This is a genomic window from Paenibacillus sp. NPDC058174 (genome assembly GCF_042883865.1).
GTDB lineage: Bacteria > Bacillota > Bacilli > Paenibacillales > Paenibacillaceae > Pristimantibacillus.
Genome location: NZ_JBHVUY010000008.1, coordinates 1 through 115,092 on the forward strand (window position 1 = coordinate 1; position 115,092 = coordinate 115,092).

Below are 115,092 nucleotides of genomic sequence, written 5' to 3' on the forward strand. Positions count from 1 at the left end.
ACCACGCGTTCCCATACCGAACACGACCGTTAAGCCCTCCAGCGCCGATGGTACTTGGACCGCAGGGTCCTGGGAGAGTAGGACGTCGCCAAGCACGAGAGGCCTGCCGCATAATTGCGGCAGGTTTTTTTGTTTATTATAGTTATAACATTCGCAAATTAACTTTGCGCGTGCAAGTTGTCTTTGGTTTTTTATAGTTTAAGATCTTTATCCAAATCCCACTCAATGAATGAAAGTACCTCAAAACCTCCTTGTAACTCGTGTTTCCCAGTAAATCTGATGTTCGGCTTTAGCATTCGCTAAAAGTCAGTCCAAATCCGCCCAACTAATTAATATGACAGGCCGAATAAACTGACCTTGCCTTTCAAAATGTAAAAGTACATTTTGATTTAGTCAAAAAGGCTGCAAACAGCCTTCAAAATGTAAAAATACATTTGAAATTAACCAATTTAATCAAAATGACCTCAAAACGGGCGATCAACCTGCACATTTACATTTTGATGCCCACATTGGCTATGAAATGGCTAAACAACCTGCATTTTTGCATTTTGTTTTGAATAGTTCGTAGAGTCAGAGTTACGGATGGTGAGGATGGATATAGAAGGGCAGTATACGTTAGAACGAGCAACGTGTATCAAATTAGTGGACTTTACCGCGGAAAACGCATGCTTGCAAGAGGACAAGTAGGCGTGAGCGATAATTATTGCATGCAAAGGCTAAACAGATTATAATCCCAGTATTGCTTTTATGCCCCATAAAGAGCAGATGAGAGGATCTTTTGCTTAAATGGGTATTCGGATCTAATATACCTAGCAATCTATTAATCTATTAGCACTATTATTACTAAAACAAATTGGCTGCCTAAAAAGAGAAAGCAGGGGAGATATTGAATCCGCAAACGAATACGAGAATGGGAAGACAGAAGATTAATTCAGGTAAAATTGATCTATTGGCGGGGTGGAGGCACGCAGTCACATGGCTGAAGAGTAACCCGCTGCTTGCTGTTTTATTCGGCATTGGAATTGTCATTCGACTGGCAGCGATCTCGTCGCTACCAGCTGGTCTAAATCAGGATGAAGCCTCAATTGGCTATGATGCTTACGCCATTTTGCATTATGGAGTAGACCGGAACGGCAGTTTTCTGCCGATTCATCTTATTGCTTGGGGCAGCGGGCAAAATGCTTTGTACGCCTATCTGTCGATGCCGTTCATTTATCTGTTCGGCTTAAACACGTTCTCAATACGAATCGTGAGTGCGATCGCTGGTGTCATTACTTTGTTCCTGTTTTACACGATTGCCAAACGATTTATCCCGGACAATCGCCGCGTTATGCTTATTGCAGCCTTCCTTATCGTCATCTGCCCATGGCATATTATGATGTCGCGCTGGGCGCTGGAATCGAACCTAATGCCTGCTTTAGTGCTGCTAGCTGTCTATTTTGCCAGCAAGGCAATAGAGCGGCCACGCTGGCTGCTGGCGTTCTCGATCACGATGGCGCTGTCCTTATACGCGTATGGAACCGCCTATTTTTTCGCACCGCTATTCGTCCTTTCGACCTATATTGTGTTCTACGTCAAGCGTTTGGTATCCTTGCGCCGTATTCTCGTGAATGGAGCATCGTTTACCGTGCTGGCGCTTCCCATTCTGCTGTTTGTCGTTATTAATCGGTATTCGATGAACGCCATTACGGCTCTCGTGACGATACCGAAGCTGACAGTTCCGAGAGTGGAGCAGCAGTCCAGCATTTTCGGATCAGATATGATGTCGACTGGCCTTAGCCATATGAAGCGGTTTTTCGAGATCATAATTAGCCAGAACGATGGCCTGATTTGGAATGCGCTGCCGAAATACGGGTATATGTATCCGATCGCTTTGCCGCTCATTATACTAGGGCTTGCAACGACAATCAGCGCACTGCAGCGCAAAGCCGATCCTATCAAGCTTATCATTTTGCTATGGCTGGCGATTGCCGTATTGATGGCTTTCATTATTAGCGATGCAAACATTAATCGTATTAACGTTGTCTTTTATCCTCTGATTCTGCTGGCAGTTGCAGGGGTGACCTGGCTGTCCGAAAAAGAGAAGTGGGCGACTCGCTTTGCTGTTGCTTTGTTTGCCGCATATTTCATTCTGTTTGCGAATCAATATGTCCGAAAGTTTCCGGAGCAGATCAGTCCGATTTTTTTCGAATCCTTTGGTGAGGCGATACGGTACGCATCGGATGTAACGGATGGAACGATCTATATTACGAATAGGGTTAATATGCCTTATATTTACGTACTGTTGAATGAGCGGATCGATCCGCGAGAATTTAACGAGAGTGTCGTTTATGCGAATCCTGGGGGAGCGTTTCAGCAGGTTCAGTCTTTCGGACGTTACCGGTTTGAGCAGCCGGTCATTCATGATGGGGAGAAGGCGGCTTATCTTTTCGCGAACGGAGATCCTCTTCCTGAGGATGAATCCCGCTATGAAATTAAGCGCTTTAAGCATTATTCAGTCGTGACGGAGAAATAAGCTGAAAATAGCAGAATGACGTTGATATATAGCATTGCCGCATAGCAGATGGCCCCTCAGCGGGCCATTTGCTCGTTTTTAGGACTGGGAGCCTATACGGTTTCCATATGCCTAAATATGCTGCTGTGTTAAAATGAACGCAACAGTCTTGGACCGTGCAGGCTAGGACTACAATAGCAGGAGGCGGACGCATCAGATGTTGGGCGGCTTAGGATCAAAATTTCAATTGAGCAAGGGCAGGACGCTGCTGCCACCTGAAAGAAGATTGAGCAGAAACGCAGTGATCTCAATCATTATTCACGGTTTTTTCCAGTTTGGCGCCTCGATGTCGGGGCTGTTTCTCAATCTTTACTTATGGCGATTGACGCAAGACTTGGCGATTAACGGCCTCTATAACATTCTTTTGTTCGCGACTACCCCGTTTGTATTTGCTTTTGGCGGCTGGATTGCGAAGCGGCGGGACAAAATGCTGACGTACCGGATTGGCATCGCGCTGAATGCGATGTTTTATTTGCTTGTCGTCATTGCTCAGGAACAGGTTGCGCACTATTATATTGCTTTCGCGCTGCTCAATGGCATAGCGTCCGGTTTCTATTGGACCGGCTATCTTGTCATGCAGTACGATGTATCGACCGAGGCGAACCGGCTTCGATATCTAGGTGTCAATATGATTGTGTTCAATACCGCGGGTCTGGCCGGTCCGGCGCTTGCGGGCTTTATTATTCAGCGAAGCCAAGGACTGCAGGGCTATATGTTTATTTTTATGCTGGCCTTTGTCATGTTTCTGGTAGCGGCGCTTATCAGTTTCCGCATTCCGATCATGAAATCGCATCACAAAGCGTATTACTTGAAATTTGCTTTATTAATTATGCGGAAGCATCCGCGCTGGCTGAAAGCACTGATTAGCTTTTTCCTAATGGGGCTATTCCAAGGCGTTATGCTGTTTCTCCCGAACATTCTTCTTTTCCAGACTGTAGGGCGTGAAGATTGGGTCGGTTATTTGGGCGTCTTTTTCTCAGCGTTGACAGTAGCGACCGGCTATGCCATTACGAAAAGAAGCAAAGAGAATGTGAGCAAGTACTTGCTCTATTCCGTTACGGGTGTTCTGCTGGGTGCAGCCATGCTGCTCATTGATATGAAGCTGTGGTCGGTTGTCATCTTTATGATCTTATTCTCGATCTGCAATCCGCTTACGGTTAATACGCTCAATTCATTTTATTTCCGCATGATGAGCTTGCTGCCGCTAAAAGGACAGCTTCGTGTTGAATCGGTCGTCATACGGGAGCTGTTCCTTAATACGGGCAGAATCATATCGATCGCAGCAATGATTATCATGGCAAAGGATACCGAGTCGGCCTGGCTGGCGATCGTCCTGTTCGGCGCTGCACTGCTGCAATATCTGCTTCTTCCCTTCGTTAGGGAGAAACAAGTCTAGTAGTTAGGGTGAGATACATCGGGCAATATTAGAAATCAATTAGAAAAATCTTTGAATCCCCAAAACGGAAGTTAAGTTATGGTAAAATCATTTTCGCGGCGGATCCCTGCAATACAGCGAGATTCCATAACACAACCAGTTGGAGGGATTGACGAAAGTGATGAAACGAACAGCAAGTGCAGTTCTGCTTGCCATCCTTGTATTGATGCTCAGTGTGAACGGTACGGCAAGTGCAGCCTCAATGAAGATGGGAAGCAGCGGAGAGAGCGTCAAGGATTTGCAGGAGCGGCTCTATATGCTCAATTATTACAAGGGCAGCATCAACGGAAAATTCAATGCATCCACGAAAAATGCAGTAGCTGCCTTTCAAGGCGGCGCAGGACTTCCTAAGGATGGCGTTGCAGGGTCGTTGACGATGCATGCGTTGAAGAAAGTGACGGTCAGCCGCCCGGATCTATCGCGGCTTGCAAGAGTGGTTTACTCGGAGTCGCGGGGCGAGAGCTACAAAGGACAGGTGGCGGTAGCTTCAGTCGTCCTTAACCGGGCGAAGTCGCCGATGTTCCCGAACAGCATTCACGACGTTATTTTTGCCGCCAATGCATTTAGTTCCGTCAGCAATGGCCAGTTTTGGCTCATTCCGAACGATACGGCATTCAAGGCGGCGAAGGAAGCGGCAAGGCGGATCGATCCTTCTAAAGGAGCTTACTACTTCTATAATCCGAAGGCGACGGAGTCGAAATGGTTCCAATCCCGCAAGGTAACGGCCAAAATCGGCAACCATGTATTTACCAAATAAATAGAATGCCAAAGTTTGAGAAGAGATGCAGCTGCCGCCCTCCCGGCGCAGGGCATCTCTTTCTTTTATACGGAGCAGCTAATAGACGATAATGGAAGGAACTAACGTGGAAACAGTGTACAGAATGGCGTATGATACGAGAAGTATGCATTCGCAAGGAAAGACAGGTTTCTTTTCAGACAAGGTGGTATTGGGCAAGTGAAGCAGTGGATTGAATCTATATTAGTTCGATTGGAAAAAAATTACCCGAGGGACGCGTTGTCCTTTATAGCAGCAAGCTTAATCAATGCTACCGGCAATTCGATATTGTGGCCGCTTACAACGCTATACGTGCATCAGGTGCTTGGACGGAGCTATGCGGAGGCAGGCATGGTGCTGCTGTTTCAGGCATTGGCTGGCTTAATCGGTCAATTTGCCGGAGGTGCGCTCTATAACCGGCTTGGCCCCAAACGGCTTATCATCGGCTCGATGATGCTGTCGGCAACGCTTATCGCATCTGTTGTGCTTACGCGGGAATATGCCGTCTACGTCGTGCTCACTAGCTTGTACGGTCTCGTGAACAATCTGGCAGTACCTTCGATCAACGCCTATATCGGTTTCCGGTGGAAGGCGCATCGCCGCAAGCTGTACAATGCAATATATGTCGGCAACAACGCAGGTCTGGCTATCGGAGCGTCTGTGGGCGGACTGATCGCTGCTTTTTCGTTTACATTGACGTATGCCGTTACCGCCATATCAACACTTGTATTCGGTCTCTACTTAATGCTCATTATGCGTACAGGCAGCAGTGAGGAAGAAGAGGCGGTGCCGGAGACAAGCAATGGGTCTGCGCTAGGAGCGGACGGCCTCACGGGAAGATCGCAGCTGGAACAAGAAGCGACGTTAGGGCAAAAACTGAGGAATACGGGCATGTATTTATACCTCGGCATCGGTTCGCTGCTGTTCTTCTTTGCGCTTATGATCTGGAACAACGGCGTTGCACCATTTTTGACAGATAGCGGCCATTCGCTCACCATGTACAGCCTGCTTTGGAGCATCAACGGCATTGTCATCTTTGTCGGCCAGCCAGTGACGAATGCGATTAAGAAGATGCTAGCCGGCTCCGTGAGCCGTGAAATTGTAGCAAGCTCAATCTGTTATTCGATTGGGTTTACCTTTATTGCTTTTCTGCATGATTCCTATTGGTATCTCGTCTTAGGTATGATTGTATGTACGATTGGGGAAATGCTGCTGCTGCCTGTCATACCGGCTTTCTTATCCGAAAATGCGGGGAAATCCGCTCCCTTCTATATGGGTGTTGTCGGCGGTTTCGGCAGTGCGGGCCGGATGATTGCGCCGACGCTGTTTGGCTATGTGTATGATCATACGGGTGTCACGCCTGTATTATGGATTGGAGCAGGAGCATCGCTGCTTTCCGTCGCGGTCTTTGTCGTACATGCGTATTTGCACCGGACGGTACCGAAGCGGGCAGCTGTGGCTCCAGATTGTTAAAAAAGACAAAGGTGCGTTTAGAAAAGTGGAAATGAAATGCTCAAACTGATGATTGCAATGGGAGGTCATGCAGGACTATGAGCCAATTATTGAAGTATAAGGACTATATATTGTCGATGCCATCCGGAGCACTGACGAAAGAACAGCTGCTTGTACCGGAGCTGCTGCTTGATTCGCATCAGAATATGTCGCTATACTATATTCCCTTCGAATATGTAAATGAGCAAGCAAAAATTATGATAATCGGCATTACGCCTGGTTTTACACAAATGGCGATTGCTTATGAACAAGCCAGACTGGGACTGCTGGAGAATATGCCCCATCCGGAGATTGATCGAAGAGCTAAAGCTGTTGCCAGCTTTGCGGGTACGATGCGCCAAAATCTGTACGAGATGCTGGATGCAATTCGGCTCCCGGAGGCGCTTAGCATAGAAAGCAGCCGGTCGCTGTTCGAGCAGGAGCGTCATTTGCTGCATACGACGTCAGCAGTTCGGTACCCGGTATTCCAGTCCGGTGAGAACTATACCGGTCATCAGCCGGAGCTGGCGAAATCGGTATTTCTAATGCGTTATGCTCGTGAGATTTTGTTAACTGAGCTGCAGGCTGCACGGGATGCACTCGTTGTGCCGCTAGGCAAATCGGTAGCCGATGTGCTGCAGCAGTTTACGCGTGAGGGGCTGCTCGACGGGGAGCGATGCTTGTTCCATATGCCGCATCCTTCAGGAGCGAATGGACATCGCCGAAGGCAGTTCGCGGAGCGGAAGGCGGAGCTGGAGCGGACGGTTCATAGCTGGTTTGGGCGGGAATGAGAGTAAGCAAGCTTTTGTGGCGTAGAATGAGGTCGAGTTGGTTGACCGACGTGCGCGGAGAGGAGCGACGCGGGTGGCATCAGCGTAGCCGGTACGCATACGTGCTCGAAGTGAGCGACGCTAGTGATATCAGCGAAGCAGATTCGCGTAATGTGCTCGAAGTGAGCGACGCTAGTGATATCAGCGAAGCAGATTCGCAAAATGTGCTCAAAGTGAGCGGCGCGGGTGGCATTAACGAAGCTGGTTCGCAAAAGAGCGAAGCTAATTTCGCTAATGTGCGAGTGAGCGGGGGCAAATTCGGCTGCAGCGAAGAGATGTTCGCTATTCGTGAACCTTGGTTCTCGAAAAGCGAACGTAAGTTCGTTATGGGGGATTTTGCCCACTTCACTGTTATTGTAGAACGAAATTAGGTTCGCAAAATAGCGAACCTGCTTCGCAAATTTCACTCATACTAATAAAACTGGTATCCCAGCCGAATAATTTACTGTACAAGAAAGCTCTTATTGGTGATGAGAGTTTTTTTGTGATTCTTCCTGCTGAAATGAACTTCATCCTATTACTGCTACCGTGAAAGCAGGACTCCATAAGCAAGCAGCGATACCTTAAGCAGAGTTGCCATTATAGATCTTACACGCTATGATAAGGGAAAATTAAAAAGGGAAATAATAAATATAAAACGCAAGTAGTGTGGAAGGAGTTTATGGTTATGGAAATTTTGCGGTTCGATCATCTGGTATTGACGGTGAAAGATGTGGAAGCGTCATGCCGTTTCTATGGCGATGTACTTGGCATGAAAATCATCACTTTTGGTCAAGGGAGAAAAGCGGCTAAATTTGGCCAGCAGAAAATCAACTTCCAGCAGCTGGGCGAGGAAATCGATCCAAAAGCAAAAACGCCGACACCAGGATCGGGTGATTTTTGCATCATTACAAGCGATTCTATTCGTTCTATTCTGGACCAATTGAATACACATGGAGCCAAAGTTGAATTAGGACCGGTAGAACGTTCTGGCGCGCTTGGACCGATTCAATCTATTTATGTTCGCGACCCAGATGAGAATCTTGTGGAAATATCCAGCTACGGGCCATCGGTCACTATACATGGAAGATAGCAGGTGGACGATTTTGCTTCAGATAGAAATGACCATTCTACTATCTAAATTATAAGGGGTGAGTTTCTCTGAAGCTGTTGAGATGGATGCCACTCTTGTTTTTACTTATTGTGACGATTATTAGCAGTAATTCATTGGTTAATTATTTTGTCGGTGAGGGGTTGTCTATAAAAGCATCGAAGTTAATTCCGATTATTACTGTTACCAGTTACTTAATCGGTTATTTTTCCTTCTGGCTACAGAAAAAGGATAAGGAAATAAATGCGAAACAATAGGCAGTAGTAACAAACTCTCGGCAATCAATAAAATGATATTAAAAAATGACCCCTCAGGAGGGTCATTTTTTAATAAGTATGAATTTGGCAGAGTACAGTTCTGCTACTTCAAGATCTCCTCAATCCGCGCAAGCACGTCTTGGCTTAACTCGACACCGGAAGCCTTGGCGTTCTCGGTTACTTGCTCAGGGCGGCTTGCGCCGACCAGTGCACTCGCCACATTGGCATTGCGCAAAATCCAGGCAAGCGCAAGATTGCCGACGGAGAGATCCAGTTCAGCGGCGACTTTTTCGAGCTGCTGAACTTTCGCTATTTTTTCCTCAGTGATGCCTTTGCGCATCCACTCCAGCTTAGCAGCCCGGCTGTCTTGCGGAATGTCGGAGACGGAGGTGTATTTGCCTGTCAGCAAGCCTTGAGCCAGCGGCGAAAATACAACTTGTCCGATACCGGAACGTTCGCTCAGCGGCATCACTTCTTTTTCAATATAGCGGTCGAACATATTGTAGACGGGTTGATTGACGACGATGCGGTCCAGCAGATAGCGATCGGCAACACCGAGTCCCTCAGCAATTTGCGAAGCCTGCCATTCACTCACGCCGACATACAGCACTTTGCCTTGACGGACGAGGTCGTCAATTGCGCGGAGCGTTTCTTCCAGTCTAGTCTCCGGATCATAACGGTGGCAGTAAAAAATATCGATATAATCGTGATCGAGACGCTTCAAGCTTGCATTGGCTTGCTCGATGACATGCTTGCGGGATAAGCCGCGGTCGTTAGGACCGTCGCCCATCGGCCAGAAAGCTTTTGTAGCTAGCACATAGGATTCGCGCGGATAAGCTTTCAACGCTTTGCCCACCAGTTCTTCTGCTGCGCCTCTTTCATAGACATTGGCTGTATCGAAGAAATTGATTCCCAGATCGTAAGCTGTTTTGATTGCATTCACCGCATTTTCACGTTCAACGTAACCGCCATATGTAAGCCAGCTTCCCAAGCTGATCTCGCTAACCTTTAGCCCACTCGCACCTAATCTCCGATATTTCATGTTCCATTCCTCCTCGAAAAAGTTGTGGTTCCCTTTCCATACTATATAAATTCCTATATGATTGAAAGAAGTGAAATGTTTTTCACTTAATTATAAAAACGGTAGATAGTAACCTTCAGTATAGTAATGTGCAATGAGGAGGAACCCTAGTGAAAACCACCGATAAAGCGAGCAATTACGTCCCCAAAACACCTGTACATATTGAATGCAATATTGAAAAAACGCTAGACGTACTAGGAGGAAAATGGGCGTTTCTCGTTATTCGCGAATTGTTTGGCGGCACGCTCCGTTTTGGTGAATTGCAGCGCCGCATACCAAACGTAAGTCCGCGGGCTTTGACCAGTACACTTCGCCATTTGGAGGAGCAGGGCGTGCTGGAGCGCAAAGTTTTCCCGACTGTTCCGGTAACTGTAGAATATACACTGACGCCCAAAGGCCATGATCTGCATGTCATTTGCCATGAGATGAAGCTGTGGGCAGCACGTTGGACATAGCTGTTTTTTAACGATTAGGACATGGCTGGCTGACATTCTCGCCCGGGTACATGCACTTCTAGGCACTCGCCCTCATACAATGTAGAACCGACTTCATTGTGCGCTGGGGGGGAGTGCTGCCCCTCGGTAATCCGACTTGGGGGTGTAAGGGTACATGGGACTGTTTGCGACAATCGCGCTGTTCATCAAACAGCTGTCAATGCTCGTATCGTACGTCAAAAATAACGCTTTCCCGCAACCGCTTCATGAGGATGACGAAATGAAGCATTTGCAGCTTATGGCGGAAGGCAATGCGCATTCCCGCAATTTGCTGATCGAGCACAACCTGCGTCTTGTTGCGCATATTGTCAAAAAATTCGACAACACTGGAGAAGACCTCGAGGATTTGATCTCGATCGGCACGATTGGATTGATTAAAGCCATCGAGAGCTTTCAGACCGGAAAAGGCACTAAGCTTGCGACGTTCGCGGCTCGTTGTATCGAGAACGAAATACTTATGCATTTGAGATCGCTTAAAAAGACGCGCAAGGATGTTTCCTTGCATGATCCCATTGGCACGGATAAAGAGGGGAACGAAATCACGCTGATCGATATCCTTGGCACGGAAGCCGATGATGTCGTGGACCGGGTGCAGCTGAAGATTGAGAAAAGTAAAATCTACCGCAATCTCGACATACTCGATGAGCGGGAGCAGGAAGTAATCCGCGGCCGGTTCGGCCTGGATCATGGCGGGGATGAACGGACACAGCGGGAAATCGCGAAAGAACTGGGGATTAGCCGGAGTTATGTGTCGCGGATTGAGAAGAGAGCGCTCATGAAGCTGTATCATGAGTTTTATAAGGCGAAGAAGTGACCTTATAATATGGAAGAAACAGGACGCCTTCGAGATGATTACTCGATCCGTCCTTTTTTTTGCCTGTACAATCTTATATGTATACGGTTTCGTTCTCCTTTTCATGAAAACCAAAACCTCAAAAAATAAAAAGAAAATACTTTATTTCACTTTGCATAAAAGTGAAAATCTGATACGATATACGAAGTAGAATATAGTCTATAGATTTAGTAAGGATTAAAGGGAGGCACTTTTTCATGGACAAATTGATGCTTGATTCCATAGATGCAGCAACACATCTGGATCAACTCGAGGCTGAAGCGATTTATATTATTCGAGAAGTAGCGGCGGAATGTGAAAATCCCGTGATGTTGTACTCGATCGGTAAGGATAGCTCCGTGATGCTGCATTTGGCGCTGAAAGCATTTTATCCGGAGAAGCCGCCGTTTCCTTTCCTGCATATTGATACGACGTGGAAGTTCAAAGAGATGATTGAATTCCGCGACCGCAAGGCGAAAGAATTCGGAATCAACATGCTCGTTCACTCCAATCAGGAAGGGATTGAGCAAGGGATCAACCCATTCGATCATGGTTCCGCCTATACCGATATTATGAAAACCCAAGCATTGAAGCAAGGCTTGGACCAATACGGATTTACAGCTGCTTTTGGCGGTGGAAGACGTGATGAGGAAAAGTCACGTGCGAAGGAGCGGATTTTCTCATTCCGTAATAAGAATCATGCCTGGGATCCGAAAAATCAGCGGCCGGAAATGTGGAAGCTTTTCAACACCAGAATTAATAAGGGTGAAAGCATCCGCGTATTCCCGATTTCCAACTGGACGGAAAAAGATATCTGGCAATACATTCGCAGAGAGAACATTGATATTGTACCCCTCTACTTTGCGAAAGAAAGACCAGTCGTCAATCGCGATGGACAGATCATCATGGCGGATGATGAGCGTATGAGACTCGAGCCAGGCGAGAAGATTGAAATGATGAAGATGCGGTTTCGCACATTAGGCTGCTATCCTCTGACTGGCGGCGCCCTATCGGAGGCGGACACGCTGGATGCTATCATCGAAGAAACACTTGGTGCGGTATCATCCGAACGGACAACCAGGGTTATCGACCAGGAAGAAGCGGGAAGCATGGAAAGACGTAAACGGGAGGGCTATTTCTAAGATGAAGAGTCTGCTTAAATTTATAACTTGTGGAAGTGTAGATGACGGCAAATCCACCTTGATTGGACATATGCTTTATGAGGCTAAGCTTCTGTTCGCCGATCAGGAGAGAGCGCTCGAGCTAGACAGCAGGTTGGGCAGCCGTGGCGGCAAAATTGACTACTCCTTGCTTCTTGACGGGCTGATTGCGGAACGTGAGCAGGGGATTACGATTGATGTGGCTTATCGGTATTTTACGACGGATCACCGTTCGTTCATTGTTGCGGACACCCCGGGGCACGAAGAATATACACGTAACATGGCCGTAGGCGCATCTTTTGCTGATCTTGCCGTTATTCTTGTGGACGCAACTAAAGGGATTATTACTCAAACGAAGCGCCATACCCGGATTTGCGCCCTCATGGGGATTAAGCATCTGGTTTTGGCGGTAAACAAAATGGATTTGGTGGATTTTGATACGGAAAAATTTGCTGAAATCAAAGAAGAATTCTCTCGCATCACCACTGAATTCCGGTTTGAGAGCATTCAGGTGATCCCTGTTTCTGCAACAGAGGGGGATAACATTACGGCGAAATCGCCCAATACGCCTTGGTACAAGGGTCTTCCTTTGCTGCCGTATTTGGAGAGTGTTGATGTTCATACAAGCGACGACGTGAAGCCATTCATGATGCCTATTCAGCGGGTATGCCGGCCGGATCACACATTCCGCGGATTCCAAGGCCAGATTGAAGCCGGCAGAATCGCAGTTGGCGATGAACTGATAACTCTGCCTAGCCGTGAGAAGGCGAAGGTTAAAAGAATCTTAGTAACAGACCAAGATAGGAATTCCGCTCATGCCGGACAACCTGTGACTATTCAATTGGATCGGGAAGTCGACGTTTCACGAGGTTGTGTGTTTACGAAGGACAATCAGCTCAAAGAGGCTGACAGCTTTAGCGCTACGATTCTTTGGATGGATGATTCTGTCCTGACACCGGGCAAAGATGTTTTGGTGAAGGTAGGTACGAAGGTTCTTCCAGGTACTGTGACAGCCATTAATAACAAAATCGATATTAATACAGGCAATACGGTTACTGCTGATCATGTAGTTAAGAATGAATTGGCTAAATGTGAATTTTCATTATCGGATGGTATTGTTTTTGACTCGTTCGAAAAAAATAAAAGCATCGGCGGATTTATTCTCATCGATCGCGTAACGAATATGACATCCGCTTGCGGCGTCATTGACGAAGCTCTTCAAAGCTCTGAGAATGTCGTCCGGATCGATACGGAAGTGACCAGAGATGTTCGTGCCCAGCAAAAAGGACAGCAGCCATTAACGCTATGGCTTACTGGTTCCGTTCTGGACAATTTGGCTCTTGCGAAGGAAATCGAGAAACGGTTGGTAGCGAGAGGCTTCCACACGATGTTGATCGATAATCGATCAGGAGAATCTGTGCAGCAAATCGCGGCTTATGCCACCTTGCTAAACGATGCAGGACTTATTGCATTGGTACCTGCCGGTTCTGCGAACGACAATGACCAAGCCATTGCGCATGACATCATTGGTCAAGCCTTTTTGCCAATCGAAGCTGCTGCTTCGATCGAGGAAGCAGCAACAGATGTCGTGAAGCGTGTCGTGAAGGCTCTCATTCAAGATAGTTATTCCATATAAAAATATAGAAGTCCTAAGGACTTCATAGACACTCTGAGAGCACTGTGTTAACGCAGTGCTCTTCTTTTTGCGGGGATGAGCGGAAGCAGCGGAAGATTGCGAAGAAGCTCGGGATCAGCCGCTGCTTTGTAGAAGACACTTTTGGAGTTAACATTCAAAGTCAAAGGAGAATCGTATAAAATGTCGAATTGTAAATATCTGAGAGTACTAGTGCTTTAAAAATGGAGAGGTGATGTGTTTGGCATTTAGTAAAAAACTTGTCTTATTGTTGCTAGCACATATGATAATAAGCGTTTTTTTAGTAATAATACTAATCTTATATGGTTTTGAAGCAATTCTATTTAAAAATTCTTTTTCTTTTATAGTTGTCGTATTACCAATCGTTTATATGATTACTGGATACAATATTGTTAAAAATATTTACGAGAAAAAATATAAGTTTCTCATCCTGTTAAGTGTGAGTATTCTAGGCTTTCTATTTTGGTGCTGGTCTGCTTTCAATTATTTAACAGACGATCTTGATGCAAGAATGGATCGCGCAGTTGCGCCGATTGTAGTTCCTTCTGAGGTTGTGTGGCTTCTTTATGGCCTCTATAATAATTTTGTGTATGCGATTTTTACAATTCTCGAACAAATGAAGTCGTTCACATATAATAAATACATCATTTCGATCATTTTTTTAATGGTCAATTTTTTACCTTTCATTTTTATGTATATAGGTTCATTACTGAGAGATTGGAAAGTAAAAAGGGATTTATTAAAAACATGGCGGGGGTGAGCCGACACAGCGGGAGATAGCGAAGGAACTGAGGATCGGCCGCAGCTATGTCTCGTGGATTGAGAAGCGGGTGCTGATGAAGCTGTATCACACTCTAATTCATTACTTTCCTTTCATTTATACTTGAAGATGTTACGGACGGGGGCTGTCTTAGATTTGTTGAATAAATTGGGTTACATTTCCTAAACAACAAGACCCCTGCGGGTTGTTTACTTCGCAACCGCAACGACCTGCCTTAACGTGTGATGAAATGTTTGCAATAGCCGCTTTTCCGCTTTCCGAAAGTCTCTGACGTGTCCAACTGAAGCAATAACAAACAGGGGTATTTTCGCTGTTATCTTTCTGATATACCGGAATCTTAATTTGTTCTTTAACGTATAGGCGTCTGTTTTGAGTGAAATAAACAACATCACAATTTGACGACTGACAAAACCGATATTCGTTTTTAGCTTCTAATTGTTCAAGTGCGGAAGGGTTCAACAAGCTTTTTAGTGTTATAATATCAATCGGCTTTCCTGCATCGCCACATGATGGACATTTAAATTCTTCTGATTTCATGCTCTGATTTGATACGCAGCAATTTTCCATTTTCATCTTCCTTCAGCTTAATAATTATTATATGACTATATCAAAAGAAAAATTTCTAGATAAAAATATCATGTATAAGCGAATTGTTATAATGAATCCAAATGCAATCGATTAGCTTCTTTCATTCATTACTTTTCAAATAGTGTTTCAAGAATTGGACATTCGTAAATATCTTTTTCATCAGGGCAACGGTTTTTTAAGTCCTTTAACATAATTTCTATTCTAAGAAGGTCTTGAATTTTTTTCTGAACGTCACCTAGCTTTTGAACAACAAAATCATACATACCCGTGCACCTTATGTCATCTTTATCAACAATACCAAGTAATTTATCAATTTCAGATAACGTGAAGCCAAGTTCTTGCATTCGTTTTATAAACATAAGTCTCTTTAGTATTTCTTCCGAATAAACTCTATAGCCTGCTTCAGTTCTTGCAGGTTCAGAAATCAAACCTTTTCGTTCATAATATCTTAGTGTTTCTTTATTCAGATTGCATAATTTAGCAATATCCCCTGATTTGTATTTCATTTTTTCACCCCTAATATAAGGATAAACCATGTACTTAGGTACATGGTCAAGGATAGTTTACTTATTTTCATTATTGCACCGATAAAGAGAACGCACGGCGAGAATGTACGGAATAACAACGTTTAACTTGTCTTTGACTTTGCGCACTAGAGTAATTAGAATCGAATTACTTACGCATTTGCGACAGACCGCTTCTTTTTTATTATGGTGCAAAAGCAAACCGCCTACTTGAAAAGGCGGAAAATGCCCTTAGTCTACTTAAAGTCATACACTTTATACTGCCCATTGTCAGATGAGAACCTTAGTAAATTCCCATCCTTCGGAATGCCTTCGAAATAGGCACCCATACAGCCGGTTGTACATCTATGACCAGACAACAGAATATTTACATCGGTTCCGCGATGTTGCTCGTGGATTTCATTCATGAAATCAAATACTCTCTTTATGAAGCTTTGAATGTCTTCAACGCGCTTATACACGTTAGAATCAGGAACTGCTCCAACCATCTTAACTTCACTCTTTTTCAATGTATCGGCTTCACCTAAATCAAAAACATCTATTCTCGTGTCAATTGTTGCTTTTGCATTCGTAATGATCTCGGCTGTTTGAATCGCTCTTTCTTGTGGTGACGAATATATATGATCAAAATGAATGCCTCGAAGGCTTTCATGCAATGATTTAGCTTGTTCAATCCCGTTCTTATTTAATGGAAGCCCTTGTCTTCCTTGCAGTCTTCCTTCTTTGTTGAAGTCCGTTTCTCCATGCCTCACTACGTATATCATCTAAAAACCTCCTGTCATCTGATCTAATGATAAAAAGCTTCAAACCGTATTATATCAAAAATTTGAATTATTTTCCTGATAGATCATTATTCAAAGCACTTTGGCGTTTAGCTTTCTCGGTGTAACTAGCAATAATATACTATATGGCACTCCCAATAAGATGTAGGATATGAGAACAGCTTGAAGGGAGCGTTCTCATGTATACTGCATCTTTTTTTATTTACTGTGTCATCGCAACTTTTACACCGGGACCAACGAATATCGTCATATTGTCTACCGTAAAGCAATCCGGGCCAAAAACAGCAATGAAATATACATATGGTGCAACGCTTGCATTTGGCTTGCTGCTTGTTCTTTCCGCTGTTTTGAATAATGTGCTAGTCATGATCTTGCCGAAAATATTAATAGCCATGCAGATAGCCGGGAGTATGTATATGCTTTATTTAGCCTATTTGATTTTTAAAACGAATTCGTCAAACTCAACTACGACTCAAAAGGCAACTTTTTTATCTGGATTCATGATGCAGTTTCTAAATCCCAAAGTCATACTGTTCGCATTGACTGTCATTCCTGCCTTTATTATGCCCTATAAGAGCGGGAGCGCTGCGATAACGCTAGGTATCATTATAATAACAGGGATTGGCTTTCTAGCTTTTACAACGTGGGTTCTGTTCGGTACGATCTTCAAAGCATTTTTACAGAAGCATAATAAAATTGTTAATGTTATGATGGCTTTACTATTAGTTTACGCTGCTGTTATGATTTGGACTTAGATAAGCTTAATGCAGAGGTGCTGTGATGGAAAAATTTCTTTATAAAAAATCGGCAGGTATTACTGCCTTATCGGCAAGTATGACTGAATTTAAATATAAAAAGCACGCCCACAAGGAGTATGCGATAGGTGTAACCTTGCGCGGTATTCAACGTTATCATGTAGATGGCAGCTTGCAATTATCTTATCAGAATGGTGTGATGTTCTTTAATCCCGAGCAGGTGCATGACGGTATGGCAAATGATCAATCTGGCCTTGACTATATCATGCTGTATATCGATCCGCAGCTGCTATTAGAGGCTATGGGCAAGAAGGATATTGTACGATTTACAGCTCCTATCGTGTACGATCACGGGCTTAAATCACGAATTGTAAGTCTTTCTGAAGCCATATTAAGCGAAAAAGATGAGGCATTATGCAATGAGTTGTTCTTATCTCTGACGGACAGCTTTGTTCAAACTAATCTTTCTTCCGACTGTAAGAAGGACAGTGTCATCATAAGAAAAGCAAAAGATATGATATTCGCGAACCTGGAGCATGTTCTCAAACTTGAGGAGATCTGCGCAGAGCTTGGTTTATCTAAATTTCAATTTATCCGAGTGTTCAAGGCTCATACCGGTATTTCTCCGTATCAATACTTCCTTAATTGCAAAGTAGAACGGGCAAAGCAGTTAATTGAAAAAAACAGAGATATCTATTTTGCAGTAGCTGCATGCGGTTTTTTTGATTTAACTCACTTAAATAAACACTTTAAAAGTGTATATGGAACAACAGCCCATGAATATATTTCACATCTAAATTGAAGCAGCTTTCCCTTTTAAAGCAATATCCTTCTACATCCATGACCATATGAATATATTTCGTAATAAGAAATCGGATGAAGATGGATGAAGGAGTTGGGGAAGTGGAGGCTTATTCGACGGGTTCTGTTCTACACAAAGGCAACGCGCTGAGCACGCAACGGGTTGATGATTTTATCTCTTTTATCAGGAAAGCTAATGAGCTTCTTCAGACGGAATCGGATCTATCTCCTGATAATTCATTAGTTAAAAGTATGATTAGCCTTCTTGCCCTTCAGCTGCGATCAAACTATTTGCCTGAAGAGGTACAAGCTGTTCTAAGCAATGAGTATATTCGTTTGCACCAACGAAAATTGCAAGATAAGTTGTCAGAAGCTGAATTTCTAACGGAGATAAGCGATTGCCGTCATTTTTGCAAGTCCGAAGCTCCCGGCTTGGATAGTGTGACAAGGCTGCCGAACTGGAACATTTACATGGCTCTGGTCAGCCAGGAATTGTCCATACTGCGTCAGATCCTTCAACAGGATCGCCATATAGAGAAGACGCCCGTTATTTTCGTAGGCAGCGGGCCAATGCCGTTAAGTGCTATTATTCTGCACCTGCTCGGCAATATGGAGGTTACTTGCCTGGAATTAGATGCTGTGGCTTATGAGGCATCCTGTACATTACTTGAGCATTTAGGCTTATCGAGTAAAGTTACTGTAATAAAAGGAAACGGATCGGAGTTCGATTACAGCTCTTATAACCGTATATTTGTTGCGAGTCTCGTTCGAAATAAGCTGGAGGTGCTTGAGCAAATAAGGCGTACTTCAACAAATCCGTTAGTAGCCGTTCGCACAGCGGAGGGGATGAGGCAGATCATGTATGAAGCGGTTGATGAATCACAGCTGAATGAAATGGGCTGGCAGCTTGCGGGACGAACGTATCCTGTAGAAAATCTGGTCATCAATTCAACTTTGTTTCTTGAACGCGTGACCAGTATGAATTGATATGACGACCACATGAGAGTGTATACTCCGTGTGGTTGTTTTTTTGCCTAATGTGTACATTTTGGGAATTATTATCATTTTCTATTTACGATTCCAATATTTTGTAATATTCTTTTTTTGTAAAATCCTTTTTTGAAGAGAGTAGGAGATTGAATATGGCGGATCTATTTAATGTTACATCTCTAGTGCTTTCCATTATTGTGTTCGGAATTCTTTATTGGTCGCTCAATAAATATTGTTTTAAACCCTTGTTTTCAATCATGGAGCAGAGAAAATTGTATATCCAAAACATGCAGCAACAAGCAGAATCGAATCGTGCTGAGTTAATTGCATTTCAAAAGGAACAACAACAGATTTTAATAAACGCCAGAAATGAAGCGAAAAAGATGCTTGAAGAAACGATACAGGCAAGTAATAGTCATGCCGAAAAAATCATTCAGATCGCCAAAAATGAAACGTCGCTGTTAAAGGACGAAGCTTTGCGTCAAATTCAGAAGGAAAAAGCACAAGCCATGGAACAATTAACGGAACAGGTTGACGGAATATCTGAAATGATCGTAGTTAAAATAACGGGAAACGGCACTGATCCAAGCCAAGGAACTAACCACGTACATTGATTTCAAATTAATAAAGAATGAGGTGCAGCAGCATGGACAAGGACCGATATTTTCTTGAGATGGCATTGGATGAGGCCGAAATAGCTTTTAAGGAAGGCTCTGTTCCAATTGGTGCTGTTCTAGTAGACCCCGAAGGGAATGTGCTTTGCAAAGGCAGAAATCGCATTTTTACTGATCTTGATCCGACATGTCATGCTGAAGTTGATGTAATTCGACGAGCGGGCAAAATGCTGCTGGACTCAGCGTACAAAAATAAATGCACGCTATATTCGACGGTCGAGCCTTGTCCTATGTGTTCTGGGGCAATCATTTTAGCTGATATTGGCAGGGTAGTATGGGCACTGAGTGATGACTATTTAGGTGCGATGAGAATTATGAAGGAAGGTAATCATTTCAGACATAAATTCGATAAAGTTTCAGTAACCGCTATGCCATTTAGGGACTTAGCTATACGTTCCCAAGAGCTTCATCGGAAATGGGACGAGCGACGCGGACTAGAATATAGAGTCAGTGATATCATATGATTGATACTCAAACAAGCTGCTAAGATTCGTAATAGAATTTTTCACCGTATAGCTCAGCTTGCTTTTATCATGGAATTGGCTATAATATGTTTATGTGATTAAACGAATGAACGAGAGGGGGCGGAATATGAGCCAGAGTACTGAACATATTGTGCAACAATTTAAGGAAAGTATTCCGCTGCTGGAAGTGCTGACTGATGAGAAACGTCAAGCGATCATTTTATTGCTCGCACAACATAAAGTGGGTCTTAACGTTAATGCTATAGCGGAGCAAATAAACTTGTCCAGACCAGCGATCTCTCATCATTTGAAGGTTTTGAAGCAAGCAGGTTATGTGAGTTATGAGAAAAAGAGTGTAGAAAATTACTACAAATTAACGTTGCGCGAACCACTTGAGCAGCTCAAATTATTAATTGCAGCCATTGAAGCCGAGTGCAGCAGTTCTTCTTAACCAGCAAGGATTAAGAAGAATATTTTTTCTCCCTATTGGTTTATATGTTTAAACGAATAATCATAAATTGGAGTGATTGTAATGAAGGCTATGATCATTGAGAAATACGGAAAAAATGTACCTTTAATAATGTCTGAAAAGCCAATGCCCACTATTGGAGAACATGATGTGCTGGTCGAAATTTATGCCGCAAGCTTAAATCCTATCGATTTTAAAATCAAAGAAGGCAAAGCGAAATTTTTGCTAAATTACGAGCTGCCATTAATTTTAGGAAATGATTTTTCCGGAGTTGTTATCAAGGTTGGCAAGAGGGTCGTAGCTTTCAAACCCGGAGATGAGGTTTATGGCAGACCCCGCAAAGGCAGAATCGGGACCTTAGCCGAATACATTGCCATTCATGAAGAGGATATTGCGCTGAAGCCCTGGAATCTAAGCTTTGAAGAAGCAGCATCGATACCGCTGGTTGGACTCACGACTTACCAAGCCTTTCACGATATTATGAAGCTGCAAAAAGGCCAGAAAATTTTAATTCACGCCGGATCAGGCGGTGTGGGTACTTTTGCGATCCAACTAGCTAAAGTGATGGGAGCATACGTTGCCACGACTGCCAGCGATAAAGGCTATGAATTAGTCCAATCACTTGGTGCCGATCGAATCGTCAATTATCGGAAAGAAAATTTCGAGGAACTGCTGTCTGGATACGATGCCGTGTATGATACGTTAGGCGGTGCCGTTCTGGAGAAATCTTTTCAAGTATTGAAACCAAACGGGAAAATCGTATCGGTGTCCGGCTGGCCGAACGCAAGATTCGGAAAAGAAGCAAAGCTAGGATGGCTGAAGACATTCCTTTTATCCATTGTTAGCCGTAAAATTACAGCCCTCGAGAAGAAAAGCGGAACGACCTATCATTTCCTCTTTATGAAACCAAGTGGTGCACAATTAAAGATAATCGGCGAATTTATTGAAAAGGGTCAAATTAAGCCTGTTATTGATAAGGTGTTTGCCTTCAAAGATGCCGCGCTGGCGCTTCATTATCTGGAGGGCGGCGGTGCGAAAGGGAAGGTGGTTGTTAGAATTAAGGAGATGCAGGATGTCGATAAAGGGTGAACACTTTAATAAGTTGGTGTATTAATTTCTAAATCAACCTATTTAGAATCTTAGCAACACGCCGTAAAGTCTTATAAGGCACGGGCTGTATCGCTTTTTATGCCGTTATATGGTATTTTCCAAATGCGATATATAACGCATGTTTCCCGTGCATTTCTCGGCGTGTTTTGCTTTTGTTTGCTTATGTTAATCAAGACCTTTTAAAAGACAATAAATCTGTTGTACTAATATGTTTAATATCGGAAATTTGCCCGCCTGTTAGCATCTCATAGAGACCATCAGGAACAAGTTTATACTTAAGGTTATCTTCGAAATCATTTAAGTTCTTCCAGACAGCTATATAATTTTTGTCGCCTTCAATTCCTTCAAATTCATTCTTGTCATAGTCATCCATTCGACTAAAGCTCGCTTCATAAATAAAATCATATTCATGCCCAATTTCTCCGTACCAAGGAAAGATGTGCTCGATAATCCCTATCAATTTTGGTTCAATAATATCAATATTAATTTCCTCTTTTACTTCTCGTATTACAGCTGATTTGCTATCTTCTCCGTACTCAATCGTGCCGCCAACGGGGCGAAATGTAATGATACCATCTTCTTCAGGGAATTGTTCAAGTAATATTGATTCTCTTCTTTTAATAATGCAAAGAGAACAAGCTCTATACTGCAAGTTTTTCACTCCTCATCGAATTTTATTTATTTCATATATTCCATTTAAATATTGCGTTATCCTGCACATGCCGTACTTAACTGAGAATCACGGCTCGCGGTTCGCTATTACGCGAATTGCGGACTCTTTTATTCCCAACCAGATAACAATTCACTACTAAGTTTACAATTGTACAATGGTCAGATCAGGTACGTCTATACTACTATGATATTAAAGGAAATTAATTACATTTGATGGAAAATTCATAACGATAACCAAATCACATCAATAAAGAAAGGAAGCCTATATGTCCAACGAAAATGTAGTTCATTCAGTATCGCGGAGGCTTACTACGGCAGAAGAAATTTTTCTATCACAGCTAGACCCTAGCGAGTATTACCTTAATATTGCGATTAGCAGTGACCGCGTGGCTGCAGCTTTGCTGGAGCGAGGGTATCGTGTTCAAAATCTGCAGTTGTCCACGAACAGCATCGGGGAAATAGATTCACTTAACGAGGTATCATTATTAGAGGGATTTTCCGATGAACAATTTGATTCCATTCTTTTCATGGGCGGGCTATCTAACGTTCGGCAGCCGAAGCTATTGTTAGATGAATTACACCGTTTGCTTAAACCCGGCGGTTTCCTTGCAATAAGTGAGCAAATGGGTTCAGAAGCAGGTTCATTGAACGGTGCTGCTAAATATACGGAAGAAACATTCCTGCTTGAGGTTGGCGAGAGCCAATTTACGCTATATAACTTTATCAATGATAAGCAATACGGCGGTGAAGGGCAAATTGGCTTATCGCTTTGGAAAAAATCCATTATTCAATAATTGTATCTTAACCTATCCATACCCAGAGAAAGAGCACTTGAAATAAGTGTTCTTTCTCTGGGTATTTTTTATGGTCACTCCCCTTATAATCTCATTCCACTCTGGTAAATTAACACATTATTCATACATTATTAACAGCAAATTGACACGATGCGTATACAACATTGATATATTGGGGCTATTAAGGGGTGATAACTATGAATGATTTGGAACAAATGTCCTCCGCAACTTCCCAGCCTGTTCTAGATAGCGATAGATTTGGCTGGGACAAGCTTCAGGTCTCGCAATGGTACAGCCCCGAGCAAGCCTTCAGCCCTTCGACAGAGGCTAAGTATCTCATTGGGATACATTGTACAGCCTACTACGAGAATTATTATACGATTCATATGATCCCATGTAATGAAAGTATTCTTTGCCCTTGGGGGCGAACGTCGCTCTATTTCTTGAAAATTGAAATTACGCCTTCGATGCTCGAAGAAATCGCTCGTGAATCCGGATTTCTGACGGAAGGCTATATGATCCAATTGGACCGTAAATTTCATGTTAAGGATTCCAGGCTTCTGCAGCTAGGATTGTGGATGCTCGAAGAATTGCAGAACGGCGGAGCTAAAGGAAAAATATACAGTGATTCTTTGTCGAACATGCTGATTATCCATCTGCTGCAGCATCACTCTTCCATGGTCCCCCGGCCCTCGAATAGCAAAACGCCAGCCCATCAGCAAATTTCTCAAGTGATCCAATATATGCGCGAAAGCTTAGCAGAGGACATTCAGCTGTCCGATTTAGCCCCGATGGCCCATATGAGCCAGTCTCATTTTATTCGTATTTTCAAACAGCAGACCGGTTATACGCCGCATCATTATTTAATCCGCCTCAGGGTCGAACGATCCAAAGCTCTTATTCGTTCCGGAAAAGTGGGATTAAAGGAAATTGCCACTCAGGTTGGTTTTGCCGATCAAGGGCATTTCACCCGATTGTTTAGACGTGAAACAGGTCTTACTCCGAAGCTGTATGCGAACCAAATCTCCTCGAAACCAAACCATTCGTTCTATTGATTGATTTTGCAGCGGGGAATGAGAGTTTTGTTCAAGGAAAGAAGTGTTTTGTTCAATAGGAGGCATTGCGGTTAGCTCTAGAATAAGGTTGAAGCAAGGCATACAGATGCCCGGCTACATCCCTATTTAGGAGGAGAGACGCTTGAAATTACAGAGAGTACTCAGTGTGATTGGTGAGGGAGATCTTGCGGTCCGTAAGAGGTTGAAGAAGGAGCGATCAGCGATGCTCAAGCCATCAAGTTTGGTTATACTGCTTCTGGTTTGTATGTTGACGATTGTCGGATGCGGTCAATCGAATAATGCTGCCGGAGGTGAGGCCACACAAGCGCCATCAAGCCCGCCTGCCTCCGAATCATCGGAGAAGCCGGAAGCTAAGCCGGTGGAGATCACCTTTTACTACCCAGTCAATGTTGGTGGTCCTCTGACCAAAGTGATCGACGGGATGGCTAAATCTTTTATGGATCAAAATCCTGGCATTAAGGTCAACCCGGTGTACACAGGCAACTATGGCGATAATACGGTGAAAATCCAAGCAGGTGTTCAAGCTAAGCAGCCGCCAGACGTAGCTGTCATGATGTCAACGGAATTGTTCAGTATGCTGGATATGAACGCGATCATTCCGCTAGATGATTTTATTGCAAAAGATACAGATATCGATATGGCGGATTTCTATCCTGCTTTTATGGAAGATACACAAACAGAAGGAAAGACCTACAGCATTCCGTTCCAACGGAGCACAATTGTGATGTACTACAACAAGGAGATGTTCAAAGCGGCAGGTCTTGACCCGGAGAAACCGCCAGCGACATGGGATGAGCTAGTATCCTATGCCAAGCAGCTGAACACAGATGGACATGCAGGTCTGGAAATTCCGGGCAACGACGATTCCTATTGGATGTTCCAGATGCTTGCACGTCAAAATGCAGCTGATCCTAAGCAAAATATAATGTCCTCTGACGGCAAAAAAGCGATCTTCAATACGCCTGAGAACGTTGAGGCTTTGCAATTCTGGCTGGACTTGTCGCATAAGCACAAAGCGATGCCGGAAGGTGTCATCGACTGGGCAACGGTGCCGACCGACTTTATCGAAGGCAAAACAGCGATGATGATGCATACGAGCGGAAACTTGACGAATGTGAAGAACAATGCGAAGTTCGAGTTCGGCGTGGCTTTCCCTTCAGGTCAAAAGCAGTACGGGTCGCCTACAGGCGGTGGCAACCTCTATATTTTCAAAGATACTGCTCCTGAAAAACAAGCTGCCGCTTGGGAATTCGCCAAGTACATGACAGCTCCTGAGCAGGCTGCATTGTTCAGCAGTTCATCCGGTTATGTTGGTGTACGCAAATCTGCGTATGAGACGGAGACGATGAAGCAATATACGGCAGATTTCCCGCAAGCTCTGGTCGCTCGTGATCAGCTGCAATATGCATTCAAAGAGTTGTCGACACATAATCACGGGAAAGTATCAACGGCCATTACCAACCAGATCCAAGCTGCTTTAGCTGGACAAATTGATGCAGCTGGCGCACTTAAGAAAGCGCAAGAAGAAGCGGATCAGGCACTAGCCCCATTCAATAAGTAAATGAAATCTAAATGCAGGTAACTGCTCCACTTACAGGTTGCGTCAGGACGGCCGGCATTGCTCGTCCTGACGCTGTTCTTTACATGAATAGTTTATGTGATTGTCTTGAGCGAGCCTCGAACAAGGAAGGATGGAAGATATGGTCACCGGATGGAGTGAGAAGCTCAGACGCAACGGGTTTGGCTGGGGACTGGTTTTACCGGCTCTAGTGTTTTTATGTCTATTTACCTATTACCCGATGTTGAAATCAGCTTTGCTCAGTCTATATGAGAAAAATCTAGCAACCTCTGAACCCGTGTTCGTCGGATTAGGCAATTATGCGAATTTATTAAAAGACTCGGTTTTTATAAAAGTGTTCAGCAACAACATTTGGTTTGCTGCAGGAACGGTGCCGACCTCATTGCTGCTTGCTTTCGCAATGGCTTTATTTGCGGACAAGGCGATAAAGGGCCGGGGGCTGGCACGTCTGGCATTTTTCTATCCGAATATGATACCAATGATCGCGGTTGCGAACATTTGGTTGTTTCTGTATACGCCGCATTTTGGCCTCTTTGCCCGTCTGACTGCTTGGATCTCGCAGCAGCCGGTTAATCTGCTCGGTTCGCCGGATACAGTTATGGGCGCATTAATAGTCATGATGATATGGAAGGAAGCCGGATACTTCATGATTTTCTATTTAGCGGGGATGCAGCAGATTCCGAAGGATTTATATGAAGCAGCTGCTGTGAATGGAATCGGTGCGCTAACCGTCATCAGGAGAATAACGATCCCGCTCACGATGCCGACTACGCTGTTCGTAGCCGTTGTCGCCATAACGAATGCGTTCAAATTAGTCGATCATCTGTGGATTATGACGAAAGGCGGGCCAAACAATGCGAGTAACCTGCTGCTTTATTACATTTACGACACGACCTTTAATTTCTATGATCAAGGAATGGCCGCTGCAATGACCGTGGTGATGATTGCGCTGCTGCTTATCATTTCTTCCATACAGTTCTTCGGCTGGGATCGTAAAATCCACTATGAATAGGTAGGAGTTCATGGACAACAATCCGTTAAATATGCCTCTGCGCTTCAAACAGAGCGAGCATAGAGCTGCTGAAGAAGGGCAGGCTCTACGCTCAGTGAACATGCAGCGCACAATCCGCCAGTTATTGTGGCATGCAGCCGGCTTCGGCTTTGCCGCGTTATGGATCATTCCTTTCGTTTGGGTAATCAGAATGGCCTTTCTTCCCAAACAATCTGCCATCGGATCCGGATGGTCATGGAGCTTTACGCTGGATAATCTCATTCACGTCTGGCATGCAGCGCCATTCGTTACATTTTTCTTGAATACTTTGCTAGTTTGCGGCGGCGTTCTTGCCATCCAGCTTGTCACGCTGACGATGGCGGCCTATGCTTTTGCCCGGGTTCGTTTTGCAGGGAGAGAGCTGTTATTCATGCTGTTCCTGGTTCAGATCATGGTACCGCCGGATGTTTTGATTTTCTCCAATTATCAAGTGTTGAACGAATTGGGATTGCTGGATACCAAGGTTGGAATTATGCTGCCTTACTTCGCTTCTTCTTTCGGAGTGTTCCTGCTTCGGCAATCGTTCAAGCAGCTGCCTAATGAATTGGAAGAGGCGGCCCGGGTAGAGGGCGCATCGCGCTGGCGTACGTTGTGGCAAATTTTTGTGCCGCTGTCTCGACCGATCTACGTGTCCTTTGCGATCGTGTCCGTCAGCTTTCATTGGAATGATTTTTTATGGCCGCTTATTGTGACCAATTCCGTAGATAATCGCTTATTAACGGTAGGCTTGGCCATGTTCGCCAAATCTACCGAGTCGGGTGCGCAGTGGTCTGATGTAAGCGCAGCGACGCTGATTGTTGCCGCGCCTCTTATGATCGCTTTTCTAGCGTTCCAGAAGCAGGTTATCGGCAGTTTTATGAGTTCCGGAATTAAAGGATAGGAGGAAGATAGGGATGAGAATCGCGATTATCGGAGATTTGCACTACCCGGCCGAACTGATTAACCACACTAAGATCAATGAAGTAGCTCGCGATGCCTTCTATAAACATTTTATGGCCAGCTTCTTATCGATCAACGCTGATTATCATATTTCAGTGGGCGATCTGGTTCATGATGGACAGCCTGCTGAATTCAATCAAGTGCTGAGCCATGTTGACAGCTTTAACGTTCGTTTTCTTCATGTTCTAGGCAATCACGATACCTACACCCATTCGAAGGAAACGGTTCTTTCCCTTACACAGCAGCAGCGATACAGCGTTATTGAGACTTCCGATGCGCTCATCTTGCTGCTGGATACGGCACGGGAATGCCGTGACAACTGGGGCGGAACGATTGACGAGGAACAGTTGGGCTGGCTTGCAATGCAAATGAACCGGGAGGCGGACAAGCCGCTGTTCGTATTCGGGCATCACCCTCTATACAATACGACGGCAAGATCAACAGAACCAATGATGTCACTAGACCCGGATGTAGAGATTTGGCCGATACTTGAACGGTGGCCGGGAGTTGGCTTTTATTTCAACGGCCATAATCATATTCATTCTATCGTCCGAAAAGGACAGTGGCATTTTATCCAAACGGCTGCCGTTCCGGATGTTCCTGCTGTCAGAGTCGTCACCGTTAATGCTAATGAAATCAGGCTCGAGATGACTAGCTTAGCGGACGAGGCTTGGAGCGAATGGACTTCTGCTTTTACCGGCAACATGTTTGATTATGAGATGTATCCGAATGCAGAGGGAGACTCATCAGCAGAACGGCTAATTGTAAGCCTTCATTCCGAAAAAAGGCAGGTGGAGCGCAAGTGACACGTCAGCCTGTTCGTTTAGCTATCGTTGGCGGGAACCGGGGAGCAAGCTTCATGAATGCTCTTACCTCTCTAGCCGATCGAATTGAACTAACCGCGACTTGTGATTTGAACGAGTGGGTGCTCAATCAATGGAAAGAGAAATTTCCTAAAATCCGAACGTACCAGGATTATCATGAAATGCTGAAGGACTCGTCCATCGATGCGGTATTTATATTAAGTCCAATGCATCTGCATGCAAGACAGTCGATCGATGCGTTAAAAGCGGGAAAGCATGTCTTAAGCGAAGTTATTGCCATTCAATCGCTAGAAGAAGCCTGGGAGCTTATCGAGACGGTTGAACAAACCGGATTGAAATATATGATGTCTGAAAATTACTGCTTCTCGCGTTCGAATCTGACAATTAAACATATGGCGGATCAAGGGATGTTCGGCGAAATTACTTATCTGGAAGGCGGCTATATTCATGATCTGCGCCATCTGATTCATCATCCTGACGGTTCCCTTACTTGGCGGGGGCAGCTGCATCAGCAATTAAACGGAATCAATTACCCTACTCATTCAATAGGTCCGGTAGCGCAATGGATCAATCTAAACAAGCCTAATGGAGACCGGCTGAAAAACATGTCCACCTTTGTGTCCAAATCCAGAGCGCTGCAGCATTACTTTGGCCATAATTATGGCAAAGATCATCCGGCCGCACGAAACGGTTTTTGGCGGCAAGGGGATAGCGCAGTGGCCGTTATCCAAACGGAGAATGGCGTGCTTATTGAACTGCGTGTCGATTGGACGTCCGTAAGACCTCATAACAAAACGCACTACCTGCTTCAGGGAACGGAAGGGGCTTTTATTTCAGGGCGCCATGAGCAGGAGGATGATCTGATATGGTTCAGCAACCGTTCACCGAAAAATCTGGAAAACGGATCGGATACCTGGGAGCCTTTGCGCAGCTATCAGCCGCAGTATGATCATCCGATATGGAAGAAGTGGGGGCAGTTCGCGGCTGGAACGAAGCATGGCGGGGGTGATTTTCTCGTGTTGGAGGAATTCATTTCAGCCATTCAGGAGGATCGGACTCCCTCTGTTGACGTCTATGACGCAGTGACTTGGAGCTCCGTTTTTTACTTGTCGATGGAATCCGTTGAAGCGGGCGGTAAGGTAATTGCATTCCCTGACTTTAAAGTGAAAGAGAGGAAATGAAGGTGAGTCTGAGTATGTCCAAGCTTATTATGAAGAAAGAAGGGCTGTCGGACTTGCCTGGTTTCCATTGTCCTACAGGGTATCGATTGCGCCCTTTCCAACCGGATGACGAACGAAATTGGGAGGATCTTATCCGTTATTCTTTTACAAGAGAGGTGAAATTTGCGGAAAAGATCGGAGATCATGTTCCCTTTTATACAGATCGCTTATTGTTCATCTGCCGAGGGGATCAGCCTGTCGCGACAGCTGCGGCTTGGGAAAGGGCAGACGGGGAAGATCACAGCTGGTATTTGCACATGGTAGGCGTGCTGCCCGAGTATTCGGGTAAAGGTCTCGGCTATGCAGTTAGTTTAGCGGCTTTGCACAAAGTAAGAGAAGCGGGCGGGGAATCTGTGCTGTTGGAAACCGACGATTTCAGACTGCCGGCAATTCGAATCTATATGAAATTAGGATTTCAGCCCCTGCATACAGACGAGAGCCATCCTGAACGATGGGAACGGATATTGCGGGAGGTATGATATAGCAGAAATTGTGGTAGTGGAAAAGCTAAAGCCCAAGCGTATATTGCGTTTGGGCTTTTAGCTGTGAAAAAGGCTGAGTCATCGTGGGGGTTTGCTAGAAACTAATAAATTGGCACCCGGTATCGGGAAGATTTCAAATAAAAGTAAAAACTGTACGAATATACGTTTATAATGAAGTCATGTGGTAGGTGTATTCGTATCATTTACTTGCAGATTCAAATTAAAAGGAGATTTATATATGAAAGTGATTGGGATTGTTTTACTCATCGTATTGCTTTCTGCTTGCGGGAGCAATAAGCAGGATTTGTCCGCAGCAGCTCCTATTATTAATAAAATGAGTTTTTCGAACCAACAGGTTGCCATTCAATATCCTGAAATCACGAATCTGGATAGCCCGGAGCAGGCAAGAAAGTTGAATGAGGTATTGAAGAGCGATGCCATGCAAATAATAGATTATTTTGGCGGGAATGAGCAATCGAACGAGGTGAATGCTGATTATGTTTCTAAGCTAACAGGAGATAATTTAATCAGTGTTGCTTATTCGGGATCAAGCTATGTAAAGGGCGGAGCATATCCTAGAAGTTTTTTTGTCACAACGAATTTAGATTTAACGAAAGAGAAGAAGATCGTTTTGAAGGATATCGTGAGAATAGATGATGAGTTTATTTCGGCGCTGCGAGGAGCGAAGTATGTTCCGTATGATTCTGAGCTGATTGTTGAGGCAGAAGCAAGGGAGGAATTAAGCAGCTATTCTAATGAGCAATTGATTGCACTGTTAAATCAGTCAGATGTAATAAGCGATACGAATGAATTAGGCGTATCCACTTATTTTACGAAGGATTCGCTTGGCATAAGCTTTAATGTACCACACGCACTTGGAGACCATGTGGAGTTTGAAATTGCTTATAGTGAGCTTAAAGAGCATTTTTTAATTGAGAACAAATTATGGAGTAAGGGATTAAAGCGAGAAAAATGACAGATTAGAAATAGGCTGAAGAAGGAACAAGAGTAAGGAACAGGGGGGCTTGTTATTAGAAAAGTTAAAATGACTTTATTGGCTCTTTGTCTATTAGTGGTTTCTATTTTTTATTTCTATGTTAAAAATAGTAGTTTAATAGCATTAGAAGAGCCAGTGAGCTTAGATTCTAATATTGATTTAACTGGCAACTGGTGGTTTATGGCTGCAAATTCAGCTGATGAAAAATTAATGAATTATGGAATTTCAACAGAAGGTATCGATTTTGAAAAATATAATGTAGTTGTATCAAACGGAAGAGAGATTCAGAAGATGAGCTTTGTTCGTTCAGGTCAATTTCCTTTTGGACGTACGCATTTTGCTAAAGTCATTTTGAAGAAGGAAATTCATAAACGCACATGGTTTGTATATAAAATGAAGAAGATGGAGGTTTATATGGATGAAAGGTATCCTCATGGAAACATTCACATAAGTAAATAAGTTTGCACTAAATGCAATGTTTCTAAGAGCACAATTAGGGATTCAAAATAGGAGAAAGGAAGTTCTTATGCTTGTAATTTCTGTTGTTCTAATAATAATTGGAATACTATATTTTGTTTTTCCAAACGTAGCCTGGAAGTGGGGAGCTTACAATATCATTAGCCTCAGTAATAGTGTAGATAATGAAGAGAGTGAAAGTATTAGGGCATTGTCGGAGAGAAGGAATGTACGATACATTCGATTTTTTGGAATATTACTATTGTTATTAGGGTTATTGTTATATTTGTTGGTGTAATAGCTGTTTCTTAACTCTCTTAGCTTATAAAATGAAGCATGAAGATAATGAAACTTGTTAGGGAGAAGACCCGAATGAACTCTTACAGAAACAAAGTAATTCTAATTGGTGTTTTCATTTTACTGTTGTCAGCTATGACTGTCATCATAAATTTCAGTTTTAAGGGTACACCTTGGGGGAAAGCGAATTTTACAATGAGGACAGAGCAGTACCTTTCTTTAGCTAAGTATGATCTTCCCAATGAATATGAGTTATCGACTGTTCACAGTTTTAAATCAGGTGAATATAAATCGGTTATCACACTCCCTAATGGTATACAATTTCAAGTTTTAGAAGACTATAGTGATCAATTATTCGACAACTACTATACTGCAAAAGTTGAATCCACTGTATCTAATGAAGCTTCGATAGTTATTAAGAGCATTTTTGAAGGTGATTCTCGGGTTAATTTGTATATGGGAGGCGGGAAGGGTATTAATGAAAAACTCACAGAGACTAGTTCTTATACTAATTTAAGTGGGGATATAAAAAATCATGTTTTCCTTTATGTTCATTTAACAAATAATTACACTTTAATGGATGAAGATATTTTTAATGAGAAATGTTCTAAATTACTCAAATGGATAACTACAAATAATTATGATTCAAATGTATTTATCTCTTTCAATGATGGATATGTGATAGACATTAAATACAATGAACTTCGAGTGCTAAAAGATGGAGATGTGTGGAAGAAAGCTGTGAAAATAAATGTGAGACAGGAATGAAAGCTACAAAGGGCTGTTGAGTTATATTTGCTGGCGTATTACAGAAGGAGAAATGTCAGGACATAAAAGGGAAAGTATTTGTGAAAGGGGAATTCTAACTTGGCTGGTATGAAATACGGAGATGCCAAGTTTGCAGCAGACTTTACTTCTTTGATGACAACAGAGTGGTATTGCGTTATGTAATAGAGCAATAAGATGGAAGCGGGATTCAGCCCATGAATTATTTTATAGGAGTATCAATAGTATCTGTTATTATTGGCGTTATATATGCCATCACTAAATATTATCTTCCTATTCAGACTTACCACGGTTTTATAATTGACAAACAATCAGAAACATGGGAGGCTATGTCGATATCTAATAAAGTAACATCTTACACACTGGTTGTACAAAAAAACACATTCGATACTGTAAAATTAACGGTTTTAAATTCTAAAAAGTTTGAAGACTTATTCGTTGGCGATCAAGGGGAATTTAAAGCCAGAGGAAATTTTTTAATAGATTTCAACAAAGGTATTACTTCAAATCAAATGCATTAATTCTTTTAGAAAAGAAGCATAAGAATGAGATTACTAGAGTGATTGAAAGTAAGGGGGCAATTGTTGTCCATATAGCCAAAATAAACGCAGAAGATAGTCCATTTTCTAATCAAAGCGGCACAGATAACATTATTTATAAAGTAACGTATACTATTGACGATCGGACTCATACTGCATGGTATAGAGGAGTCAAAACTATTAATAATATACATAATCAGACCCCAAGAGGACAAGGCGGATATGGTGAATCTTGGATTTTTGAATAAATGATTCGCTGCTAACATTTCTCCATCCTAATCCCGCACAACCCGGCAGTACCAGACAGAGTTGGTACTATTCGCGGACGAGCGTCGCTGGTATATTCATCTCAAGAACTTCCATTGAGGTGAGTGGCATGAACGGGAAAATGAAGAAGACTTCCCAGCGCAGCATCTATGTACTGCTGACCGATACCGGCACGGCATTTACGAGATTGATTAAAGGTTTTACAAAAGCACCTTACAACCATGCATCCCTTGCATTTGACGACGAACTGAACGAGGTTTTCAGTTTTGGACGCAAAGAGGCCCATAACCCGTTTGTAGGCGGCTTTGTTCGCGAAGATATATATAGAGGTACTTTCCGCCATTTTCCCAACACTCGCTGCTTGCTGCTTCGGCTCCCGGTTACAGAGCAACAGCATGCTAATTCGGTAGCCTGTATCCGCCATTTCCAGCGCAATCAGGATGCTTACCGTTATCATTTGATTGGTTTGCTAGGTGTGTTGCTGCAGCGGGAAATTAAATCGGACAGCGCTTATTTCTGCTCTCAATTTGTTGCGGAGGCTTTAAAGCGCAGCGGCGTCGAGCTTTGGGACCGTCCATCAGGACTGGTTACACCAAATGATTTCAAAGAGCATGACCAGTTCGAGGTTGTATACGAAGGTATGTTATACGATTATCATCTCGTAGACAAAGAGAAGCTTGGTCCGGTTCCGCCGCATCCGTTGTATATGGCATTGCGTACGAGCTTGAGTAAATTAACAGTATAAACGAAAAAAAGCCGAATCACGGACAACCGTGATTCGGCTTTCTCATTACACAATCTATTCCACAAACAGCGATACCCGCTCAAAGCCGGACTCCGACACCCGGATCAATCCGGTATCCGAAATATGCAAGGTCGGAATGACGACTAGAGCAAGGAGGGACAGCGTCATGAACGCGTAATTCATCGTGCAGCCTGCTTGGACAAGCGCGTCGCTGATGTCTTTCATTTGCTGTACGACTGTTTCGTAAGGCTCTGTAGACATAAGACCTGCTAAGCGAAGCGGCAGCTCGACGATGCCGTCTTCTGTTGCAACAGCAATCCCGCCTTGCATACCGATCACGGCATTTGCGGCCTTGGACATAAGCTCGTCATCATTGCCGATGACAAGCACGTTATGGCTGTCATGCGCGACGGTCATAGAAATAGCGGCAGGGCGGTTGAAGCCGACACCTCCGACAACACCGAAGGCGGAGCCTCCAGTTTTGCCATGGCGTTCGAACAGTGCCATCTTGGACAAGCCGCTTTCCGGCGTAATGTCCAGCTCGCCGTCCTTCACTTGAACGTCGACGACAATCTCTTTCGTCTCCACATTGTTCTCGATCACTTCGGCAACGCGAACTTTGGCAGTACCGGCTGCAACCGGAGCTTTAATAACAAAGTCAGCTGCGCTCAGCTTTTTCTCAAGCTTCACTGAATTGACGGCATAGGCCGGATATTCGAACGGAGCAAGCTCGATCGTCATTTGACCATTCTCGGCAACAACTTGTCCGCGCGCAATCGTCATCACGACATTCACTTCTGCAAGATTTCCGTCCAGCAAAATAATGTCCGCAATCGAGCCCGGTGTGACCGACCCGACATCGCGGGCTACGCCAAATCGTTCCGCCGTATTCAATGTCGCCATCTGGAAGGCCGTTACCGGCTTGACGCCTTGTTGAATAGCATGACGGACGATAAAGTTCATATGGCCTTCTTCTTTTAAAGAATCGCAAATGCGGTCATCCGATACGAGCACCATCCGGCGGGAATCCAGTCCCATCTCGGTATGCGCTTTAATGGTCGCCTCTACGTCATGCCAGGCCGATCCGCGGCGCAGCTTAGCATAGATACCGAGTCTGACCCTAGCGGCAGCATCCTCTTTCGTAATGCTTTCGTGACAGCCCGTTACCCCGGCAGCAGCATAAGCGGATAACCGCGGATCTTGGGATGGCCAAGTGTAGTGGCCGTCGACCAGCTTGCCTGCGCGCAGCGCCGCTTGAATTTCACCGATCATCTTCGGATCGCCGAATACGACGCCAGGGAAATTCATCACTTCACCGAGGGCGATCATATCGGGTCCCCAGCTTAATGCTTCGGCAACTTCCTCTGGGCCGAATTCAGCTCCCGAGGTTTCGAATTCCGAAGTGGTGGCAGGTACGCAGGAAGCGACTTGCATGTAGGCAGCCATTGGTGTTTGCCGCGCTTCATCCAGCATAATCCGCAAGCCAGGCAGGCCGAGTACGTTAGAAATTTCATGCGGGTCGAAGAATCCGCCTGTCGTTCCTAGCGGCAGCACCGCATTGGCGAATTGGGTAACGGACAGCAAACTGCTCTCAATATGGCAATGGCCGTCCAGCAAGCCCGGCGCTATGTATCTGCCGTTCGCTTCGATCACTTGCGTCTCCTCGCCGATCATTCCATCGACATAAGGACCAACATATGCAATGCGTGTACCAACGACGGCGACGGACGTGTCAGCCAAAATCTCGCCGGAAACGACGTTGACGAGCGTGCCGCCTTTAATGAACAGCGTAGCTTTCCTTTCCCCTCGGGCAAAGGCTACGAGATCAGGTATGCAATCGGCCAGATGCGGCCTGGAGAATGTGTTAGAAGTCAAATCTGATTCCGCCTTTCAACTTGAAATGTAAGTTTATCATATACCTTATGGTTGAAATAAACCAGTTTCCCGGTTCCATAATGGCCTGTAATTGGAATCAGGTTTCCGATATTGAAACAGGTTCGTGAAGAAAAGATGGACATTATGAGACAATTGCCCGCTTTCATACGTATACAAGTTGACACCGGGCATGCTGCCTCGCAAAATGAAAAGAGAGCGCTCAAGAAGGAGGCGGTTGACAGCAAATGGGATCGAATACATGGGATGAGGCAGCTAAGAGCATGGAAGGGGCAGACGTTACGGCCTTTAGCACAGGACCGGTTGTGCTGGAGCATGGAGCTATTGAACAAATCATTCCTTATTTGAAATCGTCACGCTATGAAAGCGTAGTCATCGCGGCTGATTCAATAACCTGGGAGGCAGGCTTTGGATCTAAGATCCAGCAATGGATCACAGCTGCAGGCATAAAGGTCGGACATGTATGGATCAGGCCGAATGATCAAGGCGATGTGATTGCAGATGAAGCTTCGGTAGTTCAATTAACGATTGAGCTGAAAATAAAATCCGCAGAAGCGGTAATTGCCCTTGGTTCGGGTACACTGCATGACATTGCCCGATTCGCGGCTTTTACAACCGGCATTCCTTTTATATCCGTGCCTACCGCGCCGTCTGTGGACGGCTTTAACTCCAAGGGAGCACCCCTTATTTTACGAGGGGAGAAAAAGACGATTGCCGCAATTGGACCGGATGCGATTTTTGCGGATTTGGACATTTTGACGAAGGCTCCTGCTGCGATGGTTGCGGCTGGATTCGGCGATATGCTGGGGAAATACACCTCTCTTTTTGACTGGAAATTCGGTAGTATTTACGCTAATGAGCCTTATTCGGAGCGAATTGCTGAGATGACGAGAGCCGCTCTGCAGCAATGTGTGGAGCAGGTGGATCAGATTGCCGCCCGAACGCCAGAGGGCATCAGACTGCTGATGGGAGCGCTTCTGGAATCGGGATTTGCGATGCTGCTCTTTGGTCAGTCGCACCCGGCATCAGGCGCAGAGCATCATCTGTCGCATCATTGGGAGATGGAGTTTTTGCGGACCGGCAAAAGGCAGCTGCTGCACGGTGCCAAGGTAGGCGTCGCATGTGCGGAAATAGCGAAGCTGTACCGCCAACTGGCCAATGAAGGCAAGCTGAAGTCGATAACACCGATGCATAGCGAGATATTGACCGAAATAGATCGAATCCCGGACGAGAAGGAAATTCGGCGGCTGCTGACTATCGTGGGCGGACCGGCCGCAATCGGGGAGCTGGGCGTGGAGGACGAACTATTCCGACGGAGCTTGCTGGAAGCGCATCTCATTCGCCCGAACCGGAATACTTTGCTTAAAGCATGGAATGAAAGCGACAAGGGGGAGCTTAAATAGATGTGGAAATCAACGGTTGGCTGGTTTAGAGGTATTGCTTTGCTGGAAGGGATATCCTATCTAGTGCTGCTGCTCATTGCGATGCCGCTCAAATATTGGGCGGACGAGCCCGCTTATGTGACGATTGTGGGCATGGCGCACGGCGTATTATTTACGTTGTATCTATTGTTCTTGCTCTTGTCATGGATCAAAAAACGCTGGTCGTTTTTATGGGTTCTGTTATGCTTTATTATTGCATTCATTCCCTTCGCGACGTTCTGGCTGGAAGCAAAGCTTCGCAAGGAGCAATAATTCTAACGATAAGGAAAGAGGCTTCTTAGCTCCGGAATGGATTGCCGGTAAGAGAAGCCTCTTTTTTGCGCGGATTACTATATAGAAATCGGACTCGTTCCAATAAAGCAAAGAGAGGGCTCTGCACGCGGCATAGCCCTCTCTTTGCTTTATTTCAATGATGAATGATAGCTAGTTCGTTTGCAGAGTCTGGCCGTAATCAAGCTCGGAGCGGCTCCTGGCCGGGCCGGTTGAACCTCTTGGAATGAGCGTTGCCGGCAGCTTGATCCGGCGCCAGATATGCTGGCCTTGCTCGATCTGCTCAATAATATGGCGTGCCGCCTCACGTCCGATTTCCCGTTCCTGCTGCGCGACTACCGTAGGCGGAACAAGCGAGAAGTCCGCATAAGGAATATCATCGAACAGGATGACGGACAGATCCTCCGGTACACGTCTGCCGGCTTCAATCGCCGCACGGATCACGTGAGGGCCGAAGTAGGAGACGATGATGGCTGACAGCTGCGGATGATCGTTCAGAAACTTATGAACCTGTGAGCTAATTTCCTCTTCAGTCATGTCAAAGGTCAGATTGGACAGCTGCAGGCTTCTGTCAATTAGGATGCCATGGTTTTCAAGCCCTTGCTCATAGCCGGCGATCCGGTCCTCGATACTTGACGTTCCGTCGGCACGGGATGAGATGATGCCGATGGAAGTATGGCCATGCTCATGCAGATGGTTGACGGCCATGATCGAGGCTTCGAAGTTATCGGAGCTGACCGAGGATGTGTCGAGTCCCTTTAAGGTGCGGTCGACAAGCACGAGCGGGAACTTAGACAGGGTAAGCGACAAAATCTCGCTGTTGTAGTTTTCACCCTCTACTGGGTAAATAATGAGTCCGTCCACTTGTGCTTCCATCATGTCCTTGATTTTGACGATTTCATCCTGCTGCGAATCATTCGTTTTGGAAAAGAGCATTCTATAATCAGCTTTGGATAATTCATCCTCAATGCCGCTTAGTACATTTGCGGTGAAATGGTTATCCAGTCTCGGCATGAGAAAGCCGATTGTCCGCTTCCGGCTTTCGCCGCCCATTTTGCTATAGAGATTGTCTAGCGCCATATGATGGTCGGCAGACACGAACGTACCCTTGCCTTGCTGTCGAAAGACGATGCCGTTGTCGACAAGATTGGACAATGCGTTCTTCACCGTAATCCGGCTGACCTGGAATTGCTCGGATAGCTCGTTCTCGGAAGGAATGCGGCTGAGCGGCGGCCATTTGTTGCATCTGATCTGCGTCATAATGTATTGCTCGATTTCCCGGTACATCGGAACTTGTTTGTTGGCCATCCTGATTTCCCTCATTCCTATTAGTTGTTTTAATCATATAACAACAATACAAGTATGACAAGTTGTATTTGCTGTCGAATAAAGCGAAAGGGAGTCACTATACTTATAGGAAACGTTAAAATGCTTATGTAGAGCCAATGGCAGCGATTACAAAGTTTTTTAGGTTGTATATAAAAAAGACATTTACATGAATATGTATGTTGTTTATATTGTATATACAACCTAGATGAAGCTGCTGGTTGTTAACGCTTCACTCAATTTGAAAGGGGAGAATTTTGAGATGAAAAAAAGAATGTATGCGATGGGTATTATGCTAGTAGTTGCGGCCCTGGTTGTAAGCGCTTGCTCATCCGGTTCAGGTAACGGAGGCAGTGAAGGCGGTTCTAAGAAGACGCTGAAAATGTGGACTTGGAAAGTAGCTTACGGTCCTGGATTTGAAGCCGCTGCGAAGTTGTATGAAGAAAAGACAGGCACCAAAGTTGAAATCGAAACTTTTACTCCTGATGATACTTATAGACAAAAGGTTCAAGCAGCAGCCAACTCCAAAAACCTGCCTGACGTTATCCACTACTGGGCAACGAACGGTGACTCCCTGGAAACCTCGCTTCTCGAACTGACGCCTAGTGTAGGCGACGATGTATTGAACAGCTATTTCGGACCAGCAATGGACCCGATCCGCGTGACTCAGAAGCAAGTAGACAACTGGGCAACGAACAAAGATGCAACAAACGTACAAAAAGGCTTGAAAGTTGGCGAGTTCTACGGCCTTCCGCTTGATATCGGCGGCTTCTTCACTTTCTACGGCAACAAAAAGCTCATCGAGCAAGCGGGCTTGAAAGCTGAAGCTCCTAAAACTTTTGAAGAGTTCATTACGATGATGGAAACGGTTCAGAAAGAAACGAAAGTGCCAGCCCTTGTATTTGGCGCGAAACTGCCTGACCTGTGGGAAAACTGGGCTGGATCCGCTCTTCAAATTATGTTGAATGGACCAGAAGGCTACATTAACCTGCTGGAGCGTAAAGCGCAAATGAGCGATCCTAGCAACATTAAAGTCGCTCAAGCTCTTGGTACGATTGCAGAAAAAGGCTTGATGATGCCAGGTATTTTGTCCACGGACATCGACGGTGCGGACCAGGCTTTCGCTTCCGGTAAAGCAGCGTTTGACCTTGGCGGTACGTTCACAATGTCGACATTGCTGGCAATGGGCATGAATGCAGACGACATCGTTACGTTCTCTGTTCCTGCACTTGCAGGCTCCAAACTTGACAAATGGTCGACAGATCCATTCACGCTGACGATGATGTCGGTAAGCAAAGATTCGAAGAACAAAGACGAAGCTTTGGATTTCATTAAATTCATTACTTCCGACCCTGACGCAGCAATCGCATTCTCCAACGGTGCATTTACGGTATCCGCTCTGAAAATCGGCGACCGTTCCAAGGATCTGTCCCCGGCGCTTAAAGCGATGCAAGAATCGTTCGCAACTGAGCCAGGACCTTACAGCAAAGTTCAGCCTTACATCGACAACAGAGGCAATCACAAGGAATGGGAAGAGTACTTCCAATCGATGCAATCTGTAATCGAGAAGAAAATGACGGTAGAGCAGGCAACGAAGAAATTCGACGAGCGCATGAAGTCTCTAGCAGCAAGCGGCAACTAATTAAGGTTCATTCTGTGCCAGCCCTCGTGCCTTTACAACAGGTGCTTGGGCTGGCGCACCCCTTTACTTCACTGTCAGGCAATAAAAACGGACAAAGGATGATCGCTTATGGTAACAGCAAAGAAAAAATGGGTGCCGTATCTGTTTCTGCTTCCCGGCATTTTGCTATTTTTGGCGATAGGCGTTTATTCGGTAGGCTTCTCCGTCATACTTAGTTTTTACAACTGGTCGGGGATTGACTTCTCGAACGCAAGATTCGAAGGCTTGTCTAATTTCAAGGATTTTCTGCTGGGTGACAGCCCGGTCGTATCACGCAACTTTTATTACGCGTTACTGCACAATTTCGAGCTGGCCTTCTTTCAAGTCATCATTGTTATTCCGGTAGCGCTCGTGCTTGCATTTGTTTTGCAAAACACGAAGATGGCTGGTTTTTACCGCACGTTATATTTCCTGCCGATGATCGCTTCCGGCATCGCGGTTTTCTATGTATGGAAGGGCTTATTCGAGCCTACAGGCGTACTCAACTCCTTATTCGCTACATTGGGCCTTGATTTTCTAGTCGTACCTGAAGGGATGCTGGGCAGCTCGTCCACATCATTGATTGGGATCATAATTACTTCCATCTGGGGAGGACTTCCCGGCACGCTCCTGCTCTATTATGCAGGCCTAACCGCCGTGGACCCGACACTTTACGAAGCAGCAAACGTCGACGGCGCAAGCAAGGCGACGATGATACGGAAAATTACATGGCCGCTGCTCAAGCCGATGACGCTCATCGCGGTCATTCAAATGGTGAATGGTGCATTTCAGACGTTCGAGAATGTATTTATTATGACCGGCGGCGGTCCGGCAGGCAGCACCGAGGTTATTGGTACACTCGTTTACCGGACGGCATTTATCGATAACGATTACGGTCTTGCCAGCGCAATCGGCTGGACGTCGTTTCTCGTAACGGGACTCATTGCTATTTTCAGTATTCGCGGCTTTAAGGCTGACATATAGGAGGATAAGAGGATGATTAAATCAATCAAGCACGTTCTGCTCATCATATACGGCTTCGCTTGCCTCTATCCATTCTTGTGGATGTTCGGAACGTCGCTCAAAACGTCGCAGGATGCTTTGGCCAACCCGCAATCGCCGTTTCCTTCGGGAGCATTTCAATGGGGCACGTTCGCCGAAGTATGGAACAAACTGAATTTCGGCCGGTTCTTTATGAATAGCGGCATTGTCAGTATCGTGGTCATTGTTGGTGTTATCTTCATTTACAGCATGATGGGCTACGCCTTCGCGAAGTACAGATTCAGAGGGAAAAAGTTTATCTATTATATGTTTATTGCGCTGCTGCTTGTGCCGGGCGTTACGATTCTAATTCCTCTCTATATCAATATGACGAATCTGGGTCTAGCCAATAGTTATATCGGCATGATCCTGCCAATGATCAATGGCGCGGCACCTTTCGCCATCTTCCTGTTCACCAGCTACTTCCGTACGATCTCACATGAGCTGTACGAGAGTGCGGTGCTGGACGGCTGCAACAGCTTCCGTATTTACTTCAGCATTTATTTGCCGCTGGCGATTCCGGCAATCGGTACGATTGCGATTATGAATTTTATCGGCAGCTGGAACAACATCCTGTGGCCGATGATCATCATTGACAGCAAAGATTTGTTCACACTCCCTATGGGGCTGATGTATCTGGATTCCTCTTCTTTCAAGAAGTGGAACGAGCTGATGGCTGGCGCTATCATTACAATTCTTCCAATACTCGTAGCTTTCCCTTTCCTGCAAAAAATGTACGTACAAGGCATGACGGCAGGATCGGTGAAAATGTAGCTTTATCCAAAATCTATTATAAACAGGACGGTACATGATATGAAAAAGACAGCGCACGTTATCGCGCACTCACATTGGGATAGAGAGTGGTATTTGCCTTTTGAAAAACACCGGATCAAGCTTGTAGAGCTTATGGAGCTTCTGATCGAGACGATTGATAAAGATCCGAATTACGGCAGCTTTCATCTAGACGGACAGACGGTACCGCTGGAAGATTATTTGGAAATTATGCCGCATCGTGCGGAAAAAGTACGTGAGTTGATTGAGAAAGGCAAGCTCGTGATCGGACCTTGGTATATTTTGCAGGATGAGTTCCTGATCAGCAGCGAGGCGAACGTGCGCAATTTGCAGATCGGCATTATCGATTCTGAAAAGCTTGGCCCATACGCTGAAATCGGCTACTTCCCGGACTCGTTCGGCAATATCGGGCAAGCGCCGCAAATATTGCGCCAAGCGGGTATGGATACGGCGGTATACGGACGCGGTGTGAAAGCAGTCGGTTTCAATAATGAGATCGGTGAAGACAACCAATATCTTTCCAAATATTCCGAGATGTACTGGGAATCGCCGGACGGCAGCAAAGTGCTCGCTATCTTGTTTGCGAACTGGTATCACAACGGCATGGAGATTCCGGCTGATCCGGAAGCTGCGCTTGCTTACTGGAACGAACGTCTTCCGAGAGTAGAGGCTTATGCTTCCACACCGGAGCTGCTGTTCATGAATGGTTGTGACCATCAGCCGCTGCAAGCCGATTTGAGCGAAGCGCTTGCGGTTTCGGGCGAAGTTCGTCCGGACATCGAGTTCAAGCACTCCAGCTTCCCGGAATACATCGAAGCGGTGAAAGCGAAGCTGCCTGAAGATCTTGCCGTCATCCGCGGCGAGCTGAGAAGCCAATTTACTGACGGCTGGAATACGCTGGTCAATACGGCGTCGGCTAGGGTCTATATCAAACAAGCGAACAATAAAACGCAGACACAGCTGGAGAAAGTGACGGAGCCTTTGGCAGTTATGGCTTATGCCGCAGGCATGGAATATCCGAAGCATGAATTGACTTACGCTTGGAAAACATTGCTGCGCAACCATCCGCATGACAGCATTTGCGGCTGCAGCGTGGACGAGGTTCACCGTGAGATGATGACCCGCTTTGAGAAGTCGGTGACGATGGCAGAAGCGGTTGCAGACCGCAGCGCAGAGTGGCTGTCCGGCCAGATTGATACTTCGAGCTTCAGCAAGCTTCAAGGCGCTCCGCGTTTTGACGGAACTGCCGGCCCAAGTGTGCCGTTTGTCCTCTTCAATACGACGGGACACCGCAGAAGCGGCGTTGTGACGCTCGTTCTGGATGTATGCCGCCATTATTTCGACGGCAAAAGAGCGCCGCATGATCAGTATGCGGGGCTGACAGGATACAACCCAGGGAAGCTTGCGGTTGTTGACGCAAAAGGCAATGCAGTAGAAGCCGTAGTAGTGAATAAAGGTCTTGCATTCGGCTATGATCTGCCGGATGACCGTTTCCGCCAGCCATACTGGGCTTACCAAGTTGAAGTGACGATTGAAGCGAGCGACCTGCCGCCGGTAGGCTATGAGACTTATGCGCTTGCAGCTGGTGATGCGGTTCAATCGAAAGCAGCTTCCGGCGAAATCGTAACAGACAACGGCCGCGTTTTGGAGAACGACATCCTGAAAGTCGTTATCGCAGCGGACGGCAGCTTTACTGCAACCGACAAGCAATCCGGCCAAAGCTACAGCAAGCTGGGCTTGTACGAAAATACAGGCGATATCGGCAATGAATATATGTACATGCAGCCTGTTGGTGAAACAGCTCTTACGACAGAAGGACTCCAGGCTGATCTGGAAATCGTGGAAAACAACAGCCTGCGCGGCAGCGTGAAGCTGACGCATCGCTGGCAGCTGCCGGTGTCGGCTGATGAGAAGCTCGATTTGGAGATCAATTCGATGACACCGTTCCGTGAGCGTAAATCGCAGCGCGTTCAAGAAACGCGAGAGGTTACGATTCATACGGTATTGACGCTTGAAAAAGGCGACCGAAGCGTTCGCATCGCCAGCGAGATTGACAATACGGTATTGGATCACCGGATTCGGATGCTTTTCCCGACAGGACTGAAAGCTTCCGGCGTAACTGTCGATTCTATCTATGAGCTGGCGGAACGTCCATTGAAGCCTGAAGCAGAATGGATCAATCCGAGCAATGCGCAGCATCAGCAAGCTTTTGTCAGCATGAGTGATGGCCGTTATGGCGTAACAGTTGCTAACAAAGGGCTGCATGAATATGAAGCGCTGGAGGCCGGCGACGGAACACTGGCGGTTACGCTGCTGAGAAGCGTGCGCGAGCTTGGGGATTGGGGCGTATTCGCAACTCCGGAAGCGCAATGCCAAGGCAAGCAGACAGCCGAGCTGAAGCTGATCCTTCATGAAGGAACTGCTATTGCTGGAGAGGCTTATGTGGACGCTTATCAATTCCAGGTGCCTTGGACAGCGCGTCAAACGGATGTGCATGAAGGCAAGCTGTCGGCAAGCGGCAAGCTGATCGATTGGAATGGCGAGCGCATGGCGGTTACTGCTCTTAAAGTCAGCGAGTACTCCGGTGATATTATGCTGCGGATGTTCAATGTGTCCGCTGAGCCGACATCGGTATCGGTGGAATCGTCAGCGGGGCTGAACGGCATCTATAAGAGTGATATTCTGGAGCGTCCATCGGATTTGCAGGCTGAAGGCAGCCTGGCAGTTGGACCTGCAGAGATCGTTACAATCGGATTGAAACGCGTATAAAAGGCGAGCAGCCGTTGCTGCGATAGCTGATCCATCATGCGAGGGGGATATAGGATCAAATGGCAAAGATAGCAGGCATTAAGTGCATTCGTACGAGGCATGACCGAACTTGGACTATTGTAAAAGTAGAGACGGATCAACCGGGCTTGTACGGGATCGGATCCGCCAGCGATATGTATCACCCTACCGCAGTGGAGCAAGTGATCGAGGAGCTGCTGGCTCCTCTGCTCATTGGCAGGGAAGCGGGACAAATCGAGGATATTTGGCAGACGATGTATACGAGCGGCTATTGGCGCAATGGCGCAACGCTGCATACGGCGATGAGCGGCATCGATATGGCACTGTGGGACATTAAGGGCAAGCAGGCCGGAATGCCGGTCTATGAGCTGCTTGGCGGTCCCGCACGCTCGGAGATCCGGGCATACGGACATGCCAACGGCAATACGTACGAGCAACTGGAGGAAGAGGTTGAGCGCTACCGGGAGCAGGGTTACTCCCATATTCGCGTCCAGCTCGGCGGTTACGGCGGCGGCGGATTCGTCGCGGGTGGCTCTTCGCTCTTCCCTCCGGCGAACCGTTTTGATGAGGATTTGTACGTGAAGGCGATTCCCGAAATGTTCGAGAAGCTTCGCGTACGTTATGGGATGGAATTGAAATTCACTCATGACGTGCATGAGCATTTGAATCCGGCGGCTGCGGTTGCACTCGCCAAACGGCTTGACCCTTACCATCTGTTCTTTCTGGAGGATCTGCTGCAGGTTGAGCATACAGAATGGTACAGGCAAGTTCGCAATGTAAGCACGACGCCGCAGGCTGTCGGCGAGCTGTTCGTGCATCCGCAGGAATGGCTGCCGCTTGTGAAGGAGCGTTTGATCGATTTTGTACGGATGCGTGTATCCAAAGCGGGTGGCATTACCCCTTGCCGCAAAATCGCTGCCGTATGCGAAGCGTTTGGCGTACGGACGGCTTGGCAGGAGGGCGGGGAAAATGATCCCGTCAACCAAGTGGCTGCCGCACATTTGGATATGGCGATCTGGAACTTCGGCGTTCAGGAAAGCAATCATTTTAACGAACGGGAGCGGGAGGTTTTTCCTGGCATGGCTGTCTTTGAAGGCGGCTGCCTGAAGCTTTCCGGCAAGCCTGGGCTTGGCATCGATATCGATGAGGAGAAGGCATTATTACTGGCAGAGCCTGCTTTGGGCAAAACCTACCACAGACCGTATAAATTAGACCGCAGACCGGATGGTACACTCGTTCGGCCTTAGAAGGGTGGAGCGCAAATGAAGACGGTAGTCATAACAGGCGCGGAAGGCAAGCTGGGACGTTATGTCGTGAAGGAGTTTGCCGAGCACGGCTATCGCGTATTCGGCACCGACATGCGTCCGCCATCGGGAGGAAGGGGATACAGCCGCTATATGCAGGCTGATCTCGGGTCGTTGGGCGAGGTGTATGGCTTGCTGGCGGACGCGGATAGCGTCGTTCATCTGGCTGCTGTGCCCAATCCGATCAACTTCTCGCCGGAGCGCATTTTCAGCAACAATGTCATGTCGACATACAATGTGCTCGAAGCGGCTTCCAAGCTGGGCATTAATAAAGCTGTTATTGGTTCAAGCGAATCGGCTTACGGCTTTTGCTGGGCAAAGACACCGTTTGCGCCTGATTTTTTCCCGGTGGATGAGACTCATCCGCTGCTCGCCCAAGAAAGCTACGGGTTGTCCAAGGGAGTAAATGAGCAGATTGGCGATATGTTCTACCGCAGGGTAGGGATGTCCGTCTATGCGCTGCGGTTTTCGCATGTGCTGGAGCCGGATGAATATGAACATGTCATCGCTGGCTTCGAGCATACGGGAAGGCATCACCGCATTCTGTGGAGTTACATTGATGCACGTGATGCCGCAGAAGCTTGCCGTTTGGCAGTAGAGAGCGAGAAGCCGGCAGAGTCTGTCGCTCTGAACATCACGGCGAGCGACATGATGTCCGATGCATCGCCGGAGCTGCTGTTGAACCGGCACTATGCTCAGGTGAAGGATATCCGCAAGCCGGTATCCGAGCTGACCGCATTAGTCAGCAACAAGCTCGCTGAGGATAAGATCGGCTGGAAGCCGCGTCATTCCTGGCGCGAGGCGCTGAAATAACTTCGTAATAACGGCCCGTTCGGAGATAATCCCGAGCGGGCCGTTTTATTTGTTCGTTGTGCTGTTGCGTTTACTCCGGCGTTTATGGTTTGCGACGTCCATCTGTTGCTCATTGGCGGTTAGCGAACCAGCTTCGCTCTACAGCGAAGAAAGGTTCGCTAACCGCCGCAGTCGAGATTAACAATGAAGCAGCTTCGCAAAATAGCGAAGCTAAGTTCGCAGTAGAAGGCAGCCGGGAGAGCACACAAGCGTGCAGCGAATCAAACTTCGCTATTCGAGAACCTAGGTTCATGGAAAGCGAAGTTTGATTCGCTCCGTCAGGGAATGCACGGGGAAAGAGGCGCTATAGCGAAATTACCTTCGTAAAATAGCGAAGCCGCTTCGCTCGCAGCGATCGGTGCGAGTGCTGCGAGCGGTGTCCCAGATTCCGCATTGTGAAATTGATATTACGATAACAGCGGACAATCTCCGCAATTGTCTCCCCGCGCATAAGCTAATGGCAGAAGGCTGTTTCTTTGGGGGGATTGCTCGTGGGATACAACAGAAGCCGGCGGCGGACTTCCGCGCTGCTGCCGCTTGTATTGTTCGTGCTTCTTGTTATTTTACTGTTATACGGCTTGTGAATAAGGTTACGTCCAAAGCTCGAGAGACGGTGTTTGCCGAACTCTTGAGCTTTTTTCTTTTTGCAGCACCTGCCTTGCACCCCGCCCGCATACGCATAACTGGAACTGTTCTTACAAATAATGAGGGAGAAATCGTGCGAGCCTTATCGAAATAATGGCTTTGTTGCGCGATCACTACAGCCTCAGGAGGGGAACTCATTGTCATCGAACAGCAGCGCAGAGAACGGCAAATACCCGAAAATGTCGATGTCTCCCAAGGAATATCAGGCGTTCGCCAAGACGCGAGAGCCTTCGCGTTCGATTTTTACCAACTGCTTGAAGGCCTTCTTGTTCGGAGGGATCATTTGCTTTATCGGACAAGGCATCCAGGAAATGTTCATTCATCTTATGGGCATGAGCAAAGAGGATGCCAGCAATCCGACCGTAGCGGTGCTTATTCTAATATCCGTTATTCTAACCAGTCTCGGCGTTTACGATAAAATTGCACAATGGGCCGGAGCCGGAACTGCGGTTCCCGTTACCGGCTTTGCCAACTCCATGTGCTCGGCCGCGCTCGAGCATCGCAGCGAAGGATTAGTGCTCGGCGTTGGCGCGAATATGTTCAAGCTAGCCGGTTCCGTAATTGTCTTCGGTACGGTTGCCGCCTTTTTTGTCGGGATTGCGCATTTGCTGCTCGGCACTAACGGGGGGCACTGATCATGCTGCGGGGCAATCAGACATGGTGGTTTGAGAACCGGCCCGTTATTATCGGGGCAGCAACTGTAGTCGGGCCTGACGAGGGTGACGGCCCGCTGGCGGCGGACTTTGATCTGGTTCATCCTGAGCTTGATATGCAGCAGAAAAGCTGGGAAAAGGCGGAGCGGCTGCTCTTGGAGCAGGCGACTGATTTTGCGATTCAAAATGCGCGTATCGACAAGGATCAGCTGCAATTTTATGTTGGCGGCGATCTGATGAATCAGATCATTAGCAACACGTTTGCGGCCAGGGCACTAGGCGTCCCTTATATCGGTGTGTTTGGCGCATGCTCAACCTCGATGGAGACGCTGGCCATCGCTTCGATGATGGTCAATTCCAATTCAGCGGATTATGCGCTTGCCGGCACTTGCAGCCATAACTGCACGGCTGAGAAGCAATTTCGCTATCCGACCGAATATGGCTCGCAGAAGCCGCCTACTGCGCAATATACGGTGACAGGGGCCGGGGCGGCTGTTATTGCGGCCTCCGGCGACGGTCCGGTCGTCGAATGCGCAACAATTGGCAAAATCGTCGATCTTGGCATTAAAGATCCTTTCAATATGGGAGCTGCCATGGCGCCGGCTGCGGTCGATACGATTCAGTCGCATTTCAACGATACCGGACGGACACCCAAAGATTATGATCTGATCGTAACCGGCGACCTTGCGAGTGTAGGACATCCTATCGCAACCGAGCTGCTCATGAGGGACGGGGTGCCAATGGATCAAACGGTATTTAATGATTGCGGATTAATGGTGTATGACGTATCGCGCCAGAAGGTGCAGGCGGGAGGGAGCGGCTGCGGCTGTTCTGCGGTCGTGACCTATGGACATTTGCTTAAGCGCATTGCAAAAGGCGAGCTGAAGCGGGTACTGGTTGTAGCGACAGGAGCGCTGCTGTCGCCGTTGTCTTTTCAACAGGGTGAAAGCATTCCCTGTATCGCCCATGCAGTAGCCATCAGCGGAAAGGAATGAGGACAGCATGCAGTTTCTATGGGCTTTCGTAATCGGCGGAGCGATTTGTGTAATCGGCCAGCTGATGTTTGATTTGTTTAAGCTGACACCTGCGCATACGATGGCGACGCTTGTCGTCATCGGGGCAATCATTGACGGGATCGGCTGGTATGAGCCTCTGGTTGCATTCGCCGGAGCAGGCGCTACAGTACCAATTACAAGCTTCGGCAACGCGCTCGTACACGGTGCATTGACGGAGCTGGAGAAATCGGGCTGGATCGGCGTCATATCCGGCATATTCAAAGTGACGAGCGCCGGCGTATCGGCGGCGATTATTTTCTCCTTTCTGGCGGCGCTTGTCGTCAGGCCGAAGGGCTGAACGACCGATTGTTAATGAAATTGGAGAATCCCGACTGTGGGATTCTCCAATTTTTTTTGGCATTACAAGCATTTGTGCAACCTCAAGGAAGTGCTGTAAAATAGTACTAAATAACCTAAACAATATACTACTATGATCTGCAGATTTCACAATTTTCGGGAGGTCGTTGCTAAATGGAAACTCGTCTTGCTGATATGCAGTTATGTTCGTCGATTGTTAGCAGCCTTAATCGTTGTATTCTAGGAAAGCAAGAGGAAATCGAACGACTGATGACCGCTGTAATCAGCGGCGGACATGTGCTGCTGGAGGATGTGCCCGGCACTGGAAAAACCCAGCTCGTGAAAGCATTGGCAAAATCGATTGGCGGACAGTTCCGGCGCATACAGTGCAACCCGGACTTGCTGCCAACTGATATAACAGGTGTATCGATCTACCATCCGAAGCAGGAGCAGTTTATTTTCCGCCCGGGTCCGGTGATGACCAATATATTGCTGGCGGACGAAATCAACCGGGCAACGACCAAGACGCAATCCGCGTTGCTTGAGGCCATGGAGGAGGGACGGGTAACGGTAGACGGTGATACGTATGTGCTGCCGGAGCCGTTCATATTGCTTGCCACGCAAAACCCGATTGAATTCGAGGGCACCTACACGCTCCCTGAAGCGCAGCTCGACCGTTTCATGATGAAGCTGTCGCTCGGCTATCCAAGCGAAGAGGATGAGCAGGCGATGATCATGTCGAATAAAGGAGGCCACCCCTCGGACAACAGCAGCCAGCTCTGTGAAATTGAAGATATTATCCGGATCCAGGAGCAAGTGCAGCATGTTCATATGGATGACGCGGTAGGCAATTATTTAATCCGGATTATCCGCTCGACCCGCGAGCATTCAAGCGTACAGCTCGGTGCCAGTCCGCGTGCGGCGATAGCGCTGGCGAGAGCGGCGAAGGCAAGCGCTTATTTGCAGCAGCGAAGCTTCGTTACGCCTGACGATATTAAGCAGCTTGCTCCTTATGTGCTTTCCCACCGGCTGCTGCTCCATATGGAAGCAAGAATGAACGGTTTGCGGGCGGAGGATGTTGTCGCAGTCGTGCTGGATCAGACGAAAGTGCCGGTAAGGCTGGAGCGCTAATGCGATGGCCAAGGAAATAACGGACAAAAGACGCTGGGTCGTTATTGGGCTTATTTATTCCACAGCATTATTTTATTTCTTATTTCAAGGCGGCAAGACGGCCTTTATGCTGTTTATGATTTTGAACTTATTGCTTATATATTTATTGCTTGGAAGATGGAGCGGGATTAGCAAAGTATACGGCAGCCGCAGCTACAAACAGCAGGGAGCTCCGGCTCATGCCGAGCAGTCTTTGACGGCGGGCAGCTCGCTTGAAGTGCAGCTATCGGTACGTGTTCCGGGTGTTTATCCGATTCCCTATGTCCTCGTTCGTGACCGGTTGTACCGGCATAACGGACAACGGCTGGACTTCGAGTCCTCGTTCGTCCCGAACTGGAAGCGGAGCGGCGAGGTTGTCTATTTGACTCCGCCGCTGCAGCGCGGCGAGTACCGCTTCCACTCCACGCAATGTCTATCGCATGACGTGTTCGGCCTCTTCGAGCACTCCGGCCGTTTCGGCTCCGAGGCGGTTTTCAACGTCATGCCGCAGACGGTTCCGCTGCGGCAGTGGCATGGTATCCAGAGAGGTATTCGCGGACCTTACTCGCATGCAATTGCTTCCCGTTCATCGAAGGAGACGACGCAAATTAACGGGGTGAGGGAATATTTGTATGGCGACCGGTTGTCGCGTGTTCATTGGAATGCGACGGCAAAGACGGGGGATTGGAAGTCAAAGGCGTTTGAACGGGAATCGCTGCCCCGTACGATCATCATTCTCGACCGGTATGCTGGCGATTATCCGGCTCCATCCGCAGACCGTTTCGAGCTGGCAGTATCTGCAGCCGCTTCATTGCTCGAGAACGGCTTGAAGGGGGATACGGCGATGGGCTTGCTGTCGGTTGGCACGCAATTGACCATGCTGCAGCCTAAGTCGGGACTGGAGCAGCGGAGCGCGGTAATCAAGCATCTGACTTTTGTTGAAGCCGACGCCCCGCATACCGTGTACAAGTCTCTTTTGAAAGCAGACTCTATGCTGGAGCCGGGATCGTTTGCGGTGCTGATTTCCGGAGTCACTGGCAAGGAAGCGATCCGTTCCATGGAATGGCTGTTCCGCAAAGGGCTGACGCCATGCCTTCTCCAAATCGGTAAGCCTGCCGGACAGGTGCGACAAGACGAGAGCTGGAGGCAGCTGCTGCGAAGCCGCGGCTGGCCCGTATTCTCGCTGCAGCAGCTGCAGGAGCTGCCGGCTGTACTGGAAGGGGGCGGTGGCTCATGATACTGTTATTTCGGCTCATCAAGCGGATTTTCCGCTACTTAGCGCCTGACTGGTATGTGAAGCTGTCCAGTTTGTTCGTAGCGCTGATGATAATGAATACGATTGCTGTCTTTGAGGGGTACTGGTGGGAAGAGACGTTTCAGATTGTGAACGCAGCGCTTCTGCTCGCAGTGGCGGTCGATATTATAATGCCGCTTCGATTGCGAGTAACGAAAGTGATAGCCCAAGCAGTACTGCTGCTAATATCTACGATCACATATATTCAATTTGACACCGTGTATGGCAAGCCTGAGACTTGGAATGAAAGACTTGACCTGCTATGGTTCTATGCAAAGCAGCTCGACCCGTTTATTTGGTTCGTTTGCGTCCTGTTCTTCATGTATTTACTGTTCAGCAAATGGGTGACGACGCGAGCTAGAATGATTGGCTTCGTAAGCGTCAATCTGCTGTCGCTGACGATTGCGGACTCGTTTACGCCCATCTGGTTGTGGGATAAAGTCGCCTGGATCGTATTTCTTGGATTAATCTGGCTCGTTGCCGCCCACTTAAGGCGGCTGGAGCGCAGTCATCCGCGCAGCTGGCAGGAGTTGCTTGAATATCCGCTGCAGCTTCTGCTGCCGGTTGCAATTGTACTTTCGCTGCTAATGGGAATAGGCGTGTTAATGCCGACGGTTTCGCCTATTTTGCAGGATCCGTATACGATATGGAAGGAATCGAAGGGGGAGCGCGTCAACGTCTTCCTTGGCGACAAGGGACTGAACTCACCAACCCAGATCAGCACCGGCGATACAAGCTCGGGCTATGGGCGAGATGATACGAAGCTCGGCGGCGGGTTTAATTACGACTATTCACCTGTTATGACAGTTACGACGAGCCATCGTGCTTATTGGCGCGGCGAGACCAAAAGCTTTTATTCCGGCGACGGCTGGAAGAGTGATAACAATGAAGATGAGCCTTTGTTTAGCGGAATCGTCAAAGATGGTGTGCTACCGTTGCAAGATGATCGAAGCTTAGCGGAAACTCTGTCTGTCGAACAGACGGTTTCTATGATTCGGAAGGATAACTATCCCGTCCTGTTTGCCGCGTCCCCGATTTCATCTGTTCATTGGGTCGGCAAGTCGGAATCGCCAATTCCGAATGGGCTCGCCTGGGCACCTAATGCCCATGAGCTAAGATGGTCGAATTGGACGATGAGAGATTTTCCCGCAGCTTATTCTGTCAGATCGGATATAACGGTTCTTGATGCAGAAGGTCTTAGCAAGACGAAGGCTGAGCGGTCTTTTCAAACAGAGCGTTACTTGCAGCTGCCTAGCGAGCTTCCGCAGCGTGTGAAGCAGCTCGCACTCGATATTACCGAAGGCGCATCTAATGATTACGACCGCGCCAAGCTGCTGGAAACGTACCTGCGTGAGAATTACGTATATACAAATAAGCCTGATCTATCTAAGCTTAGCGGCTCCAGCAAAGACTTTGTTGATCAGTTCTTGTTCGAATTGAAGGAAGGCTATTGCGATTATTTCTCGACGGCGATGGCTGTCATGTCCCGTTCGCTGGGGCTGCCTGCGCGCTGGGTGAAGGGCTTTGCTCCCGGGGCGCTCCCGGTATCGGAGTACGGCCCGCCGGGCATGTCAGGAGGAATTCCTGATGAGGGTGAACGAAATCCGAATGGTGAGGGCACCTATACGGTGCGCAACTCCGATGCTCATTCCTGGGTCGAAATTTATTTCGACGGGTATGGCTGGATTCCGTTTGAAGCAACGGCGGGGTTTTCATTCCCTTACACGCTGCCTGCGGAAGCTGCTCCTGTGATGCCGGATTTGACTGATATCGGCGACAGTCCGGAACCAGTCACAGCAGCTCAGGCCAACGGCTCACTGTTGAAAACTGGTTTGTGGATTTCGGTATCTTTGCTTGCCGTTCTGATTGCGGTCTGGGCTGTGCTCAGAAGGAAACAGTTCGTGCAAGTATGGCGGAGCTTCCGTTTCCGTTCGTTCACTTCGGATGAACGGATCGTATGGGAGACGGAGAGGCTGCTGCGCAAATGCAGAAGAAAAGGGCTGGAGCGCGGGGAGCATGAGACGCTCCGTGAAGCGCTGCTCCGGTGGTCCAGTGACGGCAAGCCGCTGCAAAGCGACTGGCGCGAGGTGTTGGACGGATTCGAGCGGGCGAAGTATAGTTCCGTCAAATCTTCGAATGAGGAAGCCGACCGGTTCGTCGGCAAAGTGAAGTCGATCATGCAGCAATTATAAATGAAGCAACAGGTATAGATCGTCATGAAAAAGAAGCCTAATTGCAGGCGGAAGCCTATAATCGACTATTAATGGAAAGAAGCCGTCCGCCGTCGTTTGACGGCGGCGGTATTTTTTTGCAACAAATTCGTGTTCTATGGTATAGTTTCGTAAGATAGCAGGAGAATGCAAAGGGGTCAAGCGCTTATGTTCGAGAGGCTGTTGCCGCACATGCGTGTGAATACGGTTTATGATATTCAATTAGATGAGTTGTACGCGAAAGGCGTGCGCGGCATTATTACCGATCTGGACAACACACTGGTCGGTGCCCGTGAAGCGCTCGCTACGCCTGAACTGGTCAAATGGCTGGACCGCGTTCGCGATCGGGGCTTTAAAGTGGTTATCGTATCGAATAATAATGAGACGAGAGTGTCGAAGTTCGCCAAACCGCTCGACATTCCGTATATTCATGCCGCCCGCAAGCCGGCGAATAAATCTTTCCGCAAAGCGCTCGCTGTACTGGGGCTGCCCGCGGAGAAGACGGTTGTGCTGGGCGACCAGATGCTGACAGACGTGCTCGGCGGCAACCGGATGGGATTGTATACGATTCTTGTAACGCCAATTGCTCCTGCTGATGAAGGAATCATGACCCGGGTCAACCGCCGGATCGAACGCATCGCGTTGTCGAGATTGCGGAAGAAAGGGTTATGGTATGAGGGGGAGACGAAGTAATGAAGGAATTGGATAGCGGAATTGCGCTGTCATGCGCTGGCTGCGGCGTGAACTTGCAGTCGGAGAATCAGGAAGAGGCAGGATATTTGCCGGAGTCTGCATTGAAGCGGGAGCCGGTCATTTGCCAGCGCTGTTTCCGTATACGCAATTATAATGAAGCATCTTCTATAGCAGTGGATCAGGATGATTTCCTGCGCTTGCTTGGAAGCATCGGCTCAACGGACAGCTTGGTCGTCCATATCGTCGATTTGTATGACTTCGAAGGCAGCTTGATTTCAGGCTTGCAGCGTTTTGTCGGCAATAATCCGGTGCTGCTCGTCGTGAATAAGGTTGATTTGCTGCCGAAGTCGATGAATTTGAACCGGATTCGCAACTGGGTGCAGCAGCAGGCTAAAGCCGAGGGCTTGCGTACGGTCGATATCGTGCTTTGCAGCGCGAAGCGCAACATCGGCTTTGATCATGTCATCGAAGCGCTGGAGCGTCACCGCAAAGGGCGCGATGTGTATGTTGTAGGCGCGACTAATGTAGGCAAATCGACATTGATCAACAGGCTGATTCGTGATTATAGCGATTTGGATCGCGAGCTGACGACGTCCCGTTATCCGGGAACGACGCTCGACGCGGTTCATATTCCTCTGGACGATGACAAGGATATTATCGATACGCCGGGAATCGTCTATGCCTCCCGGATGACGGAAATTGTTCCGCGCAGCTTCTTGCAGTCGCTGCTGCCCGACAAGCCGATCAAGCCGCTCGTGTATCAATTGAACGATAAGCAGACGCTGTTCATCAGCAGCCTCGTTCGCTTCGACTTCGTCGAAGGAGACCGCCAGTCGTTTACGCTTTATATCTCGAACTCGTTGAATGTCCACCGGACGAAGCTCGAACGGGCGGACGAGCTGTACAAGGAGCACCGCGGAGAACTGCTGGGAGCGCCTTCCCGCGAGGAGCTTGATGAAATGCCGACCTGGACCCGTCATTCATTGCGTATTCCGCGTGGCGCGAAGAAGGATATTTTCATCGCCGGCCTTGGCTGGATTCAAGCAAACGGAACGACGGGTGCAATCGTTGATTTGTATGCGCCTAAGGGCATTAAAGTGATGTTGAGAGATTCGCTTATCTAATAGAAGAGGGGGAGCGGACATGAGTCTAACGGCGCTTAGCAAGGAGACGGCAGGCCATGTAATTGACAGCCATACCGTGCTTTACGGCGTTATCGGCGATCCGATCCGCCATTCCAAATCACCGATTATGATGAATCGGGCGTTCCGGGAAACAGGCGTTAACGGCGTGTATGCCGCCTATCATATTACGTCTGACAAGCTTGCTGATTTTATCGCAGGTGTACGGGCTATGGGCATTAGGGGAGTCAATGTGACGATTCCCCACAAGCTGGATATTATGAAGCATATGGATGCGATCGACCCTGGCGCGGAAGCGATCGGAGCGGTTAATACGATTGTGAACGACAACGGCAGACTGACGGGCTATAACACCGATGGCATCGGCTATGTCCGGTCGCTGAAGGAAGAAGCGGAGCCCGCAATTGCCGGAAAGCGGATCGTCGTTATCGGAGCAGGCGGAGCATCGCGCGGAATCGTCTATGCTCTGGCAGGCGAGAAGCCTGCAAGCATAACGATTGCCAATCGTACGGAGGACCGTGCCCGTGAGCTGGCGCACAGCTTCGGCAGCTTGGCAGAGCTTCGGGCCGTAACATATGACGGGTTGCAAGAAGCTTGCCGCGATGCGGATATCGTTATCAATACGACTTCCGTCGGCATGCATCCCCATACGGACGCAAGCCCGGTAGAAGCTGGCTGGCTGAAGCAAGGCGCGGTTGCAAGCGACTTGATCTACAATCCGCTGAAGACGAAATTTCTTCGGGAAGCGGAGCAAGCAGGCTGCCGCATTCACGGCGGGCTGGGCATGTTTATTTATCAGGGCGCTTACGCCTTTGAATATTGGACGGGACAGACTGCGCCGGTTGCCGCAATGCGGGAAACGGTGCTGGCCTCGCTAATTTAATTTGTTAGTAGCAGAAAGTGCGAAAAAAGAAGGAGCATAACGATCATGTTGACAGGCAAACAAAAACGTCATTTGCGCGCATTGGCGCATCATTTGCAGCCGATTTTTCAGGTGGGCAAAGGCGGTACGAACGAGCAGCTCGTTCGTCATATTGAAGAAGCGATTGAAGTTCGCGAGCTGATTAAATTGTCCGTATTGAACAACTGCATGGACGATCCGCGGGAGATCGGCGCAGAGGTTGCGGATGCATCTGGCGCAGAGCTTGTACAGGTTATCGGCAAAACGATCGTACTGTATAAGAAGTCAAGCGACGAGAAGTACCGCAAAATCGAGCTGCCATCGCCGAAGCGCTAGCAGGAGCAGGAATTGATTGTGGGCAATTGGCATGTACGGAGAGGAGGGGACAGATCAGCATGGGCAATATCGGCATCATGGGCGGCACCTTCGACCCTATTCATATCGGTCATCTGATAGCGGCGGAAACGGCGCTTGACCGGTGCGGTTTGGACGAGATCTGGTTTATTCCGTCCTTTAAGCCTCCGCTTAAGGACCGGCAGCCGGGTGTTGACAGCGATATCCGCTATCAGATGGTGGAGGATGCAATACAGGATCATGCAGCATTCCGTGTTGTTGACCTGGAGCTTCGCAGAGGCGGAATGAGCTATTCTGTCGATACGGCGCTTGAGCTGTCCCGTCTGTATCCAGAGCATGCCTTCTCGTATATTATCGGGTCCGACCGGATCAACGATTTGCCGCAATGGCATCGGGTGGAGGAGCTGGTCTCGCTGGTGTCCTTCATTGGCCTCGAGCGGGAGGGGACGCCGGCAGAGCCGGACAGCTTGCCCGCTTATATCCGAAGCAAGCTAAGCATCATTGCTATGCCGGCAATCGGCATCTCCTCAACCGATATCCGCAACCGGGTACGGCTCGGCCAGTCGATCCGTTACAGGGTTCCCGAGTCTGTCCGGCAGTGCATCGAGGGGAGAGCTTTATATGAATCGTGAGCAGATGATCGCATCTGTCAAAGCGCAAATGCCTGAACGACGCTGGCTTCATACCGAAGGGGTAATGAAGACGGCCGTTCTGCTGGCTGAGCGGTACGGAGAAGATCCGGTGAAAGCAGAGCTTGCCGCTATTTTGCATGATGTGGCGAAATATTGGCAAACTGCAAAAATGGAACAAATCATTCGCGAGCAGAAGCTCAATGGGATGCTGCTCCTCTATGATAAGGAGCTGTGGCATGCCGAGGTTGGCGCTTGGGTCGCGGAGCAGGAATACGGCGTTGCTGATATCCAGGTGCTGGACGCCATCCGCTACCATACGTCGGGCCGCATCGGCATGACGAAGCTGGACAAGATCGTCTGCCTTGCCGATTATATGGAGCCGGGCCGTGATTTTCCGGGCGTGGAGTCTATTCGCGAGTTAAGCGGGCAAAGCTTGGAGCAGGCGTTAATTGTGGGATTCGACAGTACGATTTCGTTTCTGGTTGCCAAGGGCAAGCGGATATTTCCGCTAACGGTAGATGCCCGCAATGATTTAATTGAACAGCAAAAAACAGGAGGTTGAGCAATGACGGTACATTCAGACGAATTGCTGCAGGTGACGGTTGCTGCCGCAGAAGATAAGAAAGCGATGCGCATCGTTGCATTGAATTTGAAAGAAATTTCGCTAGTGGCTGATTATTTTGTCATTTGCCACGGCAATTCAGATACGCAGGTACAAGCGATTGCAACAGAAATTAAAAAACAAGCGGATATGCGCGGCGTTAAAGTGCGCGGCATGGAAGGGATGGACTCGGCAAGATGGGTGCTGATCGACCTTGGCGATGTCATCGTCCATGTGTTCCACCGCGACGAGCGCGAATACTATAACATCGAGCGTCTGTGGTCAGATGCGAAGGTAGTGGAGTTCGCATGAGCTGGATTGCCGGTACGTATCAAACATTAAGGGTGGCGCGTGAAGTGTCGCCCTATGGTTATTTTTTGACCGATGGCGAGAACGAGGTGCTGATGCACTACACGGAGCTCGTCGGCAAAAAGCCGAAGCTGGGCAATGAAGTGGAAGTATTCCTGTTCTTTGATACCGAGGACCGGATTTCTGCGACGATGAAGCGTCCATTGCTTGCGCTGGGAGAAATGGCACGCCTTAAGGTAGCGGATGTGCATCCGCGGCTGGGCTGCTTTCTGGAAATTGGACTTGGCCGCCAATTGCTGCTTCCGCTCTCGGAGCTGCCGGAAAAAGTCGAATACCGTCCGCTTCCAGGCGACGAGGTGCATGTCATTCTCGGCCACGATAAGGCAGGCCGGCTGCTGGCTACGCTGGCAGGAGAGGATGAGCTTGGGCCGCTCGTATTCGATGCGCCGCAAGCCTGGCGCAACCAGTGGGTTGAAGGCTGGGTAACGAAATCGCTGCAGATGGGCTCCTTCGTGCTCATTGACGGGGGCGTTGTCGGCTTTGGCGTATTCGGGATGATACCGGGCGCGGAGCGGACAAGACCTCTGAGGCTCGGCGAACGGGTATCGGCCCGGGTTACGTTCATTCGCGAGGATGGCCGCGTCAACCTGTCGATGGCCAAGCTCAAGCAGGAAGGCCGGCTGGAGGATGCCGACCGGATTCTTGCCTACTTGAAGGAACGCCCGGGCGGCGGCATGCCTTATTCGGATGAATCGCCGGCTGATGCGATTAAGCAAAAGTTCCAAATTAGCAAATCGGCGTTCAAACGGGCGCTTGGCAAGCTGATGCGGGAGGGAGCGGTTACGCAAAAGGGCAGCTGGACGTATTTGGCGGAAGCTGCTCCGGAAGCCGGGGGCGCGAGTGAGACTGCGGAGCAGTCTACTGACAGCATCGGCTCAGGCGCGGAGCATTCGGAGGAATAGAGCTATGGATTCGTATGGACAATTTGCTTCGGTCTATGATCGGCTGATGGAGGATATGCCTTACGAGCAGTGGCTGCAATTTGCCGAAAGCTGCTGGCAGCGCTACGGTGTGCCGGAAACGGTCGTTGATCTCGGCTGCGGAACAGGCAGCATTGCGGTGCCGCTCGCGCTGTCAGGCAAGCAGGTGTACGGCATTGATCTATCGGCTGATATGCTGGCTGTTGCCCGCAGCAAATGGGATGAGCATCCCGCGCGCAGCGGGACCGTCGTATGGCTGCAGCAGGACATGCGCGACTGGCAGCTTCTGGAGCCGGCAGATTGCGTGTTGTCCTTCTGCGACTGTATCAATTACTTAACCGAGGAAGCTGACGTTGAAGCGGCCTTCCGGGCCGCGTACGACGGATTGAAGAGCGGCGGCTTGTTCCTGTTCGATGTGCATGCGCCGTCGCTCCTCCGCCGTTATGCGGATGAGCAGCCTTTCATTCTGGACGAGGAGGATGTCGCCTACATTTGGACCTCCGAGCTGGATGAGGAGCGCTGCGAAATCGAGCATCATTTGACGATCTTTGCGCAAGAGCGCGGAGAGCGGTTCCGCCGGTTTGAGGAGCTGCACAGGCAGCGCGCCTATGATCCCGATTGGATCGAGTCCGCCTTGCGGCGGGCCGGCTTCGAGGCTGTGGACCGTTACGCCGATTTCAAGCTGGAGCCGGCTGGCGAGAGCTCTGAACGGCTTTTCTTCGCAGCGGTGAAGCGCTAGTATAAAGTGAAAAAGGTGTCGCACATGCGTTTGCTTGTGCGACACCTTTTTTGGGTTTCATCAAAATTTTTCCTGATGTCCGGAAGGAATTTGACGTCCGTCTTCTGAGCGCTTGGAAGCCTCTTCTGAGGGTGCGGCTCCGCTCGTCGAAGCTTTGTGCGGCGGAACGAAGCAACGCCTGCAGCGGGGCTCGTAGCTCTCTTTATCGCCGATTAGAAAGACAGGTCCAAGAGTCGCCGGCCTGCCGTTTACGACACGCTGGGTAAAGGCGGCATCGCCGCTGCCGCATACCGCGCAATAAGCATGCAGCTTGACGATCTCGTCGGCGACTGCGAGCAGCTCTCCGATCGCTCCAAACGCTTTACCCCTGTAATCCATGTTCAGTCCGGCCGCAATAACATGCTTGCCTTCGCTTGCGAGCGTGCCGATCAAATCGGCGATCGCCCTGTCGAAAAACTGCACCTCGTCAAAGGCGACGACATTTACCGCCTTCGTGTCTTCTATAACTTTGGCAGCCGCATCCGGTGTAAGCTGGCGCGGCAGGCTGGCTGACGGCAGCCGGTAACCCATCCGGCTCACGATTTCCGTTTCGCTGAAGCGAGTGTCCTCCGCAGGCTTATAGACCGCGACGCTCATCCGCCCGAATTGCTGAAGCTTCTGGCAGCGGCGGATCAATTCACCTGTTTTCTCGGAAAACATCGGGCCGGTAATAACGGTGATGAGGCCTCGTTCCATAATTGGGCTATAGCTCCTCTTTGTATCATTCATGATGCCTTCTGTCATACTATGCTGCAGGATGTATTATTTTAGCAAAAGTTTGCAAAAGAGGCGAATGCCGTCATCCAGCGCCGAAAGGCAGCTCATTTTGTTGAGGATCAGCCTTTACGCTTTTCCAGCATCACGCAAGAGCTCCTCGTTTTATTCCCTGAGAGCATCCTTCAAGCGGCTGTTCATCCCGTCGCCGAGTGAAGATCCGCGGGCGGCTGCAAGCCGCAATTTTTTCAATTCCTGCTTCAGCCGGTCATTATCTTTCACCAATGCATCGATGGCCGGAAGCATTCCGGGAACCGTATATCCTGCATCCGAAAACAGCTTTTCAATCGCCTCGCGCAGCTGTTCGGCCGATAGATTCTCACTCATTTTAACCCTCCAAAATAGCAATAAACTGTCACTATCACATCATATCCTCATCTGGTAAAATAGTCGAGTGCCCGAAATAGAGTCCGATAAATTTTCTCCATAAATTTCATTGACTAGACCTATATATTGATGTAGAATCAAAAACATCGACTAGATATTGAGTATATGAGTCGATACTACACCAAGACGTCTACTAGCGCATTTGACGGTTGTTGCAGTCAGAAGCGCTTTTCTATTGCTATAATTCAGCGAAGGAGAGAGAGAAAAACATGCTGGTTGTCTATGATTCCCGTACAGGCAATGTCAAGCGTTTTATCAACAAGCTGAATATGCGGGCTGTGCCGATTCAGGAGCAAAGCGAAGTGGATGAGCCATTCGTTTTGATCACTTACACAACGGGGTTCGGACAAGTGCCGGAGCGGGTTATGTCGTTCCTTGAGAAAAATTCCGACCACCTGTGCGGCGTGTCTGCCAGCGGTAACCGGAATTGGGGAGACGGATTTGCGAAGAGCGCGGATACGATCTCGGAAATGTTCGGTGTGCCTGTTTTATCGAAATTTGAATTATCCGGAACAAATCAAGATATGGAATATTTTGTTGAAAGGGTGCGGACCATTGAAACATATCGAACTGAACAACGAGCTCATGCAACGCGGGGCGGACGGCTTCTATCAATTGGATAAAGACAAGGAAGCGGTAGCCGCTTTTATGGAGGAAGTCGACAGCAAAAGCATGAAGTTTGGCTCGCTGCGCGAAAAGCTTGACTATCTAATAGAGAATGACTACTACGAGAATGTATTCGAGGATTATACATATGAGCAAGTGGAGGCCGTATTTACACTAGCGGAAAACAACGGCTTTCAGTTTGAATCCTATATGGCGATCTCGAAGTTCTATAAAGACTACGCGATGAAGTCCAACAACAAATCGCAATATTTGGAGAAATACTCCGACCGCGTTGCAATCGTTGCGCTTCACCTCGGTGAAGGCGATGCAGCCAGAGCGCTTCGCATTGCGGAAGCGATGATCGAGCAGCGGCTGCAGCCGGCGACGCCAACGTTCCTGAACGCAGGCAAAAGCCGCCGCGGTGAAATGGTGTCCTGTTTCCTGCTGGAGATGGACGACTCCCTGAACTCGATCAACTACGTGCTCGGCACTTGCATGCAGTTGTCCAAAATCGGCGGCGGCGTTGCCGTCAACCTGTCGAAGCTGCGCGGCCGCGGCGAATCGATCAAAGGCGTTGAAGGTGCAGCGAAAGGCGTTATGCCGGTACTGAAACTGATGGAGGACGCGTTCTCCTACGCCGACCAAATGGGTCAGCGCAAAGGCTCCGGCGCCGGTTACTACAACATTTTCGGCTGGGATATCATTGAGTTCCTGGATTGTAAAAAAATTAATGCCGACGAGAAATCGCGTATTAAAACGCTGTCCATCGGCCTGATTATTCCGAACAAATTCTATGAGCTGGCTGCACAGAACAAGCCGCTGAATGTATTTGGACCACATTCCGTTCACATGGCCTACGGCAAGCATCTGGACGATATGGATATGGATGAAATGTACGAAGAATTGCTCGCGAACGACCGCGTTGTGAAAAAAGTGGTTATGAACGCGCGCGACATGATGACGAAGATTGCTTCGATTCAATTGGAATCGGGTTACCCATACATTATGAACAAATCGAACGCGAACCGCGTTCATGCGCTGAAGGATATCGGCGGAATCAAAATGTCGAACCTGTGTACGGAAATTTTCCAAGTGCAAGAAACTTCGACGATTAACGATTACGGCATCGACGATGTCATTAAGCGCGACATCAGCTGCAACCTGGCTTCCCTTAACATCGTGAACGTGATGGAGCACAAAAAGATTAAAGAATCGGTTCATGTCGGCATCGAAGCATTGACGACGGTAAGCGACCTGTCGGCGATCGACAACGCACCGGGCGTCCGCAAAGCCAATGAAGAGCTTCATTCCGTTGGACTTGGCGCGATGAACCTGAACGGCTACCTCGCGAAGAACAAAATCGCTTATGAAAGTGAAGAAGCGAAAGATTTCGCAAGCACGTTCTTCATGATGATGAACTACTACTCCATCGAGCAAAGCATGGAAATCGCGAAGGAACGCGGCGAGACATTCAAAGATTTCGACCGTTCCGAATATGCGAAGGGCACATACTTTGACCGTTATGTAGAGACCGATTTCCGTCCGAAGCTGGACCGTGTGAAAGAGCTGTTCCAAGGTATGGAAATTCCTTCGCCGGAAGACTGGGCAGCGCTGAAAGAGAAAGTGCAAAAGCACGGCCTGTACCATGCTTACCGTCTGGCGATCGCGCCAACACAAAGCATTTCGTACATCCAGAACGCAACGTCGAGCGTTATGCCAATCGTTGAGCATATCGAGACGCGTACATATGCGAACTCGACAACTTACTACCCAATGCCGTTCCTGTCGCAGGAGAACTACTTCTACTACAAATCGGCATACAACATCGATCAATTCAAGCTGATTGACCTGATCTGGGAAATTCAGCAGCACGTCGACCAAGGCATTTCGACAGTTCTGCATGTGAACAGCAACGTAACGACTCGTGAACTGGCGCGGTTCTATATTTATGCTGCGCAAAAAGGTCTCAAATCGCTCTATTATACGAGAACGAAGCGTCTTTCCGTTGAGGAATGCACAAGCTGCGCCGTATAATTTAACAGCACTTATTACGATTATCGTTTATATATTCAATGCAAAACGGGCTGCGCCGCCGTCTTGGCCGCGCAGGCCGTTTATGCTTGCAAAGGAGCAATTTTGACGATGAAAGCAGTAAACTGGAACCGTCCGGATGACGATTTTACACTAACCTTCTGGCAGCAGAACGTTATGCAGTTCTGGACGGATGATGAAATTCCATTGTCCGATGACAAAATGGACTGGATGGAAATGAGCGAAATCGAGCGTACCGTCTACAAAAACGTGCTGGGCGGACTGACGCTTCTCGATACCATTCAAGGCGGCATCGGCATGCCGAAAATTTTGGAGCATGTTGAAGGCCTGCAGCGCAAAGCGGTATTGGCTTTCATGTCCATGATGGAGCAAATTCATGCGAAATCGTACAGCAGTATCTTCACGACGCTGGCGTCTGCTGAAGAGATTGACGCGATTTTCAACTGGGTAGAAACGAATGAGCAGCTGCAGAAAAAAGCGAACCTCATCTCCTCGTGGTACCACGGCATCGAGACGAAGCAGCAGCTTTACAAAGCGATGGCGGCTTCCGTATTCCTGGAAAGCTACTTGTTCTACAGCGGTTTCTTCTATCCGCTCTATTTGGCTGGTCAAGGCAAGATGACGAGCAGCGGCGAGATCATCGACTTGATCCTTCGCGACGAAAGCATCCACGGCTTGTACGTAGGCACGCTTGCGCAAGAGCTGTACCAAGAGTTCAGCGCAGAAGAGCAAGCGCAGCTGAAGGAAGAGCTTTATGAGCTGCTGCAGACGCTGTATGAGAATGAAGCTGTATACACGGACGACCTGTACAGCCCGATCGGCCTGCAGGACGAAGTGAAGGCTTATGTCCGCTACAATGCGAACAAAGCGCTGATGAATCTGGGCTTCGATCCTCATTTCCCAGAGGAGCCGGTCAACCCGATCGTCTTCAACGGCATCAGCACGCATACGAAGCAGCATGACTTCTTCTCGAAAAAAGGCAACGGCTACGTTCGTACCGTTCACGTTGAGCAGTTGAAGGATGACGACTTCGTATTCAACTTCTAAATCTGTTGAAATAATAGCAATCGGCGCGCGTAAGCGGCCGGTTGCTTTTTTTGTCGCTGTTGGGAGGGAGTGAACGCGAACTTGAGGGAGGGATGAGCATCCTGACTCATCATTAGCGAAGCAGACTCGCTATATAACGAAGCTAGATTCGCTGTAGAGCGGGATTTGGAGCGGTTGTCCAGCATTACGAAGCTAATTTCGCTGTTCGTGAAGCTAGGTTCATGAGAAGCGAAGCTAGGTTCGCTAACGGCTTTGTTTATTGAAGAGAATGCTGAATTAGCGCAAGTGGTTTCGCTAAATTGCGAAGCAACTTCGCTGGCGGCCGCCACCCATTTTACGAGAAAAAGACTATGCCAACGTATAGAACGCGTGATAAACTAGGTAGGATATGTAGTGTCAGTTGGAAGAAAAGTGGAGATTCTCATTCCATTGCAGGATAGCTGGAAAGAATAACAATATACAAGCATGGCCAGTGAGGATCCGTTCCATGGGCATCCTCTTTTTTTATGTACAGAGGAGATGAATTTAACGATGATTCCAATCTATATTGTAGATGCCTTTGCTGATACGGCGTTTAGCGGCAATCCGGCAGCGGTTTGCTTGCTGGAAAAGCCGGCAGAAGAGCAGTGGATGCAGCAGGTCGCGGCGGAAATGAATTTATCGGAGACAGCGTTTGTTGCGCAAAAGGCTGACGGATATGAGCTGCGCTGGTTTACGCCGGCTGCGGAGGTTGCGTTATGCGGTCATGCGACCCTTGCCGCCGCTTTTGCATTATGGGAGACGGGAAGGCTGCAGCCTTCTGAAAAAGCGGCTTTTGCGACAAAAAGCGGTTTGCTGACTGTCGTCAAGGAGACGGAGGGCAGCGGGGGATGGATGAAGATGGATTTCCCTGCTGAACCGCCTTCGCCGGTGCAAGCGCCGGAGACGCTCATACAAGGTCTAGGCCTTATCCCGCGTTATACCGGGAAAAACCGCTTCGACTACGTTGTAGAAGTCGACAGCGAGCGTACCGTTCGCGAGTTGAAGCCGGATTGGCAGCTGCTGGGCAGCCTGGATGGAAGAGGAGTCATTATTACGGCAAAAGCGGATAGCGGAAGCCATTGCGATTTTGTGTCCCGGGCCTTTTTCCCGAAGCTTGGCGTAAATGAAGATCCGGTGACGGGATCGGCGCATTGCGCACTTGCCCCTTATTGGAGCAAACGGCTGCGTAAGGAGCAATTGACCGGCTATCAAGCATCAGCTAGAGGCGGCTATGTAGGGACAGAATTAAGCGGGGACAGGGTGCTGCTCTCCGGACGAGCTGTTATGGTACTCCAAGGACAATTGGCGGAAGGGGCTGGGCAATAATGATGAAGCTAAAGCTGGAAAGAGAACAGAAGGAAGCGCTTGTTGAGCGTGTGCAAAGCTTTTTCGAGCTGGAGCGTGACGAGTCAATCGGCTCGATCGCCGCGGAGCAGCTGCTTGACTATATGCTGGCTGAGCTTGGACCCTATGTCTACAATCAGGCGATTGCCGATGCACGCAAATCCGTAATGGAACGCTTGCAAAGCGTGGAAGACGAGCTTTATGCACTGGAGCAGAGCGTCGCTGCCAAGCGCACTCGAGGAAGATAGCAGAAGGAGGCAGCATAACTTGGCATATGAAATTATTTTATTCGATGCAGACGATACGTTATTCGATTATCCGCGGGCTGAGGAGCATGCGCTTTCCAGCGTTTTTCGGCATATTGGCATTGAAGAGTCGCTGGCTCGCGCCGAGGAGGCGGATAGCTACACCTTCAGGTATAAGCAGATAAACAGCGGCCTGTGGAGGGAATTGGAGCAGGGGCACGTAACGACAAGCGAGCTGAAGGTTGAACGGTTTAGACGGTTGTTTGAGGGCGATGCCGCCTTTACGATTGATGCCGACGAAATTAGTGATCGTTATCTGGGCTTTTTGGGAGAGGGGCATTTTCTGTTCGACGGTGCAGAGGCGGTCATTCGCAATTTGGCGAAGCGCTATCGTCTAGCGATCATTACGAACGGATACAAGGATGTTCAGTTGTCGCGGATTGCCCGTTCCGGGCTGGCGGATTGCTTTGAGCAAGTCATCATTTCCGAGGAAGCCGGCTATCAGAAGCCGCATACCGGTATTTTCGGCTATGCCTTTGAGAAGCTGGGGTATCATGATCGCAGTAAAATGCTTATCGTAGGCGATTCATTAACCTCCGATATGCAAGGCGGCCTTAATATCGGCATTGATACTTGCTGGTACAACCCGGCAGGCAAAGCCAACACTACTTCTGTTCAGCCGAAGTACGAGATTAGATCGCTCGATGAGCTGTATGGAATTGTTGATTGTTAAGCTGCACACCGAAGTTTGAATGATGAAGGAGAGCTGCGAAAATGGGGAAAAAAACGACAGTATTATTCGATCTGGACGGAACTTTGACTGATCCGAAGCTGGGCATTACGAGCGGAGTTCAGTATGCTTTATCGAAATTTGATATCCATGTAGACAATCTCGATACGCTGGAGCCGTTTATCGGTCCGCCGCTGACGGAGACCTTTCAAGAACTGTATGGACTATCGGAGGAACAATCGCAGCAGGGGATCGCGTACTACCGGGAATATTTCGCTGACCGGGGCATGTATGAGAATGAATTGTATCCCGGCATGCATGAGCTGCTGGGCGGGCTGAAGGAGAGAGGCGTCCGTGTATGCATGGCTACATCCAAACCGACCTTTTTTGCGGAAAAAATCGCTGATTATTTCGAGATCAGCCGTTATTTTGATTTTGTCGGCGGCAGCAACCTGGACAATACGCGGACCGATAAAGGGGAAGTGATTCAGCATGTGCTGGAGACGCAAGGCATTGATCCTTCTGAAACGATTATGATCGGCGACCGGAAGCATGATGTAATCGGTGCGCGCAAAAACGGCATTCCTGCGATTGCGGTAGGCTACGGATACGGCCGCGATGAGGAGCTGCGGCTTGCAGAGCCGGCCTACAGAGCGGCGACGGTCGATGAGCTGGCTGCCCTTTTGCGGGAATTGACGGAGTAATACGCAATTCAAGCAGTGAATACAAATATGCAACGGCCAAAACGGCCGTTGCAACACAATGAGGGTAGCGGTTGCGTTTAAAAGTCATTCAACCGAGCATTTTTCATGAGCGATTCCGCGAATTCTTTCTTCACTGAGATTGAACATTAGAGCCAATTGTTTTATAGGAATGCCGCTATTATACTTTCTCCGAATTTCAGTGTTGCGGATGAGGAACTCGTCTTGGATTCCAGTAGAAGTGCCCCACGATTGGCGGTCGGTTTGCGGAATATACAGATGCTGCCCCTTTACATACTTTTGGATTTCTTCAATTAACTCTTTCGGCAACACATCTCGAGCGTTAACGTATTTTTTCATTCTGGCTCCTCTATAAAGTTTTCGTTAGCCGCAATGTATTAAGTTGTTCGAGATTGTTGTTGGTGAATCCTTCCATAACCATCGCTGCAAAAACATCAAAATGCTTTAAAGTCATTTTAGTTAAAACATGTTGTACATCCAATTGTTTCATGGACTGGAGGGCACATTGGATCAACCGCCTCTTCTCCGCCTTGTTAATTTCGAATTTTGGCCTGAAATGAAGACCGAAACCGCAGGCTTGAAAAATGGATTCTTCTGGTGAAGGGCTGTATTGAAATACCTCATAATAGGCTAGGCCTGCGATCTCTTGTGTTTTATCATCTTGGATACCTAACACGACCCGGTTTCTTAACTGAGCAGGAGAAATTTGTCTTGTATACAATTCCGCCATTTCCTCTTCTCCATCCTCATGTAATATCTCATTTATTCTTTCTGCCCCACTAAAGCTGATAGGCTCAATTCCTGCTATATCTAAACTCTCTGGCGCATTCCAGTTGTCTAAAGCAAGCTCGCAAGTCATGCTGCTATACTCATCCGAAATAAATCCCCACTTTTCCAGCAAGCTTATTTCTGCATTTCTAATTTGACCAAACTTAACGTATGAAAATGCAATCATCTTGCTGCCGCCATTGCTGGTTATATAAATGCCGCACTTTTCAATAAGTTCATTCAACACAAATTCGTAGCCGTCTACAAAACCATATGTTAAAACCCCGTTTCTAGATGAGGAAGATAGACGTATATCCGTTACGGCAACTATGTTCTCATCGCTAATGGCGACATACATGTTTTGATCAGCGGCTCTGTCCTTTAAATAGTCATCTGCGGACAAGTAGTAAACGGTGTTTTTAACATAGCGCTGCAAGGTTTCGTTTATTAGTTGCAGGAGGTAAACCAAGTCATCGTTTGAAGTAACTTCCCGTATTTTGATTGCTTTTGAATACATGTGCCAATCATCTCCTTCAAGTTTAATGTTTCTATTTCCAGTTTGGGGTTCGGGAGCATGAAATGAAATACTAAGATTTTTTATAAAAATTTATGAGCAGGCCTGCCTGCCGGCTTTCTGAGTTGAACTTTCTATCGGTTGCGACGGGTCAAAATGTAAAAATACATGTTGTAGGCCGCTTTTTCGACGATTTATCGCATCAAAATGTAAATGTGCAGTTTGATCGGCCTAAAATGTCCCTTTGGAGTGAAAAGGGGTGATTTCAAATGCACTTTTGCATTTTGAACGTGATTTTGGACCTTTTGAGGCTAAACAAAATGCACATTTGCATTTTGTTTCTCAATTATCGCGGGGGAGACCCGCATATGGATGGGATTTGATTTGGTTTGAATTTGCATTTGCATTTGAATTTTCATTCGCATTTGGGCGAGCGGAGCGTTTTGAGTTCGGGCTGATTTTTTGCAGATTCTATCCATTTGTTATCGTGTAAGCGATGGGAAAAATGGAATCAAGAATAGCAGCACGAACCAAAACGCGCAGCGACCCCGGGGCTAGACGAACCAAAACGCGCAGCGACCCGGGGTTAGACGAACTAAAACGCGCAGCGAGCCCAAGGGTATAAACGGGAGTATGCAATCTGAAAAAGCCCCTTTCCGGGCTTTTTTTCGTTTTCGCCCATTGAATTGGCGAAATGATCATCGCGCTGAAGCGAAATCGGAATCGTTTTTTACGTTTTGCTCATATCGGGAGAGCCGCTGCGGTTGCTATTCTGTGGAGGAGATGCATCTCGCACATTTTTGAACTTGAAAATGAAAAGGGGCAGAGCTATGAAACTGAAACGTCTTTTAGCTTCAACGCTGGTCATTATGCTGCTGGCAATGCTGGCAGTCGCTTGCTCGTCGAACGGCGGCAAAGAAAGCGGCAATGAAGGCACTACTAATACGAACAATAGTGAAACAGCCGGAGAGCCAACGAAGTACCCGATTGAAACGGATAAGAAGCTCACGTACTGGGGCGAAATTAACGGAAACCTGATCGGTGTAAAAGCGAGCCACAAAGACATTCCGTTCTTCCAGCAATGGCAGAAGAAAACGGGTGTTGCGCTTGAGTTTACGGCGCCGCCTACCGGACAGACGAAAGAAGCGCTCAACGTACTGCTCGCTTCCGGCGATCTGCCGGACATGATCGAATTCAACTTCCTGGGCGACTTCCCGGGCGGTCCGGAAAAAGCGATCAGCGACGGCTACATTCTCAAATTGAATGATCTGATTGATCAATATGCTCCAAACCTGAAAAAGTTTTTGCAGGATAACCCGGAGATCGACAAAATGGTCAAAACCGACAATGGCAGCTACTACGCCTTCCCGTTCATCCGTGGCGATGAATACTTGCGGGTGTTCCAAGGACCGATTATCCGCAAAGACTGGCTCGACGAGCTAGGCCTTCCGGTTCCGGAAACGATTGATGACTGGACAACGACGCTTACGGCGTTCAAGGAGAAAAAAGGCGCTTCGGCTCCATTCACAGTCAACAGTAAGCCGCGCTACTTCAATGATTCCGGCAACGGCGCATTCCTAGGCGCATTTGGCGTAAACCGCGGCTTCTATCAAGAGGACGGCGAAGTGAAGTTTGGACCGGCTGAAGCGGGCTTCAAGCAATATTTGGGCCTGTTCCGCGACTGGTATGCGAAAGGCTTGATCGACAAAAACATTGCAACAGCGGATACGAAAGCAGTGGACGGCAACATCGCATCCGGCGCAACTGGCGCATCGGTCGGCAACGCCGGCGGCGGCATCGGCAAATGGCAGCCGCTTGTAGAGGCGAATGATCCGAAAGCGGTGCTGGTAGGCGCTCCATATCCGGTACTGAACAAAGGCGAGACGCCGAAGTTTGGTCAAAAACATCAAGCTTACGCTTCTGAAGGCACGGTCGCGATCAGCGCATCGGCTAAAGATCCAATCCTGGCCGTTAAAATGCTCGACTATGGCTACAGCGAAGAAGGACGCCTGTTCTTCAACTTCGGTACAGAAGGCGAAAGCTACAACATGGTAGACGGCTACCCGACTTACACCGATCTGCTGATGAAAAACCCGGACAAATTGGCTCCGGCGCAAGCGATTTCGATGTATGCCCGCGGCAGCTACAACGGTCCGTTCATTCAGGACAAACGTTATGCCGAGCAGTTTTTTGCCCTGCAAACGCAGCGTGACGCGGTTGTAACTTGGGGTAAAACGGATGCGGCGAAATACAATTTGCCGCCGATTACACCAACGCCAGAGGAAAGCTCGGAATACGCGACGATTATGAATGACATCAACACGCTGGTGGATGAAATGTCGCTCAAAATCATTCTCGGTACGGAGCCGCTAGACGCTTATGACAGCTACATTGCGAAAATGAAGCAGCTGAAGCTGGACCGTGCAATCGAGATTCAAAAAGCAGCATTGGAACGCTATAACAACAGATAGACAAAGCGGGGAGAGGGCTTCGCCTTCTCTCCTCCAATTTGGGTGGAGGTGAGCAGCTTCATGGCAAACGCGCAGGCGCTGAAAAGCGGAAAGACCGGAAAAACGGGGAAAAACCGTTTCATTCGCGACCTTTTGATGAATAAATACTTGTACTTGATGATGATTCCGGTCGTTGCCTATTACATCGTCTTCCATTATGCGCCCATGTACGGAGCGCTGATTGCATTTAAGCAATACACGCCGATGAAAGGGATACTCGGAAGCGATTGGGTAGGACTCAAGCATTTTTACGATTTTTTCAATAGCTACTATTTTGTACGGATTTTGAAAAACACGCTCATTATCAGCTTTTATTCGCTGCTGTTTGAGTTTCCGGCGCCGATTATTTTAGCGCTGCTGATTAACGAGGTGCGCAGCAAGTCGTTCAAGCGTGTGGCGCAGACGATCACCTACATGCCGTACTTTATTTCACTTGTTGTCATTTGCGGCATCATTACCGATTTCACCAATGCGGATGGCGTTATCAACCGGTTGTTCATGCTTTTCGGCTATGACGGCCAAGCCATGCTGCAGAAGCCGGAGTTGTTCCGGCCGATCTATATTTTATCGGAAATTTGGCAGCGCATCGGCTGGGAATCGATCATTTACATTGCTGCCTTAATGAGCATTGATTTAGAGCAGTATGAGGCCGCCCGCATGGACGGCGCCAGCAGGCTGAAGCAAATTTTCCACATTACGCTGCCCGGTATTATGCCGACGATCGCGATTATGCTGATCTTGCGCATGGGCAATTTGCTGAACGTCGGATTTGAAAAAATCATTCTGCTGTACAATCCCGTTACTTATGAAACCGCCGACGTTATTTCGTCGTTCGTATACCGCAAAGGCCTTCTGGAGTTTGGCTGGAGCTACAGCTCGGCTGTCGGGCTGTTCAACTCGGTCATCAACCTGGTGTTGCTGATCACAGCCAACTATGTCAGCCGCAAAGTTAACAAAAGCAGTCTATGGTGAGGTGAAGCAGATGAGAAGAGAGTCCACTATCGGAGACAAAGTGTTTGATACCGCAATTTATGCCGTCCTCATTTTTCTCGTAGTCGTGACGTTGTACCCGTTGCTGTATGTGTTGTTCGCCTCGTTCAGCGACGCAGGCCAACTGGTGGGGCATAAAGGCGTGCTGTGGAAGCCGCTCGGGTTCGATCTAGGCGCTTATCGAAGCGTGCTTGAAAATCCGGGCATCGCGATCGGCTACCGCAATACGCTGTTTATCGTGGTGTTTGGCTTGATCGTCAACTTGTTTATGACGTCGCTTGGCGCGTACGTTCTGTCGCGTAAAAATGTGCTGTGGAACAATGCGTTTATGGTCTTTATCGTGTTTACGATGTTTTTCAGCGGCGGTCTTATTCCGCTTTATCTCGTCGTGAAAGGAGTCGGGCTGCTGGACTCCCTCTGGTCGACCATTCTTCCGTTCTCAATCAGCACATTTAACCTGATCATTATGCGTACAGCCTTTATGGGCGTTCCGGACAGTCTCGAAGAGTCGGCCAAAATCGATGGCGCGAACCATTTCACAATTTTGTTCCGCATCATTATTCCGCTTTCCATGCCGGTTATCGCCGTTATGATTCTCTATTATGCAGTAGACAAATGGAACGGCTGGTTCTATGCGTCGGTCTTTATCCGCAGCCGGGAGCTGTTCCCGCTGCAGCTCGTCCTGCGTGAAATTCTGATTGCCAATTCGACGGACAGCATGTCGGCAGGCGCAAGTGCAGGAGACCGGCATCAAATTGGCGAAACGATTAAGTACGCAACGATTATGGTTGCGACCGTTCCGATCCTTTGCGTCTATCCGTTCGTTCAACGGTTTTTCGTCAAAGGCGTTATGGTAGGTTCCTTGAAGGGCTAATGGCTAAAGGTTAGAAGTTAAAGTTTACAGGTTACAGGTTAAAGGCTAATCGAAGCAATCGACACAGAGAGGGGCTTTTACGGATGCAGGCAGTAAATCAGTCTTTGAATGCAGGAGCGATATGGAATCGCATAGAAGCGAAATTAAGCGTCATGCATGAAAGCATCGGCGAGAAATCGCCGCATGTGGCCGGAGCGGACGGCAAATACGATGATCAGCGGATCGATTGGTGGACGAGCGGCTTCTGGCCGGGCATCCTGTGGATTGCCCACGAAATGACGGGAGAGGAAAAGTATAAGACCTCGGCCTGGAGCTGGGATGAGCGGCTGGAGCGTCAGATGATTGAACGAAACTCATTCGATCATGATGTCGGCTTTCATTTCCTGCCGACCGCGGTGTTCAAGTATCAGCTGACCGGAGATACGGATGCCGAACGCCGGGCGTTGTTCGCCGCCAATTTTCTGGCGGGCCGCTTTAACCTGAACGGCCGCTTTATCCGGGCCTGGAACAGCGATATGCACGGCTGGTCGATAATCGATACCGCGATGAACCTGTCGCTGCTCTTCTGGGCGACCCGCCAAAGCGGAGATCCTCGCTTTGAGCAAATCGCCAGAGCGCATGCCGACACTGTGCTGCGCCATTTTATCCGCGAGGACGGCTCGGTCAATCATATCGTCTGCTTCGACCCTCATACGGGACAGTACGACGAAACGCGGGGCGGCCAGGGCGCAGCGCCGGATTCCGGCTGGAGCCGGGGAGCGGCATGGGCGCTGTACGGGATGGCGAATACGTTCCGCTATACGGCGGATCGCGCCTATTTGCGGGCAGCGCAGCGCGTCGCGCATTATTTTGTAGCGAATTTGCCGGAGGACAACGTGCCGCATTGGGATTTCCGCGCCGATGTGCAGCTGGACAATGAGCCGCGCGACACGTCGGCAGGAGCCATTGCTGCCTCCGGCATGCTGGAGCTGGCCGAGCTGCTGCCGGAGAAGGAAGGCAGAGTCTACAGGCAGGCGGCGGAGCGCATTCTGCAATCGCTGCATGACCATTATGCGTCATGGGAGGATGACAGCCACGAGGCCATGCTGCTTCACGGTACGGGACATAAGCCGGCGGGACAAAACGTCGACGTCTCGCTTATCTACGGCGATTACTTTTTCGTCGAGGCGATTGCCAAGCTGAACGGCTGGAAGCATCGCATTTTCTAATTGCGTGATTAGTTCAATTCTAATTCTATATCTACAGCAATCAGCCTGAGCGGATTATGCCGTTCGGGCTGTTTTTGATGCTGTTATGCGGTTTTTTCGGGATCCAACATTGATATTGTCAATCCGATTGAAACTTTTGACCATTCCATTTCATGAAATGATAGCGCTATAATAGGATTCTGCAAGCCAGTCCAACCGGAATGAATTTGGGTAAACGAGGAGATAAAGTTGAATCTGACTTCACTATGGAACAAACGTAAAAGCATCGTATTTACATGGCTCATTTCCTATTCGGCGGTTTTAATCGTGCCGATTATAATTAGCCTGATCATTTATTCGCAATCCAGTATGGCGCTCAAAAGTGAAATTCACCGCGCGAACGATTCCTTGCTGAAGCAGGTGCGGTATACGATCGACAATCAGATTGATTTAATGAAGCGGCTCAACATGGAGCTGACTTGGAACTCCAAGCTGCAAGCCTTGATCAATTCTACAGGCAAGGCTAGCGAGGCTCAATATGGCGCCTATCAATTGGTGAAAGATTTCCGCACGTACAAAACGTCCTATGCGTCGATAGACGAGTTTTATGTCGCTTGGGAGCAGGGTGCTTCCATCTTGCGTCCAGGCAATGTCAGAGACTTGCCGACCGCATTTCAGACGATTCACCAGACAGGGGCGATGACATACGAGGAGTGGCTGGATACGATCCGCCAATCGGCGAGCAACCGGTTTACGCTGCTGCCAAGAGGGGATGCCCCGGGGACGAAGCAGTCTATCGCCTATATTACACATTTGCCCAAAGATTTGAGCGGCCAGGAAACCGGTACGGTTGTCGTCATGGCAGATACGGTCCGTTTCAGCGCGGCCATCGAGAACATCTCGGGCTTCAGCGGCGGCCAAGTGCTTGTCCTGAATGCGGATAACGAAGTGCTATTGTCCAATAAGCCGGTAACGGAAGACATCGCTCGTCTGCTGAACAATCACCTGAACGGGCTAAGTCCGGCATCTGCTTCTGAAACAGACGGCAATCTGGAATTGTTCTATATGTCATCGGCCGTATCGGATTTGAAATATATGCTCGTCATACCTAGCAATATCTATTGGCAGAAAGCGGAGTATGTCCGCAAATTCACTTATATTAGCATTGGTATCAGCATTCTTGGGGCCATGGTGCTGACATGGTTTTTCATGCGCCGCAATTACTCGCCGATTAAGCAAATCGTACAATCGCTCATGGACCGAAGCGTGCAGGAGGAGCGGGTGGAGTGGAATGAGCTTAGCTTTATCGAACGGGCAATTACGAGAACCCGAAGCGAGAAGGAACAGATCGCCACGGAGCTGAAAATTCATCAGCATGCGCTTCGTTCGAATATGTTCAACCGGCTGTTGAAGGGCAGGGTCGATACGCTCGTGCCTTACGAGGAGGCATTCAAATCTTTCGGCATCGAGCTGCAATCCGATCAGTTCGCCATTATTTTGTTCGCGGTGGAGAATGGTGACAGCATTTCCTCCGAGCTGCCAGGGCTGGACGGGGGAGCGAAGCAGAAGCTGCTCCAATTCATCATTACGAATGTCGTGGAGGAGCTGTCGGGGCAGCAGGGCCATTACGGCTATGTGGCCGAAATTGACGAGATGATGGCCTGCATCGTCAATTTATCGGAAGCGGATTCAGCGGGCCGCAAGGATGATTTGCAGCAAATCGCTTCTGAGGCGCAGCGTTTCCTGATGCGTTTCCAGATGGATTTGACCGTCTCCATCAGCGGTACTCACACTTCGCTGCCGGGCATTGCGGAGGCGTATCAGGAGGCTGTCGATGCGATGGAGTATAAGATGGTGCTGGGCAAAAAGGGCATTATCCACTACGATGATATTCGGAGCGATGGCGGCGAGGCGGTGCAATCCGGTTATTACTATCCGCTGCAAGTGGAGCAGCAGATGATCAATTTCATTAAAGCCGGCGATTTCACCCAAGCCTCCTATTACATGAACGACATCATGCAGCGCAACTTCGCCCAGCCGATAATGTCGCTGACGCTGGCGAAGACGCTCATCTTCAATCTCGTCGGAACGATGGCGAAGGCGATTAATGAGCTGGGGGACGGGGAAAGCAGCCTGCTTGGCGACAATCCGCTCTGGATGGAAAAGATACTGGCCTGCGATACGATCCAGGAGATGCAAAATGAGCTGCAGCAGCTGCTTGGAGAGGTTTGCGCCTTTGCGGCAGCGCGCAACGAAAGCCATATGACGCAGGAGCGGGCGGAGTCGCTTCGCGGACTTGCGCAGGACGTTGTACGCTATATCGAGGAGGAGTACCGTGATCCGAATCTGAACGTCAACATGATCGGCGAGCGGTTTGATCTGAAAGGCAGCTATCTATCCAAGCTGTTCAAAAGCCAGGTCGGCGAGGGGCTTCTTGATTTTATCCATAAATTCCGGATCGAACAGGCGAAGGAGCTGATCCGCTGCAAGCAGAGCTCGATTTCTGACATTGCCAAGCAGGTCGGCTACAATGAGGCTGCCACCTTCATTCGTGTATTCAAGAAATTCGAGGGCATAACGCCTGGTAAATATAAAGAAATGATCTGAATGCTGGGGGATAACGATGATGAAGAGGATTAGGCAAAAAATTGCTGTGCTTCTGCCGGCTTTGCTGGCAACTGTACTTCTAGCCGGCGCTTGCGGCCAGAGCGGTTCATCCCGTCCGGCAGAGCAGGCAGGAGAGAAAGGCTATAAGCTCACTTACTGGGCGGAGCTTAACGGCAATGCGGCGAGCGTAAAGCCGACCTTCCAAGACGTGCCTTTCTTCCAGGAATGGCAGAAACGGACGGGCGTGCAGCTGGAATTTATTCAGCCGCCGGCCAATCAGGCGCAGGAAGTCATTAATGTGCTGCTAGCCTCAGGCGAGCTGCCGGATATGATTGAATACGAGTGGTCGAATTTTCCCGGCGGCCCGGCTAAAGCGATATCTGACGGCTATTTGCTGCGGCTCAACGATGCTATTGACCGTTACGCGCCTAATCTGAAAGCTTATTTGAAAGCGCATCCCGAAATCGACAAGCAGATTAAGACCGATGACGGCAGCTATTATGTGTTTCCATTCATCCAGAACGACGATACGCTACGTACCTATCAGGGTCCGATTATCCGCAAAGACTGGCTTGACGAGCTGGGTTTGGAGGTTCCCGCAACGATAGAGGAATGGCATGAAGTTTTGAAAGCGTTTAAAGAGAAAAAGGGCATCCTTGCTCCGCTGACGTTTCTGGGCGTTCCGAACGTGCTGTTTGGCGTTGAAAACGGCAGCTTCATCGGCGCTTACGGTATTAAGAAAGGGTTCTATATTGACGAAGGCGTAGTGAAATACGGACCTGCCGAGCCGGGCTATAAGCAGTTTCTCGCCTTGTTCCGCGATTGGTATGCGGAAGGCTTGATCGATATTAATATGGCGACGGTGGATACCAAAACGCTGGATGCCAGCATGCTGTCCGGCAGATCGGGGGCCAGCATCTGGAACGCCGGCGCGGGCATCGGCACCTGGCAGCCGATTATGCAGGCAAAGGATCCCAAAGCCAGATTTGTACCGGCTCCCTATCCCGTGCTCCATAAAGGCGAGAAGCCGAAGTTTGGCCAGCGTGTTCATACGTATATGAGCAGCGGCGGCGTTGGCATCTCGGCCAAAAGCGAGCATGTTGAGGAAGCGGTTCGGCTGCTGGATTACGGCTATGGGGAGGAAGGCCATCTGCTGTTCAACTTCGGCATTGAAGGGACCAGCTACAAGATGGTCGACGGCTATCCGGCCTATACCGATCTCATCTTGGCCAATCCCGACAAGCTGGCGCCTTCGCAAGCTTTAGCGATGTACACGAGAGCGAGCTATTTCGGCCCGTTCGTCCAAGACAAACGGTATATCGAGCAGTATTATTCACTGCCGGAGCAGAAGCAGGCTATTGCAATGTGGGCGAATACCGATGCGGACAAGCATAATTTTCCGCCTGTGCAGAAGAGCGAGAAGGAGAGCGCGGAGTTCTCGGCTATCATGCAGGATGTTACAACGCTCGTGGATGAGATGTCGCTGAAAATTATTTTGGGCATCGAGCCGCTTGATGCCTTCGATAGCTATGCGGCCCAGCTGAAGGAGCTGGGCATTGAGCGTGCGGTCGCGATTCAAAAAGCGGCGTTTGACCGGTACAATGACCGGTAACGTTGGAGAGATGAGCAGCGAAAATAAGGTGATCCGGCAGCAAAATGCCGGATTGCGTTTTTTTCCATTTTTGGTATAATAAAAAATGAATTCGATTTCATTTTCGATTGGATTTCAGTTTAGCTGATAGATTTCTACATAAGGCTTCGCTAACATACATTTTTATTCCGGTGATAAGCTCTTCTGCTATATTTGGAGCTTCTCATAGCAAGAGATGAAAGACGTTAATTTTTGAAACCGATTACATTCGAAAAGGAGGTGCTGCGATCGAACAGCGGGAGTCTGCTCCCTGCGCACGGAAGTCAAGTTGCTTACTCCAGATTACGCCTTTCGCTTCAATCGCTTTAATTTGCGTACAGATTGGCAAAGCCTGAAGTCAGTCAGACAGAACTCCAATGCAATATATAAAAAATGGGAGGTTGGATGATGATGAAAAGAATGTTCCTGCTCACGATGTCTTTTGTTGTGCTGCTCGGCTTAATTGTAATTACTCCGAAACCGGCTACCGTAGAAGCGGCGTTTGGACCCTCCGATTTCTTGAAAACAAGCGGCAAAGTGATTCGCAACAACTCCGGTACCGGGGCAATCGTTAATTTGCGCGGCCCGAATCTAGGCGGCTGGCTGCTTCAGGAAGAATGGATGTCGCCGATGAATACGCCGGATCAATATACACTTACGCAGACACTGTGGAACCGCTTCGGAACAGACGGCAACCATAACCTGCAGAACAGCTACCAGGACATATGGATTCAGGCCAGCGACCTGGACAATATTAAAAATATGGGGCTGAACTCGGTACGGGTGCCGATTTACTGGGAGGATTTCATGAACCCGGACGGCACGATGAAGCCTGACTCCATCTCCTTCAGGGAGCTGAATTGGCTCGTTGCCGAAAGCGCGCAGCGCAATATTTATGTTATTATCGATTTCCACGGCGTGCAGGGCGGAGCTTGTCCATGGCATTCCTGCGGCATTTCGAACTCCAATCAACTGTGGACAAATACGACTTATCAGGATCGCACGGTGCAAATCTGGGAGCGTATCGCAACCTACTATAACGGCAACCCGACGATTGCCGCTTATGATCTGCTGAACGAGCCGCTCGTATCGAACGGTGCAGCGGAGAACGCCGCGCAAATTAAGAAGAAATTCGATTATTATGACCGGCTGTACAAGGCAGTAAGGGCCAAGGATCCTAATCATATTATTATGATTGCGGCATTTTTCGACTGGGAGCAAGCACTGCCGCCGTCAACGTACGGCTGGACGAACGTCGTCTACGAGACGCATAACTACAACTTTGACCAATATGACAACTGGAGCGTAACGAATGCGATGATGGATAACTGGCTGTCGAAGATGGCGCAGTATCAAACGGCTTGGAACGTTCCTGTCTATGCGGGCGAATTCTCTTATGGCCAGCTTGATCTTTGGGAGAAATGGCTGGGCGGCTTGAATGCGCTGAACGCCTCTTGGTCCAACTGGTCTTATAAAGTAAGAGGCGGCGGCAATTGGGGCTATTACAACAACAATAACAATCCGGTTCCTGACATCTATAACGACAGCGCAGCGACGATCGTTGCCAAGTGGAACAGGTTCCAGACTTCCTATTTCCAGCCAAACACCGGCCTGATCAACGTGATTAAGAAATATTCCACTCAAGCTCCTGCACCGGTAACGAGCACCTCCAGCATTCAAGCGCTTGCCAACAACAGCTATGTGAGCGCGGAAAATGCAGGAGCCGGCTCGCTTGTTGCCAATCGTGCGACAGTAGGCGGCTGGGAGAAGTTCACCGTCATTAATAATGCAGACGGTACAATCTCGCTCCTGTCCGCAGCCAACAACCGATATGTAACAGCCGTTATCGATGAGAATAATCAGCTCGTTGCACGGGCAACCTCGATCCAGGGTTGGGAGAAATTCCGCAGAATAGATCGTGGCAATGGCAAAATAGCGCTGCAAGCGGTAGCGAACAACAAATATGTAAGCGCTGACCAAAATCTGGGCTCCGTTCTATACGCGAATCGTGACACGGTGTCCCAGTGGGAAGAGTTTGTTATTACGTCAGCGCCTTAATGGAATGAGATAGCAGCAAAAGAGCTGTTCTCCGCGTGGCCCTATGGGCTCGTTGGAGAACAGCTCTTTTGTCTGTCAGCTAAGCGATTTCTTCTTCGCAGCGGGCATCGATTGGAATAAGGTGACTTTGTTTTTACCGGTCGTCTTGGAGTGATACATCGCTTCGTCAGCCAGCTTCACCAGTTCCTGTACAGTGCCGGCGTCCTTCGAGGTGCTGACTCCGACGCTAATCGTTACGATCGTCTCCTGCTCCACACGCTTGCGGATCGATTCTGCAACCCGGTCAGGCTTTACTTTATCGGTGCCGATGCAAGCGAGCAGCTCTTCGCCGCCATAGCGGCCTGCCGTGCCGATGCCGGCCGATTCTTCTTTAATAATCTCAGACACTTGCTTTAGCACGCCGTCGGCTTTGTGGTGGCCCTGTGTGTCATTGAGCTTCTTGAAGTTGTCGATATCGCAAAAAATAACGGCTGTACCCCGCGATCTGCTCAGCAGCTGCTCTGCCTTCAAATTGAAATGCCTGCGGTTGTACAGGCCGGTCAAGCCATCCGTTATCGAAGATTGATACGTTAGCATCAGCCGCTCGATGACCCACTGGAACAACAGCAGAAACAGCTGCGTGAAATAGACGATCGGAAGCAGATGACTGAGCAGCATCAGCCAAGCGACCGATCCATGGAAGACGTAGCCGTCCGCGATACGGGACAGTTCAATAATGAAATAAGTGATCAGGCTTGCGGAATACCGCGTATTCATCTCCGTGCCCTTCGTATCAAGCAGGATGAGGAAGGTTACGATCAGCGAATAGAAGTCCAGCGCCAGGAATCGGATCTGCTCGCCAGCGGCAGCCGCTTCTATCGACGAAGGGAAAAAAGCGTAATGCGCTCCAGCAATGACGAAGGTCAAGCCGATCATGATAATGAACGGGATACTTTTTAGCCGGGCGCTCCGATGAGTATATAATTTCATGAACACAAAGTTTATAATAATAAAAGAAACGATTTGCGTAATGGATGCCGTCACTTGAAGCCACGGCGGCGCAGCTTGTTCAGGATAGGAAATCCAGGCGAGCAGCAGCTGCTGAATCATAAATAAAGGCAAGGCCGAGGTCAGCAAGCGGTAAACGCGCTTGTTCCGGTAGCTGGCATACAGCCGCAGGGACATAAACAGCATCAGCATTAAAATCACGATGACGCAGGCGGAAGAAATCAGCTGGCCGTCTGGGCCTGCTAACCATTGAATAATTGACATAGTTATGTATCACCGCATTTTTAATAGAATGTTGGCCTGCTTGCAGAAACATATGTTCTATACTATCATGTTTTACGGCAGGCGAAAAGTGTCGAAATGCAAATAGGTTACGAGGAGGAAGGACAATTGAACATACTTCAGGCATTATTTTTCCCGCCGGAGCAGCCGGGCGGGGTGTCCTCCATGGTCCCATATATTCAAGACCGTTTTACGAAGCTAGGCTGGCAAATGGAACTGTTCTCGCTGCCCAAGCGGGTTAGAGGAAAAGGACAGGAGGATATCGTCTTCGAGACGTTTGATGTAACGGAATTCGCAGGCAATCCGATTGTCGACAAATATTTGCAAACGTTTCGCGATTACATTTGGTGGACCCGTCTGAGAAATAAAGGGTCTTACGATATTATTCATGCGCATCACCCTATTGCAGCGCTGGTCATGAAGCAGCTGTACCCGGATACGCCGGTGATGATGACGATTCACTCCAGTTATGAGCGGGAGCTCATTCTGAACGGCAAAATTGCCGAGAACGGGCCGGAGCATCAGTTTCTGACAAAGCTCTACGGCGAGCTGGAAGTAAAGCTGGACCGGCTGTTGACCGTGTCGGAATCTTTCCGTGCTTATATTTCTCCCTATATAAAAGACGCCGATCAAATTAAAGTGATTCCGAACGGCTTTGATGAAAAAAGATTCAAGCCGATCGCCCACGAGAATGCGGTGCCGCAGCTCATTACGGTATGCCGTCTCGTTCCGGCGAAAGGGCTGGATGTGCTGCTGCACGCCTGTGCGGAGCTGAAACGGAACGGACATCCATTCGTTCTTCATATTATTGGCGACGGTCCGATCCGCGAGGAGCTGGAGCAGCTTGCGGTGGAGCTCGATTTGTACGATGACATCATTTTTTACGGCTACATGCTTCATCCTGAGGAGTTCATGCCCTTCTTTGATATATTCGTTCTTCCATCCCGCGCGGAGGCATTTGGCTCCGTATTCGCAGAAGCGGCGCTTTGCTGGCTCGCTCTTGTCGGCACGAATGTTGGCGGCATTGCCGAGCAGATCGAAGACGGCGTGAACGGCCTGCTCGTTCCTCCCGAGGACCCGGTCGCTTTGGCCGGTGCGCTGGAGAAGCTCGTGTCCGATCCGATATACCGGTACAACATTGCGAGATCGGGCTGGGATAAGGCGAAGAAGGTCTATTCCCTGCAGCGTGTGATCTCTCAATTGAAAAAAGTCTATTTGTCCTATAAAACGGAGGTGTAGCGGTTGTCCGCGCCTTTTCGATTTATTCATGCCGCCGATCTGCATCTGGACAGTCCTTTCCGCGGCATGAGCAAGGCGCCGGAGGGGTTGAAGGCGCAATTGCTGGCCTCTACCTTCGGCGCGCTGCGCGCTTTGACAGAGACGGCTATCCGCGAGCAGGTTGATTTCATCGTATTGTCTGGCGATCTCTATGACAGCGCAGACCGTTCGCTGAAGGCTCAATTGCAGCTGGTCAAAGAATGGGAGCGGCTGCAGGAGCACGGCATAGCCGTGTTCGTTATCCATGGCAATCACGATCCGATGAACGGTGCGAGAGCGGAGCTGCAGCTTCCGGCTTCCGTCACCGTTTTTGGCGCTGACCGGATGGAATACAGGCCGGCTTACTGCAGAAGCGGTGAGCTGGCTGCTTTTGTATACGGGATGTCTTACGGTACCCGTCATGTTACGGACAACTTGGCTGCTGCATATGAAGCAGAGCCGGGAGCGCCATTTCATATTGCGATGCTCCATGGCAACGTGAACGGGGATGCGTCGCATGATCCATATGCGCCTTGCAGCTTGGACGAGCTGGTCGGCGGCAAGGGCTTCGATTATTGGGCGCTTGGCCATATTCATACGAGACAGGTGCTGCACCAATATCCGTATGTCGTATATCCCGGCAACATACAGGGGAGAAATCCACGAGAGGCGGGCGAGAGAGGCTGCTACATCGTGGATGTATCCCCGTCGCGTGCGGTCTCTCTCACTTTTGCGCCGCTTGATGAGGTGCGCTGGCTGGAAGCGGAGCTGCCGATTGCAGGCATATTGTCGGAGCAGGAGCTTCTCGGCAGGCTCGATGAGCTGGCGGACCGGCTCGCTGCATCGGGAGAAGGACGCTCTGTTATGCTTCGGCTGCAGCTTACTGGCCGGGGACCGCTTCATGCGAAGCTGACGGATGCGCTTGTGCGCCGAACGCTGCTGGAGCAGCTGCAGGAGACGAGAACGGAGCCGGTGCATGAGGTCTGGAGCTGGATCTATGCGCTGGAGGCGAATACCGCGTCAGAGCTGCAGCTGGAGGGCTTGGCGGATGAAGACAGCTTTGCCGGCGAGCTGAGCCGTGTAACGGCAGCTTTGCTGGCTGATAAGGAGTCATGGAGAACGTTTGCCCGGGAGGCGATTGAGCCGTTAGCCGCTCATGCTAAGCTTAGCCGCTTGCTTCGCGGCAGCCTGGAGGAGCTTCCTGACCGCTGGCTGGAGCAGGCGAGAGAGCTGACGCTGGGACTAATGGACGGTGAAGGGAGGAAGGACGGATGAAGCTGCTTGAGGCGCAAATTGACGGATTTGGCCAGCTGCAAGGACTGCAATGCCGGCTGGACGGCAAGTCGGCAATCATATACGGTCTCAATGAAGCGGGCAAAAGCACGCTGATGGGCTTTATCCGGACGATGCTCTACGGCTTTGCTAGACGCAACGGACCACCCGCCGATCGTCAGGAGCCGGTCAACGGCGGAAGTCATGGCGGCCGTCTAATGTTTGCCGATGAAAGCGGAGACGTCTATAGTGTAGAGCGGTATGCTTCCGTTAACGGAGGCAAGCCGAAGGTGACGGCGCTGCAGACAGCGGACGGGGCAGCGGGCTCCGGCGAAGAGCGCTGGATGACGCAGGAGGAATGGGAGCGCCGTTTCTTGAACGGAACGGGTGAAACCGCCTATCGCCAGCTGTATGCGATTACGCTAACGGAGCTTCAGCAGGTTGGGGCGCTGGCTGGAGACGAGCTCGGCCGCTATCTATATGACGCCGGCTGGGAGAGCGGCAAAGCGGTTGGACAAGCCGAGAAACGGCTGCAGCAAGAGATGGAGTCGCTGTTTAAGCCGCGAGGAGTTAATCAGCAGATGAACCGGCAGTTGAAGTCGCTGGAGAGAACGGAAGCCGAGCTTCGCAAGCAAGCTGACGCGATCTCCGGCTACAATGCGCTGAAGCGTCAGCTGGAGCAGCTGGATGAGCAGCTGGCAGACTTGGATGAAAGGCTGCCCGGCCAACTGGAGCAAGTACGCTTGCTGACGAAAGCGAATGCTGTCCGCCCGCAATGGCTGGAGCGGCTGGAGCTGACGGCGGAGCGGGAAGGTGTCGCTGCAGCGGAGCGGATAACGGGTGAAGCGGAGCACCGCTGGCTGGAGCTGGAACGGGAGCGTTCCGGACGCCAGGCTGAGCTTGAGCAGAATCAGCAGGAGCTTGAGCTTATTGTAGGCAAGCGGGAAGGCTTGCAGGTTGATGAGTCCTTGCTTTCCCGTGCGGATGAAGCTGATGCTCTGATGCTGGAAAGCGAACGGATGGTGCTGCTGAAAGAAGAGCGCATTGAGCTGGCGGCCGAGCTGCGCAGCGACGAGGAGGCGATCGGGCGGCTGATCGCCCGCATCGCGCCGGACTGGACCGAGGAGGAGCTTCGCGCCTTGAAGCTGACTGTCGCGGACCGTGAGTATGTGCGCGGCGTAAAGCAGCGGGATATGGAGCACGCGCGCCAGCAGGAGCGTGTGCAAGCCGATCTGAGCCATGCGTTAGAGACGGAGCGGGACGCGGCTCATTCGCTTGGTGAGGCCGAAGCGCTGCTGGCGGCGGAGGAGCGGGAAGGTCAGGCTGGCGGCGTGAGCAGCTACCTATTCGCTCCGCAGACAAGCGAAGCGCTGCTAGCGGCATGGAATGACTGCGAGTCGGCGCTGCGGGATTGGGAGCTGGAGCGGCTGCAAAGCGATGCCGCTCCAGGGCCGGAGGCAGCCCGCAGCGAAGCCGGGCTGCTGCTGTGGGCAGGCGCCGCGGCAGCAGCAGGCGCGGCTATGGCCTTGGCTGTGCTGGCGCCGGGTAATGGCGCAGCTGTCTTGGGCGCCGCTGCCGCGGCAGCGCTGCTGGCGGCGCTTGCTTGGTGGCGCGGCCGCAGCACGCAGGGCGGCCGGTATGGCGCCGCCGGCGAAGCGGCGGGGCTGCGCAGCAGCGGGCGGCGGCAGGGCCGCGGACGGGGCCATGGACAGAGCCGCTACAGCAGCGGCGCTAGTGGCGAAGCTGCGGCGGCGCGCCATGCAGGCGAGCGCGGCAGGCGGCTCGCTGCGGGCCGTGAAGCAGCCGCATTGCGGCCAGCGGCGCAGCGCGTGAACGCGGCGCTTGCTGCGCTGCTGCAAGCGCCTGCGGAAGCGGCGGCCGCGTTGCTCGCCGCGCCGGCAGCAGGCGGCGCAGGCATGCCCGCTGCGCCGGAGCTGGCGCTGGCGGCTCGGCATGCGCGCGAGCAGCTGCGTGCAGCCGTGACCGCGCGGCGCGAAGCGCTGCAGCGCCGCGAGCAGCTGCAGCAAAGCCGGCTGGAGCTGGGGAACCGGCTCCAGCGGCTGCGTGCCGCAGCGGAAGAGCGCCGCGCCGCCGCAGCAGAAGCGGCGCAGCAGCGCGATGCAGCCGCCGGCGCTTGGCGCGGCTGGCTTGCGGCGCTTGCGCTGCCGCAGGCAATGTCGCCGGATGCGGCGCTCGAAGTGTTCGAGCTTGCCGAGCAGGCGCTGCAGCGGCTGGCACAACGCGAACGCCGCGCCGCGAAATACGCCGCTGCAGGGCGGCAGCTCGCCGCATTCGAGGCGCAGGCTGCGGAGCTTTGCGCCTTGCTGCCCGAGGCGGCGAAGGCAAGCCCGCCGCTCTCGCTGCGGCTGCTGCAAGCCGAGCTGCGCCGGCAGGAAGCGGCGCAGCAAGAAGCAGCTCGCCTGGATGAGCGGCTCGCCGCACTGAAGCTTGCCGTTCGCGATGTTACCGCGCGAATCGATAGCGCCAATGCCGAGACGGTGGAGCTCGTCTGGCAGGCGGGCATGGAGTCGGCTGCGGAATACGCCGCAGCACTGTCTCTTCGCCCGCGGCTTTTATCAATCGATGCCGATTTGAACCGGTTGACGATTGAGCTGACGGCAGGCTTGTCCGGGCAGCGTTTCGCTGAACTGGAATCGCTGCTTCAGTCCCATGACGAGGCTGAACTAATGCAGCTTCATGCTGCAGCGGCTGAGGAGCTCGACAACACCGAACGGATGAAGACGGAAAAGCTGGATGCAAGAGGGAGAATGCGGCAGCAGCTGGAGCAGCTGCTTCAGGAGGACGAAGGACGGAGGCTGCTCGCCGATAAAGAAATGACGATTGCACAGCTGGAGCAGGACAGCGAACGGTATGCGGTACTGGCGGTAAGCGCGGGGCTTATTCGCGCGACAAAGCGGATCTATGAGGAAGAAAGGCAGCCCGAAGTGCTGCGGCTGGCAAGCGAATATGTGCGGGAACTGACAGAAGGCCGGTATGTTCGGATCATAACAACGCCTGACGATCCGGCGATTCGTCTGGAGACGACGGATAAACGTTTCGTTCCGGCCGACAGGCTGAGCAGGGGAACTGCCGAGCAGGTATACTTGGCGATGCGTCTTGCTCTCGCTGAGGAAGCGGCGCATCGCCAGCGGCTGCCTATGCTGCTCGATGATTTATTCGTTAATTTCGACCGGCCGCGGCTCGTGGCGGCTGCCGGGCTTATGAAACGGCTTGCACAATCTCGGCAAATGCTGCTGTTTACTTGCCATGATCACATTCGCGATCTGCTCATTGGATTAATGCCGCAAGCCGCGCATATTCAATTGGAGCGCTGAGCGGCAGCCCTATTACGTTTTGATGGCCATTCGTTTGCGAATAATCAAATAGAGCCATCCTAAGCTGACGAGGCCAAAGATCGGATACAGCGTCGACAGCAGCGGTCCAAAGCCGATCTGGCTGGCGACAAAGCAGCTGAGCAGCACGAGGATCGTAAGCATGGAACGCGACCACTTCAGTCTCTCTTGAAGCTGCAGGGTCAAGCCGTAGATGTCGGCGATGAGCGTTGTGAAAATTTCCGCAAAAATCAAAAATACATAAATGAACTGAACCGTCTGGCCAAGCTGCTTGGCAATGCCGCCCATCGGAATGGCATATTGCTGAATGCCCGGCATATGGACCGAGAGCGCGATATGACCGGCCAGTAGCATGAAGCCGATGCCGATGCTTCCGACCCAAGAACCGAGTATGATCGTTTTCCGGTCGCGGATCTCGGCACCAAGCGGTACGAGCACCGCCTGCGACATCGACAGATTGAAGGCCGTATACAGAAAGGGCGACGCCCAGGCAGCCCAGACGCTATGATCGCTGGGGAGCGAGATGAAGCGGCCGGCGCCGGGCGTGTGGAAGGTGTCGACAATGACGACAACGGTAAACAGCAGCATCAGCGGGACGACGATGGCGTTTACGGTCAATATCGCCTTCATCCCTTTGCGCAGCAAAAAATAACAAGCGGCAATCGTTATAAGCAAACCCGCCTGGTACGATATATTCCAGTTTTCATAAAAGATCGTCCCGGCACCCGCGAGCATCACCGCAGTTACGCCGAGCAGCACAACCAGCATGAAATGGCTGATCCAACGGCCGTATTTTTCGCCAAACAGCGCTTTGTTCAAGTCTTCGTACGATTTGGCCTGAATATCGCTGGAAATGAGCATCATTTTGCTGCCAAGCCAGATGAACATCGCTGTTGCGATTGCTATCGTTAAGGTGCCCCAATAGCCGAAGCGGGTGAAAAACTGCAAAATTTCCTGTCCGGTCGCAAAACCGGCGCCTACGATCGTCCCCATATAGGTGGAAGCGATCTGAAGCACCTTTCCGGTACGTTTCAGCATTATGGCGTCCTCCGTTCGATAAACCTTCTATATATCAATAGGTATGATCGAGAGAGGACGAGCATGACAGCTTGTTCGGTTTTTTAGTATAGCCGCTGCAAAAACAAGAAAAGGGCGCTTCCCGTTCAATAAACGGGGTAGCGCCCTTATTATTAGTTGCGGCTGTTAATCTATAACTGTCGTTCATCCATTCCGTTATACGACTGCTAGCAGCTTAATGGATACGATTTTGCTATGATCGGGATCAAGATCGAGCTTTAACAGCGTGCTTTTTCCTTCATAAGTCAGAATAAAGCTGTTTTGCGTGTTTGGCTTGCCAAGCGCTTTGACTGCCGTCTCTGTTTTATCGCCGACGCGAATACCGCTTATGCCGGTGGAAATGCTGGCATCATAGACTTCAACGTATTGGATGGCGTTTTTACCATTAATGCCAACGGAAAAGCCCTTGTATTCATGGACTTCAATGGATTCGTCCCCGTCTTCAAGCGTGTACGTATCGCCGGCCTCGCCAAATCGTTTGAGCAGCTTGGAGCGGGCGTCGCCAATGGCCAGACCCATAATTAAAGGCTTAGCGGCGTTCCACTGCGGCTCGCTGCTGGCGGAGCTTTTACTGCCGGAATTGTCCGACTTGATATTGGATTCTGCGCTCGTGCCGCCGCCTGGCCCAGGATCAGCCGTTTCACCTGTCGGTTCGCCGCTGATAAGGTTGTTTTTCAAATAATGTTTTTGCGGTGTATCGCCTTGCATATAGGAATTGCCGTTCACGGCATTAGCATCTCCGGTCAGGTCAGGCGTTTCTCCGTTATAATTGCTCTGGCAGCCGGCAGCGACAATCGCCAGCGTTAGCAAGGCGGCCAGTTTTGCACTGTTATGTATTTTTGATCCGCGTTTGCGTCTGTTCATGGCTTCCAACTCTCCCCATTCAGGAATGAAATTCCTGTTCAATTGTATACGTCGGTACGGCGGCCTTGATCATTATATCGGCAATGCGAGTGCAACCTGTAATATCAGAGTCAGGCGATTTGCAAGCGTACAATAACTTCGTACTATTCTAGACGGTTTTAACTGGAAAAAGTTTCTGATTTTTATTGCTCCTTCCAAAAAACTTTGGGCAGCTTCAGTATGGAAGGATGCGCCAATGTCAGCTTTTGCATCATTCGCAGGTTGCGCATTCGGCCGTTCCTATGGTACGTTAACGAAAAGGGATTTTGGTGGAAGGAATGAATACGATGGATATTTTAAAAGAGCGAATTTTACAACAAGGTTTGGTACTTTCGAATGATGTACTCAGACTCGATTCTTTGATCAACCACCAAGTCGATCCGGCTTTGACGATGGAGATGGGCCATGAATTTGCCAAACGTTTCGCGGGCGAGCAAATTACGAAAGTGTTGACAATCGAATCCTCAGGCATTCCTGCTGCATTCGCTGCTGCATATGTGCTGGGCGTTCCGCTCGTGTTCGCACGGCGCAAAAAAACGCTCATTGCGGATCCGGAAGCTTACTGCGAGCGCGTACCTTCGTTTACGAAGGGAATGGTCACCGACATTATGGTGTCCAAGCAGTATTTGACAGCCGATGATAAAGTGTTGTTTATTGACGATATTATTGCAAATGGAGACGCAGCTCGCGGCTTGGTGAAAATTATTGAGCGTTCCGGCGCGCATCTGGTCGGACTGGGTATTGTCGTAGAGAAAACGTTCCAGGCCGGCGGCAGAACGCTGCGCGAGCAAGGCGTCCGGGTGGAGCCGCTTGTGAAAATCGCATCGCTGGCAGACGGCAAGATTACGTTTGAATAGCATGTTCCAGTATATATGCTCTTTTCCGACACGGAGTTTTAGCATATAATAGTTCGTAAGTGACTGAGAGGAGGCATAAGCAATGGGAAACTTATCTGCAGAATTTATGAACGCCAAGTTGAACGATGCGAAGGTTCATTTTGAACGCGCGCTCGATTGCAAACATACTGAATTTGATGATCTGTATCCTTATATGATTGAGCATCCGCAATTTTTCTGGTATAAACGTTATGTAGCCTGGTCGGAGCTGTTGACGATCGTAAAGCTGAGCGAGGAACTGGAGATGGAATGGCGCGATCAGTTTACGGAACGTCAAGCGGATTATATTGCGAAGCGCGTTATGTCCTCGAAAGTGCTGGACGAATGGTACGAGACGGAGACGAATGACTCCAAGGAGCATGTCGGTTAAGCTGAGGCTTCATAACATAATCGGATAGACCAAACCTCAATGGGCTGCTGTAGTCCGTTGAGGTTTTTTTTCAAAACAAGGACAGGGAGGCGAGTCGCTGTGATAAGCGAAGAACAATTGGATCAGTACCGGATTAGCGGTGAATTAGTTAGGGCCGTACGGGATGAAATAGAGGCCAATGATGTGATGGGCATCGTTGTAGCGTGGGATGATTCCACCGTTGTGTTACGAAAAGCGAATCGGCGCGTATTAAAGCTTAGCCGCGGCTATCGCTTCGAACCAGCCGCGAGCGAAAGAGGGACGACTCTTTAAACGCGGCGAAAGGAGCGGGTATAGTGAAGTGTCCGGTTTGTGAAGATGTCCGTATGAGGGAAGTGGAGAAGGACGGCGTTCTGATTGATGTCTGTCCCGAGTGCAAAGGGGTATGGCTCGATCGGGGGGAGCTGGACAAGCTCGTCCAAGGCGTGAAGGAGCTGCGGGAAGAATACGGGCGGGATGACCGGTATAACAATCAGTACAATCAGCCCCAGTCGCAGCCTCCGCAACAGCCTTACGGTCAGCAGCCGCCTCCGTACCAGCAGAACCAAGGATATGGCTATGGCAATGGAAACAACGGCAACGGACAGTACGGCTCCTACAAGGATGGCAAGCACGGTTACCCACACAAGAAGAAAAAGTCGGTTCTAGACGTCTTTGGCGATTTGTTTGATTAAAGGTTTGGACGCCGCTCGTCGGCGCAGGGTTGACCTCTCGGCTTTTCAGCCGAGGGGTCGGCCTTTTTTTGTGTTTTGTGTAATTTGAGATTTATAATTACGATTTATTATAATCGGATTAGATAAGTTTAACTGTTGAACTTTGCGGGAACATTGCATGTGATGGTGGTGGCACTGTGCAATTCTGACATGTACATGGCAGCGAAGCTGCTTCGCTAAGGCTACTCGAACAGTATCCGAGCAGGGCGAGAACTCGCCCGTATGTGCTGCGCTGATTAGCGAAGCTGCTTCGCAAAATTAAGCAAGAAATTTCATTAAATCCAGCCAAAAACGGCCTCGAAATAGCAACAGCGCATCTATTTTCGCAATAGTGTAAGTCAATTTCCGAATAGAGAAAAAAGTTACCTTAGTTGCCGTTATGGAGGTCAAATGAACGTTTTAGCCATCCTTCAGCGAAAATTGTTACGTTAAATAGCGAAGCTGCTTCGCTAAGGCTACTCGAACAGCATCCGAACTGTGCAAGAAGGCGTCCATAAATATTACGCTGATTAGCGAAGCGGCTTCGCAAAATTAAGGAGGAAACTTCATTAAATCCAGCCAAAAACGGCCTCGAGACAGCAATAGCGCATCTATTTTCGCAATAGTGTAAGTCAATTTCCGAATAGAGAAAAAGGTTACCTTAGTTGCCGCTATGGAGGTCAAATGAACGTTTTAGCTATCCTTCAGCGAAAATTGTTACGTTAAATAGCGAAGCGGCTTCGCTAAGGCTACTCGAACCGCATCCGAACTGCACATGAACAAGTCCATAATTAGCTCAGAAGCTTCGCTAAAGCTACTCGAACAGCCTACGAGCAGGGCGAGAACTCGCCCGTATGTGCTACGCTGATTAGCGTAGCGGCCGGACAGCTCGCCACGCAACAAAAAGCTGCCACCCCGAGCAGCTATAAGCGCTCAGGTGACAGCCTGCATGAAGCTGCTGCTTCCGCTGCTTCCAATATTCCCTTACTTCGCGTAATACCCGCCGTCGATCGGCAGCTCGATGCCTGTAATATACGAGGATTCATCGGATGCGAGGAAGAGGGCGCCCTGTGCGATATCTTCCGGCTTGCCGAGCCGCGGCAGCGGTGTTTGTGAGAGGAACCATTGACGCATATTTTCGTCCTTCATCAGGTCGACGGTCATCGGCGTTTCAATGTAGCCGGGATGAATGGAGTTGGCGCGGATGTTATGCTTCGCGTAATCGACAGCCGTCGCTTTCGTCAGCAGCCGTACAGCGCCTTTGCTGGCTGTGTACGGGCCGGCACCGCTGCCGCCGGTCAGTCCGGCAATCGACGATATGTTAATAATCGAGCCGCCGCCGGCTTCGATCATGTGCGGGATAACGTATTTTTGTCCAAGAAAAATACTCGTTACGTTAATCGACATCGTCTTTTCCCAGTTTTCGACGGTTAAGTCCATGTATGGCGTGGCGTTGGAGATGCCGGCGTTGTTGACGAGAATATCGATTTTGCCGAATTTCGCAACCGCCTCATCCACGACGCGAACCCAATCATCCTCGGAAGCTACGTTATGCTTGAAGCCTAGTGCTTCACCGCCGCCTGCTTCAATCTCACGAACGACCTCGTTAATTTTATCCTCCTGCAAGTCAGTAATGACCACTTTAGCGCCTTCTTTGGCGAATAGCAAAGCGTCCGCTTTCCCCATGCCGCCGGCTGCACCTGTAATAATCGCTACTTTGTTAAGAAGTCTTCCCATCATGGATTGCCTCCCCGTTTCTTGAGATTAGATGGTGCTGTTCTTCAGTTGGAGCAATTCGGTAATGCGCTCGTATGAAGTGATGAGCAAATCCTTCTCAGCCTCCGTTAAGTCTGACCAAAGTCCGTCTGTCAGCGTCTGATATTTTTCCAGCATTCGCTCATGGATATGACGGCCGTGATCAGTAAGCTGCAAATAAACTTGCCGCCGGTCCGTTTCAGAGACGACACGCTCCACCAAACCTTTTCGAACGAGCTTGTTGCTTAAATTCGATACGGCCGGGAGTGTAATATCCAATACTCTGGAAAAATAAGAGCTGGTCAGCTGTTTCTCATGAAAGAGTGCCTGCAGAATAAAATATTGCGACGAAGTCAGGTCAAAGTCCGGAAGTTTGGCATAACTCGCGACGATCGTCATCATCTGACGGGCAAACAATTTGTTCAGCTGCTCCTGCTTGTCCATCATCTTCACCTCATATCGATACGAATCAGTCTTTCATTACATGTTTCTAATTAAAGTAGTTAAAAGCTTTTAACAATTTAAATGTATCTTATTTTTTGCAGACAGTCAACCAGCAGGGAGTAAGTGGCAGGTTCAGCAGCTAGATGGAATCCTAATGTGACGGGAGGCAGCAACAACAACAACAATCTATTGAATATTCCTTGACAGGAATATTCCTTAAGTGGTATATTTCAATCAAGGATACGTGAGCTGGTCCGTATGACGATACAGCCTCGGTGAATATCATTCCATAAGGGGCAATGTCAGGATGGAAATTACAACTTTCAGCGCATTATCCGATCCAAACCGGCTGCATATTGTCGAGCTATTGCTGGAAGGCTCCTTGACCGTAGGGGAGATCGCAGAGCGGCTGCAAATCCGTCAGCCTCAAGTTTCCAAGCATTTGCGCATTTTGCTGGATGCGGGACTCGTTGAAGTGCAGGCGGAAGCCAACAGGCGTCGCTATAAGCTGAGGCTGGAGCCTCTGCAGGAAATTGACGCCTGGCTCGCTGATTATCTTCGAATCTGGGATGAACGGTTCGGCAAGCTGGAGCATTATTTGGATCAGCTCAAGGGACGGAAAAACTAATTGATTAACAGGAGGAATGTCAGATGGCGAACAAATTGACATTAAGGCCAGAAGGTTCAGTATTGGTAATGGAGCGGGAATTCAATGCGCCACGCGAGCTTGTGTATGATGCTTACACGCAGGCGGAGCACTTGAAGCATTGGTGGGGGCCTCGCGGCTGGGAATTGTCCTATTGTACTGTCGATTTCCGGCCAGGCGGCGTCTGGCACTATTGCATGAAATGCGTGGACGAGAGCCAAGGCGATTTCTTCGGTTTTGAGTCATGGGGAAAAGGCGTTTACAAGGAAATCGACACGCCTGAATCATTTACTTACGAGGACTTCTTCTCTGATGCCGAGGGCAATGAGACGGAAGGCATGCCATCATCGGTTATTGCGATGTCATTTGAACCGCTTGAAGGCAATCGGACGAGAATGGTTAGCCGGGCGCAATATGAATCGGAAGAAGCGTTGAACAAGGTGCTGGAAATGGGCATGGAGCCGGGTATTACCCAAACGCTGGACCGGCTTGAGGAATATTTGATTACTTTGTAATCATTAAATTAATTGCGGTGTACAGGAGAGACAGGCCATCCGGCAATCCGGATCGGCCTGTCTCTTTTCCGTTTAACGGCGCCGGATTTTCCCGGGAGAGGCACCGTAGTTTTTTTTGAACAAATGATAAAAGTGACTGAGATTGTCAAAGCCGGCCTCATACGAAACTTCCAGAATGGATAGAGGCGTTGTCAGCAGCAGGTTTTTGGCGTAACCCAATCGAAGCTGGTTAATGTAGGCTGTCGGCGTCGTATGGAGATGCTGCTTGAATACCCGGTTCATATGGCCAACGCTGTGGTCGGACAGCGTATACAGCCGTTCCAGGCCGCCCGTGAAATTTTCTTTTTTTTGCAGCTCTAGCAGCAGAGCATCCAGCCATTGCGGCATTAGTTTATCATTCTCGTTCTGGTCGTTGAAGAAATAATAAGTAAGCGCATCCGTCAAAAAGCTTCGGGCCAATATTTTGGCCTTCTTCTTCTCAAGCGTCGTATAGAGGTGGATAAGCTCTCCTTTCCGGACGAGTGTCTCAACATCGGATGAGGGCAGTACGATCGATGGCGGCATCCCCACGCTTTTCAGCTTTTGAGCGACAACAGGATTTGCAAAATATTTAAACGCATCCTCAATCACTTCTTTATAAAAATTGACATTAATAAACTGGCAGTCAGAATCGTCGTAAAAGTCATACCAATGGGTATCATCAGGCCTGATGAATACCATCGTCCCTTTTTCCATATAGTGCGCTTCGCCGTTAATATGATGGATGCATTTGCCGGCCGTTATAATAAAAACCTCGTAATAATCGTGGCGATGCAGCGGTGTCGTGTGCTTAATGGAGTATTCGATATGAAAATTCGCCTGAACCTCAGGATCGATCAGCGCTGCAGCTTTCAATACGGCAGCTTGCATCTTATGCTCACCTCTTAATTGAAATAAGGGTTGTCTATATGATGTTAATATAGCACAAAAAAAGCTCAAACAATACAAGACTGATGATGCAATCAAGTGTTACTATCATGCTGTTAGCGGATAGACATCCCTTAACGCCGCATCCTTTATGATAATTAAATAGCACAATAAATTACTGAAAAAGCAGGTGGAATGCAGATGCAATTGCTAACCCTTAACGGCGTATGGAACATGAAGAGAACGGACGAAGCGGAATGGATTAACGGAACTGTACCCGGTTCCGTATTTAACGATTTGCTTCAAGCGGGCAAAATGGAGGATCCGTTTTTCCGCGATAATGAATACGATGCGCTGGAACTGTCGAAATTCGACTATGAATACAAACGTGAATTTACGGTAGAGCAGGATACGCTTAAGCATGACGTTGTTCTGCTGCGCTGCGAAGGTCTCGATACGTTATGCGAGGTTTTCATTAACGGCAGCTCTGTCTTGAAAGCGGATAACATGCACAGAACGTATGAAGTTGATGTTAAGAACGTTCTTGTTGCCGGGGACAATACGATTCATATCCTCATTCAATCGGCTACCTTGTACGCGCTTGAAAAAGAGAAGGAACAGCATTTGTCGAGCTGCGCCGACGCTGTACCGGGCATCTCCCATATCCGGAAGGCACATAGCATGTTCGGCTGGGATTGGGGACCGCAAATTCCTGATGCAGGCATTTGGCGGAGCATCTCCATCGTAGGCTTTGATACGGGCAGAATTGACGATGTATATGTTACGCAGCAGCATTCTGACAACAAGGTAAATATCGATATTAAGGTTGAACTTCAGAGGTGGAATGATTCATCGCTCAGCCTGCGTGCAGTTCTGGAATCGCCAGACGGCAAAACCTATGAACATACGGTTTCTGCTGCTGTAACGGGTACGGAGGCTTCGCTTCAGCTTGAAGTTGTAGATCCGCAAATTTGGTGGCCGCATAACTACGGAAGCCAGCCGCTGTATGCCTTGAAGGTTGAGCTGCTGGATGGCGGCAAGGCGATTGACGACAAGTCTCTGACAATCGGACTGAGAACGCTGACTATCAAACAAGAGAAAGACACTTGGGGCGAATCCTTCGAGTTCGAAGCAAACGGCAAGCGTATTTTTGCCATGGGCGCGAACTATATTCCAGAGGATAATGTTTTTGGCAGGATCAGCTACGAAAGAACGGAGAAGCTCATTAAGAGCTGTGTAGAGGCCAACTACAACTGCATCCGCGTATGGGGCGGGGGCTACTATTGCGACGATTATTTCTATGACCTGTGTGACCAATACGGCTTGATCGTCTGGCAGGACCATATGTATGCATGCGGCAATTATGATTTTAACGAGCAGTTTAAAGAAAGCATTCGTCTGGAGACGATTGACAACGTGAAGCGTATTCGTCATCACGCATCCCTTGGCTTGTGGAGCGGGAACAACGAGCTGGAGTATGCTTGGGCTTACTGGGGCTGGGGAGAGCGTTACGGCGAGAAGCTGCAGCAGGATTATCTCAAGCAGTTCGAGCAATATTTGCCGGAGCTAAATGAGTCGCTTGATCCGAATACGTTCTACTGGCGTTCCTCGCCTTCATCTACGGGCAACTTCGACGATCCGAACAATGAGAACATCGGAGATATGCACTATTGGGATGTATGGCATGGGCGCAAGCCGATTACTGAATTCAGAACGTTGTATCCGCGCTTTATGTCGGAGTTCGGGCTGCAGTCTTTCCCGTCTCTGAAAACCGTAGAGAGCTTCACGCTGCCGGAGGATCGCAACATTTTCTCCTATGTGATGGAGTCCCATCAGAAGAACGGCACGGGCAACGAGAAGATTCTGTATTATATCAGCGAATATTTCAAATTACCGAAAAACTTCGATACGCTTCTCTACGTTTCTCAGCTCATTCAGGCGGAAGGGATGCGCAATGCGGTGGAGCACTGGAGAAGAAACCGCGGCAGATGCATGGGGGCAATTTACTGGCAGCTGAACGACATCTGGCCGGTTGCGTCCTGGTCAAGCCTGGATTACTTCGGCAGATGGAAAGCGGCTCATTATTCGACGAAAAGATACTTCGCTCCAGTATTGGCATCGGCTTGTGAAGAGGGGACTTCTGTTGCGCTTCATGTAAGCAATGAGACGCTGGAGCCGGTCGAAGGAAAGCTTACTTGGCGTCTGTTGAACCATCGTTCCGAAGTTATTCAAAGCGGTGAGCAGGCAGTTGCGGTAGATGCTCTGGCGACGAAAGAGATTGTTGCACTGGATTTTGCCTCTGTACTGGACTCCAAGCAGAAGCAAAGACAAAGCTATTTGGAATTTGACTTTATCGTGAACGGCCAGTCGGTGAGCGGCGGAACGGTTCAATTCGTGAAGTCGAAGCATTTTGACTACTTGAATCCGCAAATCAGCGTACAAGTCAGCGAAGCAGAAGACCGGTTCGTCATTGAGCTGGAGAGCCAAGCTTTCGCAAAATTCGTAGAGCTGGATTTTAAAGCCGCGGATGCCTTGTTCAACGACAATATTTTCGATTTGTCGGCATCCCGTCCGAAAACCGTAACGGTTAAAAAAGACAGCTTGTCGGAGACGTTGAGCCTGGATGCATTCCGGGAACAGCTTACGGTACGCAGCTTGTTTGACACGTATGAATAAGCAGGCAGCTTGAAAGTTGCAATGGTAGGATCCAAACTTTTATTGAAGCAATAGAACATCTCCCTTAAGGTGATAAGGCAGTCGTCTGCTTACTCACTCTGGAGGGAGATGTTTTTTTCATTGCAATAACCAGCAACATTTAACGTGCGAGCTTCGTCAAAAGTCTATATTGTAAAAAGATAATTTAAGGAAAAAAAGGAGAAATTCGTATGTTGAAGAATAGCTTTAATCACATATTGAATAGGAAGCACCAACAAAATGGCGTGATCCCTTTTACAGCTGTAGTGCTGTTGATAATGGCAGTTGGGCTGTTAGCTGCTTGTACGAACAGCAACGGAAATTCTTCTTTTAAGCCTGGCTCGGTTTTTGCTCATAATTCCAGCGGTGAACTATTTGTTATTGGCTCAGGCAATTCTTATGAGGTTGATGAGGCAGGCAACGTTACGATTGCTTACCGGGATGGAGCCGTTACAGCGAAAACGCCATTGACGCTGGATACGACGGGATCGGTAATCGGAATGAGCATTAATGAAACAGGCTTCTACATATCAGAGAACAAAACCGTGATTGTATACGGGTTTGGCGACGGCAAATTGTCTCCGCTGCATGTAATGATTAGTGATGACATGGGGAAGACGTGGAACGATTATACGATTGATGGCGCAAAGGGTTATGATACGAAGTTCATCGGTTTTACGTCGGAAAAAGAGGGCTGGATCGTCTCCGGCGGTTCAGCCGGTGTGGGGCAATCGATGAACTATATCTACCAGACGTCGGACGGAGGAAAGACTTGGCAGGAGATTGGCAACGCTAATGAACAATATGCGGGGCAGTTGACCGGGGCAGGTTTCTACAACAAGGATATTGGCTTTCTCGGGTTTAGATATTATGAAGATAAAGGACCCGTTATTTATTGGACGAAGGATCGCGGGCAAACGTGGGAAAGGTTAGCTGTCGCTTTGCCTGAACAGTATGCTGAATATGAAAAAACGCCGTTTTCTCCTGTCTTTGATGGCAAGGAAGGACGTCTTCCGATCGGGATCAGCAAGGATGGGAACGAGGCTCAAATGATATATTTAACGAGTAAAGACGGAGGACTTTCATGGGTTTATGAGCAAGGATCGCTCAAAAATAAATAAAGCCGGGAGAGATCGTATATGGCATACGATTTCTCCCGGCTTTTGGTTATTTCACGATGACATTCAGAATGTCATCGATTTTTTTTGTATTGGCAATCGCTCCGCTCGCCATCCAGTAGTTGCTTGGCATTTCGAAGACATGGCCGTTTTTGACAGCAGGCAGATTCCGCCATAAGGCGCTGTTTTCATAATCCGTCAATAGCGCTCTTGAATCTTCTCCCTGCACAAGTACAAAGATATAGTCGGCATCCAATTGAGGCAGTATTTCCAGTGAGAGCGGCTGTGCGCGGCTCCAGGACAATTCCTTAACGAGCTTATGCGGCGTTAACCCCAGATCCGAATAAAGCACGAGCCCGCTGTAATAGGAGCCGTCCATCAGTTGGACTTCTTTCGGTTTTACACGAATGACGGCAAACGTTTTGTTTTCTACAAAGGGCTTTAGCTGCTCTTTAGCCTGCTCGACTTTGTTGTCGTAATCAAGAATGGCTTGTTCCGCTTTAGCGGAAGTGCCGGTCATCTCACCGATGACTTCAAGCGTTTTCTTCCAGTCAACGGTCGCATCGTCAAATATGTAAGTCGGAGCTATGGAAGAGAATTGCTTATAGGATTCCTCATCCGCCATGTTCGTCGTGTACAGTACAACGAGATCAGGGTTCGTTGCAAGAAGCGCTTCCTTGTTCAGTCCGCCGCTCGAAAAATCAAGCTTGGGCACATCTTGAAGATCCGCCTCCAGATAATCCTGCACCAGCTCGCCATAAGACCATTTAGCTGCCGGCTTGATTCCAAGGGTCAGCAGCGCATCTTCAAGATAAGGAGCAACGATCCGTTGCGGGGTGGAGGTTAATTGAATCGAGCCCAGTTCATGTTTGAACTCTTTTGGCGCTGAGGCGGCCTCCGTTCCTGTTCCTGTTTCGGGTGAGGCAGAAGGAGTTGTACCATTATTGTCAGCCTTCGAGCCGCATCCGCTTATGAGTAAAATGGTTGTAAGTGCCGCCAAAATAAAGGTTGATCGCATTCTGAATTTGTTGCGCATAGTGCCTCCTAAGGTGATTTTGATATTCATTATCAACAAAAGCTATTTTATCACCCTAGTATGGCGATTAATAGAGAGGATTGTGTGGTGTTGAGCAGGCGAATTGTGCGCCCGGTTAATTCTGCTTCCTTCCAAGCAGCTGCTGAGCCTGTTCGATAACAAGTTCATGTGCGTAGGGGGAATACTCCAGCCAAGGCGTTTCTTCTATTATATGAACTTGACCGCTCTGAACCGCTCGAATCGTTGTCCACTCGGTACTCTGCCGCAATCGTTCCCAAGCCTGCTGCGATTCCTGATCCTGATCAATGACCAGCAGCAAATGACCGGTATCGCGAAGGGGCGCAAGATCCAGCATTGAGAGTGCGCGAAATACCGGAATGTTAAGCGTATCGCAGGGAGGACGAAGCCCCAGATCATCGTATAGAACGGCACCTCCGTTGCGTCTGCCGTAAATGATTAATTGACCGAGCATAACGTGCAGCAGCGTGACGGTCTCACCGCCAATACGGCGCTGGATGACTTTTTTTGCTTCAACAGCTTTGTATTCATATTGGGTGATCCAGCGTTCAGCAGCCTTCTCCTGTCCGATGATCGATGCTATTTGCCGGAACTGATCCCGCCAGTGGCTGCTCATCCAGGGAACAACAAAGGTAGGTGCGATTTTACGGAGCTGCTCGTCAATTTCTGGTGGAATAATATCATCGCACAGTATCAGTTCTGGCTTTGCCTCCGCCAGACTTTGCATGTTATGCCTCCAGAAATCGGCAGGCATCACTTTACGCCGCAGCAGGTGAACAGAAATTAAATCATGGTACCGGCTTCGGTGATATTCCCGCTGACGGTCGACTGGCGCGGCATAGGGAACGATATTCAGCGCCAGAAGGTGAGCGGCATAATGATAACTGACCGTTGCAATTCTCTCATGCCTGCCTGCAGCGAACATCGAGGGGGACACGCCAACCGCTTCTCTGAACTTACGACGGAAATGCGAGTCATCCCCATAACCGACCCGGCGGGCGGCCTCGCTTGTTTTCATGCCATTGCGCAGCAAAGCTTTGGATTGAAGGATGCGGATTTTAGCCAAATAGCTATGCGGACTAAGTCCGGTGATCGTCTTGAAAACATGCGAATAGTGCCAAGGGCTCATGCAGGCGATGGCTGCTAATTCATCACGGGTTATTGGTTCCGCATAGCGGCGTTCCATCTCTTGAATGGTGCGCAGAATAGCATGACGGGCATCGTCTTCTTGCTCTTGCTCCGGTTGTTCGATATCCATGAGCAGGTAGACCAGCTTATAGAACGAAATCATATCGCTATGCTTGCGAATCTCCTTCGTGCTTGTACGGCTTTCCCATAGCAGTGCGGCCAAACGGTGAAGCTCCGGAAAATAGTGCTTGGGCACATCAACGCCGCAGCTAAACACATCGGAAGCAAGCTGAAAAATACGATCTTCCTCCGTACGCGCACGCTCTGATAAGGCTTCAAACTGAATATAGTAGCCCTCGGGAAGCTCGGTTGACCCGTTTCTTTCATATTCAAAAAGCATGCCAGAGGAGATCAGCAGCCCTCTGTCTCGCTCCAGCGTATAATGCTGTTTGTCAGCAGCAAGCAGACAGCTGCCTTTAGTAACCAGCAGCAAAATATAGCATTCCGCGAAAGCGGAGCTGGCGGCTGTCTCCATGCGGGAGCCAAGTCGTTCTATATCGATAAAGCGGAAGATGAGATTATTGCTGTCGCCTTTTGCAGGCTGTGGAAGCAGTAAAGTCATGTTACATCATTCCTTATCTTAACGATTGATTTTTAATATCATTGAATTGTAATAGAAATAGACTTCGGAATCAATTAGGCTAATATTATGTCCCACCATAAGTATGGCTGCTCAGCTGGCTTGAGAGACGGGAAAGCTTAATACGAAAGCTGCTCCTCCGTTCATTCGATTATGAGCTGATATTTGTCCGTGACAACGTTCGACAATTGCCCGGGAAATGGCTAGCCCGAGTCCCGTTTGTCCATCTTGCCCTTTAACGAAACGTTGAAAGAGCCGGGGGAGGATCGCTTCCGAAATGCCATCCCCATCGTCACTAATTTCAATAGCTACACGATTATCATTTTCAGACACATGGATGTGTATCGTTTCCTTTGCATAACGCGAAGCGTTGCCGACAATATTCAGCAAAGCCTGAAGGAGCTTCTCCGGGTCGACTTTGATATGCGGCTGCTGTCCCCAATCCGGTATGCTGGACACTTGGATTTGAATTCCTTTATCCAGAAGAAGCGGGTTCATTCGTTCTACTGTTTTGGCAATCAAGTTTTGTACCGGAATATCGAAGTCCTCGAAGATCCCCTCTTCACTTTCCAGCTTTGCGAGAAGGATCATTTCCGTCACAATCTTTTTCAGCCGTTCACATTCGTCTGCGATCGTTTCTAATCCTTTATCTGCATGTTCTCCTGTAAAAATCCCGTCCCGAATTCCCTCCGCATAGCCTTGTATCGACATTAGCGGCGTTTTCAGCTCGTGAGAGGCGTTTTGGAAAAACTGCTTTTGCGCACGGTGATATTTTTCGAGCTCGTTTGCCAGCTGATAGACACTTTGTGCCACTTCACCAACTTCTCCGCTTGATTTAACCAGCTCCACCTCGGAGAAACGGCGTGTTTCTACTTTTTTTAATTGTTTCCTTAGATCTGTCAATGGCGTAACGAGCTTTCTCGTGATAAGCATGCTAAGTAAAAAAGCGAGAATGCCTCCCATCGATAAAATCAGCAGCATACGGCTAAATAAAGCCCACTGCATCGATTTGATTGTGCTGAGTGGTGTGGTCATCATAATGGTAGTGGAATAGGGCCTAATCCGGTCTACACTATCCGTTATGGATTCCGCGATATACATCCCATCAGGCTGCTGTAAAAATCCGTTGCCCTTCACAGCAGAGGATGTTAAAAAAATTTCCATTCCATAGCCTTAGCAGCAGTTAGTTGGCTGTATAAGAGCTTCTGAGCGGACTGTAGCCATATCGCCTCCATTTGCCCATTGCTGACAGCTTGACCTGGCACAGCTTGCAGCGCATTCAAATAATATCTTCCTGTTGCCCGCATTTCTTTTCTTTGACTGTCGATTAGCGTATTAGACAATAGCGGATAGATCAGGACAGCTGTAATGGCCAGAACAGCAAACAGCAAAATCCCGAATGATAGATTCAGTCTATAGATCAATCTCATATTTGTTCTTCATCTCCTTGAACGCGCAATCGATAGCCATGTCCCCAGACTGTCTCAATAGGGAGCTCATTAATTTTTCTGCGCAGCCGCTTTACCAGATCGTCAATCGCCCGGTCACTGCCGAAATAGTCAGCACCCCAAACCAGCGTCAACAGCTCGTCACGAGAGAAGGCGCGATTCGGTTGTTCAAGCAAGGTTCGAAGCAATGTAAATTCTTTAAAGGTCATACTTAATTCTTTGCCACGCCAGAAAACCTGTCTTTCTTCGACAACCAGCTTTAGCTCAAGAAACTCCAGCTGCATTCTCTGGGCAGGGACAAGGTTGTGATTAACTGGTTGCGGATGCATAGTACGGAGCCGGTAGAAGAGACGGTTGACCCGCGCAACCAATTCCCGGGGACTAAAGGGCTTGGTTAAATAATCATCACTCCCCAGCTCTATGCCAAGTATGCGGTCAACTTCTTCATCCCGCGCAGAGATCATAATAATCGGGACTTCAGTCTCTTTGCGAATTTGCCGGCAAAAGTCGTAGCCGTTCATCTTCGGAAGATTAATATCGAGAACCCAGAGATCGGGAGATTCTTTTTTCCACAAGGCCAATGCTTCTTCAGCAGTTGATAATGCAAAGGTCTCATAACCTTCTTTATTTAAATAAGCGGACACAATTTCTCGAATTTTAGCATCGTCGTCCACGATCGCAATTTTATATGCATTCATGTCTGCAGCCTCCGGACCGAATCTTTATCACTCATTGTAACAAATGCCTCTCCGCTGCGGTGCAATCCCACACTTTTTCCATACTTTTTCTATAACTCCTCCGAATCTTAATTGATGCCTGTCTGTATAGTTAGGAGCTGTAAGCAATCGAATTCGAATACGTTGAAAAGGATGATCGCAATGAATAAGAAATGGACCTTGCTTTTACTGGCCGCATTATTAATGTTAACGGCTTGCAGCAAAACCGATTCTTCAGTGAACTCCGGCGCCCCGTCGCCAGGTGAGAAGAAGACCGTTGTTGTGGCGGTGATGAGTGCTGACCCCTTCCTGGAGAATGCAGCTAGAGCATTTGAAGCGCTTCATGACGATATTCAGATTGAAATTAAATCCCATTTGGCTAATCCTGATGGAGGGCCAAGAGCAGCCGTATCGCTGGCCGATATCGAGAAATATATTCAAACCTTAACGACACAAGCCCTTTCCGGTAAAGGAGCGGATTTGTTGACAATGGGAATTTTGCCTGAAGATAAATTTGTTGAAAAGAAGGTACTAGTCAATCTGTATGAGCTAATGGAGAAGGATTCATCTTTTGATAAAGGGAAGTATTACGAGAACGTTTTGAAATCCTCTCAAGTAGGTGACGGTCTCTATGCGATGCCGCTTTCCTTTTCGATAGATGCGATTCAGGGCAATGCGGAGCTGCTTAAGAAAGCCAACATCAATATGAATGACAACAATTGGACCTGGAGTCAATTCGCTGACATCGTTAAGAAATTGAAAGAACAGAATGGCTCCGACTACATGGCATTCGTCAATCCTAGTCAAATCATTGCCGATTATATTTCTGAGAATGGCTCCGAATTTCTGAAAAAAGGAGAGCCGAATTTCGATTCCGATGCATTCAGAGATGCATTGACGCAAATAAAAACGATGTACAGCGAAAAAATAATCGAAGGAACCTATACGGATACAGACAAAGTATTGTTTGCGATGAAAAGTATGAGCAGCCCTAAAAATGCATTATTGTCCGTTCTGGATCCGAAGCTTCAGTATTATCAGAAACCGACAATGAATGGTAAATCTTCAGGCTGGAAGATGGGCTCTTTCACTACCTTTGGTTTAAATAGCAAATCGAAGGTCAAGCCGGAGGCATGGGAGTTTCTTAAATTTCTGCTTTCTGAAGAAATGCAGTCTTCACCAGATTTGATGGGCTTACCCTTAAACAAAGCTGCACTGGACGAGAAGTTTGCTGAAACGGAGCAAGAGCTCGAGCAAGGCAAGCTTGAAGTGAGCTTTGCCATTCCTGACTCCAAGACTGTGAAAGAGCAAATTCAATCTTTGAAAACTTTATTTGAAGGGGATGGAGGGGAGAAATTATTCAGCGATCAGAAAGTGCTTAATATCGTCTTTGAAGAATTTTCACCCTATCTCAGGGGGCAGAAATCAGTTGAAGAAGCCAGCAAACTGATTCAAAACCGGGTGAAGACGTATTTGAATGAATAATGAATGAATATAGAACAAAGACAGAAAACCCCAACGTTGCCGTACAACGCTGGGGTTTCAGTTGTTGAGCTGAAATCGTCACTGTTATAGCTATTATGTCATGCTGCCCTTCCTATGTGTTTCTGCACGGGCAAATTGCTTTGCGTTTAGCGGCTCTTTGCTTTTGAGCAGAAGCCTATATGGATACCTAATAGGTTATAAGGACTATATATATGTCGATTTCTGGCGGAGCATGAGTCTTGTAGTATGACCTTTTAGAACTATTGGTTTACCAATATTTATATTTACAGCTGCTATAATTAGGTATATACTACCGAGTGTGATAATTTTAGAAAATAATAGGGGGTTATTATATTGTCCGCAGTTTTTGCATTTCTGTTCTTTGTTGCTTTCGTAGTATTACTTATTTTAGGCATTGTCGGTGTATCTAAGAAAAAACCGAAATCAAAGAGGAAATTTCTATTTTCGGCAATTTGTTTCATCTTTTTCATTTCTGCTTCCATTGCAACTTCAGTACAAAGCACTGATACAGTTGTTGATTCCTCTGTAGATAATGCTGATCCTGATAAAGAAGCAGAAAAAGAAAAAGAAAAAGCTGATGCGAAAGCAAAAGCTGATGCAGAAGCTAAAGAAAAAGCCGAGGCAAAAGCAAAGGCTGATGCAGAAGCTGCTAAGCCAAAGCTTGAAGTTCTGACTCATTCTGTAGAAACCGATAGCTTTGCAGGTTATATCGTAGGTACTGTTAAAAACAACACTAAGAAAGAATATAGCTACGTTCAAATCCAAATCAATCTCTATGATGCTGACGGTAATCAGGTAGGCAGTGCATTAGATAATACAAATAACCTTGAAGCCGGCGGAACATGGAAATTCAAAGCTATCGCTCTTGGTGACGATATTGATTCTTATAAAATTAAAGATGTAACGGGCTGGTAATACAATATTTTCATACATAAACAGGCAGAAGGTATTTGAGCCGGCTGCCTGTTTATTATTTATAATCGTATAGCTATACTCCTTCAGTTGACCCGTGAAGCGCAAACGAAAGGCTTACTGGAAATTGCTTTTCCAAAATGAGGTATGGAAATTCGTAATGATTGGAAAGCAAAAAGGCTTTTGATTCTCCGAATCCGGAAAATCAAAAGCCTATAATGGTTGATTTGGTGCGGTCGAGAGGACTCGAACCTCCACGGCTGTTACACCACTAGAACCTGAATCTAGCGCGTCTGCCAATTCCGCCACGACCGCATATATTGTTTCAACAGAAAATATAATATCATAATTATTAGAAACTGGTCAAGAGGGAATTTGAAAAATGTTTATTTTCGATGACAATCATCTCAATGACTCATCTAACTAACGCAGATACAGTGATCGAAATTCCGTGTATCATGAAGCAAACGGAAGCAACGTCAGCGGTTGACAAATGAAAACAGTTGTAACTATAATCGTCACATGAATAGCTGCGACTTACTAGCAAGGAGGCGTGCGGGATGACCAATAACCGGTTTGCCGTTGCTGTCCATATACTTTCATTATTGGAGTTAATGAAGGATACGCGCTTAACCTCAGAATATATCGCAGGCAGCGTGAATACGAATGCCGTTGTCATCCGGAGAATTATGGGTATGCTGAGCAAAGCGGGGCTAGTGCTGACTAGCCCGGGTGTTGCCGGAGCTTCGCTTTCTCGTCCGGTTGATCAGATTACACTGCTGGACATTTATCGGGCGGTGCAAAATGATGGACATGAGGAGTTGTTCGCGATTCATGACAAGCCGAATCCGGATTGCTCAGTAGGGAGGAACATTCAGTCCTCGCTTGAGCATGCTTTCTCAGAAGCGCAGCAAGCGCTGGAGGATAAGCTTGCTGCGCTTACGCTGAAACAAATCACGACGGATCTGGCCAGCAAGATGTAGAAACGGTAAAGAGACCAAAAAGGACAGTCTGCGGAGATCCGCGGTACTGTCCTTTTTGCCGTCTGAACGACGAAGGCTACGATAGCTTGTTATTTATTTGCTTGAGATGATGGATATCATGCTTCACGAAAATAGCCAAGTAGCTATCTGCAGTGAATTGCCGCTTCCCCGAACCGATTGAGAATCGGGTTTCGGTGCCGATGTCACGAATTCGTTGGAGCAGTTGTTTGCGTGTTCGAACAAATTCGTCCAGCAATAAATGAATCGTATCGAATCTGCTAATAAACGCAATCGCTTCTTTATTGTGCAGATCATGATCCGGGAAAGCAATGAGGCGTGTTCCTTGAGCCATGAAAGGGACGTGCTCTGTTACAATAAAACGGTCCCAATAGTACAAATGGCCAATGATATCTCGAATGGACCATTTACCTTCACCTATGGGCTCGAGCAGCCGACTTTCTTCCGCTTCTTTCACTTTTAAAAATTCCTCGAGAGATTGTTCATAACTAGATGCGGATTTCATGATGCTCAATTAAATGCTCACCACCAGTATAATTGTTATAATAAGGTCATTATAACCAATAAATCACTAGAGGTAAAGAACGTATGTTCTTATATGAGGGGTTGAGAAACTCCAATTTCTAGCTTTTTCCTCGCTAAAAGAAAATCAAAATGCAAAAGTGCAGGCTGATTGGCCCAAAAGGGCTCCAAACAGCTCTCAAAATGCAAAAGTACATTTGAAATCCCTTCTTTTTCCCTCAGAGGGGCTTTTTTAGCCAATCAAAATGCACATTTGCATTTTGATGCGGTAAATCGCCGAAAAAACGGTTAACAAACTGTACTTTTACATTTTGATTTGTTCCACTGCACTATAAGCTCTAAATGATGAAAAGGTTTGTCTTGCTCTGAGGGTCCGGAATAAGCAGGGGGAGCGGAGCGGTTTGAGTTCAGGATGACATTTCGCAGGTTTGAACCATTTATTATGGGATTAGCGATAGCAAAAATGGAAACAAGAACGGCAGCATGAACCAAACCGCGCAGCGAATCCGAGGCACTATGAAGGGGACCGCGCTACGAATCCGGATTGCGAGCCAAGATTAGCTTTGTCATCAAACGCTCAATAATTCCTCCTATACATAGCTAGAACGGGTCATCTGAATTAGCGGTTCTTTTGTTATGATAGCTTGTGAATTGGAAGAGAAAGGGGATTTAAGGGTGATCCGACTTAAACATGGCTTCGTAGCCTGCCTCTTAGCAGGTGTGCTGCTTTTATCAGCTTGCAGCGGAGGTTCGAGCGCAACCAATTCGGGCAATCCGAATGCCGGCCAAAGCGATGACCAATTGATCTACAAGAAAAAATGTATATCCTGTCACGGAGTTGATCTCCAAGGCAGGGCGGGCCCAAGTCTTCAGAACGTTGGCAGCCAATTAACGGAGGAAGAGATCTATAGTATCATAGCAAACGGCCGTAAGGGGATGCCGAAATTTGAAAAACGTCTCTCCGAAGAAGAACTCCGCAGCGTTGCCCGCTGGTTATCGGAGATGAAGTAGAAGCAGTGATGCTGAAACGTAATAAACAGTGAAAAAACAGGTCCGTGAGTCGCTGCAAGAGCGCGAATTCACGGACCTGTTAATTTAATAGCCAGCTTCATTTATTCCACCGCAGATTTCAAGTAACCGTAGTGCTCCTTGTCCATCTGCGCGAGCGGAATGAATAAGATTGACGCGCTATTGATGCAATAGCGTTTTCCTCCGCGATCCTGGGGCCCGTCGTCGAACACATGGCCAAGATGTATGTCGCCCGCCCGGCTTCGCACTTCGGTTCGAACCATCCCGAAGCTTGTATCTTCTTTGTAAGTGACGACCTCCGGGATAATCGGCTTCGTGAAGCTCGGCCAGCCGCATCCCGAATCGTACTTATCGCGACTGGAGAACAGAGGTTCGCCGGTGGCGATATCCACATAAATGCCGGGTTGCTCGTTATCCCAGTACTCGTTCGAAAATGCATGCTCCGTATCATTGTTAACGGCTACCGCATATTGGTCTTTCGTTAATTTCTGCTTCAATTCTTCATCACTAGGTCTCGGATAAAGTGAGGGATCAATCACAATTTCCTGATCATCAAGAATGCTTAGATCGATGTGGCAATAGCCGTTCGGATTTTTCTCCAAATAATCTTGATGGTACTCCTCTGCCAAGAAATAGTTCTGCAAAGGCAATACTTCGGTGACAATCGGCTTGTTGTACTTTTCTTGCTCCTGAGTTATAGCTTGTTGAATGATTTCCGCATCCTCGGCATCGGTATAGTATACCCCAGTCCGGTACTGAACACCTTGGTCATTCCCTTGCTTATTCTTGCTGGTAGGGTCGATTACCCGGAAGTAATCGGCAAGCAGCTTCTGCAGCGTAACTTGCTTCGGATCATACTTGACATGAACAGTTTCTGCAAAACCGCGATCTCCCCGGATTACATCTTGATATGTCGGGTTCTCGCCCTCACCGTTCGCGTAACCTGAGGTTACGTCATAAACACCGTTAATGCGGGACATATAAGCCTCCACACCCCAGAAACAGCCGCCAGCTAAGTACAGGTCGCGCAGCTCGGAGTCGGGTATGTCCGGCCGGGCTGTCGCTGCGGCCGCCGCCTTAGCACTCTGCCGGGATTGCTCGGCACTGATTTGCCCGCAGGCGGACAGCATCAGGACCACAGCAGCTAGAAAAATACTTAACGTAACGTTTCTCATGAGCATCCTCCTTAGCTTATGTCCTTGAATGTCTCCATGATCAACTCATTGGAGGCGTGACCGGGAGATGATTTGACCAGAATGCCGTCAGAGCCGATATAATAGGAGCTCGGATATCCTCTTAAACCATATTGCTTCGCCCATACTCCGTTCTCATCCAACAACACAGTGATATTGGAATAAGGCTGCTTAGTGAACCATTCCATAAAATCCTTCGCTGATTTCTCACCTTTATAGTTCGGCGTAACGATCGTAATCACGCGGAAATCATTTTTTTGACCGGCCAATGTGTTCAAATCCTCCAGCCCCGCCAGACAGATTGAGCACCAGGAAGCCCAATATTTCACATAAACCTTCTGGCCCTTGAAATCCGCAAGCTGAATTTCATTACCGTTCAGATCGCTTAAGGAGAAGGAGGGAGCAGCCGTTCCCTTATTCATCACTTCATTGTTTTTCACAGTGCCTGCAGCGGAATTTTGCACAGTTTCCTTGGCACCGCAGGCGGACAGAACTGTAAGGAGAACGCCAGCTAACAGCATAAATTTGACCCATTGCTTTGAGATCCTCATGCTCTATACCCCCAGTCATTTACTGAAACCATACGACAATCGTGTTAAGCTGATCGGTCATGAGCAGAATCCCCATCAGGATGAGAATACAGCCGGATACAACCTTGATGATTGCCATGAATTTGTACAACCGTCTAATCCGTGTAAGAATCAAATCTGAAAATATCGACATCAGCAGAAAAGGAATCGCCAGTCCCAGCGTATAGATCAGCATCAGAAAGCCGCCGTATGCTGGTGAGCCTTCACCAGCTGCGATACTGAGAATAGCGGCCAGCACCGGGCCGATACACGGCGTCCATCCAAAGCTGAAGGTCAGCCCTAGCAGAAAAGCGCCGATATATCCTTTACTGGTAATGCGATCGCTGGAGATCTTCTTTTCCCGTTCCAGCCAAGAAAGCTTAATCCATCCGGTCTGGTATATGCCGAACAGGATGACAATAGCTCCGCAGACCGCAATGAACCGTGAGCTTGTAATGACGGTGCCAATCGTTCCGAAGCCAAAACCGAGGAAGATGAAAACGGTAGATAACCCAAGGACAAACAACAATGTCCGCAAAATCAGCCTTGGCTGAAGCCGAAAAGAACGGGAAGAAGCGGTCCCTGGATTTACACTGCTCGCGCCGGTTCCCGACAAGTAGGCCACATATACGGGAAGCAGCGGCAAAATACATGGTGCAAAAAACGACAACAGCCCTGCGGCAAAGACGCCGAAGAGAAATAATTGATCGCCTGCCAATTCCATCACCGCCTGATTTTATAGCTTGGTATTCGTGGATGAAGAGTGGAGCTGATCGGAAGCGGATTTGCGGCTGGTATAGACCGGCAGCGTAAACCAGAAGCAGCTTCCGGCTCCAGGGGTACTGCGCACGCCAATTTCGCCGCCATGGAGCTGGACAATCGATTTAGCGATAGCCAGCCCGAGCCCAGCGCCTCCGCTGCTTTTACTCCGGGATTTATCCACCCGGTAGAACCGTTCAAAGATGCGGGAAAGCTCCGCTTCACTGATTCCTTCGCCTTCATCTATGACGGAAATTCTCAGGAAGGAATCGTCCTGTTCAGCAGCCGTCAAAACGATTTTACCTCCATAAGGGGAATACCGAATGGCATTTTGCAGCAGATTGGACAGAACCCGCTTGATTTGAGCGGGCATCATATTAGCGGCAGGCAGTCTGTCCGGCATCTCAATCTCGACCTTAAGCTGCTTTTCCTTCAGATGCAGAGAGAAGCTTTCCAAGGTGCTGATTAGCAGTTCATCCGTATGATAGGGCTCGGGGGCGAAGATTTCTCCATTAGCTTCCATGCTGGAGAGCTCGAATAAGTCATGAATGAGACCGCCCAGCCGTCTCGTCTCCAGCTGAATGGTATGCAAATAACGCTGGAAGGTGTCTTTATCTTTAATGACGTCGTCTTCAAGCGCTTCTACGAACGATTGAATGGAAGCCAGAGGCGTCCGCAAATCATGGGAAACATTCGCAATCAATTCCCGCCGCGCAGCTTCGGAACTGTACAGATTGTCGAAGCTTTCTTTTAATTTCTGACTCATTTCATTGAATTGTCGGGCCAAGATTTTAAATTCCAATGGGCCAATCGAAGGGACCTCCGTATGGAAATCGCCTTCTGCTATTTTTTTGGTCTGTTGCGTGATCCGTAAGATTGATTTCTCCAAAGGGCGCGTCAGCAAATGCTGCAGAATAAAAGAAAGCAGGCCAGTTCCTGCTGTAATGCTGGATAGCCAGTAAAGTTGT

Annotated in this window: 113 protein-coding genes, 1 tRNA gene, 1 rRNA gene and 1 pseudogene (1 of these 116 only partly in view); 88 read left to right on the plus strand and 28 right to left on the minus strand. The window is 48.6% G+C overall.

The window, feature by feature from the left end; translation table 11 throughout:
- The 8 genes from rrf to ACFVVF_RS25250 form a co-directional block, all read left to right on the plus strand.
- Positions 1-94, plus strand: a 5S ribosomal RNA gene (gene rrf, locus ACFVVF_RS25215); the annotation flags it as partial.
- A gap of 816 nt (positions 95-910) precedes the next feature.
- Positions 911-2,515, plus strand: coding sequence for an ArnT family glycosyltransferase (locus ACFVVF_RS25220; RefSeq protein WP_387815432.1), 1,605 nt, complete (start codon positions 911-913; stop codon positions 2,513-2,515).
- Positions 2,516-2,780: 265 nt separating this feature from the next.
- Positions 2,781-3,950, plus strand: a complete 1,170-nt coding sequence (locus ACFVVF_RS25225; protein ID WP_387815434.1) for an MFS transporter — start codon at positions 2,781-2,783, stop codon at positions 3,948-3,950.
- A gap of 160 nt (positions 3,951-4,110) precedes the next feature.
- Positions 4,111-4,746 (plus strand): cell wall hydrolase, encoded by a 636-nt coding sequence (locus ACFVVF_RS25230; protein ID WP_387815726.1) that lies wholly within the window; start codon positions 4,111-4,113, stop codon positions 4,744-4,746.
- 231 nt (positions 4,747-4,977) lie between these two features.
- On the plus strand, positions 4,978-6,237 hold the full coding sequence (locus ACFVVF_RS25235; protein WP_387815436.1) for an MFS transporter: 1,260 nt from the start codon (positions 4,978-4,980) through the stop codon (positions 6,235-6,237).
- 77 nt (positions 6,238-6,314) lie between these two features.
- The gene (locus ACFVVF_RS25240; protein WP_387815438.1) at positions 6,315-7,046 is read left to right on the plus strand and encodes a uracil-DNA glycosylase family protein; all 732 of its coding nucleotides are present in this window, start codon (positions 6,315-6,317) and stop codon (positions 7,044-7,046) included.
- Between the two features lie 26 nt (positions 7,047-7,072).
- Positions 7,073-7,456 carry a hypothetical protein gene (locus ACFVVF_RS25245; protein WP_387815440.1) on the plus strand — a complete coding sequence of 128 codons (384 nt, stop codon included), beginning with the start codon at positions 7,073-7,075 and terminating at the stop codon, positions 7,454-7,456.
- A gap of 296 nt (positions 7,457-7,752) precedes the next feature.
- Positions 7,753-8,157, plus strand: coding sequence for a VOC family protein (locus ACFVVF_RS25250; protein ID WP_387815442.1), 405 nt, complete (start codon positions 7,753-7,755; stop codon positions 8,155-8,157).
- Between the two features lie 378 nt (positions 8,158-8,535).
- On the opposite strand, the gene ACFVVF_RS25255 is transcribed toward ACFVVF_RS25250, so the two are convergent.
- Positions 8,536-9,474, minus strand: coding sequence for an aldo/keto reductase family protein (locus tag ACFVVF_RS25255; RefSeq protein WP_387815444.1), 939 nt, complete (start codon positions 9,472-9,474; stop codon positions 8,536-8,538).
- Between the two features lie 149 nt (positions 9,475-9,623).
- Here ACFVVF_RS25255 and ACFVVF_RS25260 point away from each other — a divergent pair, with 149 nt between their 5' ends.
- The 6 genes and pseudogenes from ACFVVF_RS25260 to ACFVVF_RS25285 all read left to right on the plus strand — a co-directional run.
- A complete protein-coding gene (locus ACFVVF_RS25260) occupies positions 9,624-9,968 on the plus strand; it encodes a winged helix-turn-helix transcriptional regulator (protein ID WP_387815446.1) in 345 nt (114 codons plus the stop codon).
- Positions 9,969-10,122: 154 nt separating this feature from the next.
- Complete coding sequence (sigK, locus tag ACFVVF_RS25265) at positions 10,123-10,821, plus strand: RNA polymerase sporulation sigma factor SigK (protein ID WP_387815448.1); 699 nt, start codon at positions 10,123-10,125, stop codon at positions 10,819-10,821.
- Positions 10,822-11,057: 236 nt separating this feature from the next.
- Positions 11,058-11,981, plus strand: coding sequence for a sulfate adenylyltransferase subunit CysD (gene cysD, locus ACFVVF_RS25270; protein ID WP_483875035.1), 924 nt, complete (start codon positions 11,058-11,060; stop codon positions 11,979-11,981).
- A gap of 1 nt (position 11,982) precedes the next feature.
- Positions 11,983-13,635 (plus strand): GTP-binding protein, encoded by a 1,653-nt coding sequence (locus ACFVVF_RS25275; protein WP_387815450.1) that lies wholly within the window; start codon positions 11,983-11,985, stop codon positions 13,633-13,635.
- Between the two features lie 238 nt (positions 13,636-13,873).
- Positions 13,874-14,413 (plus strand): hypothetical protein, encoded by a 540-nt coding sequence (locus tag ACFVVF_RS25280; RefSeq protein ID WP_387815452.1) that lies wholly within the window; start codon positions 13,874-13,876, stop codon positions 14,411-14,413.
- Positions 14,403-14,540: pseudogene (locus ACFVVF_RS25285) on the plus strand (sigma factor-like helix-turn-helix DNA-binding protein); the annotation flags it as partial. The gene ACFVVF_RS25280 and the pseudogene ACFVVF_RS25285, both read left to right, overlap by 11 nt.
- A 23-nt stretch (positions 14,541-14,563) precedes the next feature.
- Here ACFVVF_RS25285 and ACFVVF_RS25290 read toward each other — a convergent pair.
- From ACFVVF_RS25290 to ACFVVF_RS25300, 3 genes are all read right to left on the minus strand, one after another.
- Positions 14,564-15,007, minus strand: a complete 444-nt coding sequence (locus ACFVVF_RS25290) for a putative iron-sulfur cluster-binding metallochaperone (protein WP_483875036.1) — start codon at positions 15,005-15,007, stop codon at positions 14,564-14,566.
- Between the two features lie 122 nt (positions 15,008-15,129).
- Positions 15,130-15,528, minus strand: coding sequence for a mercury resistance transcriptional regulator MerR (merR, locus tag ACFVVF_RS25295; protein WP_387815456.1), 399 nt, complete (start codon positions 15,526-15,528; stop codon positions 15,130-15,132).
- Between the two features lie 254 nt (positions 15,529-15,782).
- Positions 15,783-16,310, minus strand: coding sequence for a histidine phosphatase family protein (locus tag ACFVVF_RS25300; protein ID WP_387815458.1), 528 nt, complete (start codon positions 16,308-16,310; stop codon positions 15,783-15,785).
- A gap of 197 nt (positions 16,311-16,507) precedes the next feature.
- Between ACFVVF_RS25300 and ACFVVF_RS25305 the strand changes: the two genes are divergently transcribed.
- From ACFVVF_RS25305 to ACFVVF_RS25335, 7 genes are all read left to right on the plus strand, one after another.
- Positions 16,508-17,083, plus strand: a complete 576-nt coding sequence (locus ACFVVF_RS25305; protein WP_387815460.1) for a LysE family translocator — start codon at positions 16,508-16,510, stop codon at positions 17,081-17,083.
- A gap of 25 nt (positions 17,084-17,108) precedes the next feature.
- The gene (locus ACFVVF_RS25310; protein ID WP_387815462.1) at positions 17,109-17,885 is read left to right on the plus strand and encodes an AraC family transcriptional regulator; all 777 of its coding nucleotides are present in this window, start codon (positions 17,109-17,111) and stop codon (positions 17,883-17,885) included.
- Positions 17,886-18,136: 251 nt separating this feature from the next.
- Positions 18,137-18,871, plus strand: a complete 735-nt coding sequence (locus tag ACFVVF_RS25315; RefSeq protein ID WP_387815730.1) for a nicotianamine synthase family protein — start codon at positions 18,137-18,139, stop codon at positions 18,869-18,871.
- A gap of 155 nt (positions 18,872-19,026) precedes the next feature.
- Positions 19,027-19,488, plus strand: coding sequence for a F0F1 ATP synthase subunit B (gene atpF, locus ACFVVF_RS25320; protein WP_387815464.1), 462 nt, complete (start codon positions 19,027-19,029; stop codon positions 19,486-19,488).
- A 32-nt stretch (positions 19,489-19,520) separates the two neighbouring features.
- Positions 19,521-20,012, plus strand: coding sequence for a nucleoside deaminase (locus ACFVVF_RS25325; protein ID WP_387815466.1), 492 nt, complete (start codon positions 19,521-19,523; stop codon positions 20,010-20,012).
- Positions 20,013-20,139: 127 nt separating this feature from the next.
- Positions 20,140-20,463, plus strand: coding sequence for an ArsR/SmtB family transcription factor (locus tag ACFVVF_RS25330; RefSeq protein WP_387815468.1), 324 nt, complete (start codon positions 20,140-20,142; stop codon positions 20,461-20,463).
- Between the two features lie 81 nt (positions 20,464-20,544).
- Complete coding sequence (locus ACFVVF_RS25335; RefSeq protein WP_387815470.1) at positions 20,545-21,570, plus strand: NADP-dependent oxidoreductase; 1,026 nt, start codon at positions 20,545-20,547, stop codon at positions 21,568-21,570.
- 190 nt (positions 21,571-21,760) lie between these two features.
- On the opposite strand, the gene ACFVVF_RS25340 is transcribed toward ACFVVF_RS25335, so the two are convergent.
- The gene (locus ACFVVF_RS25340; RefSeq protein WP_387815472.1) at positions 21,761-22,243 is read right to left on the minus strand and encodes an NUDIX hydrolase; all 483 of its coding nucleotides are present in this window, start codon (positions 22,241-22,243) and stop codon (positions 21,761-21,763) included.
- 286 nt (positions 22,244-22,529) lie between these two features.
- Between ACFVVF_RS25340 and ACFVVF_RS25345 the strand changes: the two genes are divergently transcribed.
- The 14 genes from ACFVVF_RS25345 to ACFVVF_RS25410 all read left to right on the plus strand — a co-directional run bounded on the left by ACFVVF_RS25345 (position 22,530) and on the right by ACFVVF_RS25410 (position 34,315).
- On the plus strand, positions 22,530-23,057 hold the full coding sequence (locus tag ACFVVF_RS25345; RefSeq protein ID WP_387815474.1) for a methyltransferase domain-containing protein: 528 nt from the start codon (positions 22,530-22,532) through the stop codon (positions 23,055-23,057).
- Positions 23,058-23,254: 197 nt separating this feature from the next.
- A complete protein-coding gene (locus tag ACFVVF_RS25350) occupies positions 23,255-24,112 on the plus strand; it encodes a helix-turn-helix domain-containing protein (protein ID WP_387815476.1) in 858 nt (285 codons plus the stop codon).
- A gap of 223 nt (positions 24,113-24,335) precedes the next feature.
- Positions 24,336-25,694, plus strand: a complete 1,359-nt coding sequence (locus ACFVVF_RS25355) for an ABC transporter substrate-binding protein (RefSeq protein WP_387815732.1) — start codon at positions 24,336-24,338, stop codon at positions 25,692-25,694.
- 139 nt (positions 25,695-25,833) lie between these two features.
- Complete coding sequence (locus ACFVVF_RS25360; RefSeq protein WP_387815478.1) at positions 25,834-26,724, plus strand: carbohydrate ABC transporter permease; 891 nt, start codon at positions 25,834-25,836, stop codon at positions 26,722-26,724.
- Positions 26,725-26,824: 100 nt separating this feature from the next.
- Entirely contained in the window at positions 26,825-27,643 is an 819-nt protein-coding gene (locus ACFVVF_RS25365) for a carbohydrate ABC transporter permease (RefSeq protein WP_387815480.1), read from the plus strand.
- A 13-nt stretch (positions 27,644-27,656) separates the two neighbouring features.
- Positions 27,657-28,508 (plus strand): metallophosphoesterase family protein, encoded by an 852-nt coding sequence (locus tag ACFVVF_RS25370; RefSeq protein ID WP_387815482.1) that lies wholly within the window; start codon positions 27,657-27,659, stop codon positions 28,506-28,508.
- Positions 28,505-29,707 carry a Gfo/Idh/MocA family protein gene (locus ACFVVF_RS25375; RefSeq protein ID WP_387815484.1) on the plus strand — a complete coding sequence of 401 codons (1,203 nt, stop codon included), beginning with the start codon at positions 28,505-28,507 and terminating at the stop codon, positions 29,705-29,707. The genes ACFVVF_RS25370 and ACFVVF_RS25375 overlap by 4 nt, the downstream gene beginning before the upstream one ends.
- A gap of 14 nt (positions 29,708-29,721) precedes the next feature.
- Positions 29,722-30,225 (plus strand): GNAT family N-acetyltransferase, encoded by a 504-nt coding sequence (locus ACFVVF_RS25380; RefSeq protein WP_387815486.1) that lies wholly within the window; start codon positions 29,722-29,724, stop codon positions 30,223-30,225.
- A gap of 241 nt (positions 30,226-30,466) precedes the next feature.
- The gene (locus ACFVVF_RS25385) at positions 30,467-31,204 is read left to right on the plus strand and encodes a polysaccharide deacetylase family protein (protein WP_387815488.1); all 738 of its coding nucleotides are present in this window, start codon (positions 30,467-30,469) and stop codon (positions 31,202-31,204) included.
- A gap of 69 nt (positions 31,205-31,273) precedes the next feature.
- A complete protein-coding gene (locus tag ACFVVF_RS25390) occupies positions 31,274-31,684 on the plus strand; it encodes a hypothetical protein (RefSeq protein ID WP_387815489.1) in 411 nt (136 codons plus the stop codon).
- Between the two features lie 369 nt (positions 31,685-32,053).
- On the plus strand, positions 32,054-32,746 hold the full coding sequence (locus tag ACFVVF_RS25395; protein WP_387815491.1) for a hypothetical protein: 693 nt from the start codon (positions 32,054-32,056) through the stop codon (positions 32,744-32,746).
- Between the two features lie 215 nt (positions 32,747-32,961).
- Positions 32,962-33,285 (plus strand): hypothetical protein, encoded by a 324-nt coding sequence (locus tag ACFVVF_RS25400; RefSeq protein ID WP_387815493.1) that lies wholly within the window; start codon positions 32,962-32,964, stop codon positions 33,283-33,285.
- 38 nt (positions 33,286-33,323) lie between these two features.
- Complete coding sequence (locus ACFVVF_RS25405) at positions 33,324-33,551, plus strand: hypothetical protein (protein WP_387815495.1); 228 nt, start codon at positions 33,324-33,326, stop codon at positions 33,549-33,551.
- A 140-nt stretch (positions 33,552-33,691) separates the two neighbouring features.
- Positions 33,692-34,315, plus strand: coding sequence for a hypothetical protein (locus tag ACFVVF_RS25410; protein WP_387815497.1), 624 nt, complete (start codon positions 33,692-33,694; stop codon positions 34,313-34,315).
- A 54-nt stretch (positions 34,316-34,369) separates the two neighbouring features.
- Here ACFVVF_RS25410 and ACFVVF_RS25415 read toward each other — a convergent pair whose 3' ends face one another.
- A complete protein-coding gene (locus ACFVVF_RS25415) occupies positions 34,370-36,190 on the minus strand; it encodes an adenine deaminase (RefSeq protein WP_387815499.1) in 1,821 nt (606 codons plus the stop codon).
- A gap of 245 nt (positions 36,191-36,435) precedes the next feature.
- Between ACFVVF_RS25415 and ACFVVF_RS25420 the strand changes: the two genes are divergently transcribed.
- The gene (locus tag ACFVVF_RS25420; RefSeq protein WP_387815500.1) at positions 36,436-37,611 is read left to right on the plus strand and encodes a sn-glycerol-1-phosphate dehydrogenase; all 1,176 of its coding nucleotides are present in this window, start codon (positions 36,436-36,438) and stop codon (positions 37,609-37,611) included.
- Positions 37,612-37,902, plus strand: a complete 291-nt coding sequence (locus ACFVVF_RS25425) for a DUF3817 domain-containing protein (protein WP_387815502.1) — start codon at positions 37,612-37,614, stop codon at positions 37,900-37,902. It abuts the gene before it with no gap.
- A gap of 171 nt (positions 37,903-38,073) precedes the next feature.
- Here ACFVVF_RS25425 and ACFVVF_RS25430 read toward each other — a convergent pair whose 3' ends face one another.
- Positions 38,074-39,228, minus strand: coding sequence for a GntR family transcriptional regulator (locus ACFVVF_RS25430; protein ID WP_387815504.1), 1,155 nt, complete (start codon positions 39,226-39,228; stop codon positions 38,074-38,076).
- A 280-nt stretch (positions 39,229-39,508) separates the two neighbouring features.
- On the opposite strand from ACFVVF_RS25430, the gene ACFVVF_RS25435 reads away from it, so the two are divergent.
- The 21 genes from ACFVVF_RS25435 to ACFVVF_RS25535 all read left to right on the plus strand — a co-directional run bounded on the left by ACFVVF_RS25435 (position 39,509) and on the right by ACFVVF_RS25535 (position 61,336).
- The gene (locus tag ACFVVF_RS25435) at positions 39,509-40,888 is read left to right on the plus strand and encodes an ABC transporter substrate-binding protein (protein WP_387815506.1); all 1,380 of its coding nucleotides are present in this window, start codon (positions 39,509-39,511) and stop codon (positions 40,886-40,888) included.
- Between the two features lie 108 nt (positions 40,889-40,996).
- Positions 40,997-41,890: a carbohydrate ABC transporter permease gene (locus ACFVVF_RS25440; protein ID WP_387815508.1), complete on the plus strand. Its 894-nt coding sequence runs from the start codon at positions 40,997-40,999 to the stop codon at positions 41,888-41,890.
- A 12-nt stretch (positions 41,891-41,902) separates the two neighbouring features.
- On the plus strand, positions 41,903-42,721 hold the full coding sequence (locus tag ACFVVF_RS25445; protein WP_387815510.1) for a carbohydrate ABC transporter permease: 819 nt from the start codon (positions 41,903-41,905) through the stop codon (positions 42,719-42,721).
- Between the two features lie 39 nt (positions 42,722-42,760).
- Complete coding sequence (locus ACFVVF_RS25450) at positions 42,761-45,508, plus strand: alpha-mannosidase (RefSeq protein ID WP_387815512.1); 2,748 nt, start codon at positions 42,761-42,763, stop codon at positions 45,506-45,508.
- Positions 45,509-45,567: 59 nt separating this feature from the next.
- Entirely contained in the window at positions 45,568-46,773 is a 1,206-nt protein-coding gene (locus tag ACFVVF_RS25455; RefSeq protein ID WP_387815514.1) for an enolase C-terminal domain-like protein, read from the plus strand.
- 15 nt (positions 46,774-46,788) lie between these two features.
- A complete protein-coding gene (locus tag ACFVVF_RS25460; protein WP_387815516.1) occupies positions 46,789-47,643 on the plus strand; it encodes an NAD-dependent epimerase/dehydratase family protein in 855 nt (284 codons plus the stop codon).
- 863 nt (positions 47,644-48,506) lie between these two features.
- Entirely contained in the window at positions 48,507-48,962 is a 456-nt protein-coding gene (gene spoVAC / locus ACFVVF_RS25465; protein WP_042159413.1) for a stage V sporulation protein AC, read from the plus strand.
- A gap of 2 nt (positions 48,963-48,964) precedes the next feature.
- On the plus strand, positions 48,965-49,975 hold the full coding sequence (spoVAD, locus tag ACFVVF_RS25470; RefSeq protein WP_387815518.1) for a stage V sporulation protein AD: 1,011 nt from the start codon (positions 48,965-48,967) through the stop codon (positions 49,973-49,975).
- Between the two features lie 7 nt (positions 49,976-49,982).
- Positions 49,983-50,333: a stage V sporulation protein AE gene (gene spoVAE, locus ACFVVF_RS25475; RefSeq protein ID WP_042159417.1), complete on the plus strand. Its 351-nt coding sequence runs from the start codon at positions 49,983-49,985 to the stop codon at positions 50,331-50,333.
- Between the two features lie 173 nt (positions 50,334-50,506).
- Entirely contained in the window at positions 50,507-51,463 is a 957-nt protein-coding gene (locus tag ACFVVF_RS25480; RefSeq protein WP_387815521.1) for an AAA family ATPase, read from the plus strand.
- Positions 51,464-51,467: 4 nt separating this feature from the next.
- A complete protein-coding gene (locus ACFVVF_RS25485; protein ID WP_387815523.1) occupies positions 51,468-52,718 on the plus strand; it encodes a DUF58 domain-containing protein in 1,251 nt (416 codons plus the stop codon).
- Positions 52,715-54,967, plus strand: a complete 2,253-nt coding sequence (locus ACFVVF_RS25490; RefSeq protein WP_387815525.1) for a transglutaminase TgpA family protein — start codon at positions 52,715-52,717, stop codon at positions 54,965-54,967. Before ACFVVF_RS25485 ends, ACFVVF_RS25490 begins: the two co-directional genes overlap by 4 nt.
- Positions 54,968-55,153: 186 nt before the next feature.
- On the plus strand, positions 55,154-55,678 hold the full coding sequence (locus ACFVVF_RS25495; protein ID WP_387815527.1) for a YqeG family HAD IIIA-type phosphatase: 525 nt from the start codon (positions 55,154-55,156) through the stop codon (positions 55,676-55,678).
- Positions 55,678-56,802 (plus strand): ribosome biogenesis GTPase YqeH, encoded by a 1,125-nt coding sequence (gene yqeH / locus ACFVVF_RS25500; protein WP_387815529.1) that lies wholly within the window; start codon positions 55,678-55,680, stop codon positions 56,800-56,802. Before ACFVVF_RS25495 ends, yqeH begins: the two co-directional genes overlap by 1 nt.
- A 19-nt stretch (positions 56,803-56,821) precedes the next feature.
- Positions 56,822-57,703, plus strand: a complete 882-nt coding sequence (locus ACFVVF_RS25505) for a shikimate dehydrogenase (protein ID WP_387815530.1) — start codon at positions 56,822-56,824, stop codon at positions 57,701-57,703.
- Between the two features lie 45 nt (positions 57,704-57,748).
- Positions 57,749-58,057, plus strand: coding sequence for a ribosome assembly RNA-binding protein YhbY (gene yhbY / locus ACFVVF_RS25510; protein WP_387815532.1), 309 nt, complete (start codon positions 57,749-57,751; stop codon positions 58,055-58,057).
- Between the two features lie 59 nt (positions 58,058-58,116).
- Entirely contained in the window at positions 58,117-58,707 is a 591-nt protein-coding gene (gene nadD / locus ACFVVF_RS25515; protein ID WP_387815534.1) for a nicotinate-nucleotide adenylyltransferase, read from the plus strand.
- A complete protein-coding gene (yqeK, locus tag ACFVVF_RS25520) occupies positions 58,697-59,269 on the plus strand; it encodes a bis(5'-nucleosyl)-tetraphosphatase (symmetrical) YqeK (protein WP_387815536.1) in 573 nt (190 codons plus the stop codon). The genes nadD and yqeK overlap by 11 nt, the downstream gene beginning before the upstream one ends.
- 3 nt (positions 59,270-59,272) lie before the next feature.
- Entirely contained in the window at positions 59,273-59,620 is a 348-nt protein-coding gene (gene rsfS / locus ACFVVF_RS25525) for a ribosome silencing factor (RefSeq protein ID WP_387815538.1), read from the plus strand.
- On the plus strand, positions 59,617-60,579 hold the full coding sequence (locus tag ACFVVF_RS25530) for a CvfB family protein (protein WP_387815540.1): 963 nt from the start codon (positions 59,617-59,619) through the stop codon (positions 60,577-60,579). Before rsfS ends, ACFVVF_RS25530 begins: the two co-directional genes overlap by 4 nt.
- A gap of 4 nt (positions 60,580-60,583) precedes the next feature.
- Positions 60,584-61,336, plus strand: coding sequence for a class I SAM-dependent DNA methyltransferase (locus ACFVVF_RS25535; protein WP_387815542.1), 753 nt, complete (start codon positions 60,584-60,586; stop codon positions 61,334-61,336).
- 60 nt (positions 61,337-61,396) lie between these two features.
- Here the strand turns inward: ACFVVF_RS25535 and ACFVVF_RS25540 are convergent, their stop codons facing one another.
- Positions 61,397-62,071 (minus strand): thymidine kinase, encoded by a 675-nt coding sequence (locus ACFVVF_RS25540; protein ID WP_387815735.1) that lies wholly within the window; start codon positions 62,069-62,071, stop codon positions 61,397-61,399.
- Between the two features lie 183 nt (positions 62,072-62,254).
- Positions 62,255-62,476: a hypothetical protein gene (locus ACFVVF_RS25545; protein ID WP_387815543.1), complete on the minus strand. Its 222-nt coding sequence runs from the start codon at positions 62,474-62,476 to the stop codon at positions 62,255-62,257.
- A 269-nt stretch (positions 62,477-62,745) separates the two neighbouring features.
- Between ACFVVF_RS25545 and nrdI the strand changes: the two genes are divergently transcribed.
- From nrdI to ACFVVF_RS25580, 7 genes are all read left to right on the plus strand, one after another.
- Positions 62,746-63,159: a class Ib ribonucleoside-diphosphate reductase assembly flavoprotein NrdI gene (nrdI, locus tag ACFVVF_RS25550; protein ID WP_387815545.1), complete on the plus strand. Its 414-nt coding sequence runs from the start codon at positions 62,746-62,748 to the stop codon at positions 63,157-63,159.
- The gene (gene nrdE / locus ACFVVF_RS25555) at positions 63,092-65,176 is read left to right on the plus strand and encodes a class 1b ribonucleoside-diphosphate reductase subunit alpha (RefSeq protein ID WP_387815547.1); all 2,085 of its coding nucleotides are present in this window, start codon (positions 63,092-63,094) and stop codon (positions 65,174-65,176) included. The genes nrdI and nrdE overlap by 68 nt, the downstream gene beginning before the upstream one ends.
- A 108-nt stretch (positions 65,177-65,284) precedes the next feature.
- On the plus strand, positions 65,285-66,241 hold the full coding sequence (nrdF, locus tag ACFVVF_RS25560; RefSeq protein ID WP_387815549.1) for a class 1b ribonucleoside-diphosphate reductase subunit beta: 957 nt from the start codon (positions 65,285-65,287) through the stop codon (positions 66,239-66,241).
- A 531-nt stretch (positions 66,242-66,772) separates the two neighbouring features.
- Positions 66,773-67,588, plus strand: coding sequence for a PhzF family phenazine biosynthesis protein (locus ACFVVF_RS25565; protein ID WP_387815551.1), 816 nt, complete (start codon positions 66,773-66,775; stop codon positions 67,586-67,588).
- The gene (locus tag ACFVVF_RS25570) at positions 67,588-67,854 is read left to right on the plus strand and encodes a DUF2164 domain-containing protein (protein WP_387815553.1); all 267 of its coding nucleotides are present in this window, start codon (positions 67,588-67,590) and stop codon (positions 67,852-67,854) included. The genes ACFVVF_RS25565 and ACFVVF_RS25570 overlap by 1 nt, the downstream gene beginning before the upstream one ends.
- 19 nt (positions 67,855-67,873) lie before the next feature.
- The gene (locus ACFVVF_RS25575) at positions 67,874-68,584 is read left to right on the plus strand and encodes a YjjG family noncanonical pyrimidine nucleotidase (RefSeq protein WP_387815554.1); all 711 of its coding nucleotides are present in this window, start codon (positions 67,874-67,876) and stop codon (positions 68,582-68,584) included.
- 41 nt (positions 68,585-68,625) lie between these two features.
- Positions 68,626-69,285, plus strand: a complete 660-nt coding sequence (locus ACFVVF_RS25580) for an HAD family hydrolase (protein WP_387815556.1) — start codon at positions 68,626-68,628, stop codon at positions 69,283-69,285.
- An 84-nt stretch (positions 69,286-69,369) separates the two neighbouring features.
- Here ACFVVF_RS25580 and ACFVVF_RS25585 read toward each other — a convergent pair whose 3' ends face one another.
- Together ACFVVF_RS25585 and ACFVVF_RS25590 are read right to left on the minus strand one after the other, a co-directional pair.
- The gene (locus ACFVVF_RS25585; RefSeq protein WP_387815558.1) at positions 69,370-69,642 is read right to left on the minus strand and encodes a CD3324 family protein; all 273 of its coding nucleotides are present in this window, start codon (positions 69,640-69,642) and stop codon (positions 69,370-69,372) included.
- A gap of 10 nt (positions 69,643-69,652) precedes the next feature.
- Complete coding sequence (locus tag ACFVVF_RS25590; protein WP_387815560.1) at positions 69,653-70,588, minus strand: hypothetical protein; 936 nt, start codon at positions 70,586-70,588, stop codon at positions 69,653-69,655.
- A gap of 256 nt (positions 70,589-70,844) precedes the next feature.
- On the opposite strand from ACFVVF_RS25590, the gene ACFVVF_RS25595 reads away from it, so the two are divergent.
- The 8 genes from ACFVVF_RS25595 (at position 70,845) to ACFVVF_RS25630 (ending at position 82,441) form a co-directional block, all read left to right on the plus strand.
- Complete coding sequence (locus ACFVVF_RS25595; protein WP_387815562.1) at positions 70,845-71,078, plus strand: hypothetical protein; 234 nt, start codon at positions 70,845-70,847, stop codon at positions 71,076-71,078.
- Between the two features lie 337 nt (positions 71,079-71,415).
- Entirely contained in the window at positions 71,416-73,056 is a 1,641-nt protein-coding gene (locus ACFVVF_RS25600; protein WP_387815564.1) for an extracellular solute-binding protein, read from the plus strand.
- Between the two features lie 60 nt (positions 73,057-73,116).
- Positions 73,117-74,067 (plus strand): ABC transporter permease, encoded by a 951-nt coding sequence (locus ACFVVF_RS25605; RefSeq protein ID WP_387815565.1) that lies wholly within the window; start codon positions 73,117-73,119, stop codon positions 74,065-74,067.
- A gap of 10 nt (positions 74,068-74,077) precedes the next feature.
- Positions 74,078-74,959, plus strand: a complete 882-nt coding sequence (locus ACFVVF_RS25610; RefSeq protein ID WP_387815737.1) for a carbohydrate ABC transporter permease — start codon at positions 74,078-74,080, stop codon at positions 74,957-74,959.
- Between the two features lie 83 nt (positions 74,960-75,042).
- Positions 75,043-76,167 carry a glycoside hydrolase family 88 protein gene (locus tag ACFVVF_RS25615; protein WP_387815567.1) on the plus strand — a complete coding sequence of 375 codons (1,125 nt, stop codon included), beginning with the start codon at positions 75,043-75,045 and terminating at the stop codon, positions 76,165-76,167.
- 228 nt (positions 76,168-76,395) lie between these two features.
- Positions 76,396-78,753, plus strand: coding sequence for a helix-turn-helix domain-containing protein (locus ACFVVF_RS25620; protein WP_387815569.1), 2,358 nt, complete (start codon positions 76,396-76,398; stop codon positions 78,751-78,753).
- Positions 78,754-78,772: 19 nt separating this feature from the next.
- A complete protein-coding gene (locus tag ACFVVF_RS25625) occupies positions 78,773-80,365 on the plus strand; it encodes an extracellular solute-binding protein (protein ID WP_387815739.1) in 1,593 nt (530 codons plus the stop codon).
- Between the two features lie 423 nt (positions 80,366-80,788).
- Positions 80,789-82,441: a cellulase family glycosylhydrolase gene (locus ACFVVF_RS25630; RefSeq protein WP_387815571.1), complete on the plus strand. Its 1,653-nt coding sequence runs from the start codon at positions 80,789-80,791 to the stop codon at positions 82,439-82,441.
- Between the two features lie 75 nt (positions 82,442-82,516).
- On the opposite strand, the gene ACFVVF_RS25635 is transcribed toward ACFVVF_RS25630, so the two are convergent.
- Entirely contained in the window at positions 82,517-83,692 is a 1,176-nt protein-coding gene (locus tag ACFVVF_RS25635) for a GGDEF domain-containing protein (RefSeq protein WP_387815573.1), read from the minus strand.
- Between the two features lie 126 nt (positions 83,693-83,818).
- On the opposite strand from ACFVVF_RS25635, the gene ACFVVF_RS25640 reads away from it, so the two are divergent.
- Genes ACFVVF_RS25640 through ACFVVF_RS25650 form a run of 3 tightly spaced genes read left to right on the plus strand, consistent with a single transcriptional unit; the run spans position 83,819 to position 89,574 of the window.
- Positions 83,819-84,949, plus strand: coding sequence for a glycosyltransferase family 4 protein (locus ACFVVF_RS25640; RefSeq protein ID WP_387815575.1), 1,131 nt, complete (start codon positions 83,819-83,821; stop codon positions 84,947-84,949).
- Between the two features lie 3 nt (positions 84,950-84,952).
- Complete coding sequence (locus tag ACFVVF_RS25645) at positions 84,953-86,242, plus strand: metallophosphoesterase family protein (RefSeq protein WP_387815577.1); 1,290 nt, start codon at positions 84,953-84,955, stop codon at positions 86,240-86,242.
- Complete coding sequence (locus ACFVVF_RS25650; protein WP_387815579.1) at positions 86,239-89,574, plus strand: AAA family ATPase; 3,336 nt, start codon at positions 86,239-86,241, stop codon at positions 89,572-89,574. The genes ACFVVF_RS25645 and ACFVVF_RS25650 overlap by 4 nt, the downstream gene beginning before the upstream one ends.
- A 12-nt stretch (positions 89,575-89,586) precedes the next feature.
- On the opposite strand, the gene ACFVVF_RS25655 is transcribed toward ACFVVF_RS25650, so the two are convergent.
- Both ACFVVF_RS25655 and ACFVVF_RS25660 read right to left on the minus strand, forming a co-directional pair.
- Positions 89,587-90,630 (minus strand): YkvI family membrane protein, encoded by a 1,044-nt coding sequence (locus ACFVVF_RS25655; RefSeq protein WP_387815581.1) that lies wholly within the window; start codon positions 90,628-90,630, stop codon positions 89,587-89,589.
- Between the two features lie 195 nt (positions 90,631-90,825).
- Entirely contained in the window at positions 90,826-91,533 is a 708-nt protein-coding gene (locus ACFVVF_RS25660; protein WP_387815583.1) for a hypothetical protein, read from the minus strand.
- Between the two features lie 326 nt (positions 91,534-91,859).
- On the opposite strand from ACFVVF_RS25660, the gene ACFVVF_RS25665 reads away from it, so the two are divergent.
- The 4 genes from ACFVVF_RS25665 (at position 91,860) to ACFVVF_RS25680 (ending at position 93,551) form a co-directional block, all read left to right on the plus strand.
- Positions 91,860-92,429: a xanthine phosphoribosyltransferase gene (locus ACFVVF_RS25665; protein ID WP_387815585.1), complete on the plus strand. Its 570-nt coding sequence runs from the start codon at positions 91,860-91,862 to the stop codon at positions 92,427-92,429.
- A gap of 82 nt (positions 92,430-92,511) precedes the next feature.
- Positions 92,512-92,838: a hypothetical protein gene (locus ACFVVF_RS25670; protein ID WP_042159535.1), complete on the plus strand. Its 327-nt coding sequence runs from the start codon at positions 92,512-92,514 to the stop codon at positions 92,836-92,838.
- A 99-nt stretch (positions 92,839-92,937) separates the two neighbouring features.
- The gene (locus tag ACFVVF_RS25675; protein ID WP_387815587.1) at positions 92,938-93,150 is read left to right on the plus strand and encodes a hypothetical protein; all 213 of its coding nucleotides are present in this window, start codon (positions 92,938-92,940) and stop codon (positions 93,148-93,150) included.
- Positions 93,151-93,173: 23 nt separating this feature from the next.
- A complete protein-coding gene (locus tag ACFVVF_RS25680) occupies positions 93,174-93,551 on the plus strand; it encodes a TFIIB-type zinc ribbon-containing protein (protein ID WP_387815589.1) in 378 nt (125 codons plus the stop codon).
- 1,002 nt (positions 93,552-94,553) lie between these two features.
- Here ACFVVF_RS25680 and ACFVVF_RS25685 read toward each other — a convergent pair.
- Both ACFVVF_RS25685 and ACFVVF_RS25690 read right to left on the minus strand, forming a co-directional pair.
- The gene (locus tag ACFVVF_RS25685; RefSeq protein ID WP_387815741.1) at positions 94,554-95,306 is read right to left on the minus strand and encodes an SDR family NAD(P)-dependent oxidoreductase; all 753 of its coding nucleotides are present in this window, start codon (positions 95,304-95,306) and stop codon (positions 94,554-94,556) included.
- A 27-nt stretch (positions 95,307-95,333) separates the two neighbouring features.
- Complete coding sequence (locus ACFVVF_RS25690; RefSeq protein ID WP_387815591.1) at positions 95,334-95,771, minus strand: MarR family transcriptional regulator; 438 nt, start codon at positions 95,769-95,771, stop codon at positions 95,334-95,336.
- 304 nt (positions 95,772-96,075) lie between these two features.
- On the opposite strand from ACFVVF_RS25690, the gene ACFVVF_RS25695 reads away from it, so the two are divergent.
- Positions 96,076-96,396, plus strand: coding sequence for an ArsR/SmtB family transcription factor (locus ACFVVF_RS25695; RefSeq protein WP_042159545.1), 321 nt, complete (start codon positions 96,076-96,078; stop codon positions 96,394-96,396).
- 23 nt (positions 96,397-96,419) lie between these two features.
- Positions 96,420-96,929, plus strand: coding sequence for an SRPBCC domain-containing protein (locus tag ACFVVF_RS25700; protein WP_387815593.1), 510 nt, complete (start codon positions 96,420-96,422; stop codon positions 96,927-96,929).
- A 72-nt stretch (positions 96,930-97,001) separates the two neighbouring features.
- Here ACFVVF_RS25700 and ACFVVF_RS25705 read toward each other — a convergent pair whose 3' ends face one another.
- Entirely contained in the window at positions 97,002-97,838 is an 837-nt protein-coding gene (locus ACFVVF_RS25705; protein ID WP_387815594.1) for a helix-turn-helix domain-containing protein, read from the minus strand.
- A 231-nt stretch (positions 97,839-98,069) separates the two neighbouring features.
- Here ACFVVF_RS25705 and ACFVVF_RS25710 point away from each other — a divergent pair, with 231 nt between their 5' ends.
- Positions 98,070-100,511, plus strand: a complete 2,442-nt coding sequence (locus ACFVVF_RS25710; protein WP_387815596.1) for a beta-mannosidase — start codon at positions 98,070-98,072, stop codon at positions 100,509-100,511.
- A 296-nt stretch (positions 100,512-100,807) separates the two neighbouring features.
- On the plus strand, positions 100,808-101,650 hold the full coding sequence (locus tag ACFVVF_RS25715) for a WD40/YVTN/BNR-like repeat-containing protein (RefSeq protein WP_387815598.1): 843 nt from the start codon (positions 100,808-100,810) through the stop codon (positions 101,648-101,650).
- A 46-nt stretch (positions 101,651-101,696) separates the two neighbouring features.
- On the opposite strand, the gene ACFVVF_RS25720 is transcribed toward ACFVVF_RS25715, so the two are convergent.
- The 5 genes from ACFVVF_RS25720 to ACFVVF_RS25740 form a co-directional block, all read right to left on the minus strand.
- Entirely contained in the window at positions 101,697-102,683 is a 987-nt protein-coding gene (locus ACFVVF_RS25720) for an ABC transporter substrate-binding protein (RefSeq protein WP_387815600.1), read from the minus strand.
- Between the two features lie 115 nt (positions 102,684-102,798).
- Positions 102,799-104,451 carry a helix-turn-helix domain-containing protein gene (locus ACFVVF_RS25725; RefSeq protein WP_387815601.1) on the minus strand — a complete coding sequence of 551 codons (1,653 nt, stop codon included), beginning with the start codon at positions 104,449-104,451 and terminating at the stop codon, positions 102,799-102,801.
- A gap of 111 nt (positions 104,452-104,562) precedes the next feature.
- On the minus strand, positions 104,563-105,633 hold the full coding sequence (locus ACFVVF_RS25730) for a sensor histidine kinase (RefSeq protein ID WP_387815603.1): 1,071 nt from the start codon (positions 105,631-105,633) through the stop codon (positions 104,563-104,565).
- Positions 105,618-105,899: a hypothetical protein gene (locus ACFVVF_RS25735; RefSeq protein ID WP_387815605.1), complete on the minus strand. Its 282-nt coding sequence runs from the start codon at positions 105,897-105,899 to the stop codon at positions 105,618-105,620. Before ACFVVF_RS25735 ends, ACFVVF_RS25730 begins: the two co-directional genes overlap by 16 nt.
- Positions 105,896-106,615, minus strand: a complete 720-nt coding sequence (locus ACFVVF_RS25740) for a response regulator transcription factor (protein ID WP_387815607.1) — start codon at positions 106,613-106,615, stop codon at positions 105,896-105,898. Before ACFVVF_RS25740 ends, ACFVVF_RS25735 begins: the two co-directional genes overlap by 4 nt.
- A 180-nt stretch (positions 106,616-106,795) precedes the next feature.
- Here ACFVVF_RS25740 and ACFVVF_RS25745 point away from each other — a divergent pair, with 180 nt between their 5' ends.
- Both ACFVVF_RS25745 and ACFVVF_RS25750 read left to right on the plus strand, forming a co-directional pair.
- The gene (locus tag ACFVVF_RS25745) at positions 106,796-108,118 is read left to right on the plus strand and encodes an ABC transporter substrate-binding protein (protein ID WP_387815609.1); all 1,323 of its coding nucleotides are present in this window, start codon (positions 106,796-106,798) and stop codon (positions 108,116-108,118) included.
- A 354-nt stretch (positions 108,119-108,472) separates the two neighbouring features.
- Complete coding sequence (locus tag ACFVVF_RS25750) at positions 108,473-109,054, plus strand: FxLYD domain-containing protein (RefSeq protein WP_387815611.1); 582 nt, start codon at positions 108,473-108,475, stop codon at positions 109,052-109,054.
- Between the two features lie 225 nt (positions 109,055-109,279).
- Here the strand turns inward: ACFVVF_RS25750 and ACFVVF_RS25755 are convergent.
- A tRNA-Leu gene (locus tag ACFVVF_RS25755) sits at positions 109,280-109,366 on the minus strand.
- A 245-nt stretch (positions 109,367-109,611) separates the two neighbouring features.
- On the opposite strand from ACFVVF_RS25755, the gene ACFVVF_RS25760 reads away from it, so the two are divergent.
- Entirely contained in the window at positions 109,612-110,034 is a 423-nt protein-coding gene (locus tag ACFVVF_RS25760) for an Rrf2 family transcriptional regulator (protein ID WP_387815612.1), read from the plus strand.
- A 76-nt stretch (positions 110,035-110,110) separates the two neighbouring features.
- Here ACFVVF_RS25760 and ACFVVF_RS25765 read toward each other — a convergent pair whose 3' ends face one another.
- Positions 110,111-110,557 (minus strand): DinB family protein, encoded by a 447-nt coding sequence (locus ACFVVF_RS25765; RefSeq protein WP_387815614.1) that lies wholly within the window; start codon positions 110,555-110,557, stop codon positions 110,111-110,113.
- Between the two features lie 692 nt (positions 110,558-111,249).
- On the opposite strand from ACFVVF_RS25765, the gene ACFVVF_RS25770 reads away from it, so the two are divergent.
- Entirely contained in the window at positions 111,250-111,585 is a 336-nt protein-coding gene (locus ACFVVF_RS25770) for a c-type cytochrome (RefSeq protein WP_387815616.1), read from the plus strand.
- Between the two features lie 101 nt (positions 111,586-111,686).
- Here the strand turns inward: ACFVVF_RS25770 and msrB are convergent, their stop codons facing one another.
- The 4 genes in view from msrB to ACFVVF_RS25790 are tightly spaced (at most 19 nt apart) and all read right to left on the minus strand, a layout consistent with a single transcriptional unit that may run on beyond the window.
- On the minus strand, positions 111,687-112,778 hold the full coding sequence (gene msrB / locus ACFVVF_RS25775; protein ID WP_387815618.1) for a peptide-methionine (R)-S-oxide reductase MsrB: 1,092 nt from the start codon (positions 112,776-112,778) through the stop codon (positions 111,687-111,689).
- Positions 112,779-112,789: 11 nt separating this feature from the next.
- On the minus strand, positions 112,790-113,347 hold the full coding sequence (locus ACFVVF_RS25780; protein ID WP_387815620.1) for a TlpA family protein disulfide reductase: 558 nt from the start codon (positions 113,345-113,347) through the stop codon (positions 112,790-112,792).
- A gap of 19 nt (positions 113,348-113,366) precedes the next feature.
- Positions 113,367-114,089, minus strand: a complete 723-nt coding sequence (locus ACFVVF_RS25785) for a cytochrome c biogenesis CcdA family protein (protein WP_387815743.1) — start codon at positions 114,087-114,089, stop codon at positions 113,367-113,369.
- A 12-nt stretch (positions 114,090-114,101) separates the two neighbouring features.
- A protein-coding gene (locus ACFVVF_RS25790; protein WP_387815622.1) for a sensor histidine kinase crosses the window boundary here: on the minus strand, positions 114,102-115,092 show its 3' portion. It continues 101 nt past the right edge of the window; 991 of the gene's 1,092 nt are visible here — the last part of the coding sequence; its start codon lies off the right edge, out of view — the gene reads right to left on this strand; its stop codon occupies positions 114,102-114,104.

What these genes read in the sequence shown, in the direction of transcription:
- ACFVVF_RS25230 (WP_387815726.1), top strand. Translation starts at nt 4,111, where the DNA reads ATGAAACGAACAGCAAGTGCAGTTCTGCTTGCCATCCTTGTATTGATG.
- ACFVVF_RS25350 (WP_387815476.1), top strand. Translation starts at nt 23,255, where the DNA reads ATGAATGATTTGGAACAAATGTCCTCCGCAACTTCCCAGCCTGTTCTA.
- ACFVVF_RS25345 (WP_387815474.1), top strand. Translation starts at nt 22,530, where the DNA reads ATGTCCAACGAAAATGTAGTTCATTCAGTATCGCGGAGGCTTACTACG.
- sigK (WP_387815448.1), top strand. Translation starts at nt 10,123, where the DNA reads ATGGGACTGTTTGCGACAATCGCGCTGTTCATCAAACAGCTGTCAATG.
- ACFVVF_RS25380 (WP_387815486.1), top strand. Translation starts at nt 29,722, where the DNA reads ATGTCCAAGCTTATTATGAAGAAAGAAGGGCTGTCGGACTTGCCTGGT.
- ACFVVF_RS25725 (WP_387815601.1), bottom strand. Translation starts at nt 104,451, where the DNA reads ATGACTTTACTGCTTCCACAGCCTGCAAAAGGCGACAGCAATAATCTC.
- ACFVVF_RS25425 (WP_387815502.1), top strand. Translation starts at nt 37,612, where the DNA reads ATGTGGAAATCAACGGTTGGCTGGTTTAGAGGTATTGCTTTGCTGGAA.
- ACFVVF_RS25710 (WP_387815596.1), top strand. Translation starts at nt 98,070, where the DNA reads ATGAAGAGAACGGACGAAGCGGAATGGATTAACGGAACTGTACCCGGT.
- ACFVVF_RS25450 (WP_387815512.1), top strand. Translation starts at nt 42,761, where the DNA reads ATGAAAAAGACAGCGCACGTTATCGCGCACTCACATTGGGATAGAGAG.
- ACFVVF_RS25485 (WP_387815523.1), top strand. Translation starts at nt 51,468, where the DNA reads ATGGCCAAGGAAATAACGGACAAAAGACGCTGGGTCGTTATTGGGCTT.
- ACFVVF_RS25685 (WP_387815741.1), bottom strand. Translation starts at nt 95,306, where the DNA reads ATGGGAAGACTTCTTAACAAAGTAGCGATTATTACAGGTGCAGCCGGC.
- ACFVVF_RS25390 (WP_387815489.1), top strand. Translation starts at nt 31,274, where the DNA reads ATGACTTTATTGGCTCTTTGTCTATTAGTGGTTTCTATTTTTTATTTC.
- ACFVVF_RS25315 (WP_387815730.1), top strand. Translation starts at nt 18,137, where the DNA reads ATGATTAGCCTTCTTGCCCTTCAGCTGCGATCAAACTATTTGCCTGAA.
- ACFVVF_RS25495 (WP_387815527.1), top strand. Translation starts at nt 55,154, where the DNA reads ATGTTCGAGAGGCTGTTGCCGCACATGCGTGTGAATACGGTTTATGAT.
- ACFVVF_RS25635 (WP_387815573.1), bottom strand. Translation starts at nt 83,692, where the DNA reads ATGTCAATTATTCAATGGTTAGCAGGCCCAGACGGCCAGCTGATTTCT.
- rsfS (WP_387815538.1), top strand. Translation starts at nt 59,273, where the DNA reads ATGACGGTACATTCAGACGAATTGCTGCAGGTGACGGTTGCTGCCGCA.
- ACFVVF_RS25625 (WP_387815739.1), top strand. Translation starts at nt 78,773, where the DNA reads ATGAAGAGGATTAGGCAAAAAATTGCTGTGCTTCTGCCGGCTTTGCTG.
- ACFVVF_RS25240 (WP_387815438.1), top strand. Translation starts at nt 6,315, where the DNA reads ATGAGCCAATTATTGAAGTATAAGGACTATATATTGTCGATGCCATCC.
- ACFVVF_RS25570 (WP_387815553.1), top strand. Translation starts at nt 67,588, where the DNA reads ATGATGAAGCTAAAGCTGGAAAGAGAACAGAAGGAAGCGCTTGTTGAG.
- ACFVVF_RS25255 (WP_387815444.1), bottom strand. Translation starts at nt 9,474, where the DNA reads ATGAAATATCGGAGATTAGGTGCGAGTGGGCTAAAGGTTAGCGAGATC.
- ACFVVF_RS25695 (WP_042159545.1), top strand. Translation starts at nt 96,076, where the DNA reads ATGGAAATTACAACTTTCAGCGCATTATCCGATCCAAACCGGCTGCAT.
- ACFVVF_RS25740 (WP_387815607.1), bottom strand. Translation starts at nt 106,615, where the DNA reads ATGAATGCATATAAAATTGCGATCGTGGACGACGATGCTAAAATTCGA.
- ACFVVF_RS25655 (WP_387815581.1), bottom strand. Translation starts at nt 90,630, where the DNA reads ATGCTGAAACGTACCGGAAAGGTGCTTCAGATCGCTTCCACCTATATG.
- ACFVVF_RS25420 (WP_387815500.1), top strand. Translation starts at nt 36,436, where the DNA reads ATGGGATCGAATACATGGGATGAGGCAGCTAAGAGCATGGAAGGGGCA.
- ACFVVF_RS25385 (WP_387815488.1), top strand. Translation starts at nt 30,467, where the DNA reads ATGAAAGTGATTGGGATTGTTTTACTCATCGTATTGCTTTCTGCTTGC.
- ACFVVF_RS25220 (WP_387815432.1), top strand. Translation starts at nt 911, where the DNA reads ATGGGAAGACAGAAGATTAATTCAGGTAAAATTGATCTATTGGCGGGG.
- ACFVVF_RS25615 (WP_387815567.1), top strand. Translation starts at nt 75,043, where the DNA reads ATGCAGGCAGTAAATCAGTCTTTGAATGCAGGAGCGATATGGAATCGC.
- ACFVVF_RS25705 (WP_387815594.1), bottom strand. Translation starts at nt 97,838, where the DNA reads ATGCAAGCTGCCGTATTGAAAGCTGCAGCGCTGATCGATCCTGAGGTT.
- msrB (WP_387815618.1), bottom strand. Translation starts at nt 112,778, where the DNA reads ATGAGAAACGTTACGTTAAGTATTTTTCTAGCTGCTGTGGTCCTGATG.
- yqeK (WP_387815536.1), top strand. Translation starts at nt 58,697, where the DNA reads ATGAATCGTGAGCAGATGATCGCATCTGTCAAAGCGCAAATGCCTGAA.
- yqeH (WP_387815529.1), top strand. Translation starts at nt 55,678, where the DNA reads ATGAAGGAATTGGATAGCGGAATTGCGCTGTCATGCGCTGGCTGCGGC.
- ACFVVF_RS25400 (WP_387815493.1), top strand. Translation starts at nt 32,962, where the DNA reads ATGAATTATTTTATAGGAGTATCAATAGTATCTGTTATTATTGGCGTT.
- ACFVVF_RS25730 (WP_387815603.1), bottom strand. Translation starts at nt 105,633, where the DNA reads ATGGAAATTTTTTTAACATCCTCTGCTGTGAAGGGCAACGGATTTTTA.
- ACFVVF_RS25660 (WP_387815583.1), bottom strand. Translation starts at nt 91,533, where the DNA reads ATGAACAGACGCAAACGCGGATCAAAAATACATAACAGTGCAAAACTG.
- ACFVVF_RS25700 (WP_387815593.1), top strand. Translation starts at nt 96,420, where the DNA reads ATGGCGAACAAATTGACATTAAGGCCAGAAGGTTCAGTATTGGTAATG.
- ACFVVF_RS25590 (WP_387815560.1), bottom strand. Translation starts at nt 70,588, where the DNA reads ATGTATTCAAAAGCAATCAAAATACGGGAAGTTACTTCAAACGATGAC.
- ACFVVF_RS25245 (WP_387815440.1), top strand. Translation starts at nt 7,073, where the DNA reads ATGAGGTCGAGTTGGTTGACCGACGTGCGCGGAGAGGAGCGACGCGGG.
- ACFVVF_RS25365 (WP_387815480.1), top strand. Translation starts at nt 26,825, where the DNA reads ATGCAGCGCACAATCCGCCAGTTATTGTGGCATGCAGCCGGCTTCGGC.
- ACFVVF_RS25445 (WP_387815510.1), top strand. Translation starts at nt 41,903, where the DNA reads ATGATTAAATCAATCAAGCACGTTCTGCTCATCATATACGGCTTCGCT.
- ACFVVF_RS25650 (WP_387815579.1), top strand. Translation starts at nt 86,239, where the DNA reads ATGAAGCTGCTTGAGGCGCAAATTGACGGATTTGGCCAGCTGCAAGGA.
- ACFVVF_RS25310 (WP_387815462.1), top strand. Translation starts at nt 17,109, where the DNA reads ATGGAAAAATTTCTTTATAAAAAATCGGCAGGTATTACTGCCTTATCG.
- ACFVVF_RS25745 (WP_387815609.1), top strand. Translation starts at nt 106,796, where the DNA reads ATGAATAAGAAATGGACCTTGCTTTTACTGGCCGCATTATTAATGTTA.
- ACFVVF_RS25250 (WP_387815442.1), top strand. Translation starts at nt 7,753, where the DNA reads ATGGAAATTTTGCGGTTCGATCATCTGGTATTGACGGTGAAAGATGTG.
- ACFVVF_RS25460 (WP_387815516.1), top strand. Translation starts at nt 46,789, where the DNA reads ATGAAGACGGTAGTCATAACAGGCGCGGAAGGCAAGCTGGGACGTTAT.
- ACFVVF_RS25325 (WP_387815466.1), top strand. Translation starts at nt 19,521, where the DNA reads ATGGACAAGGACCGATATTTTCTTGAGATGGCATTGGATGAGGCCGAA.
- atpF (WP_387815464.1), top strand. Translation starts at nt 19,027, where the DNA reads ATGGCGGATCTATTTAATGTTACATCTCTAGTGCTTTCCATTATTGTG.
- ACFVVF_RS25540 (WP_387815735.1), bottom strand. Translation starts at nt 62,071, where the DNA reads ATGGAACGAGGCCTCATCACCGTTATTACCGGCCCGATGTTTTCCGAG.
- ACFVVF_RS25780 (WP_387815620.1), bottom strand. Translation starts at nt 113,347, where the DNA reads ATGAGGATCTCAAAGCAATGGGTCAAATTTATGCTGTTAGCTGGCGTT.
- ACFVVF_RS25305 (WP_387815460.1), top strand. Translation starts at nt 16,508, where the DNA reads ATGTATACTGCATCTTTTTTTATTTACTGTGTCATCGCAACTTTTACA.
- ACFVVF_RS25275 (WP_387815450.1), top strand. Translation starts at nt 11,983, where the DNA reads ATGAAGAGTCTGCTTAAATTTATAACTTGTGGAAGTGTAGATGACGGC.
- ACFVVF_RS25600 (WP_387815564.1), top strand. Translation starts at nt 71,416, where the DNA reads ATGAAACTGAAACGTCTTTTAGCTTCAACGCTGGTCATTATGCTGCTG.
- merR (WP_387815456.1), bottom strand. Translation starts at nt 15,528, where the DNA reads ATGAAATACAAATCAGGGGATATTGCTAAATTATGCAATCTGAATAAA.
- ACFVVF_RS25410 (WP_387815497.1), top strand. Translation starts at nt 33,692, where the DNA reads ATGAAGAAGACTTCCCAGCGCAGCATCTATGTACTGCTGACCGATACC.
- ACFVVF_RS25505 (WP_387815530.1), top strand. Translation starts at nt 56,822, where the DNA reads ATGAGTCTAACGGCGCTTAGCAAGGAGACGGCAGGCCATGTAATTGAC.
- ACFVVF_RS25455 (WP_387815514.1), top strand. Translation starts at nt 45,568, where the DNA reads ATGGCAAAGATAGCAGGCATTAAGTGCATTCGTACGAGGCATGACCGA.
- ACFVVF_RS25395 (WP_387815491.1), top strand. Translation starts at nt 32,054, where the DNA reads ATGAACTCTTACAGAAACAAAGTAATTCTAATTGGTGTTTTCATTTTA.
- ACFVVF_RS25715 (WP_387815598.1), top strand. Translation starts at nt 100,808, where the DNA reads ATGGCAGTTGGGCTGTTAGCTGCTTGTACGAACAGCAACGGAAATTCT.
- nadD (WP_387815534.1), top strand. Translation starts at nt 58,117, where the DNA reads ATGGGCAATATCGGCATCATGGGCGGCACCTTCGACCCTATTCATATC.
- ACFVVF_RS25670 (WP_042159535.1), top strand. Translation starts at nt 92,512, where the DNA reads ATGGGAAACTTATCTGCAGAATTTATGAACGCCAAGTTGAACGATGCG.
- ACFVVF_RS25610 (WP_387815737.1), top strand. Translation starts at nt 74,078, where the DNA reads ATGAGAAGAGAGTCCACTATCGGAGACAAAGTGTTTGATACCGCAATT.
- ACFVVF_RS25335 (WP_387815470.1), top strand. Translation starts at nt 20,545, where the DNA reads ATGAAGGCTATGATCATTGAGAAATACGGAAAAAATGTACCTTTAATA.
- ACFVVF_RS25435 (WP_387815506.1), top strand. Translation starts at nt 39,509, where the DNA reads ATGAAAAAAAGAATGTATGCGATGGGTATTATGCTAGTAGTTGCGGCC.
- nrdF (WP_387815549.1), top strand. Translation starts at nt 65,285, where the DNA reads ATGAAAGCAGTAAACTGGAACCGTCCGGATGACGATTTTACACTAACC.
- ACFVVF_RS25580 (WP_387815556.1), top strand. Translation starts at nt 68,626, where the DNA reads ATGGGGAAAAAAACGACAGTATTATTCGATCTGGACGGAACTTTGACT.
- spoVAC (WP_042159413.1), top strand. Translation starts at nt 48,507, where the DNA reads ATGTCGATGTCTCCCAAGGAATATCAGGCGTTCGCCAAGACGCGAGAG.
- cysD (WP_483875035.1), top strand. Translation starts at nt 11,058, where the DNA reads ATGGACAAATTGATGCTTGATTCCATAGATGCAGCAACACATCTGGAT.
- ACFVVF_RS25760 (WP_387815612.1), top strand. Translation starts at nt 109,612, where the DNA reads ATGACCAATAACCGGTTTGCCGTTGCTGTCCATATACTTTCATTATTG.
- yhbY (WP_387815532.1), top strand. Translation starts at nt 57,749, where the DNA reads ATGTTGACAGGCAAACAAAAACGTCATTTGCGCGCATTGGCGCATCAT.
- ACFVVF_RS25300 (WP_387815458.1), bottom strand. Translation starts at nt 16,310, where the DNA reads ATGATATACGTAGTGAGGCATGGAGAAACGGACTTCAACAAAGAAGGA.
- ACFVVF_RS25480 (WP_387815521.1), top strand. Translation starts at nt 50,507, where the DNA reads ATGGAAACTCGTCTTGCTGATATGCAGTTATGTTCGTCGATTGTTAGC.
- ACFVVF_RS25565 (WP_387815551.1), top strand. Translation starts at nt 66,773, where the DNA reads ATGATTCCAATCTATATTGTAGATGCCTTTGCTGATACGGCGTTTAGC.
- ACFVVF_RS25490 (WP_387815525.1), top strand. Translation starts at nt 52,715, where the DNA reads ATGATACTGTTATTTCGGCTCATCAAGCGGATTTTCCGCTACTTAGCG.
- ACFVVF_RS25360 (WP_387815478.1), top strand. Translation starts at nt 25,834, where the DNA reads ATGGTCACCGGATGGAGTGAGAAGCTCAGACGCAACGGGTTTGGCTGG.
- ACFVVF_RS25290 (WP_483875036.1), bottom strand. Translation starts at nt 15,007, where the DNA reads ATGAAAATGGAAAATTGCTGCGTATCAAATCAGAGCATGAAATCAGAA.
- ACFVVF_RS25430 (WP_387815504.1), bottom strand. Translation starts at nt 39,228, where the DNA reads ATGGCCAACAAACAAGTTCCGATGTACCGGGAAATCGAGCAATACATT.
- ACFVVF_RS25440 (WP_387815508.1), top strand. Translation starts at nt 40,997, where the DNA reads ATGGTAACAGCAAAGAAAAAATGGGTGCCGTATCTGTTTCTGCTTCCC.
- ACFVVF_RS25330 (WP_387815468.1), top strand. Translation starts at nt 20,140, where the DNA reads ATGAGCCAGAGTACTGAACATATTGTGCAACAATTTAAGGAAAGTATT.
- ACFVVF_RS25735 (WP_387815605.1), bottom strand. Translation starts at nt 105,899, where the DNA reads ATGAGATTGATCTATAGACTGAATCTATCATTCGGGATTTTGCTGTTT.
- ACFVVF_RS25720 (WP_387815600.1), bottom strand. Translation starts at nt 102,683, where the DNA reads ATGCGCAACAAATTCAGAATGCGATCAACCTTTATTTTGGCGGCACTT.
- ACFVVF_RS25535 (WP_387815542.1), top strand. Translation starts at nt 60,584, where the DNA reads ATGGATTCGTATGGACAATTTGCTTCGGTCTATGATCGGCTGATGGAG.
- ACFVVF_RS25630 (WP_387815571.1), top strand. Translation starts at nt 80,789, where the DNA reads ATGATGATGAAAAGAATGTTCCTGCTCACGATGTCTTTTGTTGTGCTG.
- ACFVVF_RS25765 (WP_387815614.1), bottom strand. Translation starts at nt 110,557, where the DNA reads ATGAAATCCGCATCTAGTTATGAACAATCTCTCGAGGAATTTTTAAAA.
- ACFVVF_RS25605 (WP_387815565.1), top strand. Translation starts at nt 73,117, where the DNA reads ATGGCAAACGCGCAGGCGCTGAAAAGCGGAAAGACCGGAAAAACGGGG.
- nrdI (WP_387815545.1), top strand. Translation starts at nt 62,746, where the DNA reads ATGCTGGTTGTCTATGATTCCCGTACAGGCAATGTCAAGCGTTTTATC.
- ACFVVF_RS25665 (WP_387815585.1), top strand. Translation starts at nt 91,860, where the DNA reads ATGGATATTTTAAAAGAGCGAATTTTACAACAAGGTTTGGTACTTTCG.
- ACFVVF_RS25545 (WP_387815543.1), bottom strand. Translation starts at nt 62,476, where the DNA reads ATGAGTGAGAATCTATCGGCCGAACAGCTGCGCGAGGCGATTGAAAAG.
- ACFVVF_RS25785 (WP_387815743.1), bottom strand. Translation starts at nt 114,089, where the DNA reads ATGGAATTGGCAGGCGATCAATTATTTCTCTTCGGCGTCTTTGCCGCA.
- spoVAD (WP_387815518.1), top strand. Translation starts at nt 48,965, where the DNA reads ATGCTGCGGGGCAATCAGACATGGTGGTTTGAGAACCGGCCCGTTATT.
- ACFVVF_RS25690 (WP_387815591.1), bottom strand. Translation starts at nt 95,771, where the DNA reads ATGATGGACAAGCAGGAGCAGCTGAACAAATTGTTTGCCCGTCAGATG.
- spoVAE (WP_042159417.1), top strand. Translation starts at nt 49,983, where the DNA reads ATGCAGTTTCTATGGGCTTTCGTAATCGGCGGAGCGATTTGTGTAATC.
- ACFVVF_RS25355 (WP_387815732.1), top strand. Translation starts at nt 24,336, where the DNA reads ATGCTCAAGCCATCAAGTTTGGTTATACTGCTTCTGGTTTGTATGTTG.
- ACFVVF_RS25370 (WP_387815482.1), top strand. Translation starts at nt 27,657, where the DNA reads ATGAGAATCGCGATTATCGGAGATTTGCACTACCCGGCCGAACTGATT.
- ACFVVF_RS25530 (WP_387815540.1), top strand. Translation starts at nt 59,617, where the DNA reads ATGAGCTGGATTGCCGGTACGTATCAAACATTAAGGGTGGCGCGTGAA.
- ACFVVF_RS25585 (WP_387815558.1), bottom strand. Translation starts at nt 69,642, where the DNA reads ATGAAAAAATACGTTAACGCTCGAGATGTGTTGCCGAAAGAGTTAATT.